This is a genomic window from Methanimicrococcus hongohii, from assembly GCF_032594095.1.
GTDB lineage: Archaea > Halobacteriota > Methanosarcinia > Methanosarcinales > Methanosarcinaceae > Methanimicrococcus > Methanimicrococcus hongohii.
Genome location: NZ_CP131059.1, coordinates 749,150 through 864,492 on the forward strand (window position 1 = coordinate 749,150; position 115,343 = coordinate 864,492).

Annotated in this window: 109 protein-coding genes, 2 tRNA genes, 1 other RNA gene and 2 pseudogenes (2 of these 114 running past the window's edge); 47 read left to right on the forward strand and 67 right to left on the reverse strand. The window is 41.0% G+C overall.

Annotation, left to right across the window (positions count from 1 at the left end; genetic code table 11):
- Both cyaB and MmiHf6_RS03420 read left to right on the forward strand, forming a co-directional pair.
- A protein-coding gene (gene cyaB / locus MmiHf6_RS03415) for a class IV adenylate cyclase (protein ID WP_316558305.1) crosses the window boundary here: on the forward strand, positions 1-65 show its 3' end. Its footprint begins 478 nt before the window's first position; the window shows 65 of its 543 coding nt (coding positions 479-543); the start codon falls outside the window, past its left edge; the stop codon is at positions 63-65.
- Between the two features lie 42 nt (positions 66-107).
- On the forward strand, positions 108-530 hold the full coding sequence (locus tag MmiHf6_RS03420) for a hypothetical protein (protein WP_316558306.1): 423 nt from the start codon (positions 108-110) through the stop codon (positions 528-530).
- A 1,010-nt stretch (positions 531-1,540) separates the two neighbouring features.
- Here MmiHf6_RS03420 and MmiHf6_RS03425 read toward each other — a convergent pair.
- Positions 1,541-1,714 carry a hypothetical protein gene (locus MmiHf6_RS03425; protein ID WP_316558307.1) on the reverse strand — a complete coding sequence of 58 codons (174 nt, stop codon included), beginning with the start codon at positions 1,712-1,714 and terminating at the stop codon, positions 1,541-1,543.
- A 101-nt stretch (positions 1,715-1,815) separates the two neighbouring features.
- Complete coding sequence (locus MmiHf6_RS03430; protein WP_316558308.1) at positions 1,816-2,199, reverse strand: hypothetical protein; 384 nt, start codon at positions 2,197-2,199, stop codon at positions 1,816-1,818.
- 253 nt (positions 2,200-2,452) lie between these two features.
- Here MmiHf6_RS03430 and MmiHf6_RS03435 point away from each other — a divergent pair, with 253 nt between their 5' ends.
- The 3 genes from MmiHf6_RS03435 to MmiHf6_RS03445 all read left to right on the forward strand — a co-directional run bounded on the left by MmiHf6_RS03435 (position 2,453) and on the right by MmiHf6_RS03445 (position 5,070).
- A complete protein-coding gene (locus MmiHf6_RS03435; RefSeq protein ID WP_316558309.1) occupies positions 2,453-3,319 on the forward strand; it encodes a CBS domain-containing protein in 867 nt (288 codons plus the stop codon).
- 161 nt (positions 3,320-3,480) lie between these two features.
- Complete coding sequence (locus tag MmiHf6_RS03440; RefSeq protein ID WP_316558310.1) at positions 3,481-4,191, forward strand: 2,5-diamino-6-(ribosylamino)-4(3H)-pyrimidinone 5'-phosphate reductase; 711 nt, start codon at positions 3,481-3,483, stop codon at positions 4,189-4,191.
- Positions 4,192-4,464: 273 nt separating this feature from the next.
- Complete coding sequence (locus tag MmiHf6_RS03445) at positions 4,465-5,070, forward strand: hypothetical protein (protein WP_316558311.1); 606 nt, start codon at positions 4,465-4,467, stop codon at positions 5,068-5,070.
- A 97-nt stretch (positions 5,071-5,167) separates the two neighbouring features.
- Here the strand turns inward: MmiHf6_RS03445 and MmiHf6_RS03450 are convergent, their stop codons facing one another.
- Positions 5,168-5,914 (reverse strand): precorrin-8X methylmutase, encoded by a 747-nt coding sequence (locus MmiHf6_RS03450; RefSeq protein ID WP_316558312.1) that lies wholly within the window; start codon positions 5,912-5,914, stop codon positions 5,168-5,170.
- A gap of 246 nt (positions 5,915-6,160) precedes the next feature.
- Here MmiHf6_RS03450 and MmiHf6_RS03455 point away from each other — a divergent pair, with 246 nt between their 5' ends.
- Positions 6,161-6,337 carry a hypothetical protein gene (locus tag MmiHf6_RS03455; protein WP_316558313.1) on the forward strand — a complete coding sequence of 59 codons (177 nt, stop codon included), beginning with the start codon at positions 6,161-6,163 and terminating at the stop codon, positions 6,335-6,337.
- 587 nt (positions 6,338-6,924) lie between these two features.
- Here the strand turns inward: MmiHf6_RS03455 and MmiHf6_RS03460 are convergent.
- Positions 6,925-7,380, reverse strand: a complete 456-nt coding sequence (locus MmiHf6_RS03460) for a universal stress protein (RefSeq protein WP_316558314.1) — start codon at positions 7,378-7,380, stop codon at positions 6,925-6,927.
- A 325-nt stretch (positions 7,381-7,705) separates the two neighbouring features.
- Entirely contained in the window at positions 7,706-8,989 is a 1,284-nt protein-coding gene (locus tag MmiHf6_RS03465) for an amidohydrolase family protein (RefSeq protein ID WP_316558315.1), read from the reverse strand.
- Between the two features lie 784 nt (positions 8,990-9,773).
- Between MmiHf6_RS03465 and MmiHf6_RS03470 the strand changes: the two genes are divergently transcribed.
- On the forward strand, positions 9,774-10,496 hold the full coding sequence (locus MmiHf6_RS03470) for a fimbrial biogenesis chaperone (protein WP_316558316.1): 723 nt from the start codon (positions 9,774-9,776) through the stop codon (positions 10,494-10,496).
- Positions 10,497-11,262: 766 nt separating this feature from the next.
- On the opposite strand, the gene MmiHf6_RS03475 is transcribed toward MmiHf6_RS03470, so the two are convergent.
- The 6 genes and pseudogenes from MmiHf6_RS03475 to MmiHf6_RS03500 form a co-directional block, all read right to left on the reverse strand.
- Positions 11,263-13,962, reverse strand: coding sequence for a hypothetical protein (locus tag MmiHf6_RS03475; protein ID WP_316558317.1), 2,700 nt, complete (start codon positions 13,960-13,962; stop codon positions 11,263-11,265).
- Positions 13,963-14,985: a hypothetical protein gene (locus MmiHf6_RS03480; protein ID WP_316558318.1), complete on the reverse strand. Its 1,023-nt coding sequence runs from the start codon at positions 14,983-14,985 to the stop codon at positions 13,963-13,965.
- A complete protein-coding gene (locus MmiHf6_RS03485; RefSeq protein ID WP_316558319.1) occupies positions 14,986-16,893 on the reverse strand; it encodes a VWA domain-containing protein in 1,908 nt (635 codons plus the stop codon).
- 2 nt (positions 16,894-16,895) lie between these two features.
- A complete protein-coding gene (locus MmiHf6_RS03490; RefSeq protein WP_316558320.1) occupies positions 16,896-17,774 on the reverse strand; it encodes a DUF58 domain-containing protein in 879 nt (292 codons plus the stop codon).
- A 279-nt stretch (positions 17,775-18,053) separates the two neighbouring features.
- A pseudogene (locus tag MmiHf6_RS03495) lies at positions 18,054-18,950 on the reverse strand (AAA family ATPase); the annotation flags it as partial.
- Positions 18,951-19,371: 421 nt separating this feature from the next.
- Positions 19,372-20,268 (reverse strand): DUF7502 family protein, encoded by an 897-nt coding sequence (locus MmiHf6_RS03500; protein ID WP_316558321.1) that lies wholly within the window; start codon positions 20,266-20,268, stop codon positions 19,372-19,374.
- A 377-nt stretch (positions 20,269-20,645) separates the two neighbouring features.
- Here MmiHf6_RS03500 and MmiHf6_RS03505 point away from each other — a divergent pair, with 377 nt between their 5' ends.
- A complete protein-coding gene (locus tag MmiHf6_RS03505; RefSeq protein ID WP_316558322.1) occupies positions 20,646-21,251 on the forward strand; it encodes a tRNA (cytidine(56)-2'-O)-methyltransferase in 606 nt (201 codons plus the stop codon).
- Between the two features lie 172 nt (positions 21,252-21,423).
- Positions 21,424-21,788: RNase P RNA component (gene rnpB / locus MmiHf6_RS03510), an RNA gene on the forward strand.
- A 681-nt stretch (positions 21,789-22,469) separates the two neighbouring features.
- On the opposite strand, the gene MmiHf6_RS03515 is transcribed toward rnpB, so the two are convergent.
- Genes MmiHf6_RS03515 through MmiHf6_RS03525 form a run of 3 tightly spaced genes read right to left on the reverse strand, consistent with a single transcriptional unit; the run spans position 22,470 to position 24,599 of the window.
- Positions 22,470-23,108, reverse strand: coding sequence for a ribonuclease HepT family protein (locus tag MmiHf6_RS03515; RefSeq protein WP_316558323.1), 639 nt, complete (start codon positions 23,106-23,108; stop codon positions 22,470-22,472).
- Complete coding sequence (locus MmiHf6_RS03520; protein WP_316558324.1) at positions 23,080-24,039, reverse strand: DUF116 domain-containing protein; 960 nt, start codon at positions 24,037-24,039, stop codon at positions 23,080-23,082. Before MmiHf6_RS03520 ends, MmiHf6_RS03515 begins: the two co-directional genes overlap by 29 nt.
- A 2-nt stretch (positions 24,040-24,041) precedes the next feature.
- Positions 24,042-24,599 (reverse strand): DUF116 domain-containing protein, encoded by a 558-nt coding sequence (locus tag MmiHf6_RS03525; protein WP_316558646.1) that lies wholly within the window; start codon positions 24,597-24,599, stop codon positions 24,042-24,044.
- Between the two features lie 498 nt (positions 24,600-25,097).
- On the opposite strand from MmiHf6_RS03525, the gene MmiHf6_RS03530 reads away from it, so the two are divergent.
- Complete coding sequence (locus tag MmiHf6_RS03530) at positions 25,098-25,949, forward strand: ATP-binding protein (RefSeq protein WP_316558325.1); 852 nt, start codon at positions 25,098-25,100, stop codon at positions 25,947-25,949.
- Between the two features lie 170 nt (positions 25,950-26,119).
- Here MmiHf6_RS03530 and MmiHf6_RS03535 read toward each other — a convergent pair whose 3' ends face one another.
- Positions 26,120-27,619: a hypothetical protein gene (locus MmiHf6_RS03535; protein ID WP_316558326.1), complete on the reverse strand. Its 1,500-nt coding sequence runs from the start codon at positions 27,617-27,619 to the stop codon at positions 26,120-26,122.
- 310 nt (positions 27,620-27,929) lie between these two features.
- Here MmiHf6_RS03535 and MmiHf6_RS03540 point away from each other — a divergent pair, with 310 nt between their 5' ends.
- Positions 27,930-28,391 (forward strand): hypothetical protein, encoded by a 462-nt coding sequence (locus MmiHf6_RS03540; protein ID WP_316558327.1) that lies wholly within the window; start codon positions 27,930-27,932, stop codon positions 28,389-28,391.
- Between the two features lie 149 nt (positions 28,392-28,540).
- Here MmiHf6_RS03540 and MmiHf6_RS03545 read toward each other — a convergent pair whose 3' ends face one another.
- From MmiHf6_RS03545 to hisI, 6 genes are all read right to left on the reverse strand, one after another.
- Entirely contained in the window at positions 28,541-28,708 is a 168-nt protein-coding gene (locus MmiHf6_RS03545) for a hypothetical protein (RefSeq protein WP_316558328.1), read from the reverse strand.
- Positions 28,709-28,782: 74 nt separating this feature from the next.
- On the reverse strand, positions 28,783-29,136 hold the full coding sequence (locus MmiHf6_RS03550; protein WP_316558329.1) for a hypothetical protein: 354 nt from the start codon (positions 29,134-29,136) through the stop codon (positions 28,783-28,785).
- 18 nt (positions 29,137-29,154) lie between these two features.
- A complete protein-coding gene (locus MmiHf6_RS03555) occupies positions 29,155-30,171 on the reverse strand; it encodes an endonuclease/exonuclease/phosphatase family protein (RefSeq protein ID WP_316558330.1) in 1,017 nt (338 codons plus the stop codon).
- A gap of 246 nt (positions 30,172-30,417) precedes the next feature.
- On the reverse strand, positions 30,418-32,592 hold the full coding sequence (locus MmiHf6_RS03560) for a PINc/VapC family ATPase (protein WP_316558331.1): 2,175 nt from the start codon (positions 32,590-32,592) through the stop codon (positions 30,418-30,420).
- Between the two features lie 194 nt (positions 32,593-32,786).
- Positions 32,787-34,295 (reverse strand): hypothetical protein, encoded by a 1,509-nt coding sequence (locus MmiHf6_RS03565; RefSeq protein ID WP_316558332.1) that lies wholly within the window; start codon positions 34,293-34,295, stop codon positions 32,787-32,789.
- Positions 34,296-34,587: 292 nt separating this feature from the next.
- Entirely contained in the window at positions 34,588-35,016 is a 429-nt protein-coding gene (gene hisI / locus MmiHf6_RS03570) for a phosphoribosyl-AMP cyclohydrolase (RefSeq protein WP_420891319.1), read from the reverse strand.
- 361 nt (positions 35,017-35,377) lie between these two features.
- On the opposite strand from hisI, the gene MmiHf6_RS03575 reads away from it, so the two are divergent.
- The 6 genes from MmiHf6_RS03575 (at position 35,378) to MmiHf6_RS03600 (ending at position 39,826) form a co-directional block, all read left to right on the forward strand.
- A complete protein-coding gene (locus tag MmiHf6_RS03575; protein ID WP_316558333.1) occupies positions 35,378-35,587 on the forward strand; it encodes a hypothetical protein in 210 nt (69 codons plus the stop codon).
- Entirely contained in the window at positions 35,517-36,005 is a 489-nt protein-coding gene (locus MmiHf6_RS03580) for a hypothetical protein (RefSeq protein ID WP_316558334.1), read from the forward strand. Before MmiHf6_RS03575 ends, MmiHf6_RS03580 begins: the two co-directional genes overlap by 71 nt.
- Before the next feature lie 55 nt (positions 36,006-36,060).
- The gene (locus MmiHf6_RS03585; RefSeq protein WP_316558335.1) at positions 36,061-37,224 is read left to right on the forward strand and encodes a methanogenesis marker 9 domain-containing protein; all 1,164 of its coding nucleotides are present in this window, start codon (positions 36,061-36,063) and stop codon (positions 37,222-37,224) included.
- Positions 37,225-37,458: 234 nt separating this feature from the next.
- Positions 37,459-38,478, forward strand: a complete 1,020-nt coding sequence (locus MmiHf6_RS03590; protein ID WP_316558336.1) for a triphosphoribosyl-dephospho-CoA synthase — start codon at positions 37,459-37,461, stop codon at positions 38,476-38,478.
- 54 nt (positions 38,479-38,532) lie between these two features.
- On the forward strand, positions 38,533-39,279 hold the full coding sequence (locus tag MmiHf6_RS03595; protein ID WP_316558337.1) for a DUF447 domain-containing protein: 747 nt from the start codon (positions 38,533-38,535) through the stop codon (positions 39,277-39,279).
- Between the two features lie 313 nt (positions 39,280-39,592).
- The gene (locus tag MmiHf6_RS03600; protein ID WP_316558338.1) at positions 39,593-39,826 is read left to right on the forward strand and encodes a hypothetical protein; all 234 of its coding nucleotides are present in this window, start codon (positions 39,593-39,595) and stop codon (positions 39,824-39,826) included.
- A gap of 248 nt (positions 39,827-40,074) precedes the next feature.
- Here MmiHf6_RS03600 and MmiHf6_RS03605 read toward each other — a convergent pair whose 3' ends face one another.
- Positions 40,075-40,824, reverse strand: a complete 750-nt coding sequence (locus tag MmiHf6_RS03605) for an HAD family hydrolase (protein WP_316558339.1) — start codon at positions 40,822-40,824, stop codon at positions 40,075-40,077.
- A 227-nt stretch (positions 40,825-41,051) separates the two neighbouring features.
- On the reverse strand, positions 41,052-42,029 hold the full coding sequence (locus MmiHf6_RS03610) for an MBL fold metallo-hydrolase (RefSeq protein WP_316558340.1): 978 nt from the start codon (positions 42,027-42,029) through the stop codon (positions 41,052-41,054).
- Positions 42,030-42,404: 375 nt separating this feature from the next.
- Between MmiHf6_RS03610 and MmiHf6_RS03615 the strand changes: the two genes are divergently transcribed.
- The 6 genes from MmiHf6_RS03615 (at position 42,405) to MmiHf6_RS03640 (ending at position 47,675) form a co-directional block, all read left to right on the forward strand.
- A complete protein-coding gene (locus MmiHf6_RS03615) occupies positions 42,405-42,956 on the forward strand; it encodes a flavodoxin family protein (RefSeq protein ID WP_316558341.1) in 552 nt (183 codons plus the stop codon).
- Positions 42,957-43,144: 188 nt separating this feature from the next.
- A complete protein-coding gene (gene nifB / locus MmiHf6_RS03620) occupies positions 43,145-44,065 on the forward strand; it encodes a nitrogenase cofactor biosynthesis protein NifB (protein WP_316558342.1) in 921 nt (306 codons plus the stop codon).
- Positions 44,066-44,238: 173 nt separating this feature from the next.
- Positions 44,239-45,264: a methanogenesis marker 2 protein gene (locus MmiHf6_RS03625; RefSeq protein ID WP_316558343.1), complete on the forward strand. Its 1,026-nt coding sequence runs from the start codon at positions 44,239-44,241 to the stop codon at positions 45,262-45,264.
- A gap of 461 nt (positions 45,265-45,725) precedes the next feature.
- Positions 45,726-46,445, forward strand: a complete 720-nt coding sequence (locus tag MmiHf6_RS03630; RefSeq protein ID WP_316558344.1) for a DUF2162 family putative transporter — start codon at positions 45,726-45,728, stop codon at positions 46,443-46,445.
- 166 nt (positions 46,446-46,611) lie between these two features.
- A complete protein-coding gene (locus MmiHf6_RS03635; RefSeq protein WP_316558345.1) occupies positions 46,612-47,280 on the forward strand; it encodes a MotA/TolQ/ExbB proton channel family protein in 669 nt (222 codons plus the stop codon).
- Entirely contained in the window at positions 47,277-47,675 is a 399-nt protein-coding gene (locus MmiHf6_RS03640; RefSeq protein WP_316558346.1) for a DUF2149 domain-containing protein, read from the forward strand. Before MmiHf6_RS03635 ends, MmiHf6_RS03640 begins: the two co-directional genes overlap by 4 nt.
- A gap of 191 nt (positions 47,676-47,866) precedes the next feature.
- Here MmiHf6_RS03640 and MmiHf6_RS03645 read toward each other — a convergent pair whose 3' ends face one another.
- Positions 47,867-48,253, reverse strand: a complete 387-nt coding sequence (locus MmiHf6_RS03645; RefSeq protein WP_316558347.1) for a hypothetical protein — start codon at positions 48,251-48,253, stop codon at positions 47,867-47,869.
- A 48-nt stretch (positions 48,254-48,301) separates the two neighbouring features.
- Complete coding sequence (locus MmiHf6_RS03650; RefSeq protein WP_316558348.1) at positions 48,302-48,604, reverse strand: hypothetical protein; 303 nt, start codon at positions 48,602-48,604, stop codon at positions 48,302-48,304.
- A gap of 341 nt (positions 48,605-48,945) precedes the next feature.
- On the opposite strand from MmiHf6_RS03650, the gene MmiHf6_RS03655 reads away from it, so the two are divergent.
- Positions 48,946-49,260 (forward strand): DUF5611 family protein, encoded by a 315-nt coding sequence (locus tag MmiHf6_RS03655; RefSeq protein ID WP_316558349.1) that lies wholly within the window; start codon positions 48,946-48,948, stop codon positions 49,258-49,260.
- A gap of 190 nt (positions 49,261-49,450) precedes the next feature.
- A tRNA-Thr gene (locus MmiHf6_RS03660) sits at positions 49,451-49,522 on the forward strand.
- A 252-nt stretch (positions 49,523-49,774) separates the two neighbouring features.
- Here the strand turns inward: MmiHf6_RS03660 and MmiHf6_RS03665 are convergent.
- Positions 49,775-50,299 carry an HdeD family acid-resistance protein gene (locus MmiHf6_RS03665; protein ID WP_316558350.1) on the reverse strand — a complete coding sequence of 175 codons (525 nt, stop codon included), beginning with the start codon at positions 50,297-50,299 and terminating at the stop codon, positions 49,775-49,777.
- 138 nt (positions 50,300-50,437) lie between these two features.
- Complete coding sequence (locus MmiHf6_RS03670) at positions 50,438-50,641, reverse strand: hypothetical protein (protein ID WP_316558351.1); 204 nt, start codon at positions 50,639-50,641, stop codon at positions 50,438-50,440.
- Between the two features lie 347 nt (positions 50,642-50,988).
- On the opposite strand from MmiHf6_RS03670, the gene MmiHf6_RS03675 reads away from it, so the two are divergent.
- Positions 50,989-51,216: a hypothetical protein gene (locus MmiHf6_RS03675; protein WP_316558352.1), complete on the forward strand. Its 228-nt coding sequence runs from the start codon at positions 50,989-50,991 to the stop codon at positions 51,214-51,216.
- A gap of 184 nt (positions 51,217-51,400) precedes the next feature.
- Here the strand turns inward: MmiHf6_RS03675 and MmiHf6_RS03680 are convergent.
- The 4 genes from MmiHf6_RS03680 to MmiHf6_RS03695 form a co-directional block, all read right to left on the reverse strand.
- A tRNA-His gene (locus tag MmiHf6_RS03680) sits at positions 51,401-51,472 on the reverse strand.
- Positions 51,473-51,837: 365 nt separating this feature from the next.
- A complete protein-coding gene (locus MmiHf6_RS03685; RefSeq protein WP_316558353.1) occupies positions 51,838-52,065 on the reverse strand; it encodes a hypothetical protein in 228 nt (75 codons plus the stop codon).
- A gap of 192 nt (positions 52,066-52,257) precedes the next feature.
- Complete coding sequence (locus MmiHf6_RS03690) at positions 52,258-52,536, reverse strand: ferredoxin-thioredoxin reductase catalytic domain-containing protein (RefSeq protein WP_316558354.1); 279 nt, start codon at positions 52,534-52,536, stop codon at positions 52,258-52,260.
- A gap of 166 nt (positions 52,537-52,702) precedes the next feature.
- Positions 52,703-53,641 carry a PKD domain-containing protein gene (locus tag MmiHf6_RS03695; protein WP_316558355.1) on the reverse strand — a complete coding sequence of 313 codons (939 nt, stop codon included), beginning with the start codon at positions 53,639-53,641 and terminating at the stop codon, positions 52,703-52,705.
- Positions 53,642-54,135: 494 nt separating this feature from the next.
- Here MmiHf6_RS03695 and MmiHf6_RS03700 point away from each other — a divergent pair, with 494 nt between their 5' ends.
- The 3 genes from MmiHf6_RS03700 to MmiHf6_RS03710 all read left to right on the forward strand — a co-directional run bounded on the left by MmiHf6_RS03700 (position 54,136) and on the right by MmiHf6_RS03710 (position 55,631).
- Positions 54,136-54,930 carry a DUF1638 domain-containing protein gene (locus MmiHf6_RS03700; RefSeq protein WP_316558356.1) on the forward strand — a complete coding sequence of 265 codons (795 nt, stop codon included), beginning with the start codon at positions 54,136-54,138 and terminating at the stop codon, positions 54,928-54,930.
- A 360-nt stretch (positions 54,931-55,290) separates the two neighbouring features.
- A complete protein-coding gene (locus MmiHf6_RS03705; protein ID WP_316558357.1) occupies positions 55,291-55,428 on the forward strand; it encodes a hypothetical protein in 138 nt (45 codons plus the stop codon).
- Positions 55,380-55,631, forward strand: a complete 252-nt coding sequence (locus tag MmiHf6_RS03710) for a hypothetical protein (protein ID WP_316558358.1) — start codon at positions 55,380-55,382, stop codon at positions 55,629-55,631. The genes MmiHf6_RS03705 and MmiHf6_RS03710 overlap by 49 nt, the downstream gene beginning before the upstream one ends.
- 156 nt (positions 55,632-55,787) lie before the next feature.
- Here MmiHf6_RS03710 and MmiHf6_RS03715 read toward each other — a convergent pair whose 3' ends face one another.
- The 3 genes from MmiHf6_RS03715 to MmiHf6_RS03725 all read right to left on the reverse strand — a co-directional run bounded on the left by MmiHf6_RS03715 (position 55,788) and on the right by MmiHf6_RS03725 (position 61,757).
- Entirely contained in the window at positions 55,788-57,617 is a 1,830-nt protein-coding gene (locus MmiHf6_RS03715; protein ID WP_316558359.1) for a PKD domain-containing protein, read from the reverse strand.
- Between the two features lie 1,135 nt (positions 57,618-58,752).
- Complete coding sequence (locus MmiHf6_RS03720; protein WP_316558360.1) at positions 58,753-60,633, reverse strand: PKD domain-containing protein; 1,881 nt, start codon at positions 60,631-60,633, stop codon at positions 58,753-58,755.
- Between the two features lie 704 nt (positions 60,634-61,337).
- Positions 61,338-61,757 (reverse strand): hypothetical protein, encoded by a 420-nt coding sequence (locus MmiHf6_RS03725; RefSeq protein WP_316558361.1) that lies wholly within the window; start codon positions 61,755-61,757, stop codon positions 61,338-61,340.
- Positions 61,758-62,298: 541 nt separating this feature from the next.
- Here MmiHf6_RS03725 and gatE point away from each other — a divergent pair.
- Positions 62,299-64,215, forward strand: coding sequence for a Glu-tRNA(Gln) amidotransferase subunit GatE (gene gatE / locus MmiHf6_RS03730; RefSeq protein ID WP_316558362.1), 1,917 nt, complete (start codon positions 62,299-62,301; stop codon positions 64,213-64,215).
- A 311-nt stretch (positions 64,216-64,526) separates the two neighbouring features.
- On the opposite strand, the gene MmiHf6_RS03735 is transcribed toward gatE, so the two are convergent.
- Positions 64,527-64,973, reverse strand: a complete 447-nt coding sequence (locus tag MmiHf6_RS03735; protein WP_316558363.1) for a hypothetical protein — start codon at positions 64,971-64,973, stop codon at positions 64,527-64,529.
- A gap of 1,315 nt (positions 64,974-66,288) precedes the next feature.
- Between MmiHf6_RS03735 and MmiHf6_RS03740 the strand changes: the two genes are divergently transcribed.
- The 3 genes from MmiHf6_RS03740 to MmiHf6_RS03750 all read left to right on the forward strand — a co-directional run bounded on the left by MmiHf6_RS03740 (position 66,289) and on the right by MmiHf6_RS03750 (position 70,323).
- The gene (locus tag MmiHf6_RS03740) at positions 66,289-66,753 is read left to right on the forward strand and encodes a hypothetical protein (protein ID WP_316558364.1); all 465 of its coding nucleotides are present in this window, start codon (positions 66,289-66,291) and stop codon (positions 66,751-66,753) included.
- Position 66,754: 1 nt separating this feature from the next.
- Positions 66,755-69,970 (forward strand): carbamoyl-phosphate synthase large subunit, encoded by a 3,216-nt coding sequence (carB, locus tag MmiHf6_RS03745; protein ID WP_316558365.1) that lies wholly within the window; start codon positions 66,755-66,757, stop codon positions 69,968-69,970.
- 185 nt (positions 69,971-70,155) lie between these two features.
- Positions 70,156-70,323, forward strand: coding sequence for a hypothetical protein (locus MmiHf6_RS03750; RefSeq protein ID WP_316558366.1), 168 nt, complete (start codon positions 70,156-70,158; stop codon positions 70,321-70,323).
- Between the two features lie 23 nt (positions 70,324-70,346).
- Here MmiHf6_RS03750 and MmiHf6_RS03755 read toward each other — a convergent pair whose 3' ends face one another.
- From MmiHf6_RS03755 to MmiHf6_RS03765, 3 genes are all read right to left on the reverse strand, one after another.
- Positions 70,347-70,499: a hypothetical protein gene (locus tag MmiHf6_RS03755; protein WP_316558367.1), complete on the reverse strand. Its 153-nt coding sequence runs from the start codon at positions 70,497-70,499 to the stop codon at positions 70,347-70,349.
- 222 nt (positions 70,500-70,721) lie between these two features.
- Positions 70,722-72,014, reverse strand: coding sequence for a (Fe-S)-binding protein (locus tag MmiHf6_RS03760; protein WP_316558368.1), 1,293 nt, complete (start codon positions 72,012-72,014; stop codon positions 70,722-70,724).
- On the reverse strand, positions 72,014-72,859 hold the full coding sequence (locus tag MmiHf6_RS03765) for a respiratory nitrate reductase subunit gamma (RefSeq protein WP_316558369.1): 846 nt from the start codon (positions 72,857-72,859) through the stop codon (positions 72,014-72,016). Before MmiHf6_RS03765 ends, MmiHf6_RS03760 begins: the two co-directional genes overlap by 1 nt.
- A gap of 753 nt (positions 72,860-73,612) precedes the next feature.
- Here MmiHf6_RS03765 and MmiHf6_RS03770 point away from each other — a divergent pair.
- Positions 73,613-74,542: an RNA methyltransferase gene (locus MmiHf6_RS03770; protein WP_316558370.1), complete on the forward strand. Its 930-nt coding sequence runs from the start codon at positions 73,613-73,615 to the stop codon at positions 74,540-74,542.
- Between the two features lie 245 nt (positions 74,543-74,787).
- On the opposite strand, the gene MmiHf6_RS03775 is transcribed toward MmiHf6_RS03770, so the two are convergent.
- The 10 genes from MmiHf6_RS03775 to MmiHf6_RS03820 form a co-directional block, all read right to left on the reverse strand.
- Positions 74,788-74,913 (reverse strand): hypothetical protein, encoded by a 126-nt coding sequence (locus MmiHf6_RS03775; RefSeq protein WP_316558371.1) that lies wholly within the window; start codon positions 74,911-74,913, stop codon positions 74,788-74,790.
- 574 nt (positions 74,914-75,487) lie between these two features.
- Positions 75,488-76,453 carry a polyprenyl synthetase family protein gene (locus tag MmiHf6_RS03780; RefSeq protein WP_316558372.1) on the reverse strand — a complete coding sequence of 322 codons (966 nt, stop codon included), beginning with the start codon at positions 76,451-76,453 and terminating at the stop codon, positions 75,488-75,490.
- A gap of 209 nt (positions 76,454-76,662) precedes the next feature.
- Positions 76,663-78,006: an RNase J family beta-CASP ribonuclease gene (locus MmiHf6_RS03785; RefSeq protein ID WP_316558373.1), complete on the reverse strand. Its 1,344-nt coding sequence runs from the start codon at positions 78,004-78,006 to the stop codon at positions 76,663-76,665.
- 382 nt (positions 78,007-78,388) lie between these two features.
- A complete protein-coding gene (gene fni, locus MmiHf6_RS03790) occupies positions 78,389-79,483 on the reverse strand; it encodes a type 2 isopentenyl-diphosphate Delta-isomerase (protein ID WP_316558374.1) in 1,095 nt (364 codons plus the stop codon).
- A gap of 356 nt (positions 79,484-79,839) precedes the next feature.
- Positions 79,840-80,616: an isopentenyl phosphate kinase gene (locus tag MmiHf6_RS03795; protein ID WP_316558375.1), complete on the reverse strand. Its 777-nt coding sequence runs from the start codon at positions 80,614-80,616 to the stop codon at positions 79,840-79,842.
- A 140-nt stretch (positions 80,617-80,756) separates the two neighbouring features.
- Positions 80,757-81,668: a mevalonate kinase gene (locus MmiHf6_RS03800; protein WP_316558376.1), complete on the reverse strand. Its 912-nt coding sequence runs from the start codon at positions 81,666-81,668 to the stop codon at positions 80,757-80,759.
- Positions 81,669-81,860: 192 nt separating this feature from the next.
- Positions 81,861-82,181: a hypothetical protein gene (locus MmiHf6_RS03805; RefSeq protein WP_316558377.1), complete on the reverse strand. Its 321-nt coding sequence runs from the start codon at positions 82,179-82,181 to the stop codon at positions 81,861-81,863.
- Between the two features lie 299 nt (positions 82,182-82,480).
- On the reverse strand, positions 82,481-83,713 hold the full coding sequence (gene mutY, locus MmiHf6_RS03810; RefSeq protein ID WP_316558378.1) for an A/G-specific adenine glycosylase: 1,233 nt from the start codon (positions 83,711-83,713) through the stop codon (positions 82,481-82,483).
- Entirely contained in the window at positions 83,661-84,224 is a 564-nt protein-coding gene (locus MmiHf6_RS03815) for a DUF4240 domain-containing protein (protein ID WP_316558379.1), read from the reverse strand. Before MmiHf6_RS03815 ends, mutY begins: the two co-directional genes overlap by 53 nt.
- Before the next feature lie 69 nt (positions 84,225-84,293).
- The gene (locus MmiHf6_RS03820) at positions 84,294-85,286 is read right to left on the reverse strand and encodes a tetratricopeptide repeat protein (protein WP_316558380.1); all 993 of its coding nucleotides are present in this window, start codon (positions 85,284-85,286) and stop codon (positions 84,294-84,296) included.
- A gap of 563 nt (positions 85,287-85,849) precedes the next feature.
- Here MmiHf6_RS03820 and MmiHf6_RS03825 point away from each other — a divergent pair.
- The 3 genes from MmiHf6_RS03825 (at position 85,850) to pyrH (ending at position 87,711) form a co-directional block, all read left to right on the forward strand.
- Positions 85,850-86,419, forward strand: coding sequence for an ADP-ribosyltransferase (locus tag MmiHf6_RS03825; RefSeq protein ID WP_316558381.1), 570 nt, complete (start codon positions 85,850-85,852; stop codon positions 86,417-86,419).
- Positions 86,416-86,637: a hypothetical protein gene (locus MmiHf6_RS03830; RefSeq protein ID WP_316558382.1), complete on the forward strand. Its 222-nt coding sequence runs from the start codon at positions 86,416-86,418 to the stop codon at positions 86,635-86,637. The genes MmiHf6_RS03825 and MmiHf6_RS03830 overlap by 4 nt, the downstream gene beginning before the upstream one ends.
- 378 nt (positions 86,638-87,015) lie before the next feature.
- Positions 87,016-87,711: a UMP kinase gene (gene pyrH / locus MmiHf6_RS03835; protein ID WP_316558383.1), complete on the forward strand. Its 696-nt coding sequence runs from the start codon at positions 87,016-87,018 to the stop codon at positions 87,709-87,711.
- 311 nt (positions 87,712-88,022) lie between these two features.
- Here the strand turns inward: pyrH and MmiHf6_RS03840 are convergent, their stop codons facing one another.
- From MmiHf6_RS03840 to thiM, 3 genes are all read right to left on the reverse strand, one after another.
- Entirely contained in the window at positions 88,023-88,727 is a 705-nt protein-coding gene (locus tag MmiHf6_RS03840; protein ID WP_316558384.1) for a thiamine phosphate synthase, read from the reverse strand.
- Positions 88,728-88,751: 24 nt separating this feature from the next.
- A complete protein-coding gene (locus MmiHf6_RS03845) occupies positions 88,752-89,084 on the reverse strand; it encodes a thiamine-binding protein (protein WP_316558385.1) in 333 nt (110 codons plus the stop codon).
- 61 nt (positions 89,085-89,145) lie between these two features.
- Positions 89,146-90,003 (reverse strand): hydroxyethylthiazole kinase, encoded by an 858-nt coding sequence (gene thiM, locus MmiHf6_RS03850; RefSeq protein WP_316558386.1) that lies wholly within the window; start codon positions 90,001-90,003, stop codon positions 89,146-89,148.
- Positions 90,004-90,284: 281 nt separating this feature from the next.
- On the opposite strand from thiM, the gene MmiHf6_RS03855 reads away from it, so the two are divergent.
- Together MmiHf6_RS03855 and amrB are read left to right on the forward strand one after the other, a co-directional pair.
- A complete protein-coding gene (locus tag MmiHf6_RS03855) occupies positions 90,285-91,370 on the forward strand; it encodes a D-aminoacyl-tRNA deacylase (protein ID WP_316558387.1) in 1,086 nt (361 codons plus the stop codon).
- 339 nt (positions 91,371-91,709) lie between these two features.
- Positions 91,710-92,546, forward strand: a complete 837-nt coding sequence (gene amrB, locus MmiHf6_RS03860) for an AmmeMemoRadiSam system protein B (RefSeq protein ID WP_316558388.1) — start codon at positions 91,710-91,712, stop codon at positions 92,544-92,546.
- A gap of 122 nt (positions 92,547-92,668) precedes the next feature.
- On the opposite strand, the gene MmiHf6_RS03865 is transcribed toward amrB, so the two are convergent.
- Both MmiHf6_RS03865 and MmiHf6_RS03870 read right to left on the reverse strand, forming a co-directional pair.
- Positions 92,669-92,878 carry a hypothetical protein gene (locus tag MmiHf6_RS03865; protein WP_316558389.1) on the reverse strand — a complete coding sequence of 70 codons (210 nt, stop codon included), beginning with the start codon at positions 92,876-92,878 and terminating at the stop codon, positions 92,669-92,671.
- Between the two features lie 328 nt (positions 92,879-93,206).
- Positions 93,207-93,740, reverse strand: a complete 534-nt coding sequence (locus MmiHf6_RS03870) for a shikimate kinase (RefSeq protein ID WP_316558390.1) — start codon at positions 93,738-93,740, stop codon at positions 93,207-93,209.
- A gap of 378 nt (positions 93,741-94,118) precedes the next feature.
- Here MmiHf6_RS03870 and MmiHf6_RS03875 point away from each other — a divergent pair, with 378 nt between their 5' ends.
- From MmiHf6_RS03875 to MmiHf6_RS03890, 4 genes are all read left to right on the forward strand, one after another.
- On the forward strand, positions 94,119-95,159 hold the full coding sequence (locus MmiHf6_RS03875) for an inorganic phosphate transporter (protein ID WP_316558391.1): 1,041 nt from the start codon (positions 94,119-94,121) through the stop codon (positions 95,157-95,159).
- 168 nt (positions 95,160-95,327) lie between these two features.
- Positions 95,328-96,368 carry an inorganic phosphate transporter gene (locus tag MmiHf6_RS03880; protein ID WP_316558392.1) on the forward strand — a complete coding sequence of 347 codons (1,041 nt, stop codon included), beginning with the start codon at positions 95,328-95,330 and terminating at the stop codon, positions 96,366-96,368.
- A gap of 256 nt (positions 96,369-96,624) precedes the next feature.
- Positions 96,625-97,320, forward strand: a complete 696-nt coding sequence (locus MmiHf6_RS03885; RefSeq protein ID WP_316558393.1) for a TIGR00153 family protein — start codon at positions 96,625-96,627, stop codon at positions 97,318-97,320.
- Positions 97,321-97,709: 389 nt separating this feature from the next.
- On the forward strand, positions 97,710-98,039 hold the full coding sequence (locus MmiHf6_RS03890; RefSeq protein ID WP_316558394.1) for a hypothetical protein: 330 nt from the start codon (positions 97,710-97,712) through the stop codon (positions 98,037-98,039).
- 39 nt (positions 98,040-98,078) lie between these two features.
- Here the strand turns inward: MmiHf6_RS03890 and MmiHf6_RS03895 are convergent, their stop codons facing one another.
- The 8 genes from MmiHf6_RS03895 to MmiHf6_RS03930 form a co-directional block, all read right to left on the reverse strand.
- Positions 98,079-98,495 (reverse strand): hypothetical protein, encoded by a 417-nt coding sequence (locus MmiHf6_RS03895; RefSeq protein ID WP_316558395.1) that lies wholly within the window; start codon positions 98,493-98,495, stop codon positions 98,079-98,081.
- A 561-nt stretch (positions 98,496-99,056) separates the two neighbouring features.
- On the reverse strand, positions 99,057-99,365 hold the full coding sequence (gene rpsJ / locus MmiHf6_RS03900) for a 30S ribosomal protein S10 (RefSeq protein WP_133516761.1): 309 nt from the start codon (positions 99,363-99,365) through the stop codon (positions 99,057-99,059).
- Between the two features lie 40 nt (positions 99,366-99,405).
- Positions 99,406-100,680: a translation elongation factor EF-1 subunit alpha gene (gene tuf / locus MmiHf6_RS03905; protein WP_316558396.1), complete on the reverse strand. Its 1,275-nt coding sequence runs from the start codon at positions 100,678-100,680 to the stop codon at positions 99,406-99,408.
- Positions 100,681-101,036: 356 nt separating this feature from the next.
- Positions 101,037-103,229 carry an elongation factor EF-2 gene (locus MmiHf6_RS03910; protein ID WP_316558397.1) on the reverse strand — a complete coding sequence of 731 codons (2,193 nt, stop codon included), beginning with the start codon at positions 103,227-103,229 and terminating at the stop codon, positions 101,037-101,039.
- Positions 103,230-103,320: 91 nt separating this feature from the next.
- Positions 103,321-103,884: a 30S ribosomal protein S7 gene (locus tag MmiHf6_RS03915; RefSeq protein ID WP_316558398.1), complete on the reverse strand. Its 564-nt coding sequence runs from the start codon at positions 103,882-103,884 to the stop codon at positions 103,321-103,323.
- 5 nt (positions 103,885-103,889) lie between these two features.
- Positions 103,890-104,318, reverse strand: a complete 429-nt coding sequence (locus MmiHf6_RS03920; RefSeq protein ID WP_316558399.1) for a 30S ribosomal protein S12 — start codon at positions 104,316-104,318, stop codon at positions 103,890-103,892.
- Between the two features lie 58 nt (positions 104,319-104,376).
- Complete coding sequence (locus tag MmiHf6_RS03925; protein WP_316558400.1) at positions 104,377-104,805, reverse strand: NusA-like transcription termination signal-binding factor; 429 nt, start codon at positions 104,803-104,805, stop codon at positions 104,377-104,379.
- A gap of 26 nt (positions 104,806-104,831) precedes the next feature.
- Positions 104,832-105,125: a 50S ribosomal protein L30e gene (locus MmiHf6_RS03930; protein ID WP_133516767.1), complete on the reverse strand. Its 294-nt coding sequence runs from the start codon at positions 105,123-105,125 to the stop codon at positions 104,832-104,834.
- Positions 105,126-105,750: 625 nt separating this feature from the next.
- On the opposite strand from MmiHf6_RS03930, the gene MmiHf6_RS03935 reads away from it, so the two are divergent.
- Positions 105,751-106,434: a hypothetical protein gene (locus MmiHf6_RS03935; RefSeq protein ID WP_316558401.1), complete on the forward strand. Its 684-nt coding sequence runs from the start codon at positions 105,751-105,753 to the stop codon at positions 106,432-106,434.
- Positions 106,435-106,541: 107 nt separating this feature from the next.
- Positions 106,542-106,979, forward strand: a complete 438-nt coding sequence (locus tag MmiHf6_RS03940) for a hypothetical protein (protein WP_316558402.1) — start codon at positions 106,542-106,544, stop codon at positions 106,977-106,979.
- A gap of 117 nt (positions 106,980-107,096) precedes the next feature.
- Here the strand turns inward: MmiHf6_RS03940 and MmiHf6_RS03945 are convergent, their stop codons facing one another.
- Both MmiHf6_RS03945 and MmiHf6_RS03950 read right to left on the reverse strand, forming a co-directional pair.
- Complete coding sequence (locus tag MmiHf6_RS03945) at positions 107,097-107,246, reverse strand: 30S ribosomal protein S27ae (protein WP_316558403.1); 150 nt, start codon at positions 107,244-107,246, stop codon at positions 107,097-107,099.
- Between the two features lie 92 nt (positions 107,247-107,338).
- Positions 107,339-107,638, reverse strand: a pseudogene (locus tag MmiHf6_RS03950) (30S ribosomal protein S24e); the annotation flags it as partial.
- A gap of 161 nt (positions 107,639-107,799) precedes the next feature.
- Between MmiHf6_RS03950 and MmiHf6_RS03955 the strand changes: the two are divergent.
- Complete coding sequence (locus MmiHf6_RS03955) at positions 107,800-108,063, forward strand: hypothetical protein (RefSeq protein WP_316558404.1); 264 nt, start codon at positions 107,800-107,802, stop codon at positions 108,061-108,063.
- On the forward strand, positions 107,961-108,242 hold the full coding sequence (locus MmiHf6_RS03960) for a hypothetical protein (protein WP_316558405.1): 282 nt from the start codon (positions 107,961-107,963) through the stop codon (positions 108,240-108,242). Before MmiHf6_RS03955 ends, MmiHf6_RS03960 begins: the two co-directional genes overlap by 103 nt.
- Positions 108,243-108,285: 43 nt before the next feature.
- Here the strand turns inward: MmiHf6_RS03960 and MmiHf6_RS03965 are convergent, their stop codons facing one another.
- The 4 genes from MmiHf6_RS03965 to cfbD form a co-directional block, all read right to left on the reverse strand.
- Complete coding sequence (locus MmiHf6_RS03965; protein ID WP_316558406.1) at positions 108,286-111,351, reverse strand: InlB B-repeat-containing protein; 3,066 nt, start codon at positions 111,349-111,351, stop codon at positions 108,286-108,288.
- Between the two features lie 475 nt (positions 111,352-111,826).
- Positions 111,827-113,293, reverse strand: a complete 1,467-nt coding sequence (gene cfbB / locus MmiHf6_RS03970) for a Ni-sirohydrochlorin a,c-diamide synthase (protein ID WP_316558407.1) — start codon at positions 113,291-113,293, stop codon at positions 111,827-111,829.
- Positions 113,294-113,513: 220 nt separating this feature from the next.
- The gene (gene cfbC / locus MmiHf6_RS03975; protein WP_316558408.1) at positions 113,514-114,314 is read right to left on the reverse strand and encodes a Ni-sirohydrochlorin a,c-diamide reductive cyclase ATP-dependent reductase subunit; all 801 of its coding nucleotides are present in this window, start codon (positions 114,312-114,314) and stop codon (positions 113,514-113,516) included.
- Positions 114,311-115,343, reverse strand: the 3' portion of a protein-coding gene (cfbD, locus tag MmiHf6_RS03980; RefSeq protein ID WP_316558409.1) for a Ni-sirohydrochlorin a,c-diamide reductive cyclase catalytic subunit. It continues 200 nt past the right edge of the window; 1,033 of the gene's 1,233 nt are visible here — the last part of the coding sequence; its start codon lies beyond the right edge, outside the window; it ends in the stop codon at positions 114,311-114,313. The genes cfbC and cfbD overlap by 4 nt, the downstream gene beginning before the upstream one ends.

Sequence of the window (115,343 nt, forward strand, 5' to 3'; positions counted from 1 at the left end):
TGTCCGAAAAGGATTCGATCACAACGTCTTATTTGGAAATGGTTTTGGAAAAACAGAAGAAATAAAAAATAATTGAAGTTCAGGCAGAAAAGGAACAGGTGACAGGAATGGTGAAAAAATCATTAAAACTTTTGTCCGTTATGTTTTTGTGTTTGATTTTAACGGCAGCCGCGTTCGGCTGTTTGGGTTCAAAAGAATATACAATCGAAGGAAAAATCATGACGGAAGACGGATCTCAGCCGTTTGAGAATTCACGAATTTATATTGAACTCGTCAACATAACGGATTCTGAAAATCATGTCATCATGGAACGCCTGATATTGGAAAACGGCTCTCAAGTGAATTACAGATATACGCTGACGCATGACAACGTTTTGGACCCGAAAGGCATCTACACGATAACGGCGCTCGTTGACATGGACAGCAGCGGAAACCTTACCACAGGTGATTACGCGTCCAAGCCGATTTTCAGATTGGAGCCGAACATGGTAGAGCAGCCGTTTGACATTTATGTTTATTTGAACGAATAAAATTAGATGGGGGGGAAGAGGCAGTCTGCCTCGGACAAGTGCTGCTCCGAGACGGTCTTTTGCTGCCGCTTCCTGCCAGCCCCTGCTAAGCGGAACAGTCTGCAACTGTCTTTTGCTGCCTTTCGCTTGCAGTTCGGTGCGGTGCCGCGCGAATCGCACCATTTTTCGTTTTATTTTTTAAATTATTTCCCCATTTTTATTTTATATTCAGCGAAATTATCGTCCCGTTTATTTTGATTTAATATTTGATTCTGTTCAATCAACTTTTAATTCGTATGGAAAGAATCCGTCAAGTTCCGATTTTAATTTTGAGAGATAAAAACTGAAATTGAATTTTTGATTCAGCGCGGGAAGAATCCGCCAAGTTTCGATTTTAATTTTGAGAGATAAAAAACTGAAATTGAATTTTTGATTCGGCGCGGGAAGAATCCGCCAAGTCTCAATTCCCTTCGCTACGCTGCGGGAATTTCGACTTGCGGGGACGTTACTCGGACTTTTCATTTAATTTTAATCAAAAATCAAACATCAATTTTATAAAATATAAAACAAAAAACGAACGCCGTTTTTCTTTGAAAAGATAAATCTATTTTAAGTTTTTAAAGGGCGTTCGGGTTTATCGAAAATTAAAGAAAATGGATGTTTGAATTTGTTCGAAAATTGAAATGAAAAAGTAAAATACCGCCCCTCAATCGACGAGTTTTTGAGCGAAGCGAAAAAAGGAGGAGATTGAGATTCTAACCATACGTCGACAAATTTTCGTATTCCGAATTTAATTTTGAGAGATAAAAACTGAAATTGAATTTTTGATTCGGCGCGGAAAGAATCCGCCAAGTCTCGTTTCCTCGCTCTGCTCGGAAACTCAACTTGCGGGGGCGGTATTCAAGATTTTCATTTGTTTTAATCAAAAATCAAACATCACTTTTATAAAATATAAAACAAAAAACGAACGCCGTTTTTCATAAAAAATAATTTTATTTAAGGTTTTAAAGGGCGTTCGGGTTTATCGAAAATTAAAGAAAATGGATGTTTGGATTTGTTCGAAAATTGAAATGAAAAAGTAAAATACCGCCCCTCCAACGACGCGTTTCCGAAGCGCAGCGGAGGAAAGAAGGAGTTGGAGATTCTTTCCCATCCGAAACAAAACCAAAAACAACTGATTTTAATTGCTTTTCTGCTTCTGCCACAAACTTTTGCCGACCGCCGCATCGCGCGAGCCGCACAACTTTTCAAGAATGAGCAAATGAAAAAAAATCGCGGTTTAAATTAAAAACAAAAAAGAAAAGATTTAATTTTCGTTTTTATTGACATCCGTCTTTGATTCGTCTTTTGTTTCGATATTTATATCGGAATCCGTTTTTGTTTCAGCTTTTGTTTCAACTTTAGTCTCAGTTTTTGTCTCAGCTTTTGATTTTTCATTTAAAAGTGAATTTTGAAGAATATTAACGCTCGGAATAATAGCAATAATAAAACCGACCATAGATCCGATTTTGGAAACGGCGTAGATTCTTTCCTGCTTGGCAAGTTCGTCGGCCGGCAGGTCTCCTGCTTCCAAATGCCGGTCTGCCGAATAAGCAAAAATCGTTCCGGCGATAAGAATAAGGATGCCGACTGCGACAATCACATAAGATCTTGAGGCTGAAAAATCTGAAACGGATGAATTTTCTGACATTGAAACGTAATATTGAATGAATGATTATAAACATTTGCAAGACTTCAATTGAAGTTGTTTATTGAATGAAACTTTAAATTATCATTAAATAATTTGGGAATCAGGCGAGTATTTATTAGAGGGCAGCTATTACAGACAACAATTATTTATCCCATAATCCTGTTTAGGAAGTTGATTAATATTTACCGCATGATATTAAATTATATAAAATAAAAACTAAATTTTTTAAAAACCTTAACGGCGCGTGTAAAAAATGGCTTCAAATATTCCGAATGTTGAAGATATCATGGTCAAAAATGTGGCCAGTGCAACGCTTCCCGGCTCCCGAGATGAAGTTTTGAGTATTCTCAAAGACAAGAAAGTCTCAGGCGTTCCGGTATTGAAAGATAACAAAGTTGTCGGTATCGTTTCAAGAACAAACATTCTCAAAAACCCCGAAGAAGAACAGCTGGCTTTATTGATGACCAGAAACCCGATTACGATTCAAGTCGGCGCATCATTGAAGGAAGCAGCCCGCCTCCTTTACGAAAAGAATATCCGCCGTCTTCCGGTCGTTGATGAAAACGGTCGCCTGGAAGGTTTGATCACAACCGCCGACGTAATCGGCGCAATCGCGGATTTTGACATTGAAACGCCGATCGGCGACTTCTTGTCATCTCACGTTTATGTCCTTTGGGACCAAACCCCGCTTCCGGTCGTTTCTATCTCAATGGACCTCGCCGATGTGAAAGCGTGCCCTGTCATTGATTCAAATTTGAATCTCGTCGGCATCATTTCCGACAGAGATGTCGTCGGCTCAAGCATCATTGAAGACCGCGTCGAAAAGTCCGACATGTCCGCCGGTGACGACGATGACAGCTGGACTTGGGAATCCATGCGCGACACGATGAGTATTTATTACAGCGTTTCCAGCGTGAAGCTCCCCAACGACAAATTCGCAAAAGACATCATGGTTTCGGATTTGATTTCCGCGACCAAAATTTCAACCGTCAGCTCCTGCGCCCGCAAAATGAAACGCGCCAGAATCGACCAGATTCCGGTCGTCGACTCGGACGGCAAATTGGAAGGTATGCTGCTTGACCGCGATCTTTTGATCCCGCTGATTCACATGGAAGAATGAAGCGTTTGCTTCATTTCTTTTTAACTTTATTTTTGTTTATTTTTTAATTTTTCTTAAATTTAGATTCGATTAATTCAATCAATAATTCGTTAGGTCAATTCATTCATCAATTCATTCAACTCATTTTACGGATTCGATTCTGTTTTTAAAGGAGATTCAATATGATTCCGCCGACAAAACGCCCTTATATTTTCATTAATTCCGCCATGTCTGCCGACGGCAAGCTTTCGACTTTTGAGCGCAAGCAAGTGAAGATTTCGGGCAAAATGGATTTTGACCGCGTTGACGAGCTGCGCGCGGAAACGGACGCGATCATGGTCGGCATCGGCACCGTATTGGCGGACGACCCGAGCCTGACTGTCAAATCGGAAGAGAGGCGTGAGAAGCGCGTTGCTGCAGGAAAAGAAGAAAATCCGATTCGAATTATTGTGGACAGCAAAGCGCGCACGCCGCTTGACGCCGACATTTTTAAGAAAGGAAAAGGCAGAAAAATCATTGTCGTTTCCAAATCTGCCGCTGCCGAAAATAAAGAAAAAGTTGACGCGTTTTCAAAGATGCCGGAAACAAAAGTTATTGTCGCCGGAATTGACCGCGTAAATCTTGAAGAAATGGCTGTACAGCTCAAAAACGAAGGAATTGACCGACTGATGGTCGAAGGCGGCGCAGCGCTCAATTACGGGCTGATTTCGACCGGAATCGTTGATGAGTTAAAAATATTTGTCGGCAATTTGATCATCGGCGGGAAAACGGCACCGACATTCGCCGACGGCGACGGTTTTTCGGAAGAAAAAATTAAGAGATTGACTTTGGAGTCGGCAGAAAAAATTGAAGACGGGATTTTGCTGACTTGGAAAGTGAAAAACGAAGATTAAAAACGAATTAAAATAGAAAAAATAAATAGAAAATGACGGAACAAATAAAACATAACAGATTCATAAATCTAAAACATGTCAAAAATATTCACTTTTCTTTTTTTAACAATCATAATCAGCGCAGCATTATTTTCTTCGGGATGTTTATCGGATAAACAAGAAGACTCTGAAGAAGAAATAATTGTTCTTCGAGAATATCGCTTGGCTCAATTTACCGGCGATTTATATTTGCTCTTTAGTTTTACCGAAGACACTGAGACTGAAAGTTGGCTGTTGGAGGCAAATCCCGAAGGAATTGTGTTTTGTGATGATATGGGTCATATTATACCCGAATCTTTCTCAATTGAAAAAGAATCCATAAGATATCCGTCAGGCCCGCATTTATGGAATTTTTCCGGTCAAAAAAATGGAACGGTTGAATTAGACTTTAAATTGACAGATTTATCGGATAAATTCGTTAAAGAAGAATTTATTTACCAAATCGAAGTCGCTGAAAATAATCGAGTAATGAAGCTTCTTTCAGTTCTGCAAGTCAAAACAATCAATAATCCTTTGGAAACAGGATTGAAAATTGAAGAAAACAAAACTGTTAACATAACACTTGAAGAACAGCTTGACTCTGCCGGAGAATGGATTTTAGAAACAGTTGAATACGGAAAGCTGAAAATGATAAGCGAAGAAACATTCATTTCAGAATCCGGTGAAACAAATATTCACAACTGGAAATTTGAAGGAGAAACGCAAGGCAGTGTACGGTTGACTTATCGGTCAAATTGGTCTGAAACGGTAAAATGTGAAATTCATTATGATGTTTATATCAATGAAGACATGACGATTGAGCTTATAAATGCTGAATATAACAAATACACATATGAGTAAAAACAAAAAGGGAAGAATAAAAAACAAGGTAAAAATGATTAAAAATTAAGCAAATGTAAATAATTAAAAAATAAAAATGGAATCAAAAGGATTGAATTTACAATCCTTCTTCATAAATTTTCATCAATTCAACAAAACAGGCCGCTGCGGTTTCAACGCCGCCTTTGGTTTGCGACATTGTAATCCGCGGCAATTCTGTAACATCTGCTAAATATTCTTTAGATGTCATTTGTGTGCCGATTCCTGCGGGGAAGCCGAGAACCAAATAAGGCAGACCGCCGCGTTCGGCCATTCTGCAAACGCTTAAGAGAGCGGGATCGTCTTTGCCGATGATGACGATTGATTTTTTAATTTCGTCTTTTAAAATCATGAAACCGGCCATTGATTTTGAGATATTGTGGTTCTTTGCCATTTCTTCCGCTTTCGGATGTTCGGCAACGCAAATGATTTCGGGGATTTTAAGGATGACTTTTTTCGCGGATTTATCGGAATCAAAGCCGCCGCGCGGTTTTTCAATCATTGCCTTTTCGTTTTCTTCCTGAATTTTGGAAAGAATCGCGGCGCGCATCAGCGGCGTGTCGACGTAAACGACGGAATCGTTTTTGAAAGCTTTTAAAGCCGCGGCGACCGGATGCATTTTGAAAACAAGAAAACGTTTGTAATCAATGTCGCCCGAAACTTCCGTACAACTCTTCCGGATTCTGTTTTCGTTTACATCATCGTGAAGTTCGTTAAACTCTTCCGGCTTTTTTTCCTTTTTCGGCGTCGGCATCGGAACGTGCTGAAGCCGATCATATATTTCACTGATGCTGATTTCAATATCTTTTTGATCTTCACCGGACATTTTTGACACCTTTAAGATGTAATTAAGTGTGAGTTTTGAATTTTAAGCGTATTCGTAAAAACGATTTATCTTAATGCAAGTAATGTGCAATATGCTTGATAAATAATCGCCCAATTATTAAAAACTATTCTGAGACAGTTCAATTCGGAAAAGAACGGACAAATTGAGAATTTAAAGAGAAACGAGGGGAGAAGAATCGAAAAGGATTTAAAAAACTGTGCGGTTCGCGCGCGGCGGGCGATTCGCGTGAACGTGAACATCGGCGACGGCAGAAAACAGATTGACAGCAGCAACAGCAAAAAAACGGGCAGCAGCAACAGCAAACAAACAGGCAGCAGCAACAGCAAACAAACAGGCAGCAGCAACAGCAAACAAACAGGCAGCGGCAACAGCGAACAAACAGGCAGCGGCAACAGCAAATAGACGGGCAGCGGCAATAAAAAAATGTTTTTAATTTTCATTTCGTACGGGAAAGAATCTCCAACTCATCATTTCACTCGCTTCGCTCATGAAATGCCTCGTTGGAGGATCGGTATTTCGTCTTTTCTTCAATTTTTGGATAAAACCAAACATCGGTTTTCTTTAATTTTTGATAAACCCGAACGCCCATTAAAACCTTAAAATAAAATTATCCTTTCAAAGAAAAACGGCGTTCGGTTTTTGTTTTAGATTTGATAAAACCGATGTTTGATTTTTGAAAATAAATTATGAAATTCAAATGCCGCCCCCGCAAGTTGAAATTCCCGCAGCGTAGCGAAGGGAATTGAGACTTGGCGGATTCTTCCCATACGAATAAAAAATTGACTCACCGAAACAAAATTTAAAACAATAAACATGAATCAGTAAATTGACGATTCTGAAATAAAAACGGAGAAATGAATTTGAAAAGAATATGAAAAATGATGCAACTCGCGCGGGCGCAGCGGCACGCAATGGAACAGCAGTAAAAAGAAAAGAAAGAAAAATAAAAGAATAAAAGGAAAGAATAAAACAAAAAAGAAAAAACGAGATTAAGCGTCTGATTCTGTTCCGTCGCTTCTGACAATCAATACCTGCTGTTTGGCGCTTCTGACGACTTTTTCGGAAACGCTTCCGAGAATCAGTCTTTCAATTGCTTTTTTACCGGTTGCGCCGACGACAATCAAATCGGCGTTGACCTGATTGGCGTATTGAACGATTTCCTGTGCGGCGGCGCCCGACAAATTGACGGTGTCAAAATCAACGCCTTCTGCACCTGCTCTGTCGCGAACGAATTCAAATGCCGCTTCCGCTTCGATTTTAAGATTTTCTGCGACCATTTCCCATTCGACGCTGGTCGGCGTGATATTGGAAACATCGGAAACATAAACCGCATAAAGTTTTGCGCCGGTCAGTTTTGCCAATCCGACAGCCGCGTTAATGGCTTTTTTTGCATATTCCGTTCCGTCCGTTCCGACAACAATTGTGTTATAGAGATTTCCTGTCATAACCCGAGCATCCTGTATGAATTGTTTTTCCGAATTTTTAATTGCTGAAAGTTTAATTGCGAATTTTAAATCCGGACAAAAAAATAAATAATTAATAATAAAGAGTGAGACATCGAATATAAAATTGATTCTTTTAAAATGAACTCTAATTCTTCAAATAATTTTTAATGCTTCAAATTAATCCTTCAAATTAATTCTTCAAATTAATCCTTCAAATTAATCCTTCAAATTAATCCTTCAAATTAATCCTTCAAATTAATCCTTCAAATTAATTCTTCAAATGATAAATAAATGATAATAAATGATAATTCTTTAATTTGGATTATTAAACAATTCCTAAAATATCATCGGCTCGCGCGCGCCTGACAAATCCGGCCAGCGGGTCTTTGACATGCTTCAAATTCAAAGATTTTGAATTTAAAACCATCATATCCGCCTTTTTGCCGACTTCAATCGACCCCGTGAACCGGCAGCCGAGCGCTTCGGCGCCGTTGGAAGCAGCCATTTTAAAAAGCGTCGCATCAGTGATGCCGTAAATTTTTGACAGGAAATGAAGTTCTTCAAACATATCGGGCGAATTGAGCATGACATTGTCCGTTCCGATACATACCGGAATTCCTTCATCAAGCATGCTTAAAATCGGCGGCAAACCGACGCCCGTTACCAAATTGGAGCGAACGCAGACCGCAATCGGAATTTCAGAGTCGGCAGCAGCTTTCAAATCCGAATCTTGTGCGTGCGTCATATGAATAAGCAAATCGGGATCCAAAGCAAGCGCCGATTCGATGTCGCTTCGATCTTTTTCTCCGGCATGAATTGCCAGCCGTTTTCTTTTGGACTGCGTTTTTGCGGCAATTTTTGCCAAAACATATTCATCGACATCATTTGTGCCGCTGACACCGATACCGTCCGTGATTTCAAGCAAATCTCTGAGTTCGTCCAAAAATGAATTCGATGTCGTGAAATCGGAATCATTGTTTGAATTATTTGAATATCCTGATAAAGTCGGGCGCCCGAAAATAACGGGATGAATATCGCGCCCGGCGTTTTTAGAAGCTTCAATTAAAGCGGCGGCGCCTTTTATTCCGCCTTCTCGGAAATCGGCGAAAACGGAAATGCCGTTTTGATACATATCCCAAATGGCGGATTCCATTGAACTGATCGCGTCTTCCGTATTCAGGCCGGCTAAAAATTTGTGTTTCAAACCGTTCGGCGGCTTGACGAGTGAATCTAAATCTCTTTTGTACGCGTACGGCTTGACTTCGGGGCCGAGCGGCGGATCTTTCAAAAGCGTGTCTCCGATATGCGTGTGCGCGTTGATAAAGCGCGGAACGATCCAGTTTCGGGATTTCAGGTGCGAGCCGCTCGTTTCTTCAATTTCTTGGATGATTCCGTTTTCGATGTAAACGTTTCCGTAAATCAAATCGGGCTCCGTTCCCGCAAAAATCAAACCTGAAACGACGCGGTCATAATCGCCGCCGTAATCGCCGTAACCGTCTTGAGCGGTAAATTTGGGAAAGTTGTCAGCCGTTTCACTTCGTCTTTCTTTTTCGGTCCGATCAATAATCTCAAGAAGCCGAACAAAATCGGAGTCATCAAAGCCTGACATATATAAAATTCCTCAAAATTCAAAGTATCAAAGAATCAAAAAATTCAAAAATCCAATCAAATCAAAATAATCATTAAACAAATTGTTAAAACACTAAAGACTGAATATTAAAACACCAAAGACTGAAACAATTAAAAATTAAAATCAAAAACGTCAAACAAATTATTTATCCTTTGCCCGTCTTTTGGAAATGTCGCATTGTATAGGTCCCGGCATGAGAATCTGGATAACGCTGTCTGTGATTGTTCGGACAACCCCAATGCGGTACAATAATCCGTGCGGAAATGCCCTTTGCGAGGGAAACCTGAGACGATTTTGAGGATTACCGGAAGAGATGAGTCATCGGGTGTTAGTAAAGGGCGACAGCACATCATTATGGATTTAAAATTAATTTTTCATATTTGTTTTCCATATTTGTTTTCCATATTTGTTTTCCATATTTGTTTTCCATTTTCACATTCATTTTATTTTTCACTTTCATTTTTCATTTTTATTCTTCATTTTTATTCATCACGTCCACTCTCCATTTTTCATTCAACTCCGATTCAATTTAATGAAAAATATATTTTCAGCCTTCTGATTTCGTTTATAAACTTTTGCATTTTGAAAAAATCGAACGGTTTATTGTCTTTGAAGAAAATCTCACCAAACCTGAGGTGAGAACTTGATAAAAACAAAATCAAACAAAATGTCAAAACAACCAAATCAAATGAAGAAAGCAAATCTAACAAATCAATCAAATCAAATAAAAAAGACAAAGAATACCCGATTTTTAATAATTCTATTGATACTTGCTGCTCTTTTAACGGGAACAGCAACCATTGCTTTCGCCGAAACGGAACAATCCAATATTGTCATCAGTGACGCGGTCGCGCCGATGAAATTGGAAGTTGATTCGAATTCAAACAGCGCTTCCGAAACAAAAACAGTGACTCTAATAAACACAGGCGAAACAGCAACGGAATATGTGGCTTACGTTGAACAAACGAGCGGCAAAACAAACCCGAACTCCAATTTTGAATTATCAAAATCAAAAATAACGGTTCAGCCGGGCGAATCTTATCAATTGGAAATTTCAATTCCGATTCAATCCGTTAATCCGAATTCGGAAGAATACAAATTAAAAATAATTCGAAACCCGGATACTCAAACACCCGTCGGTTATATTATTCCGATTATTTTTGCAGGAGAAAACGGCGGAACAGGAAACGTTTCAAAAGGCGGCAGTTCATCGGGATCGGCGGCATCCGTTCAAAACCAAAACCAAAATCAAAACGGAAGCGGAAACGGAAGCAATAATAGCGAAAACAAATCCGGAATGAACTCGGAATCAAACGAAAATGAAAATAAAGAAGCATTTTCGAATGAAAAAGAAACAAAAGAAAACAGTCTGATTAAATTAGTCGGAGTTGTAATTCTTCTATTGATTGTGTTATTGGTTATCGTCGGAATAATTGTTCGAAAAGAAATGAAATCGGAACCAAAATCGAAATTCAATAAAAAATAAAAAACAGATTGCAGCTGAAGAAAATTTCAGACAAACCCAAACATCCATTTTCTTTAATTTTCGATAAACCCGAACGCCCTTTAAAACCCAAAATCTAAATCAAATTTTGGAAGAAAAACGGCGTTCAGGTTTTTTTTTGGATTGAATGAAAAACGATGTTTGTTTTTGAAGAAGATTAAATGAAAAGTTCAAACGCCGCCCCCGCAAGTTGAGTTTCTGAGCGAAGCGAAGAAACGAGACTTGGCGGATTCTTTCCACGACGAATAAAACATCACATTACAACTGCTGCTTTTTTAATTAAAACCAACCAATCGGAGACTGCAAATTCGTCGACGTATGGTTAGAATCTCCAACTCCTTCTTTCCTTCGCTGCGCTCCGGAAACGCGTCGTTGGAGGAGCGGTATTTTGGCTTTTAATTTTAATTTAGAAAATTAATTGAAACATCATTTTTCATCAAAATTATTCAAAACGGAACGCCTTCTTTTATCGAAGTCTAAAACATTTTGATTAAGGTTTTATCGGGCGTTCAAGTTCACCGATTTTGAAAATTGGATGTTTAGGTTTTATCTCGAAACAAAATAAAAATGCAGGACAAGTTTGAAAATATTAGAAAAATGGAGCAGCTCGCGCGCGGCGGGCAGCACAAAAAAGAGAAAATGAAAAAAAATAAAAGGAAAGAAGAAAAATTGAAAAAAGAAAAAATTGAAAAAAAGAAAAAATTGAAAAGAAAAAGAAAATAAAAGAGAAAGGAAAGGAAAAACCCTTTCACTTATCCTTTTTTGATTTATCTTTAACTTTATCTTTTGTTTTGTCTTTGGTTTCTTTCATTTTCGCCAAAAACTTCTTCGCATCCGTTTTCACATCCGCTGCCATATCATTTTGGCGCCGGAACTGCGACATATCCGGTCGCGGCGGAGGCGCACCGGGCGACTCTTTCTCACGCTTGTCATATTCTTCATGCAAACGCTTCAACTCTTTGATTTCGACCACGCGGCGGTAAATCACTTCGGCGAGGAAAATAATCAGCGCCAAAAGCAGCAGGAAAACATTGAAACTGACAGCTTCACGAGTCTGATAAGTCGTCGTGTCACCGTTGTTTTGAATGTAAAGCGCTTTTGCCTGAGCAACCGTGTAAACATTTCCGCCTGTCGATTCAACCAATTTACGGAAATCGCCGTACACGCCGATGTCGCGGAATTCCAGCGGATAATTAACCGTCACAGGATAGCCTGAAATATTAAACGTCCCCGTTCTGTTGAAAGTCAATTCCGCCGTATAAACGCCTTCCGACTCCATCGTCAGCAAAATTCTTTGATCATCCAGCGTCAAAACGGGAACGCCCTCATCATACATCTGAACGCGCAGCGTCACCGGTATGCCGACAAACGCATCCGGACAATCGATCACAAGACCGCTTTCCTTATTCGGATCGCCCATGACCCAATTCGTCGTCGCCGATATGATTTTTGTCCCCGGCGCCGTATAAAGCTCCGAAGCCCAATAATTACCGTTGCCGACGCCGTTATCAGTTGTCAAAGCAGCAACGCGTCCCAGACCGTAACGCCAAACCGTCAGAATCGGAGAACCGTCGCTTGCAATCAGCAGCTTGTCCGACCCCGCTTTCGGCGTGACACCGTTGTAGCCGCTGACATTCGTTCCGCTGATATTAACGCCCTGAACAATGAAATGCCTCGGATTGGAAATGTAAAGACCGGATTCCGTCACATTTTCATTCGGATTTTCAACTTCGCCGAACATCTGAGAGAAGTTGGGATAAATCGGAAGACCCTGATTGGATTCAACATAAACGCCGTCGCCTTTGTAATTACGCATCAAAGATTTCGCGTAAATGTTGCCGCGGGAATCATTGAATTGATCCGGACGCTTAGAACCGCTCGTATAAAGATTCATGAAAAGCATCGTTGCGCCGTATTTATCAGCCTGATTCGTTGCGCGGAGCAATTCATTATAAGTTCTCTGATTCAGCAGATTGCCGTCAGAAATAATAATGACGAGCGGCTGCCCCGACCTGTTTTCCATAATCGGAAGCGCATTATCAAACGTGTGGACCAAATCAGTCTGGCCGTCACCCGTTTTCAAATCTTCGATCTCTTTTTTAAGAGCCTGAGCTTCCGACGGATTTCCGACAAAATAGAACTCGCCCGAATCATTACGAGACTGGTCGCCGATTGTGAAATAAGTAATATTCGCTTCCTTGAAATAATCGCTTTCAATGATATTGATCGCCGATTTTTTGATATTTGACAAAATCGACTCGTTGTTAGCTGCAAACGAACTGGCGCTGTCAGAAACGTCAATGAAAAGATAAACATCCTGAATGCCTTCCCAGTCCGACGGAACGGAAACGACCGGAAGCAGCTTTTCAAACGATGTATCCAAATAGGAATGACCGACCGGATAATCAAAAGAAGTCTTGCCGCCGACAACCATCAAACCGCCGCCGTCTGAGACATACTCTTTCAAATAAGCGACATCGGATTCAGTCAAATTGCCGATATACACATCATCTAAAACAACCGTTTTCGTGCCGGCAAGCGCCTCACCCAAATTGTCGCCGAAAACCGTTAAATTTTCAACAACAGTCACATTGTAAAGAGAACCGACCACTTGCGTTAAAGAAGCGCCGGATTCGGACGTGACAACAATCACGTTCGGCTTCTCAATCGCATAAATCGATTTTGTGAAAACATTATTAACTGTATCGGTATCCGCCGAAGATGTCAAAGTCGCTTCAAGCGTGTGCGCGCCGAGATACATAAAGCGTGTCTGGAAATAAGTCGTCTTTTCCTGTTCGCCCTCTTCCATCGTCATCGTTTCATTCAGAATCGTATTGTTGTTCTGTTTGATGACATAAGTGTAAGTGACGGAATCGGTCCCGGCCTGGCGGACCGTAATGCCGAACTCCTGCGTGTTGCTGTAAATAACAGATTTGTCGCCCGTGAGTTCGATGCTCAAATCATTTTGAATCAGTGTCGGAACAACGGCTGACACAGTCGTATTCGTCTGAACCGCAACGTCAATGCCTTCTTCCAGCGTTTGCCCGAGATTGCTGTTGCCGTCAGACACCAATATGATTTGATTCCTGCCGTCCGCGTACTGAGCGACTTTTTCGCCGAGCGCCGTCGTCGTTCCCGAAATCGTATCATATTTGACTTGGAATTTATCCGAGAAATAATCGTAAAGTTCCTGACCGCCGCCGGTTTCGAAATATCCCATACTTGACGTATTGTCAACGACGAGAACCAAATCGGGATTCACATCCGTTCGCGTCACCGTCATAAACGAAATCGGGTTCGCCAAAGCGATAATCAGGATCACGGCAATAACGGCGCGTGAACTGACAAGAAGCTGCTGCTTTCTTCCGACCGCTTTTTTAAAGAAATAAAGCGCAATTAAAACGGCGGGAATGAGGAAAATCAATACCCAAGAATGATCAAAATACATTTAATTCTCCCTCCGTTTTCTGAGTAAATACAATTCTCTTAAAATGAACAGCATAATTACAACCATTGCCGCCATGAAAATATAAAGCAAATAATTATTGGATTCATTTGAAAATGATGTTTTATTTTCCGGTTCTGAATTTTCAGGTACAGAATTATCAAATCCGTCGGTTTGAGAAGTTGCGTCAAGAACTGGTGCTGTAACAGTTTCATTTAAAGTTTCATTTAAAACTTCATTATATTCTGAAGAATGGAAAATGAAATCGATGGGCAAACCGTAACTTGACTCCACGTAAATGCCTTCCCCCTTATAATTTCTCATCAATTTTTGTGCATAAATGTTGCCGCCCGAATCATTAAACCAATTTGGTCGTTTAGAACCATTTGTGTACAAATTCATAAAAAGAATTGTCGCGTCATATTCAGCAACCTGATTTGTCGCACTCAATAATTCGTTATATGTTATATGACTCACCAAATTGCCGTCTGAAAGAATAATGATGAGTGGTTTGTTTGATCTATTTTCCATGACGGGAATCGCATTGTTAAAAGTATTGATTATATCAGTCTGCCCATCCCCGGTTTTTAAATTTATAATTTCTGTTTTGAGTGCAGTCGCTTCACGGGATTTTCCAACATAATAAAATGTACCTTTATCGGAACGACCTGTATCACCAATTGTGAAATAAGTAATATTTGTATTGTTGAAATAATCATTATCAATGATGTTTACAGCTGATGTTTTAAAATTTGAAATAATAGGCTTAGCGTTTACACTCCATGCACTGGCACTGTCAGAGACATCTATGAAGATATAAACATCTTGAAATGTCTTGTCTGAAAAATTGTATACATCAACAAATTGAACAAGATCTGCATTAATATACGGATCTTTTGTAGCATCCTGGATAACAACAGAATGATAATACACATAAGGAGTTGCTGCAAACGCAATCGGATTCATCATAGAAACTGCCAATATCAATAAAATAAAAGCGCAAGAGAGATTTTTTAAATATTTCATTTAAATATCCCCCCGTTTTCTGAGCAAATAAAGCTCCAATATCATAAACAGCGCCGCGAGTATTGCGAAAATGTAGAACAAATTGGTCTTGATTTCATACTGCGTCGGCAATTCGCTGCCGTCATTCGCATTTTCAATACCGGACAAACGTTCCGTCAGCGTATTGGATTCTTTATCATTATACATATTCACGGCAACCTGCTTTTGACCGATCGTGTAAATGCCGACATGATCAAACAAAATGCGGTTTGTCGTGACATTGCCTTCCGGCGTCGTAATGACAGTTTCATTGGAAAGCGTCGTAATCGTTCCCGCTTTCACGTTGTAATCGGAAATGTCGCCGATGCCTGCGAAATAATCGGCAATGCGGATCCAAAAGACCGGAAATGCCGGGAAACTTGCAAAGTTATTCCACGCGTCGTCTCCGGGATGGTCATCCAAACCGAAATAGAAAACCGTGCCGTTCGTGTACGGACCGTAAGCCATGATCGGAACGCCTTCCATCGTCATAACAGGATAAGTCGTTGCCGTCAGGTCGCGCGTTTCTGCGTACAAATATGTTTTCATGTAAACGCTGTTCAAATCCAAATCACTCGTGAAATCACTGCCGATCGCGTAAATTTGAGTGCCGTCGATACTTGTAACGGTCGAATTGATACGAACCGGAAGCATTCTGGACATATTGACAGTTTGATTGACCGATTCCAAATAATTGCCCGCAACAAAAACCAAGTCGCCGCCGTTTGAAATATAAGTATGAAGTGAATCCACTTCCGTTCCCGTTAAAACACGATCACCCATGTTCACGACAACGAAACTGTAATTTTGAGACAATTCTTCCGGAACTTCATCCGTATTCGTCACCGTCAATTCGGGAATCAGCTCAAGCGCGATCTGAGACGGCAATCCGGTCGTATCCGAAATGTAAAGAACTTCAGCCGACTGCGTTCCCGGAATGGAGACATAAGCGTAATTGTCCGACTCAATCGCGTCACTCGTTGCGAGACGGATTTCCGTCGTTCCGCGGCTGACATTTTTGAAAACGAAAGTGTCGGCGCTGTCACCCGGGACGGAAACGGTCAACGGCGAGTAAACCAATTTAGACCCGTTTGGCAGCGTCGTTGTCACATTTGCGTAAACAGTCTTGACGCCGGTATCATAATTGCGGACCATGAAATGATAATTGTAAGTGCCGTTGGATTTTTCCAAGTAGCCGTTAATGATTCCCAAATTATTGCTTGTCGTTGAGCCGTACGGAACGAAAGTCACGTTTAAGCCGCTGCCGAGAAGGTTTTTCGCTTCAATCGGATTGAGACCGTCCCAAGCGGTAAAGTCGGACAGCACGTAAACGGAGCCGCCTTTTGCGGACAGCATGTTGGCAGCTGATGCCATGGCCGAGCCGATGTCTGCCGTCACCGCGCGCGTAGTAAGACTTTGAATCGCCCGCTCGGCATCTGATGCGCTGACGTTTTCGGCAACGATCACCGGCGTGGAAGACGCCAAAATGACAGTATTGACCTGACTGAGATAGCGCGGAGCATCTCGCTGCGCCTCGCCGAAGCGGTCGCCGGCCTGCATACTGGCAGAGCCGTCAATGATAATGACCGTCGTTTCGTCGCTGAGCGTGTCATAAGACAAAATGTAAGGGCCTGCCGCCGCAATCGCCAGTAGGATCAAAACGAGAAGCTGCACGATGAAAAGCGGATCTTTAACGATTTTTGTAATCGAAGAATAAATTTTTTCGCGCGATTCTTCCACTTTCATCAAAAACATGACGGAAGGCATGCTCACTTTAAAAGGTTTTGGAAGGAGCATGTAAAGAATGATCAGCGGAATAATTGACAAGAGACCGATTAAAGCCCACGGGAAAATGAAAGGAAGAGATGCCAATGAATCTGTAATTGCCATTTTCATGCACCTCGGTCAATAATCTGTAAGAATGAATCAAAAACAGGCGCTTCCGTTGTAAAAGAATAAAATTTAGCGCCGTTCTTTTTGCAGATGTGGTCAATGGCTGCGATGTGATTGTCTAACTCTTTTAAGTAATTATTTCTGAAAGAATCACTCAAATAAGTTTTCATTTCGTCGCCGGTTTCCATATCGTAGAACCTTGAATCGCCTTTGATCGGAAGATTTTTTTCAAACGGATCTAAAATCTGGATCAGAATCAAATCGTTGCCGGATAAACGGTGAACGGAGGATTCGATGTGTTTGAGATCTTCCATGAAATCGGAAATAATGACAACAAGAGAGCGTGATTTGATGAGCTTTTCATATTTGTGCGTGCAAATATCCAAATCGGTCGTTCCTTCAAGTTCATGAGAAGCCAATCGGTCTGTCAGTTCAAGCAAATATCTCATGCCGCGTTTCGGCGCGTTGATGTCGATCGTTTCGTTAAAAGTAGAAATCGCGAATTTGTCGTTTTTGCGGGAAACGGTGTAAGCGACACCGAGTGCCATCATTGCGGCGTATTCGTATTTTTTAGTCGTGTTGTCCGGAAAATCCATACTTTTGCTGGCGTCAAGCAAAATGTGCGCCGTCAATGTTTTTTCTTCTTCGAACTGGCGGATGTAGAGCTTTTCGGTTCTGGAATAAGCTTTCCAGTCGATGTCCTTCATATCATCGCCCTGATAATATTCACGATAGCCGACCGTATCAATGCCTTTTCCGATACGCGTGGACGGACGGTTTCCGGCGTAAACGGTTGACACGCGTTTTCGAATCGCCATGTTGTAGCGGTCCAGCTGCCTGAGAAACTCGATATCGAAATTATGTTTTGTTTCAGCCATGTTTTTTCAGCGTTAAAGGGTTCGTTGCCAATCGATACATACTTTTGTTTCGATTTTGTTCGATTTGTATTCACTTTAATTCGATTCTGCTTTTGATGCATTTATTATTCTGCATATTATGATGCATTTATTATTTTGCATATTATAATGCATTTGCTATTGCATTCGACTGCTTTCGAATTTCCGCTGAAATTATTTCTTGGAACCAAACGGTAATTTTGCGCGAAGTCCTGAAGATTCATTCTCCTGCGGTTTGGCTTTTAAGAAACCGCCTTCGATGAGAAGGTCTTCGATTGCGTCATCGGGTGTAACGCCCGAGCGCTCGGCTTCGAAACTGAGAATGATTCTGTGTCTTAAAACGGGGTAAGACATGGCGATGACGTCTTCTTCTGCGACGTAATTGCGTCCGTGGATCAAGGCGCGGGCTTTGGACGCTAAGATAATTGCAATGGAGGCACGCGGAGAGGCGCCGTATTCGATTGCGCCGCCGTCACGGCTTCTCATGACTAACCGAATGGTTCTTTGTTTCAGTTCTTCTGAAATCGGGACGTCGCGTGTCAATTTTTGAAGGCTCATCAAAGTGTCTTTTGAAATGCCGCGCGATGTTGTCGGAGATGTCTGAGCGGTGTAGCGGTTAACGATTTCCAGTTCTTCATCAAAATCGGGATAGGGAACGAGGATTTTTAAAAGGAAACGATCGAGCTGGGCTTCCGGAAGCGGATATGTCCCTTCCTGTTCGATCGGGTTCTGCGTTGCGAGAACGAAGAACGGTTTGTCAAGCGGATAGGTGTGGCCGGCAACGGTGACCTGCTTTTCCTGCATGGCTTCCAAGAGCGCGGACTGCGTCTTCGGCGATGCACGGTTGATTTCGTCAGCCAAAACGATGTTGGCGAAAACCGGACCCTGTTCGAAACGGAATGATTTGTTGCCGCCGTGTTCTTCCACGATTGTGGTACCGGTAATGTCGGCCGGCATCAGGTCAGGCGTACACTGGATACGGTTGAAAGAAAGGTCGACGACTTTTGAAATCGTTGAGATCGTCAATGTTTTACCGAGACCGGGATTACTTTCTAAAAGAGCGTGACCGTTACATAAAAGAGCGATCATGACTTCTTCGACGACTTCTTTTTGTCCGACGATGACTTGTCCGATTTCGTTAAATAATGTTTCAAAGATTTTGTGCGCGTTTTCATAGGTTTTAACGAGCGCGGGATCGGCAACGGATTTTGGAGGAACGCTGTAAACATGTTCCTGCGCGAGCGCCGCATCGGCAGGTTCGCCGGCAGACTCGGCAGCAAATTTATCGGCAGCCGCAGGCGCTTCATCAAACGAATCGGAGTCATCGGGCGCATAAGAAGGCGCGTATGATTCGGATTCGTCTGTGAAGCCGGGGGTGTAATCTTGATCGAATTCTTCGTCATTTAAATTTTCTTTTGAATAGCGGTAGGATGTTTCAGTGTTTTCCGGTTCCATAATATTCCTCTGTTCTTGAAATTAAAAAATGTTATTTTAAAATTGATGAGATTAATTTATGAGATTAATTTATGAGATTAATTTATGAGATTGATAATGATTTTTGAATAAATAAAAAATGAAATCAGCTGTTTTCAGCCAATTTCTTAAAATATTCTTTGATGACATCTTCGTAGCCTGCCGGCAGCGTATCATAGAAGTGCTGCGAGCTTAAACTCTCGGGCGCGTAGGGCTGTGACGGCGTGAAATTGCTTTCGCTGCCTTCAAGCATGTCTCCCGGTCCCATGCCCGCGCCGGGCGGCAGCGTGACATCTATATCAACGCCGGGCGAACTTGAAATCGGCGGCGCTTCTGTCGGGATGCTGGAAGAGTTGTTGGAAGAGGTATTTTCATCAACTGGCGGCTGTGTTATTGAGCCGTTCGGGAATCTGTCCCAAACGTCGCCGGGAGAGAAAGAAGATGTGTATCCCGTAAAGAAAATGGCCGTCAAAAAGAGGCCGGCAACTATGATTGCGCCCAAACTGTAAGCGACTCTTTTTTTGTCGATAAGGTCCGTTGAAGCAACGCCTTCGATGTCTTGCGCGACGGAAGTGCGGAGTTCTGCCGCGATGAAATTATCAGAATCGCGGTTGTCGTATGCTGTTTTCAAGCGGTCTTTGAGTTCGGGGTATGTTTCTTCAACGAGGTCCTGCGATTTTTGGCGTTTCGGGGGAGTTCGTTTAAGAAGTTTGTAGATTCTGCCTCTGCTCCTGTCAATAACTTCCAAAATCAAAAGCGAGAACAGACAAACGATGAAGAACAGGAAAATCGTTTCGTAATTGATTGTGAAGAGCGGAATATCGGGCGACAAGCCGACATACGGTTCCGTCCACGGAATGAGTTTAAAAACTTCATCTAAGTTGAAATAGACGGCAATCAAAAGAATGATTAAAGCGATTGCCAAGAATTCGAGAAGATCATAAATCGTTCGATAGCGACGTATGACAGAATCCATTTTGCGTGTAAAGATTTCAAGATCCAATATGATCACATCTGTTGTATTCGTTTTTTCCGTTTTATGTAAAATTTATAATTAACATTTAAAAAATACTTATTAATAATTGTTTTCATTAATAATATTTATTCGTTTTAGGTGTTGCGTGTTTTTTAGTTATACTATTCAAATAATAATTTAGAATGAATAAACAGACACATTGATATTTAAAATTTTACATAGACTCAAACGAATTTGAAGTTTAATTGGTTTTAGACTTTTCGATTTTTCGATTTATTTTTGTTTTTAACTTTAGAGTTTTTTTAATTAAATCAATAACAAATAATAGATAAAACAAGAATCATTTAAATGTTATGTGGTGTATTTGTGTTGATATCTGTTGATTCTAAGCAAAAGGGACGAAAATGACTGAAGATAATGAAATGAAAAAAGAGATTGTTGTTTTAAGACTCGGTCACCGTCCCGAGAGAGATAAGCGCATTACGACGCACGTCGGCCTCACCGCGCGCGCGCTGGGCGCAAACGGTATGCTTCTCGCGTCTGACGATCAAAAGATTGCGAGCAATATTGAAGAGATGGCGAGCCGTTTCGGAGGCGATTTCTTTGTCAAGAATAATGTCAGCATGACAAAAGAAATCAGAAAATGGAAGGAAGCGGGCGGAAAAGTCTGTCATTTGTCGATGTACGGCATTAATCTTCCGGACGCCGTTCCCGAATTGAAGAGGCAGAACAAATTAATGTTAATTGTCGGCGCGGAAAAGGTCCCGGGCGAAGTTTACGAGCTTGCCGATTGGAATGTCGCTGTCGGCAACCAGCCGCACTCGGAAGTTGCGGCGCTTGCGATTGCGATGGACAGAATCGCAGAAAAGGATTCGTTAACAACTGTTTTTGACAACGCTGAATTGACGGTCGTTCCGACTGCGAAAGGGAAAAACGTGATTCATGATAATGAATTGAAAGAAAAGAAAGAGAAAAAGCAAAAAAAGAAATCGGAAGAGAAAAAAGACTGATTTTTCGGCCGCTGCCGCCGCGCGCGAGCCGCACCAATTTTTTATAGATTTTCAAACCTATCGTCCGTTTTTCATTAATTTTCCATTTTTAATATTCCAATTTTCATTTTTCAATTTTTAAAAATTCAAAGCGAATCATTAAATATTTCACGTTCCTTTTTTCTGACTACGCGGGAGCGGCAGGGCGGCTGCGGAAACGAATGTTTCTGAGGAAAGTCTCCCCACCCTCTTTCAGATTTGCGGATGTTTGTGAAGAACTTTTGGCGAGAGTCAAGGCTATGGCACAGAAACGATACCGGGCCGTGTCAGCGATGATGTGAAAAACTGAGGCGCACGGCGCACGGATGCAACGGTAAAACCCCGCAGGTGCAAGTTGTTTCGGGAGATACGCGTTTGATTTGAAAGCGCGCCCGAGTTAAAAGACGCAAAGCCGAATGCCGTCGTACATTTCAATATTGAGAAATCGTGTTGATGAATCAAAGATAAGAATGTTCTTTGAAAGTACAGAAAACAGAAGGGAGCTTACTCGCCGGACCCGCGTACATAAATTTTCTGCTACTTTTTTATTTATTTGTACTTTTTTATTATTTTTAGATAAACCTAAACATCCAATATAAAAAACCGGTGAACCTGAACGCCCGATAAAACACTAATTTTAAATGAGTTAGATTTTGGATAAAAGACGGCGTTCGATTTTTTTAGAATAAAATGAAGCCGATGTTTCGATTGAATTGGGATTTATGAAAAGTCCAAATACCGCCCCCGCAAGTCGAGATTCCCGTAGCGAAGCGAAGGGAATTGAGACTTGTCGGATTCTTCCCATACGAATAAAAAGATAAAATACCGACAAATCGCGCTAAATAGAATATTATATTGTACAAAAATAAAGAGCAGAGTCTGCTATTTCGTCGACTCGTAGTCAGAATCTCCATCTCCTCCTTCCCTCCGCTTACGCTTCGGGAACTCGTCGTTGGAGGAGCGGTACATTGACTATTCATACATTTCTTTCAAAAATCAAACATCGTCTTTTATCAATTTAAAAAAATTGGAACGCTTTTTTTCACTAAAATCTAAAAATTAAGATTAGGATTTTTAGCGGCGTTCGGGTTTAAAGAAATTATCAAAACCGATGTTTAGGTTTATCCAAAAATAAAAAAGAAATAAAAAGAGAAATGAAAGAAAAATAAAAAAGAATGAAAAGAAAAACAGAATTTTGAATTATTGCTCGTGACTGCAGCCGTTGATGATAATCCCGAGCATTTTATTTTGGAACGGAATTTCAAGACGAACAATATCCCAAAGCGTCTCGGGGTTCATACCGAACTCGGGATGAGTGATTTGAATATTCAAAGTTTGGAGAAACTCCCAATCCGCTTTCGGTTTTCTCTTTTTGTAATCATCGGGAAGAGAAAGCGCTTCTTCTTCCACTTTATTCAATAAATCAATCAAACGAAGCTGAAGATTTTCGTTTGTAATAAAATCGCTGTAAACAGGGCCGGAAGAGAGAGCGATGACTTCATCCAATTGAAAAACCATTCTTTCAACGATTTTTTTAGCGCTTTCGTCTTCGGGATGACAGGAACAAGCGCAGGAGGAGTCATCGTCCGCGCCGTCAATGAGCGGCCGGTCATAGCCGCGCGCGTGTGCATCATGATTATGAGATTCATGAAACCGATCGTGAGAGTCATGTAAATGTTCATGAGAATGATCATGACCGCATTCTTGAGAATGTTCATGAGAATAATCATGACCGCATTCTTGAGAATGTTCTTGAGAATGGTCATGGTCACAATCGTGAGAATGGTCGTGATTACATTCATGACCGCGATTATGATTGTTGTGATTGTGATTTTCCATTTAATCCCCCGAAATAAATCAATTCTCTTTCAAATTCTTCTAAATCAATATCCGTATTGTAACAGCCGGCTGATAAAAGCGGAATGCCGTAAGTCATTATTTTTGTCCGTTTCAGCTCGCGCATGCCTTTGTTAATTTCATAATTGCAGCCGATTGCCAAAACGCCGTCCGTTCCTTTTGCATCCGGATGTTTTAAAATATGTTTGACAAAAGATGAGCCTGTAATGATATAAAGTTTATAGCCGTGCTTTTCCGAGAGCCTTTTCATTTCGGCAAAAGAACATTTGCCGCAGGAAGTACATTGAATTCCCGTGCGCGTCGTGCGCGCTTTGCATTCCGCATGACGCATACAATGCGGCGCAAGTATGATTCTGTTTTTCGTCTGAGAAAATTTCTTGCGCTGAGCCGTGTTTTTGAGCTCCGACATCATCTTATGAAGTTTGTCGGGACTTTTGTAAACAAACATATAAACGGCAAGAAGCGGCTTGTAAAAGAAATCCATTACTCGAGAAGCATAAGACGCGAAAGCCGCGTTTTTCTGAAGGCGCGAGTGTCCGATATAAAATGCGATAAAAAGCAAAATTATGGAAAGGACGAGACCGATAACCAGAAGGCGTCCGATTTGATCATATGAAAACAAAGAAAAAATGAAAGTTGTGATTGAATTCACTATCGAAGATAAAGCGGAAAGAATGTCAGAAAAAAATGTCGAAATCGAGGTCGAAACCGCCGTTGAAACAGTTGAAGCCGTGTCTGAAATTGCCGCTGCAGCATCTGTTGAAGATAAAGCGGAAATATGTGAGGACAAAGACGAAATGTCTGTCAAAGACGAAGACGAAACTGCAATCGATGAAACTGATGAAGACAGATCTGAATTTGAAAAAGACAAATCTGAATTTGAAAACGAGATCGCAGGAATAAGTGACGGCATAATCAAACATCTCCCTTTTTTTCAAGATCGGATAATGTTATTGTTTTCAAAACGGATTCATTCGGAATCGGCGAGACCAATTCCATTTTAGAAATCACGTCAGCGACATTTACTTTTGTTTCAAAACAGCCGTCATTGATAAGATAAACGCCTTGTGACGGAATAACGGAAGTTTTCTGCATAGACTCGCTGAGTTCTACAGGGCAGGCGACGCCGATACATGAAGTCGGACGATATTCTTTAAAGATTTTTTTGACGAAACTGCTTCCGGGAACAACGAAAACTTTAAAATCGCGCTTTTCGGCTTCTTTCATAATTTCACCGACATCGCAGCGACCGCATTTGGTGCAAATAAAACCGTAAAGCGGATCACAGCGGGCACGACATTCGCTGCTTCGAAGACACTGCGGAAGCAGAATGACTTTTCGTTCCGTTTGTTTTTTGAATTTATTCAGATAAACGGTGTTTTGGATTTCAACAAGAATTTCATCTACGAGCAAATCGTTCATTGAAAACGCATGAAAAACCCATTTGACGGGCGCGTAAAACAAATAGAGCATAAATAAAACGAAGGTCGGAAAAATGACTTTCTTTTTTCGGATGCTGTAAATGCCGATGGCTAACGCGAGCAAATTGAAAAGAATAATGAATAATAAAAGCCAGACGGCGATTTTCCCGATTAAAATGTAATTGATAGCGATAAAAGTCCCTCACATGCGTTTTTTTAAAAGATGTTTTTGTTTTTGCAATTTTTTAAACTGTTTTTGTTTTGCAATTTTTTAAACTGTTTTTTGCAATCGTTTTTAATTTTGTTTTTAATTTCGTTTTACTTTATTTTTAATTTCGTTTTTTGATTCTGTTTTTTAAGGATAACTATTTGAAAGGACTTAACCGTGTCATTCAATAAAACAATTTCTCACGATTAATTTGAATAAATTATAATATATAATATTCTTCAAATGTATATAATACCTTTCATGAATATATAGACAGTATCTTATATATACTAAACGATCGTTGTTGAATATGAATAAAAACGAGAGAGGTGGATTTGAGAAATGATAAACATACATTCTCAAAATACGGGTCAGCCCGTTAGAAACATTATAAAGATTGATGAAGAAAAATGCGTCGGCTGCGGTTTATGCACAAAAGCCTGTCATTTGGGAATTATCGGAATCACAGACGGCAAAGCCAAACTTTTGCAGCCCGATGTCTGCGACGGATTAGGCAGATGTTTGCCGAAGTGTCCGACGGGCGCAATTTCATTCCAAAATGCCGGGGCGGCAATCGAAAGCAAACCGGAGGAGAATAAATGCAACAGCAGCAGCGCTGCGCTTCCGACCGCGGGAAGTTGTCCCGGAACAAACGCAAAAGTCATTGAACGCCCCGCCGAAGCAGCCCCGCTTGCCTACGGCTGTCCCGGAACGAACATGAAGACGATCAAACGCCCGACAGCGCCGACGGCCGTCGCATCTGCCGCACCGGCTGCGCCCGCAGCGCAGACAACTGCTTCAAATACTGCAGCTGCCTCGGAAAGACAATCTCAGCTTGCGCAATGGCCGATTCAAATCAAGCTTGTGCCTGCAAACGCGCCTTATCTTGACGGCGCTCATCTGCTGATTGCCGCCGACTGCGCGGCATACGCGTACGGTAATTTTCATAATGAATTTATGAAAAACAAAATCACGCTTATCGGCTGCCCTAAGTTAGACGAAGGCGATTATTCCGAAAAACTTACGGCAATTATTAAAAACAACAATATCAAATCCGTAACGATTGCACGTATGGAAGTTCCCTGCTGCACCGGTCTTGAAAATGCCGTTAAAACAGCGCTTCAAAACAGCGGCAAAATGATTCCGTGGCGCATTGTTGTGATTTCAACGGACGGCAGGATATTGGAAGATTAAATTTTGATGAATCGTGATATAGATAAAGAATTATCATGATTCCTTTTTAATTTTATGAAAAACGACGAGTGATTTTAGAATTGTTTTAAAAAAATGACGTAGATTGCGCGCGGCGGATGATTGAAAATCAATAAAAAAGAAAAAATAAGAAAGGCAAATGAATGCCGTTCTTAAGCTTCAACAACTTCAAGAGTATATGTAATACCTGTAACTGGACCCAAAATTACTGTACTTTCTGAGGGTTCAGGAGTGCCGCTGACACCTTCAGTCAATATAATTTTTGCATCTGCACCATTGATTTTCGCAGTAAACGTATAAGAGCTGCCAACATCCTCAACATACCTTGTTGTTTTGCCTGCGGAAATTGAATCAACTTTCACATCATTTTCATAGATTTCCGCACCGACCGGTAATATAAAGTTCAAAACTGCTGAGTTCAAAATATAGACGTTAAATGTACCGTCATCAGTTGTAACAGTCAAACTGACCTCAGTGGGATTTACACCGCCATTTTCGAAATCGTTGGAATCAATGCCTGGTTTCATATTGACAGTAACAATTTTGCCGGCAGTTTCAATTGTATCAATTATATTCGCATTTTCGGTTGTATTTGCTGAAACACTCTTCGCAAATTCAAATGCCAATGACTTTCCTGCAATTTCATCACCGGGTATGTAAATGAATACATTTTTCTCTGCAATCAAATTCTGGTCTATGTACCAATTAGCATTTCCGTCAACGGTTGCTGTTGTTTTCATTTCGAAAGAAACTGCTACATTATAGATTTTAGATTCGGGAGTGAATTTATAATCATAACCGATAGGTGTCGTTGAAACATCATCACCATCAATGTCCGTCAATGCAAAATCGGAACGGACGTAACCGGATTTAGGCGTAAAGGAGAATATAGCCTTTCCAACCCACGGAATGATCTTCTTTCCTGACACAACTTCTGCATACTCTTCATCATCTATAAGAGTCATTGAACCGTTTGAACCGACGTCTGTCAAGAAATAGGCAAAATCCACAAATCCGACATAATAATCAGTTGTACCGACTGTAACTGTTATAAGAAGATCATCATTTTCTAAATCAGGTTCATCTTGAAAATCGAAAGATACAGTCTTGCCGCTCGTTTTAAAACTGTCAGGATCAATATCCGCTCCTTCATCCATAAGGATTTCTACATTGGATACAGTGCCGGTCATAGTAATTTCAACTGTATTTCCGGAAACTTCTTTTGCAGGAATTCCAACGACCAATATGTTGTATGTTTCATCATCTTCTTCAACTATTTCATTGTAAACAAATAAATCAACTTTCAAATCATAGTCAGAAAGATTCAGTATTGAAGAGAAAGAAGGAGAAGTTTTACGGCTTCCGCCGCCTCCGCCGCTGCCTTGATTGGCGTACACAACATCAGGCAAACCGGACGTGCTTGTTGTATTTGTCGTATTAGAAGTGTTGGATGTCGTATTCGTTGTGTTGGAAGTGTTTGTCTTGTTGTTTGTCGCATTGCTTGTGTTATTGGATGCGTTGCTTGTACCGTTGCCAGTTCCGTTTGTCGCATTGTCATCATCGCCAAAGCCGAGACAGCCTGCGCCGGCAAGACCAATGACTGCAAGAAGCACAACCAAAATCAAAAGATATTGCTTTTTATTAATTATCATAATGTAAACCCTCATTGCCCAGAGATAAATTTCTCTCAATGATATTTCAATTTAAAACGGACATAATTCCGATAAAACCGGCGAAATATGTAGCGGATAAAAATTTATGAACGGACTAAAAAGTTCACAAGATAATGAATAATAATCCCCGAACACAAAAATTCAATCAGAACCAAATCGCCAGATAAATACAATTGTAGTTATTATATTTAATAGTTGTTGAAAAATAGACACTGATGCACCAATAAAATAAAAATCAGACACAACTGTATCAAGAATCATAATATTCTCTCAACTCATGAAAAGGATTATGAGTCAATCAAATCGCAACAAGTTATCCATTTCTTTAGCGGTGAGTCCTCATATAAAAAACAAAATGGAAGCACTTGTTTCAACGAAACAGTTCGGATCTGTCTCAGATGTCGTAAACACTGCCATTTTAATGTTTTTAGGAAAACTGACATTTTGTGAAAACGAAACGGATTTTAATGATTTCATTTCAGCAATCACAGACACAGAAGCTGAAAAAATAAAAAAGGAACAAATATCCGTCTCTTATAATAAATTTGTAGACGATGAATTAAAAGAGCTTTCAAACCTTCTTAAAAAAAGTAAATCTTTTATTGTTCGAATGGCAATCAACGATTTTTTTGCATATTATAACGGCAAAGCAAACAGTTTAGCTGACCGCAAAACAGAGAGATATCCGGCATCGGAAGATGAACTCAGAGAATTCGTATTAAAAATAATAAACGAAACGAATCTTGAATAAAATCATAATAAAACGGAATCCTGTTAAGACGATTTATGAAAAACGAATCACGATTTTAAAATGTTTTGAAAAATTGAGCGATTCGCGCGCGGGCAGCAAAAAATAAAGATGAATTCAGCCAATTACAGCTGAATTAAAAATATTTATTTTTAGATTTCACCTTTACCACATCCGTAAATAAATTCTCCATTTACGATAACGTCACCATAGACTTCTTTGTACTTGAATGTGAGATTCCTAAACAAATCACAAAGATCATCCGTAATTTCCTCATTTTCTTCACAATCCGTTTCAATATTGATTATATATTTTGCCATTTTAAATCTCCTGTAAATTACTATAATAAAGCTAATAATTTTGCGATTTCATGATTGATTTTTGTAACTCCTCATTACTTATCGTTTCCCACAAAACTTTTCACTCCGACTACAGTTCCATTCGTTCCCCTTACAATATCTTCGGATGCAGTTGCAGGACTTATGAAGTCTTTCCTCCCGGGAAATGCTTCCCTTGCTATTCCACTAACAATATAAAAAACATCATCAATTTCATCAGGAAGCTTTGCTTTATCATGTCTGGATCCTAATTTGTACACAGGAATTTCCATTCCATTCCATAACATTCGTCTCGTAAGAACCCGTTCAGTAGGAACTCTGAATACCCCTTTGCTCTCAAAGATGTGTTTCACACCATCAACATCAATGTAGACTACATCATGTGGTGTAAGGTTTACCAATTCGATCATCTAAATGTCTCCTCCGTATCACTCTTCAAATCTTTCAATTCCCCACTCCTTGTCATCTTTACGGAGGGTGGCGGGTGTTTTTGCCTGATACTTTCTAGAATATCCTTTGATATAATAGTAAGCGACTCCGTTCTGTTCAATCAATTCAAGACCGCGTTTAACGGCATCACTATCAGAAGAACGTGTTTTTATTTGTTTGGAACTTACGGTTTTTGTTTTAAATCCAATTGATTCGTTTTTGACATCACTATTAGTAACTATATTGTCTGTGTTTACAATAGGCTTGTCTGATGTATTTTTGACATTAGATGTTTCCAATGAAACAAGGAGCGGAACATGATCACTGTAACTTATCCAGTCTTTTGTTTGCCCCAATTCTGCATATTTAATTTTTTCATTAGCTGCAAAAACATAATCAATATGTGTGGATGGCCCATTCTTGTGAAGGGTTTTTTCCGTTTCTTTGCCGAATGATTCACCAGTTTGTTTGTGATAGGCACTGATCAATCCTTTCTCGTCTAATAATTTGTAAATTGCATTTACATCTGCAATACGTCCATTCTCAGGCTTCATGTCAAGGTTCAGGTCTCCTGCAATAACACAGTTGTTGTCAATCCTTTGTTCATTTTTCTCAAGGTATTCTCTCAAATACGGGGAATAATACCCTTTTTCTGTTGTGTGTGCCCAAATTCCAAGAATATTAAGATCATCCACCTTGCAAAAGAGATAATATCTGAGATTACCATCATCGATATCATGTTCCAATTCTGAAAAATTTCTATCATTTTTGACAAAAATCCCCAGTCCCGATGTCCCGTCCCTACTTTTATGCCCAACCCACAATGGTTTTTGAATGCCGAATTTTTTTAATAAATTTGATATTTCTTCGGAATTCGGATTCGGACATTCCTGTATTATATACACATCGGCTTCCGCCAATTTTACAATTTGTTCAAACTTTTCAGGAAATCTACCATAGGAACAATTCCAACTAACTATTTTCAAAATTTCACATCCTGTTACTTTAGCCTTCACAATTCGATCCGGAATTGTGTTTTAAATACCTATTATTTTGATGCATCGTGCTTGTAAAATATTTGACATCAATAGTAACAAAATGTTGCAACTACTCAAAATTTGAACAAAATTTTAGAATTAGAAAAAAAATGTAAAATACAACTAAAGAAAATATCAAAATTAAATAATTAACTACAAACCATAAATCATAACTAAAGTATATAAAAGTTTCTAAAAAAGAAGACGAAATGAAAATCATTCCGATCAATTGCCCGACAAGCGGACTTCAATCAACTCTCCGTTTCTAAATCCGTCTTTAATTTTGTCAACCAATTCCGAATCCGTTCGAAGCTTTATGTCCCCGCCGCGGCCGACCGTTGCACTGAAAAACGGTTTACCTGAAATGAAAACGTCAACGTCTTTGCCCGAAAATTCGGGAACGCGGAGAATAAAATGCTTTTTTGTTTTCTCAAAAATCGGAATGACATATTCCGGATTGTTGCCGTATTCATCAGAAACATCATCGTAGCCGCCGAATTCCGATGCATCAAATTCATCGGTTTTTGAAACAGAACGCTTTTTGCGGCGTTGTGAAGCATATTCATCATAATCACCGGCATCATAACCGTCAAAACGACCATCGCTGTCGCTGTCACCGGCGTGATTTTTTTCATTCTTTTTCTTGGCGTAAAAATAATGAGCCGGCATTTCACGGACATCAATTCGAAGACCCGTGTGCGATTCAATGCGGTTGATCGTATCGCCGCCGCGCCCGATGATTTTCTTTTTATCCGCCGTCTTCACTTTAACAACCGCGCTTGTGTCTGAAATCAATTCGACCTCAAACGGTCCCGACGCGTAGCGTTCGATTTCTTCGGAAAGCATCTCCTCCGTTTCCGCCCAAAACGGTTTTCGCTCCGTCGGCGACGCGGCGCCTCCCGGACCGACCGGCATGACAACCACCTGTTCGCCGTAAGTGTAAATTTCAAATTCGGTTTTGCCCGAAGTCATTTCACTGACAATAATTACGGGTCTTGCCAAATCCGCTTCCATCATGCCATGCGGCACTTTGACGGTAAATTCCAGCGTATAAACTTTTGAAATCTGACCTTTGTCAATGAAAATAACAGTATCGACGACCTGCGGAATGACGCCGAGTTCGATTCTGCCGATCAGGCGCTGAACCGCGTCAATTGCTCTTGTCGCGTGAACGACGCCGATCATGCCGACGCCTGCCAAACGCATATCGGCAAACAACATGAAATCCTGCGTTTTTCTGACCTCGTCATAAATTGTATAATCGGGACGAACGAGAAGCAAGAGGTCTGCCGTGTTTTCCATTTTGCCTTCAAGCGGCGCATACTGCGTAATTTCCGTCGGCACCTGAAGGTCACGCGGCGATTCCATTGTTTTAACAACATTGCCGTTTTCCAAAAGGAATTTGGCAACAGACGCTGAAAAAGTCGATTTCCCCGCGCCGGGAGATCCCGCAATCAAAATGCCGCGCTGCTGCAAAATTCTTTCTTTCAGAATGTCATTCGCCTGATATTTTTCGAAATCGACATGCGCGATCGGACGAACGATCGTGATTTCAAAATCATCCGAAAACGGCGCTTCCGTAATCGCAATTCTCATGTCGCGGACTTGAAGGATCAAAGCGCCGTTGTATTCCATTTCAATAAAAGATTCGGAATCGATTTTCGTAAAATGGACCAATTCGGATTTGATACGCTCCAATTCCTGCGCCGTACAAAGCGTGTCCCGAATCGGAAGGTATTTCATTTCCCCGACAGACCCGCGCTTGGCCATCGGCATCACATTCGTTTTCAAGTGAACGGACATGGTTTGATCGTCAAAGAAAGAGAGAACGGACAAATCGGAAACGTCGGCTTCTTTTTCGCGGATGACGGGCGGCACGTAATCAACATTTAAGCCGCGCGCTTTTCCGACGATCGCTTGTACTTTATCGGACGTGACAAACAGACCGCCGACATTCATTGCCGTTTGGCGGATGAGCGCGTCCACTTCACCGAGTTTCGCATCACGGATTTGGTGAACGGTCGGCCGATTGCCTTCAAATTTAAGCTGAATTTGTCCCTCCTCATCCATTTGTCTGAGAATCAAAAGCTCGTCGATGCCGTAAACACCTGTTTCTCTTTTGCTGTCGGCTTGGTTTTCAAGTTCCGCCAAAACAGCTTCGGGAATGATAACTTCTAAAACATCGTTTTCAACGGGTTTGTATCTGCCGCCGGTAATTGATGTTGAAAGAACGCCGTCGATAACGGCGCTTGTGTCCGCGACAATAATGTCTGTCGGAAAAACGGCGTCCGAATCGTAATCAAATTGAAAGCCGTCGGCTTCCGTTTCAACGGAGCGGAACGTTTTTGTTTGTGATTTTGAAGATTGTGATTTTGAAGAAGAAGTTTTTCGGGTAGTCATAAAGAAAAACAGGCTTTGTTTGTATTAATAAATGTTTGAAATAAATATTTGAAAAAAAAAGAAAAAAATGTTTGAAAAAATATTTGAAAAAGAAAAAAAGAAGAATGGTAAAATTATACCATTCTGCGGCTCTTAAAATATTTTTTATGATTTTATGATTTTAAGAGGTTTTCATTTTTAAGAGGTTTTCATTTTTAAGAGATTGTCAATTCATAGGTGCTGCTTTCGGCAAATGTATAAGCTGTCCCGAGTGTGAAAGTCGCATCTTCCGTTCCGCTCTTTTTGAGAACAGCGGTGCCGGTGCTTGTAAAAGTATCGGCGAAATTGACATCGACAACATAATTATATTCGCCTTCTTCCAAGCTCAAACCGCTTTCTGTAGTAAGCGTACAGCCTGATCCGACCGTAATTTTCAGCACAGCGGATTGCAGAATTGAAACATTATAAGTGCCGGTGCTTGTTTCAACTTCAAAAGAAGCGTCAGGAAGTCCGACACCGCCGTTTTGCATACCGGACAAATCAGATACCAAAACAATATCAAGACCGGAACTGCCGTTTGCATTGATTGCCGAAATAATGGATGTGTCAAAAGTTGTCGGAACAGCTGTCACAGTACCGCTCAGCTGAATCGTCAATGTTTTTTCTGACAATTCGTTTGCCGGAACATACAAATAAATTGTTTTTCCTTGCGCCTGAGAGTTCAAATTCTGCTCAATGCGAATTTCCGAACCGTCAGCGTAGGTTCCGGTCACTTCTTTTTCAAATGCTGCCTGAACCGCATATGTTTGGGGTGAAACGGCGGCTGTTGTTTCATAAGTGTTTAATCCGGTTTGAGACAAAGGAACCGATTGGTTCTGACTGTCCGTCAATACCAAAATGCCGACATTACCTTCATCGGGCGTTAAAGTGAATAAAATTCTCATCAATTCGGATGAAACTGTTTTTGAAGAATTGGCTTCAACAGTGCTTTCAAAATAAGCGCGGTTGTCATCTTCTTTCGGGATTTCAACCATTTCAAAAGAACCGCCGGCTGAGGCCGAGGCTTTGAAAACAGCGCTTGAATAGAATGAAACTTTATAAACAGTATCGCCGCACGTCACGTTCAAGTCAAAAGAACCCCAATTTTTCACGGCCGACTGATCGGCGGCATTTTCGGTGAAATTAAAGCTGATTGTTTTTGCTTTTGTCGTGACAGAATTGTTGTCAATCAATTCTGGAGAACGGACTTCAAATCCGGTGATGCTTGCGGGAATTTGCAAACTGAAAGCCTGACCGGAAATTTCAGAAGACGGCACATAAATATGCACTTCTTTGATGTTCGGATCGTTTGTGTCATTGAATTCTGAAACCATCGGAGAATCGCCCAGCATTGCAGGAGACGTGTTTTCAGAAGTATTGCTCTTGCGGCTGCTACCGCCGCCGCTGCCGCCGTCGTGGTTTGCAACGACGACATCAGGTAAAGAAGAAGAGGTTTGCGTATTTGCCGAAGAATTAGACGACGGCGTTGAACTGCCGGGCGTCGTTTGTGTCGAACCGGAACTGTTATGTGTATTGCTGCTGCCTGACGATGTTGATCCTGCGGGTGCGGAACCGTTTTTGTCAGTGTTGTTTTCATTTTTGTTAAGACATCCTGCACCAATCATTCCGACAACTGCCAGAAGAACGATGAGAACGATCAATATTTGCTTTTGTTTTTGAATCATAGCTTTGCGCCACCTGAATTCGTAGAGATAGAGTGCACATTGCTAAAGCCCGTTTTGCCAATACAAGATATAGAATTTACTCAAATATATATATTTCGAATGATAAATAAATAAACAGGAACACGGAATAAAATGAACATAAAATGAACATAAAATGGACATGGGAGGGCGGATAAGATGAACAAAATGAGAAATAGAAATAAAAAAGAAAAAGAAATAAAAAAGAAATAGAAATAAAAAAGAAAATAGAAAATCAATAAAAATGAGTTAAACCGACATTGATTGTTAAATTTTATTTTGAATAAACATCATTTTCATCAAAGACTTTTTCGCCGACGATTTTTCCGTCAACCGTGCGGTAAAAACATGAACGATATCCGTTGTGACAGGCACCTCCGATTTGATCGACTTCCAATAAAAGGCAATCGGCATCGCAGTCGTACCGGATTTGTTTGACATTTTGGACATGACCGGAAGTTTCGCCTTTTTTCCATAAGGATTGGCGGCTGCGGCTCCAATAGTGAGCGATTTTTGTATTTAGAGTCAGTTTCAAAGCCTCTTCATTCATGTAAGCGAACATGAGAACTTCTTTTGAATCGATATCCTGAACAATTGCGGGAATCAAGCCGTTCTCAAATTTAAATTCGGAAAAATTGACGGCGTCTGATGAAAATGAGTTGTTTGAATTTTCGGTGCCGCATTTATTGACTTGTTCATTGATTTGTTCATTGGAACAGTCATTGCCGCATTTGCATTTTGAGTTGTCCATATCTGAAAAGCCTCTTGTTGAATATATAAAAGTTTCGATTTTGACAAAAAGACAAGCGGTTTATAAGGGAATGTGTATGGTTGTTTTGTGGAATAACAATGGCTTCAAATTTCACAACAGGAATCCCCGAATTTGACCGATTGACGGAAAATAAGATTGAAAACGGTACGTTTCTCTTATTGACCGGAAACGATGATGAGGGAATGGCTTATTTTTCAGCGGAAATTGAGAAATCAATAGGGAGGTCCGCTGAAAAAGAAGCTCCTGAAAAAAACAACTGCGCATTTTTGAAAATAACGCCGGAAAATCGGTGTTGTTGGAAAGAAATGTGTTTTGGGAAGAAAAACCCAATACAAACAGCAAACGTAAAACCAATACAAAAACCAATACAAAAACCAATACAAAAACCAATACAAACAGTAAAAGTAAAAGCAGCGCAAACAGAAAAAGCAATGCAAACAAAAAATGCAGCGCAAACGGCAAATCCGGCCGTCTGCCGAACGGAACAGGAAGCCTTTGTTGAGGGTGATTTGGAAATGATCATTTTCATTGAAAGCCTCAGCGAACTGTTTCAGAACGAAAGCAGCACTGAAAAATACCCCGCTCAGCATAAAAACGAAGAACGCCAAACAGTCTCCTTTGTTAAGGAATTAAAAACGGCTTTAAACATGCAAAAAAATACGAAACACCAAAACTGTGAGGACATCCGGCAGATTGCAGTCGGATGTCTTCACGGTAAAATTTTCTCAAAGGAAAACGAAGAAAGATTGATTCACTTGGCGGACGCCGTTATTCGATTTCAGATGAAGGAAAACGGGGGAAAACTTGAGCGCCTGTTATTCATCTGCAAATACAAAGGTGCCGACGCAAGCGGAAACATACTTAAATACACGATTGAGAACGGTAAAATTCAAATTGAAAATAAAAAAAGAATTTATTAAGGAGATTCTCGTTCTTCTCTCTCACAGAAATATTCACATTGAGAGGGGAAATGAAATGGAAAATATATTTAATTTAAAAGCGGGCGACATTGAAATTAAAAACCCGATCGTTTTATCGGCAATGGCGGGTGTCACTGACGGCAAATTTGCCGCGGCGAACGCAAAAAACGCGGGCGTTGTTATTCTCGGCGCTTATAATTTGGATGAAGCGACTGAAAAAGCGGGAGCCGAAGCTGCCGCGCGCGGGCGAACGGAATTTACCGCAGGCGAAGATGTCGGCAGCGATGTTTTCATTCAGATCGAAAATGAAATTGATTATGTCAAGGCGGAAATGCCTGAAACGGTTCCGGCTGTCAGTGTCAGAAGCGCAGCGCTTGAACCGCTTTTAAAAGCGGCGGAATTGATCGAAAGCAAAAACGCAATTATGGAATTGGATATTCATTGCAGACAGCCTGAATTTACGGAATGCGGTCTCGGACAATCGCTGTTAAAAGACACGCGGAAGCTTGCCGAAATGATTCAAAAAATAAAAGAAACGGGCGTTGTTTTGTCGGTCAAATTCCGAACGAATGTTGTCAATCCCGGAATGGCTGCCGAATTTTTTGATGCGGTCGGCGTTAATATGATTCATGCGGATGCGATGATTGAAGGAAAAGGCGCTGACATTGACGCGATTGCTCAAATTCGAAATGCGACGCGAAAGCTTGTTATTGCGAACAATTCAGTCGATGACTTTGATGCCGCGCTTGAGTTTTTTTCAAGCGGCGCGGACATGGTTTCTGTTGCGCGCGCGGCAGTCGACGATCCTGAATTTATTCCGCATCTTGTCAAAAAGATTACTGAATATCAGCAGGAAACGGGCTGGTACAATGCGCCAAAGCATGTCTGCAAGCGCGGCGACAATCGCGGTCTTGCGTTCTGCTGCCCGCCGGTCAAATATTGCGGTCTGCTCAAAAGAATTGAAGAGGTCGGCTTTACGTCTGAAGAATTCGTTAAATTAAAGCAGGATGCCGTCAAAGGAACGCCGCTTGAAGGCGGCAAAGACACGTGTTTCGGAAGTTTGGCGTGGTGCTGCAAGGGAACAAAACCGTGTTTTTATCGTGACGGATCGCTTTCACAACTCGGGATTTCACCGGAAGATTATATGAAAATGAAAAGAAAACTTTCCGAAGAAATCTTGGATGCAATTGATGAAAAGAAATCAACCGCTTCTGAATGAGTTAAATAAGCATTGAAATAAATAAGACATTTGAAATAACACATGATTTGAAATATATTTGAAATATATATGTACAAAAAGTATGTAATAAAAACAGTAAATAAAAACAGTAAATAAAAACAGTAAATAAAAACATAAAATGATTAATAAAATTTCATAATAATTTAAATAATTCATAAAAAACGGATTAAAAATTAAACACAGAGATTAAACAAAACAAGAGGCGGAGAAAAAATGATTCAAGTTCCGTTAAATGAAGAAATTGCAGTGTCTGCTGCTCTTTCCATGATTTTGGAAGCGTCGTCTTATCCGAAGCCCGGAAATGTTCACCGGCTTCAGGATTTTGAAGACACGACATACGAGCATTTTTTGGCGTCGGCGTTGTCCGTTCAGCCTGTTTTTTTGAAAAGTATCGATTCAGCGTCTGATGCGGATCTTCCCGCGTTCGGCCCGCTTTTTTATGAAGCGGTTTTAAAAAGTCAAACGATGCAGAGCGGCGGAAATACGCATTTCGGAACTTTGATTCTGCTTTTGCCGCTTTCGGTTGCGGCCGGACATGTTTTGAGTGATTTGAATGGCGGAAATTTGAACGGCGAAACGTCTGCGGCTTCGGAAAAGAAGTCGGGTAAAAAAATCGGAAATGCGGTCACTCAAAAGGCGTCTGAAATTTGCAGAACAACGACATCAAAAGACGCGATTTGTTTTTACAAGGCGTACGGAACGCTTTTGGTTCCGGTTCAAAAAACGGAAGAAGGAAAAGAAGATTACGAACTGGATTTGGCAAGCGCTGCCGCGATTGAAAAGATTCGGCTTGAAAACATTCCTCTCTTTGACATCATGGCAATGGGATCTGACAGAGATATGATTGCCGCCGAATGGGTAAACGGATTTGAAAAGTCCAAGAAATTTGCCCGAAAGCTTCAAAAGAACAAAGTTTGGTTTGAAGAAAATCCCGAAAAACGTATCGAAAGTGCCGTAAACAGCGCAATTTTGTACACGTTTTTGGAATTTTTGGCGCTTTATCCGGATACGTTTATCGCCGCGAAATACGGGGATAAAAAGGCGGAAGATGCTCGAAAAAGAGCTGAAAAGTTAATGAAAAAGCTGAAAAAATCGAAGAATCTGAAAAAGATGACGCCTGAAATTTTGAAGTTGGATCAAAAATTCCAAAACGAAAAACTCAATCCGGGATCGCTTGCGGACATTACCGCCGCAGGAATTTTTATTGCGATTTTGGAAGGTTTGAAGATTTAAAATTCAAAAATATTTCATAAATATTTCATAAAAGCGATTCAAAGAGCGGTTTTCATGGAAGAGACGGCAGAAAACTTAAAAAGAATGGCAAAATTCGGAATCTCTGAGGGGATTTCCGAAATCATTCTGACAACAAAAAATGTTTCAGAAAGTTTTGAAACCGGAATCGCTGAAACGGATTCAACAGATTCAATCAGAACAGCAAATGCCGCTCCTTTCGGAATTACCTGGAAAAATAACAAAATGTTTCTTCATTTGTACAAAGGATCGACGACGTACGAAAATCTGATGCATGAAGATTATTTTGCGGCAAACATGACGGATGACGCGGTTTTGTTTGCCGAATCGACTTTTTATGATTTGGAAAATGAAGCGTTTGATACCGTTATTTATGTTGAAGAAAGTGCCGACAAAGATGGAAAAAATCAAACTTCATCATCGACTTCAACTTTATCTTCGATTTCAATCCCTGTTTTAAAAAATGCCGACCGTTTTGTTTTATTTAAATGCGTCAAAAGATTGGAAGCGTCGGATTCTGTTGTGATTGATATTACTCCTGTTGATTTTTTTGTTTTAAATTCTGAAAAAGAAGGATTTGTTTTCAATCGCGGTTTTCATTCAGTCATTGAAGCCTGTATCCATTTGACGCGCTATGAATTAACAAAAGATCCTGTTTATATCGATTATATTCGTCATCATCAAAGAATCATTCAAAGATGCGGTCGCAAACAGGATAAAAAAGGATTTGCGATTGTCAAAAAAAGATTGATGGAACTTGAAATCGCCGATTGTTTTGATTGAGAAATAAAAACGGGAGCGTTTTTTGAAATAATTAAGGAAAAGCGAGAGCGTTTTTTTGAAATAATTAAAGAAAAGTGAGAGCGTTTTTTTGAAATAATTAAAGAAAAGCGAGAGCGTTTTTTTTGAATTAAAGAAAAGTGAGAGCATTTTTTTGAAATAATTAAGGAAAAGCGGAGCGGTTCGCGCGTGGGCGGCGGCGGACAGCTGCTGCGGTGCCGGCAGCGGCAGCTGCGATGCAAACCTGACTGCAAGCGGAAACAGAAACCTGAAGGTAGCCGCGGCACGTTCGCGAATGCGAACGGATTACTATAAAATGAGCAGAGACAGTGGAAACGGAAACCTGACACCACGCGGAAACGCAAACCGATTGCAGGCAGCAACATTAAAAGACAGTTGCAGACTTGCAGGCTTAGCAGAAGCTGAAAAGCAATTAAAAGTCAGCGGTTTTGTATTTTTCGTTTCGCATGGGAAAGAATCTCCAACTCCTTCTTTCCTCCGCTTCGCTCCGGAAACGCGTCGTTGGAGGGGGCGGCTTTTGGACTTTTGATTCAAAATAATTCTAATTGAAACATCATTTTTCATCAATCTAACCAAAAACGGAACGCCTTCTTTTATCGAAAATTCAAAAATTTAAGATGAGGATTTTATCGGGCGTTCATGTTCACCGATTTTTTAAGTTGGATGTTTAGGTTTCGATGCCGAAAATAAATAAAAAACGGGGAATGAATTTAAAAATCAAAATAAAAACGGAGCAACTCGCGCGCGGCGACCGCTGCACAAAACAAGATGAAAGAATCAATTTTCGGAAGCGGCGGCTTTTTCGCTGTCCTTCTTGGAAGAAACGGGCGTTTTGGGATTGTTTTGAATGATATCAATAATTTCGCCGAGATGATTCAATTTATAATCGGGCTCGAAATAGAAATCGCGGTCATGATCGTTGCGGTCACCGTAAGCCGCGTACGCCGTCACCATTCCCATTTTCTTCGCGGGCGCAATGTCGCGGCGGAGACTGTCACCGATATACATAGATTCGGCGGCGCTTGCGCCTGTCCTTTTCAGCGCGAAATCAAAGGCGCCGAGATCCGGTTTTTTCTTGCCGGACATATCATAAGCAATCACATCGTCAACAAGACCGTCTAACTTAACGCGCTTCATTCGGCGGTAAGCATTTTCGGTGTCGGCGTCGGTGACAATGACAAAAGCGCGTCCCATATCTTTGACGGCTTCAATCGTTTCGCGAACACCGTCGTAAAGCTCGACGTTTTCGACTTTAACATCTTCATAAATACAGCAGCATTCTTCAAAAAGAGAATCGGAGAAAACATATTTTTCTCTCAGATAATCTTCGATATTTTCTAAATTTTCAAAACCGTAAATGCCGCGCAGGAAATATGACATCATCTCCAAAGGCTCACCTGTTCCAATCCGGTTAACAACGGCGGTGCAAGCCTCGACTTTGGCGTGGACAAAATCAAAAAGCGTGTTGTCCATGTCCGAAAAGATGTATTGAATTTCTTGAATATTTTGTTTTTCAGATTCTGTCATAAAATCCCTTATGATTTTAAAATATGTATTCAAAAGGAGTGTGATAAGGTTATAAATAAATTTGCTCGGGCTTCGCCGGCGCAAAAGCAGGTTCGGCCGCTTCCAAGAACTGTCAGTCACAAAGCGGAGAGATGCCGCCGCGCGCGAACGCACCGTTTTTGATATTTTCAAAAGCAAGGATCTTAAAAAAATCAAAAAGGTGAGAGTCGATTTTCAAAAAGATAAAATCAAATCAGCAATTCTTCGCCGACATCCAAACAATTCAAGCAGCCGCAGATTTCACCGTCTTCATCCAATCTGCAGATTTTACGGTACGGCTCGCCGAGCGGCTCCTGCCCGAGCGGATAGGTGCCGTAATGCATCGGAATCAAATGCTTCGCGCCGAGAACGTTGGCCGCTTTGACGGCTTCTTCGGGCGAAATGTGCGCGAATTCGGCAACAGAGCGCGGCGTATAAGCGCCGATCGGAAGAATCGCGTAATCAATGTCCGGAAACAGCTTGCCGATCTCTTCAAAATGAGAACCCCAAGCGGTGTCGCCGCCGAAATAAATTGTTTTGCCGTTGCAGCGGATGATAAAGCTGCCCCAAAGAATTCGATTGCTGTCAAAAATATGCATTCTTGACCAGTGAAAGCTCGGAAGGAAATAAATTTCGACGCCCGATTTCGTTTTATACTGCTGATACCAGCCGGCTTCCTGATAATTTTTGGTAAAAAAACGAACATAATTTCTCCCGTTAAGAGGAAGCAATGCTTCCGTTTTTTTATTGCCTTTGAAAATTTTCCGAAGCGAGCGCGTATCCGCATGATCGTGATGCATGTGAGAAATCAAAACATAATCAACGTATTTGAAATCCTCAACGTCGCAGGGAATCGGAACCATACGGTTGCGTGTCGGGAAGCTGTAATAAGAAGGATCGGTCAGGAAAGTGACGCCGCCGAGTCTTATGAAAAAAGAAGCGTGACCCAGCCAAACAATCATGTCTTCCTTTGAATTGACAAAATCGGTGTTCGGACAAAAGCCTGCGCGGTATGTATCGTTTTTCCGTTCTTCACGCTGCGGGTTATGAACGCGGGATTTGACAAAATCCATCATGTTGACCTGAGCGGATTTTTCATTCAGAAAAGAATGACCTTTCATAGGGTTTCCGACCCAACCATCTTTAATAATCGGCAGCGACGGATTGGAAACATATTTAATTGACAAAATAACACCTTGAATTCGTTTTTCGTTTGTTTTTATTTTTTGTTTTAACTTTTAAATGTACTGTTTTTAAAAATTGTTTCTATGTATTTGTTTTTATGTGTTTGTGTTTTTATGTGTTTGTGTTTTTATGTGTTTGTGTTTTTATGTGTTTGTGTTTTTATGTGTTTGTGTTTTTATGTGTTTGTGTTTTTATGTGTTTGTGTTTTTATGTGTTTGTTTTTAACTTGTTTTAAATTTTACTCTGAAATAGATCGAGATATAGTTTTTTAGAAGAATAATCAATATATAGTATAAAATTAGAATATAAACCTTAGGATTCGAAATTTTTTATAAAATTCAGATCAATAATATTAAACAAAAACGAGAGAGGGTAAAATGAGAGTTATCGGAATACTCGGCAGCGCGCGCGAAGACGGCAGCACGCATTATTTGATGGAAGAAATGATGAAAGAGCCGCAATCCAAAGGCGCCGAGACAAAAATATACAATTTAGCGAAAATGAATATCGGATGCTGTTTCGGCTGTCAAGTCTGCCGAAAAACAGGAAGCTGTGTCCGCAAAGATGATATGTTCACGCTTTATGACGCGTTGAAAGCGGCAGATGCAATCATCATCGGAACGCCGATTTACATGGGCGAAATGACGGGACAGCTGAAAACATTCATCGACCGCTGTTTTGCTTTAAAAGACGCCGAGAGCAAGCCGCTGATTCCGGCCGGCAAGAAATTGGCAATTGTTATCACGCAAGGCGCGCCGATGCCGGAACATTATGCCAAAACGTCCGAGCGAATCGAATATATTTTCAAAAATTACGGCTGCGTTCCCGTCGGAAAAATCACAGCCGTCAGCGTTCACAACACAGACGAACTTTTAAAAGATCATGATGTTTTGGAAAAAGCAAGAGAACTCGGCAAACAATTAATATAAACACAGAGACAATAGAAAAAGTAAGAAAAGACGCAATAAATGAAAAAAAGAAGGAAGAAAAATTCAAAGACTTGTCAAATTTATTGTCAATTAAAATTATCAAATTAAAATTATCAAATTATCAAATTATCAAATTATTATCAATTTATTACATAAAAACAAAAACGCGTAAAAACAGGTGGATTATTATGAAAGAGTGTATGAGCGATGAGATGAAGCGGAAAATTTCCGAACATCCCTGTTATTCTCCGGAAGCGCAGCACAAATTCGGAAGACTGCATTTGGCGGTTGCGCCGTCATGCAATATTCAATGCAATTACTGCGATCGAAAATTTGACTGCGTCAACGAAAGCCGCCCGGGCGTCACAAGTGAAGTGCTGTCCCCGACCGATGCGCTTGCAAAGACCGCCCAGATTTTGAGAGAGCATCCGTACATCCGAGTCGTCGGCATCGCCGGTCCCGGAGACCCGCTTGACAACGACGCAACATTTGAAACATTTCGCCTGATCCGCGAAAACTTCCCCGACATCACGCTTTGCATCAGCACAAACGGTCTGCTCCTCCCGGACAGATTTGACGAATTGGCAGAATCAAAAGTGGAAACGCTGACGGTGACGCTGAATGCAATCGATCCCGACATTCAAAAAGAAATCATCAGCATGATTTATTACAACGGCAAAAAATACAGCGGAAGAGAAGCCGCCGAGATTTTGATTCAAAATCAATTGGAAGGAATCAAAAAGGCTGTTGCCGCCGGAATGACCGTTAAAATCAACACGGTCCTGATTCCGGGAATCAATGACAAGCACATCATTGAAATCGCAAAAAAGATGAACGAAACGGGCGTTTACATCATGAATGTCATGCCGCTCATCAACCAAGCCGCTTTTGCCGACATCGTGCCGCCGACAGACGCGGAAAGAAAGGCCGTTCAGGATGCCTGCGCGCCTTATGTGAAGCAGATGAAACACTGCCGCCAATGTCGATCGGACGCTTACGGTTTGATTGGGAAAGATTTGTCGATTGAAAAGAAAAGTTGCGGCAAAACAAGCGTGTCGGAATTGAATGAGCTGAAAACGGTTTCCGTGAAAAAAGGCGGAAAAAACTAAGCCGTTCGCAAGCCGGCTGTCAATAAGCCTTTTATTTTGATTCAATATATTTTGAATCAATATTTTTTCAATATTTTACAACATTTTACAATATTTTCAATATCAATCAATAATTTCAATATCATTCAATATTTTCAATACCATTTAAGATTTTATTCAAGGAGATTAACAATTTGACGGATGCAGCCTGCCGAAATACTGACCGATCTGAGAGCGGGAGCGATTTACAAAAACTCGCCGACTCCGTCAAAACATTTGACGGCACCTCCCGAAAAAGTCCGATTGCATCTGTTTCAGAAATATTTAAAGAGGTTGCCGATGCTTACGGCGGCTGCGTTGCCGACTTTGGTGATGACGCCGCGGCGATTGACATCGGAAACGGCGACGTCATTTTGTTTGCCGCCGACGGCATTTGGGGCAGACTGATTGAAAAAAGCCCGTGGTGGGCGGGTTTTACTTCTGTTATTGTCAATATTAATGATATTGTCGCAATGGGCGGCCGTCCTCTTGCGATGGTTGATGTTGTTTCGTCAACCGATTCCGAAACGTTTAAAGAGATTTTTAAAGGGATGGCGGAAGGCGTTAAAAAGTTCGGCGTTCCCGTTGTCGGCGGGCACACGCATCCCGAAGGCGAAAAATCGTTGTCTGTCGCTGTTATCGGAATTGCCAAAAAAGAACATTTGATTCGAAGCGATTCCGCAAAACCGGGAGACCTTGTCATTTACGCAATCGATGTTGACGGGCGGACAGGCCCGAATTCGCCTTACAGTTTTGAATCCGTTTTTTCAAAAACGCCTGAAACGATTCGAAAAATGTATGAAGCGCCGCAAATCATCGGACAGAAAAAATTGGCGACAGCCGGAAAAGACATCAGCAACCCCGGAGTGATTGGGACGCTCGGCATGCTGTGCGAAACAAGCGGTGTCGGCGCCCGCATTCGGCTCGCTGACATCGTGATTCCGAATGATCCTGAGATTACGATTGAAAAATGGTGTCTGATGCATCCCGGGACCGGATTTGTTTTTACGGCGGCGGCCGGCAAAGCGGAAGAATGTATGAGTGTTTTGCGCGCGGGCGGCATGACGGCAGCAATTTGCGGTGAAATCACGGCAAATAAAAAAGTAATTATTGAGAATGGTTTGAATTCGGCGATTGTTTTTGATTTTGAAAAAGATAAAATTACGGGAATTCGGAAATAAATTCAAAAAAGATTTGAAAAAAAAGATTTGAAAAAAAAGATTTGAAATATTTGAAAAAAAGATTTGAAATTCAGTTCATCTCTCCTTAATTTTTCCATTTTTTATTGTATTTATTTTTCATTTTTGTTTGTTTATTTTCTTGTATTTTTTCGTTTATTTTCTTGTATTTTTTTGTTTATTTCCGTGTTTATCTTCAATACTTCATTTTTTTCTGTTGTTTTCATTCTTAATTATTTCATTTATATATTCATCCCATCTCCCGCAATTTGTTTCAGATTTGTTCGAACCGCAACCTTAATAACAACGGAGTCAGTTTTCGAAGTGATGAAATTTTTTTGACACATTAAAACAAATTTATATAATTAAAAAGGGAAACAATTAAAACCAAAAATAGTTAATTTTGTAATCACAAAGAGAACCTTAATATATCTGTGTCCCGTAATTAATGGTTCATGGAACCGATGGCAGCTCTTATTGTAATAGGGATTTTGTCAAGTGTTTTTATATTCGGGTTAAAGACGGGGATCGGCTGCGGTTTTTCAAAAACCGGCTGGAAAGTTGTGTTTGTCTTGTGTCTTTTATACTTCGTTATCGCGCTTGTTGCAGGTTATTTCATGGATGCGATTGATGTCACATCCTTTATGAGTTCACCGTTAGCGTCCGCGATTCATATCACGCTTGCGTTATTCTTATTGGCAGGCGGTATTGTCACGATGAAAAAGTGGCATTCCGGCTGTGATGTATCGAATAAAACTTTTTTAATCATGGTGTTTCCGTGCCCTGTTTGTATGGCAGCACTTCTTGTCTCCTGCGTTGCACTTTCAACCGTCGTCGAACTTGACGGCATCTTGATTGGCGCGCTTGTCGGAGTCGTTTTTGTCATATCGATTTTAATCACAACATTTGTGATGAAGAATTTAAGCAAAATCACAAAGAAACTGAATATCAACTTTGAAGGAACGCCTGACACACTCGGCGCAATCATGGTGTTTATCGGCCTGTTCTATCTGGTTGCCGCCATTATGATCCCGGCGTATATCGGTGCCGGCGCTGCGGCGTCAACCATGCCGACTTCATACGGAACGGCTGAGCTGACAATTCTTGCGGGTGTTGTTCTTCTGATTCTCTTCGGCGCCGTTTTGACGGCAGCTGCTGACAGAAGCAGAGAGAAAAGCGCGTGAAAGAACAATAAAATAAACGAATTAAAACAAATCAAATTTAAGATGATTTAAAAAAATAGTTAAAAATAAAATAATTAAAAAAAATAATTAAAAAATAATTAAAATAAAACCCAAAAACGATTACATGTGGAATAATTAAAGATTTAAATAAGGACCAGGGGAAATAATGGCAGAAATTGCATTTTTATCTGATTTCGGATCGACCGTCTCATACATCACGTATATTTTTTCAAATTCTCTTTTGTATCCGGTCATGATTCTTTTGATATTGTTCGTAATTGTATCATTGATCTTAACCGGAGAATTTGTGACGGAATATACACGCCGCCGCAGAGATCAAAAAGAGTTGGAAAAGGAAACGCACCGCATTTGCGAGATTATGGAATCATCGGCGCCGCAGGATGTTAAATATAAAGAAACGGCGGCAATTCTCAGAGGTTTTGAGGGAAAACAAACTCAAATGGTCGGCGCTTTTGCAAAAGACGCGGCCGACTCTGTTGACGGCTGTGATTTGAAACATATTGAAAAGATTGCGGACGACTATGAAGTTCGTATGATGAAGAGAACGGAAAAGACCAGAATTATCACAACGGTCGGCCCGATGCTTGGTTTGATGGGAACATTGATTCCGCTCGGCCCTGCTTTGATCGGTTTGACGGACGGCAACATTGATGAATTGGCGACAAACCTTGTGATTGCGTTTGCAACAACCGTTATCGGTTTGTTTGTCGCGGGCATCAGTTTCTGTTTAACGACGATTCGCAACCGCTGGTACTGGCAGGATATGATTGACATTGACTACATTATTGATGCTTTGGAGGAGGGAAACAAATGAGCCGGCGCTCCAGAAAAGGTTCTCACGGTTCGATATTTGCCCAAAACAATGTTGAAAACCCGATGAACAGTGTCGGAAACGTTTTCGACGTTGCGATGGTGTTTGCGGTCGCTTTGCTCGTAGCTGTCGTCATGTCCGCCGGATTGACCGAACTCATGACGGATGAAGACTTGACGATTGTCAAAAATCCGGGACAAGAGAATATGCAGATCATTACAAAAACCGATGAAGGCATTGAAATCATGGAAATCAACGCTGAAGAGCAAATCGGCGGCGGTATCGGCGAGGTGTTGGGACAAGCGTATCGGCTGGACGACGGGCGTGTGATTTACGTTCCGGAAGGAAATAATACGATTGAAAGCTCGAACACGACCAATTCCGATACGGATTCATAACGTAAAATAATATTAACAGGGGATTTTCAAATGAAAATCCTTCTTTTATTTTTCGATCTTCAATCAAAAATGAAGACTTGATTTCGTAAAAAATATCAACCCTTTTTTGATTATTTTTCTGATTTGTAATCCTCTTTTTGACTATTTTTCAAAAATCAATCCTCTTTTTGATTATTTTTCAAATATATGATTCACTTTTTGATTATTTTTTCAAATATATGATTCACTTTTTGACTAATTTTAAAATTTGTGCGGTTCGCGCGGCGGCGGCAGCTGCTGCGGCTGCCGGCGGAAACCTGCCGGCAAAGACGATGCAAACCCGATTGGCAAGCGGAAACAGAAACAGCAACCAAAGCGGAAACAGAAACAGCAACCAAAGCGGAAACAGAAACAGCAACCAAAGCGGAAACAGAAACAGCAACCAAAGCGGAAACAGAAACAGCAACCAAAGCGGCAACACAAACAGAAACCAACGTGGAAACACAAACAGAAACCAAAGCGGCAGCACAAACCGAAACCAACGCGGAAACACAAACAGCAGCCAAAGCGGAAACAAAAACAGAAACAAGTAACAGCAAACTAAAAATAAAATTAAAAAAGCTAAAAATAAAACAAAAAATTAGAAATTATCCTTCAAGCCAGGCTTTCATTTCTTTTTTCATGAATTTTTCCGCTTCCAAAACATTTTCAAGCGGACCGCGCAAAGCAATAACGGGCGTTTGGGCAATTTCGGGTTCGGTAATTGAAATCATACGGTCAACGGCTTCTAAGTCGAACATTTCGACCATGTCCATAATGATTGACATCGGAACACCCAACGGAATCACCAAATCGTAAAGGTCTTCCAATTCGGCATTTTCACCGGACATTTCTGCCAATTCGAAGCGTTTCCTGCTGATTAAATCATGAAGCGATAATACTCTTGTCATAAAAATCCCTTTTCTGTTTTTATTTTCCTTTTAATTTTCCGATATGAAGGGTTCAAATCTCGCTTGAGGCTTTGAACAATAAAACAAATTCAAAATCTAAAGCCATATAATCGCTTCACCTATTAAAAATATGACGATTCTCAAAAACGGAAGAATTTAAAAAACGAAAGAAAAGAAATAAAAACAAGAACGCTTTAAACAAAAAGAAAGATTCAAGAAGTATGAAACAATAAGTATGAAACCGTTAAGAAATTGAAACCGTTAAGAAATCAAAAAGTAAAATAAGAATTAGCAAAATAAGAGTTTTAAAATAAAAATTATAAAAAGGAAAGGTGAAGGAAATGCAGGCATACAAATTAAAACGCGGATATACGCCCGACATTGAGAGAATCAGAGATTTATTGACGGAATGTTTCGGTACGGAAATTAAAGAAGATGACGGCAAATTAAAGACATCTTACGGCGTTTTAAAAGAAATCATCGTTTGGATCGACAACAAAAAATTATGCGTTGACACTGTTTCCGACGACTCCGGCATTCCTGATGATGTCATTTTGGACACCAACAAGCGTTTCAGAACATTTTTGGACAAAGGCACCGGCTACACTTCAAAAGACCGTATCAAGAACGCGAAGAAAGAAGTCAGCGGCGAATAATTTAATTCGTCTGAATTGATTAAATTCGATTCAAATTGAATTTAAAAATTAATTATTCAAAAATAAAAAGAAAGGGCTCCGTTTAAGAATACCAAAAGATTAATATTAGAGGTATTCCTTCTTGGAGTCTGCTTAATTTCGTTTTTTACGAAACAGGCAAACCGTTTTGTTTTAAAAAAGAAAAACAAGCGCCTCAATGGCTTAGAGGTATAGCACTTCCTTGGTAAGGAAGAGGTCGCGGGTTCAAATCCCGCTTGAGGCTTTTAGAATAAGGGGGTTTAATTCCCCCATCCTGTTTTTTTATTAAAAATATTAGATGAGAGCTTAATTGCTGTTTGATTTTCATATTTTTCATATAATTAATCTGTTTAAAGCTGTTTATTTGTTTATTAACACGGTTCATTTTTAAGCATTCTGCCACTGTTTTTAAAAAACTCTTTAAATAGACTTTGTTTCTTTAAATTAACTTTGTTTATATTATTAGTCAAAAAAAATTAGAAATGATTTAACATTTTTAAAACGCTTTGACAATATACACAACGCCATAAATCAGGAAGTAAAGGCCGACTAAAAAAGAAAGCATGAATGCGGAAATGACGGGATTGAAAAGAAGTGCAATACCGATGACGATTCCCAATACACTGATTATGATTTTAAACCAATAATACACTTTGCCGATCATTTTTGCTAAATCGAGCGTTAAAAGACCTAAAATTGAAGAAATTATAAACCAGATTGAAAAAACATACGGGAGAGCAATGATACTGACATTCAGGTTGATGATGATGAATAATCCGATCAAAATGTCGAGTATGCCTAAAACAAAAAATAATGCGCTGCCGATTCCGACTTTTCGTAATTGATACCAAGAGATGAATTCAATAATACCGGCAAGGATAGCAAGCAGCCCGATATATAATGCAACGGCAGCTAAACTCCCCCTGATATGCGAAAAAACAAATAAAGAAATGAGAATAAAAAGAATGCCGATTAAAAAAGAAAACCAGTCGAATTTTTTTGTTTTAACAGCGTAATCCATTCTGTACCGCCTCAAACTGATGGAAAATCAAAACGAACAAAACACAAATGTTTGAATAACAAACATATGCATTTCATTCGTTATGAATCATTTTTCTGTTTTTTTCATGAATAGTATATAATATTCCGGAAAAATGAGTTACATCTTTGATCTTGCGTACCAGACGCCGACACCGCCGATAATTAAGACGACGAGACCGGCAACCATTGTCATGACTTCTCTGCCGACAACATATGAAAGTGACCAAATGCCGAAGTAAGAGAGAGCACCGAGAAGCAATAAAATGACACCGACAACGGCGACAATTGCTGCAACAATAGTTACAATTTGTTTTGTTTCCATAATAATTACCTCCGCAGGATTACACCTGCATTATAATAAATAATTTATAAATATATAAACTTAATTGAAAAATATACATTTTTAGCCAGAACTATAAATAAATCGAAACGGAATATACATAATTTGAGCTCTTTTTGATGAATAACTTTGATGAATGAATGAAAAACGGTTATTGAAATACCGGAAATTGAGTGAAATAATGAAAATTGAGTAAAATAATGAAAATGGAGTGAAATAACGAAACAATAATAAATATCATTAAAAACCATTTAGAAAGAATAAGGTTTAAATATTCGATAAAAAAATTCAAGTTACCCAATTATTTTTCAAAAAAGAGAGGTTATGATATGGCAAAAATTAATAATGGTCTTGTAATGCTTTTTGAATTCATTGCCGCAATCGGCGCGATTATTTTCCTCCTCGGATTATGTGTCGGCATTTTCGGATGGGATATGTTTATTACACCCGAACTCGGAGTCATTCTCGGCGGCATTCTTGTTTTGATCGGCGGATTCGGCTTGGCTTTATACATTTCAAAAGGCGATAAAGAAGACCAAGAAAAACAAAACGCTTAAAATTAAAACAATTGCTTAATTTGAAAAAATAAATCAGGGAAAATGACCCCTGATAACTTTTTTTTAATTTATTTAAAATTTTTTTGATTTAAAATTTCTTTTTGAAATGATTCGTTTCTTTTTGAAATGATTAGTTTCTTTTTGAAAGGATTAGGTATTTTTTTGAAAAATTAGGTTTTGAGAGGGCCGGGACCGAGAATCGAACTCGGGTCAAAGCCTCCACAGGGCTTCAGGATAACCTTTACCCCACCCCGGCCACATTGTATTTTTAATATCGGGAAGAAGAAAAGTAAGCGCTTTTTAGGAAAGCACTCCATAAAACCTTTTTTTTAATATAAATCTTTCGAACAACGAAAAAACGCATTTATGAAATTTTAGAATGTCTGAAGACGAAATGCCGATAAAATATAGAAAATGAAATTTTTATAGAATTTTTACTATGCAAAATGGAAAAAAGGATTGAAAATGAAAAAATGAAAAAGAATTGAAATAAAAAAATGAAAAAGAATTGAAATAAAAAAATGAAAAAGAATTGAAATAAAAAAATGAAAAAGAATTGAAATAAAAAAATGAAAAAGAATTGAAATAGAAAAGTGGAAAAGAAATCGAAAGGGGTTATTCTTACGATTGCTTTGTTTTTTCCGCCCATTCTTCATCGGTCATGGACAAATCTTTGTCGCCGTACATTCTCATTCTTTCAAATGTTAAAATTTTGCGGACAACTAATTTTCTTTTGCCGCACCAGCCCGCTTCGGGATAATTCTCGCTGACGAAAGCAATAAGTTCTTCATCCGGCATCTTTTCCATTTTATCCTGAAGTTCAAGCAAATGTTTTGAGTTCTCATCCATCATTAAATCCCTCTTATAAAACGTAAAGTTGAAAATATGAAAAAAATAATTTAAAAATTGTCAATTAAAGTACGGTTAATAGGCTGAAAAATATTTAAAGCCTTGCAAATCAAAAAAGAAATTAAATGAATAAAATAAAATGAATTAAAAATAAATTAAAAATAAATTAAAAAGTTAAAAGAATTTATCGAATTATTCTGCTTTAAAAAACAAAGCGCAATGGCACATGCCGTCCTGTTCGATCTCTTCTTCATGATAAACGCAGGGACAGATAATTTTGCGGTCTTCCTGCTTGTCACCGAGGACGATGCGGCAGGGGCAGTATTGTGCGCCGTATTGTTCGCGGCGCTTTGCAAGCCCTTCGTACACTAAATCCAATTCCTCAGCATTGGGATTCAAACGGTATCCTTTTCGTTCGGCATATCGTTCGGCGTATTTTCGAATTTTATCTTTTGTTTCTTCAAATGTCATTAAACCACCCGATTCATTTTTTGAGATATATTATTTTCCGCAGCTCATTTTTCGTTATTTTGATTGTTTCATAAACTTGAATTGTTTCATAAACTTGAATTGATTTCGTTATTGTCTTTTAATTTTAACTTCATATTAAATCTAATTGATTCATTACCCCGTTTAATCATTTCCTCCGATACAGCAAAGCTGCAATGCCGGCAACCGCTAAAACCGCGGCAACGACTGAAAATCCGGGAACGGCTGTCTCGGGAAGCGGCTCTTCCGGAGAGTGCGAATCCGAGCTGCCTGCGCTTGTTCCGTTTGCGGCGCCGTCAATAACAGTCGTTCCGTTTGTCGCGTCCGTTATGATGGTACCGTTTGAAACGCTTGCGTTTGCGTTTGAACCGCTGCCGTCCGCGCCTGCGCTGCCGGATGCGTTTCCGTCTGCGTTTGCTGCGTCAGCGTCGGTTCCGGAAGCGGAGCCGGCTTTTCCCGTTGAGAGATAAATCAATTTCCCGTCACTCGTTCTCAGGAGAGTGGAGGATCCGAACTCATTTTTAACCGTCAGAGTCACATTGTAAGAGCCCGAGCGCTTGTAAACGTATTCGGGGCTTTGGACAACGGAAGTGTTTCCGTCGCCGAATTCCCAATACCAGGATTCGGGGTCGCCCGTTGATTGATCAGTGAAGCGGACTTTTAAAGGCGCGATTCCCTGAACTTCGTCGGCATCGAAAAGCGCGACCGGAATCGTTCCTGCTTTGATGTAATCGGATTTTTCGGTTGTGAATGTTCCGCTGCTGTTTGTAACGGTCAATTTGACGGTAAAAGTTCCCGTTCGCGAATAGGTGTGCGTCGGGCTGCGTTCGGTTGAAGTGCTGCCGTCACCGAAATCCCAGGAATAAGTTGTCCCGGAAGTGTGATTGGGCATCCAAGTGTTGAATGAAACTTCAAGCGGCGCCACGCCTTTTAAAACGCTGCCGTCAAATTGCGGGCTTGTGTTTACATCAACATTAATGAAACCGTCGCCGGCTGCGTTTGCGGCAGAAACCGTTGAAATCAAAAACAAGAGCAAAAGCGCTCCGAGAACTGTCAGGGAAGAAATGTTTGCGGCTGTTCTTTTCATAAACCTGTAACTCCGATCTGCGGCTGAGTAATTTGAATTTTCGAATAGTGAATCAATTAAATAAGACAAATAAGATAAAAATCGAAAATATTGATTGAACTGTTATGTCAATCAAATGACAGAAGCTGATAAGTAAATTTCATTAAAGATAATTAAGCATTCCGTCAGAATTTTTATGAAGAGGCAAAAATTGAAACGAAAAAGAAATTTTTCAAACATTTCCTTAATTATAATTCAATAAATCCATATACAAACAAAACTCTAATTCTATTAATACAACCGTTTTTCAGCATTCAAGAAAATCGGAAAATAAAACAAAAAGGTAAAAAAACGAAAACATACACAAAAAATAAAAAACACAATCAAAAAACGAAAAACATACACAAAAAATAAAAAACACAAACAAAAAATAAAAAACGAACGAATGGGTTTTAAACAAATTATAATAAAAACGAATAATAAAAACGTATAATAAAAACGAAGAGAGGGAAAATATGACAACAGTTGCGATTGTTTCCTGCCGGATTTTTGAAGATGAATTAACGCATTTGATGAAAAAAGAGCAGGAAAAAAAGACACGTTTGTTTTTGGTTGACACTGATTTTATTGAATCGATTGAGAAGAAATTCAATTTTGAAAATATCAATTATGAAAAGATTCAAAGCGGCCAATTGGAAGAAAAAGTCGCCGAGCCGACAGATGCTCAAAACACAATTATTCTTCAATTGATCGAATTTTCAATGGAAGCGCATCCTGCCGAAATTAAAGACGCTGTTTACGAAAGAATCAAGCAGCTTCAAAACATTGCCGACGGCGTGATGGTTTTTTACGGTCTTTGCGGCAACGTTCTCGGCAGCATCGAAGGCGATCTCAGTCTCCCGAATTGTCCGGTCCGCATTCTGCGCGACGAAGACGGCAACATCGGAGACGACTGCATTTGCATATCACTCGGAAGCCGTAAGAAATATCTTCAAATTCTCAAAACAGACGGCTGTGAAGGAACATATTTCCTGACGCCGATGCAAGCCGCATACTGGCGGGAAATCGCGTATGCAAGCGCGCTTACGCCCGATCCGAATGACGATGAAATGCTGAGAATGGTTTTTGAATATTCGGGCTACAAAAATGTCGGAAAAGTAAAAACCGGACTTCAATACGAAGAAGGATTCGATGAAATCGTTGACGATTTCTCCAAAAGATTCAACCTGAATATTATTGAATATGAAGGAACGCCTTCAATGGTTGAAATGTCGTTTGAAAAGTTTTTAGAAGAATTGGAAGCAATTTGATTCTTCTTTTTCTTTTACGATTTCTTTTACGATTATTTTTTTGTATTTTTTCTCATTTTCCAATTTATTTCATTTTTCAATTCCATTTTTTCAAAATATCAATCAAACTTAAACATCCATTTTTGAAAAAAATGAAACCCGAACGCCCGATAAAATCCTAAAAAATGTATTAGATTTTATTGAAAAATTGGCGTTCCGTTTTTGATTAGATTAATGAAGACGATGTTTCAATTGAATTAAAAAGGAAAAGACAAAATACCGCCCCCTCCAACGACGCGTTTCTGTAGCGAAGCGGAGGAAAGAAGGAGTTGGAGATTCTTTCCAAACGAAACAAAAAACTAAAAACAGCTGATTTTTAATTTGCTTTGTCGGCACAGGCAAGGTACCGTCCCGGCAACTGTCTTTTGCTGCTGCGACTCCTGTAAAGCCTGCAAGTCTGCAACTGTCTTTTGCTGCTTTCGCTCCTGCAAAGCCTGCAAGTCTGCAACTGTCTTTTAGTTTGCCGCCTGCAATCAGGTTTCTGTTTCCATATGGAGTCAGGTTTCTGTTTGCGGGGGGAGGGTGGTGTTTGTTTGCCGTTGCTGCCTACAGGTTTCTGTTTCTGCTTGCCGATCAGGTTTCCGCTCGGCAGCAGCACATCGCCGCCACGCGCGAACCGCACAAATTTTAAAAAAGATTTGAAAATGAACTGCATGATTTAGAAAAAAATGAAAAATGAGCCACACGATTTAGAAAAAAACGAAAAATGAGCTATATGATTTAGAAAAAGGCAAAAATGAAAGTACATTTTAAAAAAATCAAAACAATTAAAAAAACAGAAAAATGAAGGGAAAGTCCCTTCATTTAAAATTCATTTTTTACTGACTGCCGTATTTTTTGTAAGCATAGAAACCGACTGCCGCAAGACAAATGATTGCGATGACTGCGATTGCAATGAAAAGCCAGGTTCTGGATTTAGAACCGCTGTCGGAACCGTCGTCAGTTACATTTGAATCATTTGTGTCGTTCGTCGTGTTGTCGGGCACGGTTTCAGTCTCATTTTCTGCCGGTGTTTCAGCTTCCGCTTTCGTATCTTCAGCATAAACTTCCTGACCGTCGCCGAGTCTCAAGAGAGTAGACTCGCCGTATGCGTTCTTAACCGTCAATGTGACGTTGTAGTAACCGGATTTCTGGTAAGTGTGTTTCGGGTTCTCCGCTGTTGAAGTCGAACCGTCGCCGAAGTCCCAGTACCAGGAAGTCGGGTTGCCCGTTGAAAGATCAGTGAACTGAACCGGATGCGGCGCAACGCCTGAGAGAACGTCAGCCTGGAAGTTGGCGCGCGGCGCATTTCCGACTGTAATGTATTTGTCCTTCGTTGCCGTGTTTTCGCCGTAAGTATTCTTAACGGTCAATTTAACGGTGTAAGTACCTTCCGCAGAATAGGTGTGCTTCGGATCCTTTGAAGTAGAAGTTGTACCGTCGCCGAAGTCCCAAGAGTAAGTCAAGCTGCTGCCCTGAGATTTGTCGGTGAACTGAACACTTAACGGACCGACACCGCTGGTCGGCGTTCCGGAGAAGTCCGCAACCGGCACATTGCCGACGCTGACGTAACTGGTCTTAACAACCGAATCCGTTGCACCGCAGGGATTTGTAACCGTCAAAGCAACCGTGTATGTTCCCGTTCTGTTGTAGGTGTGGGAGGGATTCTTGTCCGTTGAGGTTGTGCCGTCGCCGAAGTTCCAAAGATAAGTGGAAGTGCTGCCGGAGCCGACTGTTTCATCCGTAAAGTTGACTTTGAGAGGAGAACTTCCCTGATTGTTACTTGCCGTGAAGTCTGCCTTAAGCGTATTTGTAATCGTCACATTCCTGAGCGTGTAGTTGAATGTGCCGTAGCTGTTGGATGCCGTCAATGTCACATTATAAGTGCCCGTTGAACTGTAGGTGTGCGTCGGGTTCTTTTCAGAAGAAGTCTTGCCGTCGCCGAAGTCCCACTTGAAAGCCGTGGAATCGGAAACGCTTCCGTGTGACGTGAAAACAACTTGTTTAGAGTTGATTGTTCCGTTCGCCGTGAAGAAAACGTAAGGAGCCGTACCGACATTGATAAGTGACTTTGAAGTCTTTGTGTCGTTGCTGAATTCGTTTGAAACAGTCAAAGAAACGGTGTATGTTCCGGTGCTGTTGTAAACGTGCGTCGGGCTCTTTTCAGAAGAAGTTGTTCCGTCGCCGAAATCCCAAGAGTATTTGGTCGGATTTCCGCTGGAATTGTCTGTAAATTTAACAGAAAGCGGTGATGCGCCTGCTGTGTTATTTGCAGTGAAATCAGCAACGACGCCGCTGCCGACATAAATGTAATTTGTTTTTGTTTCTGTTTGATTTCCGTAAGAGTTGGAAATGGTCAAAGAAACGGTGTAATTGCCTTCTTTGGTGTAGGTGTGGGAAACATTGCCGATTTGATTGGAAGTTGCGCCGTCACCGAATGACCAAGTGTATTTGTAATCGTCACCTGCGCCTCTGTAGGACAAATCTGTGAATTTAACTTCCAACGGCGCGACGCCGCGGACGGGCTGACCGGAGAAATCCGGGGAAGGAAGTGCGCCCACAGCGATATAACCGCCGTCAGCTGCAAATGCTGCCGGCACTAAGGAAAAGAGAAGACAGAACACAAGCACGACTGCCGTCATTTTTCCGAAATTGTCTTTAAATTTCATACGAAAACTCCATTCATTTATAAACCATTCAATAAATTCGGAAATTGAAGATACAATCAGATATAATCAGATACAATCAATATCTGCTGAAAATACAATCAATACCGCATACTGAAACAGGATCAATATATTGATAACAGAATCAACATACTGAAATACTCAAATTATCAGAGATTGGAAGTTGTCCAATGAAACTTCATGGAAATTCATGGTATTCATATAATTCATATAAATTCATGAAAACTCATGATTTTCATCTAAATTTAACATAAAAAACAGACCGCGTAAAACTATAAACAAGCCGAAACCGAAAAGAACGCACCGAAGATATATCAGAACGTCCGGAACGTCTCGCTGATGCTTGTTTAGCATGTTTTTAACATATTATATGTTCACATAATTATGGCGTATTATGAAAAACCATGACAATAGTGTATGCCCCTGCTTAATTTAATGCTAAATTTTCAACAAACCAAGAATTCAAATTCGGATTATTAACTAAACAGATTTACCAAATAGTCTTAATTCCGAATAAGAGAGTCGGAAATAAATTATAATCGACACTATAAATAAATTGTCATGAAACAAAAATATAATAAATAATTCATTTACCGCGATAATAGAATGATATAATAAAAATAATAAAAGACAGATATATCCATACAAGACAAACAACTTTTTTGAGATTTCAATTGCAAGAACTGTCTCGAATCAAATAGGAAGAGTAAAAATATTAAAAAAAGTGAAAATTGTTAGGCATTAAAATAAAAAAATAAAAATTTCAATATTGAAATAAAATTAAAATGCCAAAGTTGAAAAACGAATGAAAGAGATTATATTGAAACGGAATGAAAATAATCAGATTGAAATTAAAAAATGAGAGAATTAATATTGAAAAAACATTGAAAAAAACGAGATAAATAAAAAAATAAGATAAATAAAAAAATAAGATAAATAAAAAAATAAGATAAATAAAAAAACGAGATAAATAAAAAAATAAGATAAATAAAAAGAATGATAAAAATAAAAAGAATAAACGGAAGAGAAAGTCTCTTCACAATTTATTCATTATTTTTTACTTTCTTTTACTTTTTACTTTCTTTAAATCTTTTACTTTTTTTAAATTTTTATTTTATTATTTCGACTTTCTTTGAGCGTACACGCCGATTCCGACAATACCGATAACGGCTGCAATTGCAATCAAGATACCGAATCCGGGGATAGAGGTTTTGGTTTTATCGGTTGAATTGTTGCCGGTTGTGTTTGCTGCCGTCTTGGAAGTGTTTGCTGCCGACGTATTGGATGAGGGTGTTGTTTTGTCGGATGTGTTGTCGGCAGAGCCTGATGCGCTGCTCGTTCCTTTCACATCTTCGGAATACACTTCCTTGCCGTCATCGAGTCTCAGAAGAGTCGATTCACCGTACGCGTTCTTAACCGTCAGCGTGACATTGTAGTAACCGGATTTCTGGTAAGTGTGTCTCGGGTTCTGGTCTGTTGAAGTTGACCCGTCACCAAAGTCCCAGTACCAGGATGTCGGTTTGCCTGTTGAAAGATCAGTGAACTGAACAGGATGCGGGGCAACGCCTGAGAGAACATCGGCCTGGAAATTGGCGCGCGGGGCGGCTCCGACGGTGATGTATTTGTCTTTGGTTGCCGTGTTGCTGCCGTAAGTGTTCTTAACCGTCAGTTTAACAGTGTAAGTGCCTTCCTTGGAATAGGTGTGTTTCGGATTTGCATCCGTCGAAGTTGTGCCGTCGCCGAAGTCCCAGGAGTAAGTCAAATTGCTTCCCTGAGATTTGTCGGTAAACTGAACCGCGAGCGATGCAACGCCGGTTCTCGGTGTGCCTGTAAAGTCTGCGACAGGAACTTTGCCGACGCTGACATAACTGGATTTAATGACAGAATCTGTTGCACCGCAGGGATTCGTAACGGTCAAAGCCACCGAATACGTTCCTGTTCTGTTGTAGGTGTGTGAAGGATTTTTATCTGCAGAAGTTGTACCGTCACCGAAATTCCAGAGGTAAGTTGAACCGCTGCCGGCGCCTTGTGTCTGGTCAGTGAATTTGACGTTCAAAGGAGAACTTCCCATATTGTTTTCAGCGGAAAAATCAGCTTTCAGCGTATTCGTGATAGAAACATTTCGAAGCGTGTAAGTTGATGTGCCGTAGCTGTTTGTCACATTCAAAGTCACATTATAAACACCGGTTGATTTGTAGGTGTGTGTCGGATTCTTTTCGGAGGAAGTGCTGCCGTCACCGAAATCCCATTTGTAAGTTCCGGAATCAGTCGTGTCGCCGTGTGTTGTGAAAGCGACCTGATTGGAATTGATCGTGCCGTTTGCCGTAAAGAAAACATTCGGTGCGACACCGACATTTACCAATGATTTTTCAGTTTTTGTATCGCTTCCGAACTCATTTGACACGGTTAAAGAAACAGTATAGGTACCGGTTTGGTTGTAAGTATGTGTCGGGTTCTTATCTGTTGATTTTGAGCCGTCGCCGAAATCCCATGAATATTTCGTCGGGTTGCCGCCGGATTTATCAGTGAACTGAACTGCCAGCGGTGTTTTTCCGGCTGTGTTATTGGCTGTAAAATCAGCAATCGGTCCGGAGCCGACATAAATATAATTGGTTTTGGTTTCGGTTTTGTTTCCGAAAGCATTAGAAATCGTCAAAGAAACGGTGTAGTTTCCTTCTTTGGTGTACGTATGCGTCACATTTCCGATCTGGTTGGAGGTTGTTCCGTCACCGAAACTCCAAGTATATTTCAGGTTGTCTCGGATTCCCTGATAGGAAAGGTCTGTAAATTTAACTTCGAGAGGTGCTTTTCCGCGTAAGGGCTGTCCGGAGAAATCCGGGACAGGGAGTGAGCCGACTTCAATGTAACCGCCGTCCGCCGCTACTGCTGTCGGAACTAACGAAAGAAGAAGGCACAAGACAAGTGCACCTGTCAGAATTCGTGCGTTTTTATTTTTGTTTTTAACGTTTTTCTGAACGTTTTTTTTATCAATTGTCATATTCAAGACTCCGTTGTAGGGGCATAGAGATATTATCGGAAGCAATCGAACTAAATCAAATCGATTGAATCAAATCGATTGAATCAAACTGACCGGAGTCAAATTGAGTCGAATAAATTGAGTCAAATTTCTTCCGAAAGATTCAGTTGAATTTAACAACAGTCAAATCAAATGGTCAACATTCCGAATACAGGTGAATCGAAAGCAAACCAAAGATTTACCGGTATTCAAATCCACTTAAGGCATCTGTTAAATCATTGAATTCGGGAATTCAAATTTAAACAGGATATATATCCGGTTTTAAATTGAGTTCTAAAAATTAATATTGCCAGCGAAGTATAAATAGATTATTGCAAAATATAGAAAACGAAGATACAATATATAGATTCGGACACAAAAACGCAATTAATAGAACGAAATAATATAAAAGACATAAGATAATTTACTCCGATTCGATTTTGATAAGACATTAAAATTAAAAACAAAATAATTAAAAACAAGATGGGTTATTTTTTAAGTATCGGTTTTTTTTCAATAACTTTTTTAATGTGACTTCTTTTTCGATTGCTTTTTAAAGACAGAAATTTCTTTTCGATTGCTTTTTTAAGACAGGAATTTCTTTTCGATTGCTTTTTAAAGACAGGAATTTCTTTTTCGATTACTTTTTTAAGACAGGAGTTTCTTTTCGATTACTTTTTAAAGATTTATGCGGCTCGCGCGACGGGCGCTGCCGGCAGCGGGGCGGCGACAGAGCGGCAATGCAAACCTGAGTGGCAAGCGGAAACAAAAACCTGACCCCACGCGGAAACAGAAACCTGATGCCAAGTGGAAATACAAACCTGAAGGTAGCAGCAGAAATACAAACCTGAAGGTAGCAGCAGAAACACAAACCTGAAGGTAGCAGCGGAAACAAACACCACCCCCCTGCAAACAAACACCATCCTCTCCCTGCAACCCGAAATTTTGTGAGCGAAGCGAACAAAATTTAATGCCAACGGATTACGATTAAAATGAGCAAATACAGACGGAAATGCAAACCTGATTGCAGGCAGCAAACTAAAAGACAGTCGCAGACGATCAGGCTCGCAGGAAGCTGACAACAAAAGACAGTTGCAAGACGACACTTTGCAGAAGCCAAACGCAACTGAAAAAGCAGAATGTTTTAAATTTTTTGTTTCATATGGGAAGAATTCGCCAAGTCTCGTTCCCTCGCTGCGCTCGGAAACTTAACTTGCGGGGGCGGTTTTTAAGATATTATTCAATCTAAAATCAATTGAAACATCGTTTTTATCAAAATTATTCAAAAACGGAACGCCTTCTTTTTTCCAAAATCTAAAACATTTATTTAGGGTTTTATCGGGCGTTCAGGTTCAACGTTTTCAAAAATTGGATGTTTGTTTCAATGATGAGAAAACAAAATAAAACAAAATAAAATAAAAGAATAGAAAAACAGAAGTGGATGAAACAAATTCAAACACAAATATTATAAAAACGAAAAATCGAAATAGGAATTATATCTTTTTCGGCATAATTGACAGCAAAATTTATTAACACATTAGATTCATCAATTCATGAGTAATGTTTTTTAATCTTGATTTTATCTTGTATTTCATATTTGTAAATTGTAATTATTATTGAAATTATCGAAATAAAAAGGAATTTAAAATGAGTCATGAAGCTAAAACTATCCCTGACTACGATTATGAAGCGCTCGGCTTGATGGTCGGCCTTGAAATTCACCAGCAGGTGGATTCCCCGACGAAACTTCACTGCCGCTGTCCGAATATTTACAGGGAGCCGGAAGAATCGACGCATGAAATCAAAAGATACTTGCGCCCCAAAGCCAACAATTTAGGCATGATGGACCGCGCCGTTGTCGAACAGACGCAGGCCAACCGCCAGAGCAGATACATGGTTTTTGACACAACTTGTTTGGGAGACATTGACGAAGCGGGACCGGCGCCCGTAAATCCGGAAGCATTGAAAACAACGCTTGAAGTGTCCAAACTTCTTCATATGATTCCCGTCGACCGCGCGCACACGATGAGAAAGATCATTGTTGACGGATCCGGACCGGGCGGCTTTCAGAGAACGACATTTATCGCGGGAAACGGCTGGATCGAAACAGTTTCCGGAAAATGCCGCATCAACAGTTTGTGTTTGGAAGAAGAATCCGCGCCGAAAATGGAAGAAACGGATGAATATACGGTTTTTTCGCTTGACAGACTCGGAATTCCGCTGATCGAAATTGCGACCGAACCGGACATTCGAACGCCGGAACAGACTTTTGAAGTCGCTTCTTATCTCGGCATGGCGCTTCGATCGACGCTCGGCGTTAAAAGAGGCATCGGAACGATTCGCCAGGATGTGAATGTTTCAATTAAAAACGGAACGCGCGTTGAAATGAAAGGCGTTCAGGCTTTGTCGATGATCGGCGAAATCGTCAAGCGCGAAATTTTCAGACAGCTTGCGCTCATTGAAATCAAAGAAGAATTGAATGCAAAAGGCGCGTCTGTTGACACAACGCTTTATGATGTGACGGATGTTTTTGCCGAAACAAAATCTAAAGTGATTATCAACAGCGCCAAAAACAGACAGATTATCGCAATCCGTTTGAAAGGATTTGACGGCTACATCGGAAGAGAAGTTCAGCCCGGCAGAAGACTCGGAACAGAACTTTCGGAAAAGGCAAAAGCAGTCGGCGTTTCAGGATTGTTCCACACAGATGAATTGCCGAATTACGGCATTACCGCTGAAGAAGTGGAAGCGCTCAGAAAAGCTGTCGGCGCCGAAGCGGATGACGCCGTCATTATGATTTCCGGCCGCGCCGAAGTCGTTAAGCGCGCAATGGAATCTGTCGTTTCACGCGCCGAGCAGGTTTTGATTGAAATTCCGCAGGAGACACGCTACGCGCAGCCCGACGGCAACACATCTTACATGCGCCCGCTTCCGGGAGCTGCCCGAATGTACCCGGAAACAGATTTGCCGACTTTTGTAATCAGCCGTCAGGAATACCGCGATTTAGCGGCGCCCGAGCTTTTAACAGACAAGTCAAAACGCTACATGAAAGAATACGGCATCAACGAAGAATTCGCGGACAAGATTGCGTTTTCCAAATACATGAAACTCTTTGAAAAGCTGGCCGAGAAATATAAAGGAAATGAAACAGCAACGCCGATTTTGCTTGCCAGAACATTTACCGGCGTTTTACCCGAACTAAAAAGAGAAGGTTTGGATGTCGATTCAATTACCGATATAAAATTCGAAGAAATGTTTGATTTGATTGCAGACGGCACGCTCCCGAAAGATGCGTCCCGCAATATTTTGGTGATCGTTTGTAATGATTCGTGCTGCTGCATCGCAGAAACCGTTGAGAAGCTCGGCATCGGATCAGTTGACAGAAAAGAAATTGAAGAATATATTGACAGCGTTGTTGCCGATAAGAAAGATTTTATTGCCGAAAAAGGACCCGCAGCTGTTGGTCCTTTGATGGGAATCGTCATGGAAAAATACCGCGGCAAAATCGGAGGCAAAGAAGTCAGCGCTCTGCTGAAAGAAAAAATTGATAAGATGACGAAATGATGAAAATCATTTTGAAATCTTTTCTTACATTTTTATTTACTTATTTATATATAATTTTATATACTATTTTATTTGCTTTTTTCAATTAATTCAAGGTTCGAATTTCATAAAACTGTCATTAAAACGAATAACTGTTTTTATTTCGGCTTTTTATTTAATTTGATCTTGATAAAATGAAATTACAAGTTATGGAATACAAATTTTGAAATTGCTAGCAATTAAAAGCGATAGCAGAAACGAAAAATCAAAAAGAAATAAAGACAAATAATAGCAAAAGAAAATGAAAGAAAAAACATTAAAAAGATGAGAATTTACCAAAACTGGTACCATTTCTTCTTTTTAGCATCTTCAAGCTCAAGTGTTTTCTTTTCAACCTGATTAATAAGTGTTTGAACTTGAGCGATATGCATTTTTGTCGTGTTGTCGCGTTCCGTGATCTGCTCGTCTTTGGTTTCGAGCTGACGGTTCAAAGCCAAAATCTGATTGTCTTTGATTTCAAGTTGTTTTAAAAGAGCAGAAACATATTCCTGTGAAACGACGTCGCTGTCGTCTTCAGACAAATATTTTTCAAGCGCCTTTGTAACAACAGTGCCTTTTTGTTCCGGATGATTGTCTAATTTTGCATAGAGTTCTGCAGATATCCGAACATTCAATTGTCTTTTATCATCTGATTTGCTATCATCTGATTTGGCATTTTTGCCGGCGGCACTTAAATCTTCACGTTTGCCGCTTTCGTTTGAATCGGAAATATCAGTCATAATTACAAGTCCGTTGTTATAGAAGTCTATCAAAATACTACATCTTGATATAAATTGTTATTTGTCTCAATATCGCTAAAATACTAATTTTGCCGAAAAAACATCCGAATCTTCGGGAATATATCAAAATGTTGCAAAATGCTGCAAAATTGAAAGCATTTGATAGTCGAGAAATCGAGAGATAGAATCCCGATATAACGAATAATAGATTTTCCTATAAAAATTTTGCAGCCGAAAGAAAGAATCAGCCTTTGTAAATAGAAGAGATAGAAAATTGAGAATACAAACGAGAAAAGGATAGAAAATTGAAGAGAGAGAAAAATAGCAAGAGATAGCAAAAACAAAAAGACCTGAAAACGCAATCGACAAAGTCAAATCAAAACGACGTCGAATCGAAAAATAAATTATAAAATAGCAAAAAGATAGAGATTCAGAGAGATTTGCTATATTTTCGGCTAAAATTAAAGCTAGACTCAAAAAACGGCATCAGTCAATTAGAAAATGAAGCATTTTCCAAGAAAAATATAATTTCAGATAGGATTTTGATGCAAAATGATATGATTAAATAGATTTGAAAAAAGAGGTTTCAAAAGAATAGCAAAATCGAATTTTTCTGCTATTTTTGGCTAGATAATTGCGATAAGTATATATCTGATTGAAGCATTCTATGAATTGTCAGCGTTGGGTTATAACACTCATTTAACTCAACCGGACTCGAAAAATCTTTGAATTGGAAGAAATGTGTGAAAAGAGAAAAGGATGATTTGTGGCGAATTATCCTTTTCCGACTTCTTTCGATTAACTTTTTTAAAAAAACAAATTAAAAATAATCGGCAGATGAATGATCTGCTTTGAAAAATTGTTAAAATCAATTACAGCGATATTGTATATACCTTTTGCGGTCGATTACGTCTTCGAATAATTATATAGAAGAAAGATTAAAAAATAAACTGTCGACTCGAAAAAGAAACAAGAGGATGAAAATTCGACAAAGAGTTTCAAATAAATATGTGGCACAATTGTCAATAAAAATTATCAATGATATCACTGCCTTAATTATCATAGATATTTCAGAGATTATTGCAGATTAATAATAATCCGGACAAATATAAATTACAAATTCGTCCTATCTTTTCCTGATTTATTAAAAATTTTCATTCAGAAGAAACTCAATCGTTAAAACTTGATCAATTTCACAGACAATCATGACATTTTCAATCACAGAAGTTATATATTGGAACGCTAATCAATCAAGTTTTAGAGACTTATGACCCGCAATTTTTGCTGCAAGTCTTAAAAATCAAAAGAAACGAGATTGACAAAAGCTATGACTTATAAAATGAAAATACTGAAAAAAGACAAGCTTTTTTTAATACATAAAAAAGCGTTGGAAACACCCGTTTTTCGGACAGCGTTTCTGACTTTATCGACTTTTATTACATTTATTAATTCGATTTTTGCTTTTTGTATTTCTGTTGATATTTCTTTTACTTCTGTTTATTCTGCTTTTGCTTCTTCCTTTGTTTTCTCTTTTTCTTCTATCTCTTCTTTTGTTTCTCACTTCAACAAGTTTTTCTATGATTTATTTTCACAGAACCGTTTCTCAAAAAATACTTACAACATTTTCAATACTATTTTCAGAAAATTTTCTGACATTACTGACATATTAGAGATGAAATCATTCAATCCGGAAACGACTGCCGCGGAAATGATAGAAAAACATAGCAGCAAAAAAATCGCACAGTATCGTATACTATCACAAATAACAGGTGGATATTAAAATGCCGAAACGAAATGACATAAAAAGAGTATTATTAATTGGATCCGGCCCGATTGTAATCGGCCAGGCAGCAGAATTCGATTTCTCGGGAACGCAGGCATGCCGCGCTCTGAAAGAAGAAGGATTGGAAGTCGTTTTGGTAAATTCAAATCCGGCGACAATCATGACCGACCCGGAAACAGCCGATGTCGTCTACGTTGAGCCGATCAACTCCGAAATATTGGAGAAAATCATCGCCAAAGAAAAACCCGACAGCATTATCGCAGGCATCGGCGGGCAAACCGGCTTGAACATGACAACCGAACTCGCCGAAAAAGGAATTCTTGATAAATACGGCGTCAAACTTCTCGGAACGCAAGTCGAATCCATTAAAAATACGGAAGATCGTGAACTCTTCAAAGAGCTCATGATGAGTATCGGAGAGCGTGTTCCGCGCAGCAAAGCCGTCACGACAATGGAAGAAGTCGAAGAAACAATCAAAGAATTCGGACTTCCCCTGATCATTCGTCCTGCATTCACACTCGGCGGCGCCGGCGGCGGCATTGCGTACACCCGCGAAGAACTTTACGAAATTGCCGAAAAAGGATTCAAAAAGAGCCGCATCCACCAGCTTCTGATTGAAGAAAGCGTTCTCGGCTGGGAGGAAATCGAATTTGAAGTCATGCGCGACAAAAATGACACTTGCATTGTTATTTGTACGATGGAAAACATCGACCCGATGGGCATTCATACCGGCGAATCAATGGTTGTCGCACCGATTTTAACACTTCCCGAAAAAGACATAAAAATGCTTCGCGAAGCTTCCATGCGCATTTTAAGGGCGCTTAATATTGAAGGCGGCTGCAATGTTCAGCTGGCATATAATCCTGAAAACAGCGATTACAGAGTTATTGAAGTCAATCCGCGTGTTTCTCGATCTTCCGCTTTGGCATCCAAAGCAACCGGATTTCCGATTGCCCGCGCAACCGCAAAAATTGCAATCGGCATGACATTGGATGAAATCGTCAAAGGCGTTGAAGTCAAATCCGACAACTGGGAACCGACTGTTGATTATGTCGTCGTAAAAGTCGCACGCTGGCCGTTTGATAAATTCACGGCCGCCGACCGCAAATTAACAACAGCGATGAAAAGTACCGGCGAAGTCATGGCAATCGGCGGAACAGTCGAAGACGCAATTCAAAAAGCAATCCGCGGACTCGACATCGGAAAACATATTGATGAATATTCATGGACGGATGAAGAAATCGAAGACCTTTTGAGAAACGCAACGGATGAACGTATTTTTGTCATCATTTACGCGCTGAAAAAAGGCTATTCTGTTAAAACGATTTCCGAGTGGACAAAAATCAACCCGTTCTTTATCGAAAAGATCAGCAATTTTGTCTTGTTTGAAAACATCTTAAAAGAAGAAAAATTGACAAAAGAAGTCTTAATCGAAGCTAAAAAAATCGGCTTCACCGATGAAAGAATCAGCGAATTAACCGGCAAGAGCCGTGAAGAAATCACAGATATGCGCGCAAAAGAAAATATGGAAGCCTCTTACAGAATGGTTGACTCCTGCGCCGAAGCCTTGGAATCATTCACGCCTTATTATTACACCGAATACGGCGTTGAAAATTTGTCTGTCACCGATGACAGAGAAAAAATTCTGATTCTCGGTGCCGGACCGATTCGTATCGGACAGGGAATTGAGTTTGACTATTGTACCGTCCATGCCGTCAAAGCGCTTCGCGAAGAAGGAATTGAAACACTGATTATCAACAATAATCCCGAAACGGTTTCAACCGATTACGATACGTCCGACAAGCTTTTCTTCGAACCTGTCACGCTTGAAGATGTCATGAACGTGATTGAAAAAGAAAAACCGGCAGGCGTTTTGATTCAGTTCGGCGGTCAGACTTCCGTGAATTTGGCAATGCCGCTTGAAAAGGAATTAAAGAGACGCGGAATGAATACCAAAATTTTGGGAACATCTCCTGAAAATATGGATATGGCAGAAGACCGTGAAAGATTCAATACTTTGATGAGCAGTCTCGGCATTTTGCAGCCGGAAGCCGGATATGCAACGTCTGAGAAACAGGCTTTTGAAATCGCCGAAAAAATCGGATATCCGGTTTTGGTCCGCCCGTCATATGTTCTCGGCGGCCGCGCGATGGAAATCGTTTACGATCGCGATGAACTTGAAAAATACATCAAAGAAGCGGTTCGCGTGACCCATGACCACCCGATTTTAATTGACGACTTCTTAGAAGGCGCCCGCGAAATTGATGTTGACGCCGTTTCGGACGGAGAAAACGTCTATATCGGCGCAATTATGGAGCACATTGAAGAAGCCGGCATCCACTCGGGCGACTCGGCTTGTGTGATTCCGCCGCAGACGCTTCCCGAAGACATTTTAGAAATCGTCAGAGACTACACTCGAAAGATTGCGCTTGCGTTAAACGTGAAAGGAATGGTCAACATCCAGATGGCTGAGCAGAACGGTAAGGTTTTCGTTTTGGAAGCCAATCCGCGCTCCAGCCGAACAGTTCCGTTTGTCTCCAAGGCAATCGGCATCCCGCTTGCAAAGATTGCGGCAAAAGTAATGATCGGCAAATCTTTGAAAGAGCAGGGTTATACGGCAGAAAAAGAGCCGCAAATCAAGCATGTTGCGGTGAAAGAAGTGATTTTGCCCTTTGACAAGCTGCCGGGCGCAGACCCGCTCTTAAGCCCGGAGATGAAGAGTACGGGCGAAGTCATGGGAATCGACTACAGCTATGATTTGGCGTTTTACAAGGCCGAGATGGCTGCAGACAACACGCTGCCGCTGGAAGGAACAGTGTTTATGTCGATTCGTGACAAAGACAAAGAGGAAATGCTTGAAGTCGCCAAAGAAATGACTTCTGTCGGCTTAAAGATGATCGGAACGAAAGGAACGGCCGAATTCATGGAAAAGAACGGTATTTCAATGGATATCGTTTTAAAAGTTCATGAAGGAACGCCCAATGTGATTGATCGCGTCAGAAAGAATGAAGTCAATTTGATCATCAACACACCGACAGAGAAGACGAAAGCACGCCGTGACGGGTCCAAGATCCGCCGCTCAGCCGTTGATTACGGTGTTCCGTACATCACAACACTTCAGAGCGCAAAAATCTCGGGAAAAGCGATTATCGCGGCAAAAGAAAAAGAAATGACGATTAAATCGATTCAGGAATACAACAAAGACAATGCATAATGCATTGCCTTTTTTCTTCTTTTACATTTCTTTTTTCTTTTACCTTTCTTTTTTCTTTTTATTTATATTTAGAAATATCAGCAATTATCCATTCTCATAATTTTTCATCTATTTTTTCAATGAACGGTTTTTCAAACGTCGGAAGACTGATATAACTTCAGGACTTTTGTTCATCGGTGATTTAAATGGGCTTATTTGATAAAATTGAAAAGAAAATCGACCAAAAAATCGACAGAGAAGTCAGCAGCGCAAAATACCAAGCTGAAAGAAAGGTTGACAACGCTGTTGATAAAAAAATTAATGACACAAAAAAAGATGTCAAAAATTCAATTAAAGAAGAATTGAAAAAATAATTTATTCTTCTTTTCTTTTTCGATTATATTTCACTTTCATGATTCTGTTTTTTGTATAATTCTTCAATCACATCGGGCGTTTTTAATAATTTTTTGAAGAGCTTGGCGACTCGCGCGGCGGGCGGCTGTCGGGCAGCAGCCGGGCGCAAACTGACGACATCGGCACACAGCAGCACAATCGGCGGCGCGGCAGAATAGAAATGCTGAGAATTAAAATAACACAAAAAACGGCACGAATTTAGATCAAATTTGGCAAAATTCAAAACCAAAATTCAAAAAAAATTCAAAACCAAATGTCTGTGTTTTAAACAGCATTCACTCAACAAAAAATATTTCAAAAAAAGAAAACGGTAAAACGGTTTTTCAACCGTTTCACGATTTTTAAGAATTCAATTGAGTTAATCTTTAACGTTGCTCAAACCGAGTGCGCGGGCACTGATTTCAACAATGTCTTCAATAACGATGTCTGCACGCGGATTTTCTTCGGCCAAAAGCGCGTCGCGTCCGTCAGAGAGGTTTCTCTTACAGAACGGGCAAGCCTGAGCAAAGATGTTGGTCTTTGTCTTTTCTTCGCCTTCGGGGTAAAGAATTTCCATTGCGTCGCCGACTCTTGCCTTTGCGATTGAAAGCGCAAGTTCGGGCATACCTGCTTTGACACCGCCGCCGGCACCGCAGCATCTCTGATATGCTCTGCTGCGATCCATCTCGACGTATTCCATGCCGGGCATGCTCTGAAGAACTTTTCTGGGCTCTTCATAAACACCGACGTGGCGGCCGAGGTGGCACGGGTCGTGGTAGGTGACGATTTTGTCTTCGCCGTAAGGTTTCTGGACCCATTCGACTTCGCCGGCTTCAATCTTTTCGGCGAGGAACTGGGAGACGTGCATCACTTTGAAAGGCGTTTCTTCACCGAGAAGTCTGGGCCAGTCAACAAGAGATGCTCTGAAACATCCGGAGCAAGCGTAAAGAACGGTTTTTGCGCCCTTTGCTTTGATCTTTTCAACGTTGGACTGTGCAAGTCTCTTGGGAAGATTTTCTTCTTTGAAATACTGACCGGTTCTGATCAAAACGGAACCGCAGCAGGCTTCTTCTTCGCCGAGTGTACAGAATTCAACGCCGAGCTTGTTCAAAACACGGGCGGTTGAAACGGCGAGGTTTGTCTGCTTCATACCGGCTGTACAGCCCATGAAGTAAAGAATGTCTGCTTTGTCTGCAATTTTAACGTCATCGGGAATCCAGTTCAAGCGGTTTTCTTTCGGCTCGTTGTAAGAGTTGAAAGTGTCGCTGATGATCTTGGGCATTCCGCCCTGCTTGCCGTACGGACCTGTGCCTCTCTTCACAAGGTCGGCGCGCATGGCTTCCCAAAGTTCGACGGTGTTGATACCGGCTTCACAAACTGTTGCGCAAATGCCGCATGTTGTACAGCCGTGGACATCGTCTTTGAATTCGACGAATTCTTCTTCCGGAATTTCCTTGGGACCGAAGAAGAAAGCGCGCATGCCGTAAGACTTGTCAACGAAGCGTTTCCAGCGGTAAATTTTGTCGCGCGGGGAAAGGCCGGGTCTGTATCCGGAGCCTTCGTAGGTCGGACACCATTCGGCGCACTCGCCGCAGCGCATACAAGCGTCAAGCTCCATGAGCTGAACAGCTGTCAAGCATTTAATTTTAAGAGACGGTTCTCTTCTTGCCATTAATGTTCGCCTCCTTTGTTAACGATCATTGTCAGCGGCGCCGTAATCATGTGGATGTACTTGGAGTACGGGATGAATGCGAAACCGACGAAGAGCGCAAGAACACTGTGTGTCAATGCGATTTCTTTAACATATGTCAAGAACGGAGACATGCCGCCAAGCGTCCATAAGAGATAGTCATAGAAGATGAAATCATATCCTGTAAAATCGGTGATGCCGATTGCGATATATCTGCCTGCGTGTGCAATAAAACCGGTGACGACGACGACAATCAATGTGATGAGCAAAATCGAGTCGTAAGAGTTTGTGTTGTCTCTGACTTTCGGGATGAAAAGTCTGCGGGCAACTGCAATAATAACACCGAGGAAAAGCAAGTATCCGAGAAGCTGATTCGGAAGCTGCAGGAATTCTCTGAACCATTCGGGATCGATAAAGTGAATGCCGACCATGTGAATCAATTCAATCGCGAACATAAGTCCAGATAATGAGAAAAGGCCCATCCAGCCGATGAAAATACACATGTGCATAAACCAGCGGAACGGATCTGCGCGTGCGGTTCTTCTCAAAAGAAGAACATCAAAAACTAAAGTTACCAAGATATTCTGGCCGTGATGAACAGAATGTGCCCGAAGCTGTTTCCAAAACGATTTGCAGAAAACAATGACACTTCCGATAAGTCCTTGTTTGCCTTCTTCTGGTTCAATGCCCCATGCAAGTGAGCCCTGACCCCATTTACGGACGTTGAAGTAAAGTCCGAGCATAAGAAGGGAAATAGCAAGAACGGACGTTGTCATCATAACGACGAATGTAATGGACACGCCGGCAATGCCTGAAAAATAATCCATAATTTTAATTCTCCATATTTTTTGAAAGCAAATGACTGAGGCAGCTTTTTTGACGTATTATCAATGACAAATCATTACAATCAAAATGAATATTAATGCAATCAAGATGAATAATAATGACAAATTGTGATGAAATACATTTGCTGTCAACCAAACAATAATAATTATGATAGCGAACGATAGCGTTCAGTTCATTCAAACTTGCCGAACCCAACTAAAATGTTGAAAACAGAGTCGAACGAACTAATGTTTACGTTCTATCAAGTCACCCGTCCCCCATAAAAAGAAGAGATTGACCCGAATCGACTAATCGATGATAGAAGTTAGTAGGCACTTTGTACCGATTATATTTAAATATTATCATCCGGCAGACTCTGATATTATTTGAGCGGCATTTCCAAAAATGAAACCCGCCGGCGTGTTTTTATGATGAACAATAATGAAGAATTTTCGCAAAATGAACGAATATTTCACACTCCGAACAAAATTTGACAATAATTTGACAAGAAAACGATAATAAAAAGACCAATTACAGATCAAAAAATTCTAAAAAGGAGAATGAACCCAAGTAAAAACTAAGTAAAAAACTAAGTAAAAACTAAGTAAAAGCCCAAATAAAAACAAATAAAAAATCAAGTAAAAAAATAAGTAAAAAACCAAAAAAACTAAGTAAAAAAATTAAATAAAAATTCAAATAAAAAAATCAAGAAAGCAGACAAAATAATAAAATACCATCATCGTTTTTTTGGCTGTATGTCTGACAGATTTTCTGGAGAGAATGAACAAGCAAATAATGCGGATAACGCAGGTAATGCAGATGATGCGAAAAATGCAGAAACAGAAGATGCAATCAAATTCATGCCGAATCTGCGAATCGTCTTAGTTGAACCGCTTTATCAAGGAAATATCGGATCGGTTTGCCGTGTTATGAAAAATTTCGGCTTCACGGAACTTTATCTTGTCAATCCTTGTTCTTTGGAAGGAGAAGCTCGGGCGATGTCTTCCCATGCGATTGATGTTCTTCAAAATGCGAAAATTTGTCAAACGATTGAAGAAGCTGTTTCGGGCTGCGATGTTGTTATCGGAACAACGGGAATGCGCGCTTTAAAAGGCTGCGATCATATTCGAACGCCTGCGTTGACACCCGGCGTTTTGAGAGAAAAAATGGAAGAATTTCACCCGGATACGAAGTTTGCACTTCTTTTCGGGCGTGAAGATATCGGTTTTACAAATGAAGAACTTTCTTTTTGTTCAATGATTGCGACAATTCCGTCGTCTCACATTTATCCTGTGATGAATTTGTCTCATGCCGTCGGAATTATGGTTTACGAACTTTCCGGCGCGCGATTAACGGGAAAATACAAAACCGCTGACTTTATTGAATTTGATTCAATGTGCGCTCATTTCGGTGAAGTTTTGGAAGACATGGATTTTGATCCGCTGAAAAAAGAAAAAATGGCGCTGATGATGAAAAGAATATTTGCCCGCGCCGAACTGACACCGTGCGAAGCAAAAACGCTGCGCGGCATTTTCAGAAATATTCAATATCATGCGAAGAAATCCAAAGGGGAAGATGTCAGCAAATACAGAAGAGAGATTGAGAATCAGTTTGAGAATATTGATTTTGAAGAAGAATTTGATTTGGATTTTGACGTTGATTTTGTTGACAAGATGGAGAAATGATTCCGGTCAAAATTATTTTTTCGATTTGTCTCGTTTATTCCGCTTTTTAAATTATATTATTTCTTAATTATATTATTTTTTAATTTTAACCTTTTTCAATTTTCGGATAAAACCAAACATCCATTTTTATTTTCACGATAAACCTGAACGCCCGATAAAATCATAAACTTAAAATTTTTAGATTTATTGAAAAAACGGCGTTCAATTTTTCAAAATTTTGAGAAAAGACGATGTTTCAATTGATTTTAGATTGAATAAAATTTCAAACACCGCCCCTCCAACGACGCGTTTCCGAAGCGCAGCGGCAGGATTGAAGGAGTTGGAGATTCTAACAATGAGTCGACGAATTCATTGATTCCGATTTTTAACATAATCTGCCTCAACTGCGTTTGAACTTTTTATTCGGCGTGGAAAGAATCCGCCAAGTTTTAATTTAGAAAGATGAAAACTGAAATTGAACATTTAATTCGTCGTGTAAGAATCCGCCAAGTTTTAATTTAGAAAGGTGAAAACTGAAATTGAACATTTAATTCGTCGTGTAAGAATCCGCCAAGTCTCGTTTCCTCCGCTACGCTTCGGAAACTCAACTTGCGGGAACGTTACTTGAACTTTTCACATATTTTCTTCAAAAATCAAACATCGTTTTTATTAAACTAAAACAAAAACGAACGCCGTTTTTCTTTAAAATATTCTTTGATTTGGATTTTAAAGAGCGTTCGTGTTTATTGAGAAAAATAAAATGGATGTTTAGGTTTGTCCGAAAATTGAAAAGGATGTGAAAGAGGTTGCTGCTGCCTGCCGCTCGCGCGAGCCGCACAAATTTTTCAATAACGAAAAAAGAATCGCAAAATAATAAAACAATAAAAAGGGAACGAACGACGGATTTAAAAAAAGAAAGAAAAAGGAGGATTTGTTAATCCTCCCCGATTGAAATTAAATTGAAAATCAGAAATCGCGATACAGCATATAATCTGCCATATCTTTCAAAAGCTGCTTGGACGGGCTGTCGGGCAAAATGTCAAGCTTGGCTTTTCCTTCTTCGACATAACCGACTGCAAGATCCTTGACGTAAGCAAGAGAGCCGGAATCCGTTAAGACTTGAATCGCTTCTTCGATATCTTCTTTTGTGCCGGAGCCTTTGCCGAACGCGCGCGGGATGGCGCCTTTTTCGGTGGCGTGAATCATCAAAAGCGTTCTTTTGCCTTCAAAAATATCACTGCCCTGGCGCTTGCCGATGATTTCTTCAGGCATCGTCAAGTCCAAAACATCATCATAAATCTGGAAGCCGAGGCCGACGAGGCGGCCGTAATCGTAGAGTGCCTGATCGACTTTTGCGTCCGCGCCGCCGATGATTGCGCCGATCTGTGCGGCAGCGCCAAACATTATCGCGGTTTTCTTTTCAATCATTTCCAAATATTCATCCGCGGAAACGGTGTCGCGCTTTTCAAAGTCAATATCAAGCCACTGACCTTCACAAACTTCAACACACGTTTTGGAAAGAATGTTGGCAGATTTTAAAAGGCGGGCGGGATCATTGTCGGCTGTCGTAATAATTTCAATCGCTTTTGAATAAAGCGTGTCGCCGGCCAAAATCGCGCCTGCTTCGCCCCAAATTGTATGAACGGCCGGAAGACCGCGGCGGACAGGGTCGTTGTCCATAATATCGTCATGAACAAGCGTAAAAGTGTGCATCAATTCAATGGCAACAGCTGCGGGAACGGCGGTTTGGATATCGCCGCCGACTGCCTCGGCGCTTGCCAGCAAAACGGCAGGCCTGAGTCTTTTGCCGCCGGCTTTAACAATGTGGCGGGAAGCTTCGTAAAGACCTTCGGGCTTTTGAACGGGAAGCAAACCGTCAATCGCTTCATCGACCGGAACAGACAGTTTTTTAATTTCATCAACAACAGTCATAATAAAACTCCAAATCAGTATAGAATTTAATAAATCAATAAAATAATTCAATAAATTAATAAAACAAATGAATAAAAATAACAAATTCCAATCGGAAACAATCATTCCGACCGGAATTAAATTGAGATAATTAACTGAAATTTAATTAAAGTTTAATAAGATTTAATTAAAGATTTAACTCAACTGAATCTAATTAAATTGAAATCAAATCAGGGTTCAAGGAAAAGAATCTCACCGTTTCTGAGCAGGTGAACCGTTTCTCCGAGAACATAGCCGGCATCTTCAGCCATTTCAATGTAAGCGCTGTGCATTGCCAAGTCGCCGTGTGCGGGAATGACGTGCGTCGGCTGAACGATTCTGAGCATTTCCCAGTGGTCTTCGCGGTAAGCGTGGCCGGAAACGTGAACGTCGTCATAAATTCTTGCGCCGCGCATCTTCAATTTTGTTTCAAGCGCGTAGCGGTTGGCGCGCGTCATCGGACTTGGGATAATATTTGCCGAGAAAATAATGCGATCGCCGGATTCTACTTTAAACGGCGTTTCACCATTTGCGATTCTGATCAAAATAGATCCGGGCTCGCCCTGGTGACCGGTGACGACAGGCAAATATTTCTCCTTGCCGCCTTCCATGATCTTTTTCAAAGCGCGGTCGACATCCTTTCTGTGACCGTAAACTTCAACGTCTTCGGGAAGCGTAATGTACCCGAGTTCGTGAGCGGCGTAAAGATATTTTTCCATAGAGCGTCCCATAAACACAGGAATGCGTCCCATTTCTTCGGCGATTTCAATAATCGCATTCAAACGAGCGATGTGAGAGGCGAAAGTCGTCACGATCATACCGACGTGAGATTCTTCCGTTCCCAAAAGAACATCGCGGAGCATTTCTTTTGCAATCGTTTCAGATGGTGTTTTACCGGACCTGGCGCTGTTTGTCGTCTCGGTGATCATTGCCAAAACGCCGTCCTGTCCGATTCTGCGAAGCGTGTCAAAGTCGGGCGAGTCGCCGATTGTCGGCGCGCGGTCCAATTTGAAGTCGCAGGCGTACATAACGGAGCCGTAAGGCGTATGCAGAACCGCGATCACGCTGTCAACAATGCTGTGCGGAATGCTGACAAATTCAACGCTGATGTCTTCCGTAATTTCATATGTGCCGCCGGCTTTGAGCGCAATCAGCGGATTGTTGACCTTGAATTTCTTCTCTTCATCGATCTGCTGGCGGATGAGCGCGGTCGTGTACGGCGTTGAAATGATCGGCGCGTTGTAGCGGTGCGCCAGCTTCGGAATCGCACCGATATGGTCCAAGTGGCCGTGCGTACAAACGATTGCGCGAACCGTTCCGTTCACGTCTCTCATAATCGTATCATCGGGAATGGCCCCCATGTCAATCAATTCAAGCGAGTGCATGCGATCGATTTCCGCATCCTCGTGGATCTGAACACGGTCCAAGCGGATGCCCATATCCAAAATAACAATATCTTCGCCGACGACAACAGCCGTCATGTTACGGCCCATTTCATTATAACCGCCAACGGCGACAATTCCAATATCTTCCATTTTTATAAAGTCCTTATTTTTAATTTAATTTTGATAGTTTTTAATTTAACTTGAAAGCTTTTTTGAGAGCTTTTTTATTTTTAATATTTTTATTTTTAATACCTTGATTTAAATTCGAAATTTTCGATTTAAATTTTTAAACATTCTATTTTAAAAAATATTATTTTGAAATTTTTTTTCAAAATTTTTATTTTTTTGACTTTTTATATTTTTTTTGATTTTTTTAATGTTTAATTTTTTTATTTTATTGATTAAAATTCAATTTTGAACTTTAATTTTTGATTTCCTTTAAAACATGAATTCCATAGAATTCGAATAAGGGATGACTGTAAATGCCGAAATTTCGGCTGAATTTTACGATTTAAATTGAAATTTAATGCGTTTAAAGAAGTTCTTTGTTGGCGTAATCCGTGACATTGAATCCGCGGCTTGTCAAATAGTCGTACGTTTTTCCCGTGACGACCGCATGTGTTTGAGAAAGCACTTTTATGTTTGCGCAGCCCGTTAAAAACATGGAGGCTTTGAGTTCCTGCTCCATTAAGCGAAGCGCATCTGTGACCGCGTCCGCGCCTTTAAATGCCGGCTCGACAAACGGAAGTGCTGCGCCTGCTGCTGCCGCGCCGAGCGCAATCGACTTGGCGACGTCAACGCCTGTTCGCACGCCACCGGTTGCAACCACGGGAACCGCAACTTTACATTCAATCAAACCGGAAACGGTCGGAATGCCGAAGTCCCAGAACAATTCACCGAGATGCTCGCCCAATTTGTCTTTGTCCATTCGGGCGCGGTAAACTTCAACGCCGGACCAGCTCGTTCCGCCGGCACCGCCGACATCAATTGCGGCAACGCCTGCTTTTTTCAGCAAAAGCGCGTCTTCGCGGGAAATACCCGCGCCGGTTTCTTTCGCCATCACCGGAACATCTGCCGCGGCGCATATTTGTTCAATCATTTCCAAACAGCCGCTTGCGTCAATATCGCCTTCGGGCTGAATGGCTTCCTGCAAGAAATTCAAATGAATCGCAATCGCGTCCGCGTCAATCATAGAAACCAAAGAATTGACACCTTCTGTGCCGTATTCTTTGATCTGAGCCGCGCCGATGTTTCCGTAAACAAAGGCGTTCGGCGCTTTTTCGCGAACGATTTTAAAAGAATCAGTTTGTTTCGGGTCGTCAATGGCTGCTCTTTGGCTTCCAACTCCGATTCCGACGCCGACCGTTTCGGCAGCTTCTGCAAGCGCCGCGTTGATTTTTGTCGTTTCGGGATGTCCGCCCGTAATGGATGCAATCATAAAAGGAAAAGCTAATTTTTTGCCGAGGAAATCCGCGGACATATCAATATCATGCATTGAAATCTCGGGCAGAGCGCGGTGAACCAATGTCACGTCTTCAAAACCGGCGCTCACCTTGCGGGATTCAACATGGCATCGGGCGCAAAGCTCCAAATGCTCAATTTTTCTGCGTGATGTTTCATGCTCCATTTTTTATGCTCCGGATATCACCCGTAAATCGGGATTAAAATTTTCCAAATTGAAATTTCCATTCATTAAGACTGATTTCTTGAATAACCTACTCGGTAATAGTATATAAATAATTCACAAACAAGACAGAGAAACAGCAGAAAATTACCGAATCCGACCCGTAAACTGTCAAAAAATAATTTCCGAACGAAAATAATTTTAAAACATTTCTAAATTAAAACATTTCTAAAATGATTAAAAAAATCAAAAACGTTTCAAAAGCATCTTAACATTTCAAAAAACATTTCAAAACCATCTTAAACATTTCAAAAAAGTCTCAGACATCTTAAACATTTCAAAAATGAAAAGAATCGAAATTATTCATCTTTACAAATCAATGTGCCGACGGTATCTCCTTTTAAATAAGCGGCAACATTTCCCGGCGTATTTGCGTTAAAAATACAGGACTCAATCCCCGTTTTTTCCGCAAGGTCCAAAATTTCCGACACTTTTCCGAGCATGCCGCCGGTCACGTCCGTTCCCGCCGAGCCGCCGATGTGCTGCTTAACGGAATCAAAACTCTTCGGCGTAATTTTCGGAATTGTTTTTCCGTTTGAATCCAAAACGCCGTCCGTTGCCGATCCGAGGCCGACGCGCTTTGCGTTCAGCGCCGCCGCCACGTAAGGCAGAGACTGATCGCCGGACAGGATGCAGGCGCCGCGCGTCGTATCCATACAAACGTCACCGTGCAGAACGGGAACCAAATCGTGTTTCAGCATTTCTGCGATTTGATCGGTGTAAAGGAAAGTCAGTCTTCCGTCACCGCAAATCGAAAATGAAAGCGGATTTAACGGAACCGCCGGAATGCCTTCCGCTCTTAAAGTTTTGACGATCATTTCATTCAATTCGCGAACGGAGTCATGTGTTTTTAAAAAACCTTCTTCGTGAAATCCTTTGTCCAAACCGTACTGTTTGGCGTAAACGTGACCGTATGAGCCGGCGCCGTGAACGATAACCAATTTTCCGGAAAAGCCCGCGATTTCCCGCGCGATTCGCTCCATTTCATCCGCCTTGGCGGAACCGGCAGCCGCATTTTTGTCTGTGACGGCGCTGCCGCCGACTTTTAAAACCGTAATGTCGGAATTTGAATTCATAAATTTCCCTGTTTTGAATTGACTGTTTTTGTTTAATTGTGAATGATTTATACAATAATTATACAATAATTATACAATATTTAATGTGAATTAAATGCAAATTAACGTGAATGACTGTAATATGCGATTGAATTTTGTGATTATTTCGACTCGATTCGAACGCCTACGTGTGAAGTCCGGCAAATGAAAGAGTCGCCGCCCGCGCGCTTGATCGCATGCGCGACGCGTGACAGATTTTTGTGTTCGCAAAGCGCAATCATACAGCCGCCGCCGCCCGCGCCCGTAATTTTGGATCCGAGAGCGCCTGCTTTTCTGGAAGCGTAAACCAATTCCGAAAGTTCTTTGGAGCCGACGCCGATTGAATCAAGCAGTCCCTGATTGATGTTCATCAATTCGCCGACGGTATGAAAATCGCCTTCCTGAATGAACTCAATGCCTGTTTCCGAAATGGCACTGATGGTGTCCATGATTTGACCAATCACGATCGGATGTCTTTCTTTAAGCGCGGCGACGTTTGAAACGATTTTTCGCGTGGATGAAAATTTACCGGTGTTTCCGATAACGATAAGCATGTCATAAAATCCGAGTTTTTTACGATCGGGAATTTGAACCATTCCGCCGAAAGTCGAAACAAATGTGTCTGTCGGGCTGGCGCGCCCTTGGACTTCCGATTCCACTTGGTGCCCCATATGAGCGATGTCTTCAAGCGTCAGATTCGTGCCGTAATAAGCGTCAAGCGCTTTGATCGTTGCGATCGTGACGGCCGCAGACGATCCGAGTCCCGAGCCGACAGGAATATCGGAATGAATGTCAATGTTGACGCCCGTCACGTCCGTGAATCCTTTGAATTTTTCGACAACGGAATAAATGTAAGGATGTTTTCGCGGGTTTAAATCAACGCTGCCGCCCGGGCCTTTCATTTGAACCGTCGGCGCTTCTTCAACGGTGACATGCGCGCGCAAATCAATCGCGCAGGCAATCGCTGTTTTGCCGTAAACGACTGCGTGTTCGCCGAATAAGAAAATTTTGCCGGGCGCAGAACTTGTAATCATTTGTATGACACCAAAATTAAAAAATTAATTAAAGTAAAAGATATAAAACCTGAAAAGTAAATGCCGCTTAATTTATAAATTCATTCCCCGAACTTCAAAATTAACATGAATTTTACCCCGCATTCTTCGATAAAAAATGCAATCTTCCCTTTGATTGTTTTAAAAATGCGATTCCCTCTTTTGATTATTTTTCTAAAAAATGCAATATTCGTTTTGATTTTTTTCTAAAAATGCAGTCTTCGTTTTTATTTTTTTAAAAAAAAATGTGCGGCTCGCGCGGGCGGCGGCAGCTGCTGCGGCTGCCGGCAGCAGCACACGGAAACCTGATTGGAAGCAAACAGTAAAATACAGTTGCACATCGGCAGTCTCGGCAGGAGCCGGCAACATTAAAAGACAGTCGCAGACGAGCAGGCTCAGCCGGAAGCTGACAGCAAAAAGACAGTTGCAAAACAGCACTTTGCCGGCACCGGAAAGTAATTTACAGTCAACGGTTTTGAGTTTTTTATTTCGCATTGGAAGAATCCGCCAAGTCTCGTCTCCTCGCTGCGCTCGGAAACTCAACTTGCGGGGGCGGTTTTTGGAATTTCATTTACTTTGTTTTTCGATTGAAACATCATTTTTATCAAATTTCTTAAAAACGGAACGCCATCTTTTATCCAAATTTAAAAATTAAAGATTAGGGTTTTATCGGGCGTTCGGGTTCACCGATTTTATTAAAATTGGATGTTTGGATTTCATGGTGAAAAATAATACAAATACAATTAATAAAAAAAGAAAAAGAAAAAAATGAAATGAAATAAAATGAGATGAAATTACTCAAATTGAGACAAAGTTTTTGAAACAATTTTTTTAGATTTTTTGCCGTTCTTTGAAACTTTTTGATCATCCGAATCGGCTTCTCGAATAACTTTTTTCATCAGCGTTGAAAACGGATAATTCTCAAAATCTTTTTTTGAAACAAATTGCCCGCCGCTTTTCTTCAAATTCATCAAATCCGATTCGTTTTTCATAGAATTGATTTTGGTTTGATAAATTTCAAGAGTCAAATTGATATGCGTAAAAACGTGGCGGACGCTTTTTCCGGTTTCAATCCAATCCGTATTTTCAATCGGAAACGGAATTTCACGAAGCTTGCTGCGGTCGCCTTCAACTGCTTCCCACGGGAATTCCGTCAATCCGTGGAGCAATCCTTTTTCCGAGCGTTTTCGAATCAAAACCTCTTTGGATTCATTTTCAATCCAAAATAATTTTCCGATTTTATTGATTTTTTGAAGTTTTTCGATTTTCGGAATTTCTTCAATCAAATGAAGAGACAGAGCCGCGCAATCGGTTTCAAACGGACACGAATTGCAAACGGGGTTTTTCGGCGTACAAACCGTTGCGCCGAGATCCATGATCGCTGAAGTATAATCGGCGGCGCGGGTATCGGACATTAAATTCTGCGCTTTTTTTGTAACATCGGGAAGACTGATTGCCGTGCTTTCCTGAATTCCGTAAAGACGGGAAATGACGCGGATGACATTGCCGTCGACAACAGCTTCCCGTTTGTCAAAAGCAAGCGATGAAATACTGGCTGCCGTGTAAGGTCCGATTCCGGGAAGTTTCAAAAGTTCTGAATAAGTTTCGGGAAATTTGCCGCCATGGTTTTTAACTAAATATTGAGCACACTCGTGAAGTTTTCGAGCGCGTGTGTAATAGCCGAGTCCCTGCCACATCAGAAGAACATCTTCGATATCGGCATTTGCAAGCGTTTCGATGTCCGGAAATTTCTCCAAAAAACGGTAAAAATAAGGAATGACGGTTTTGACCGTCGTCTGCTGAAGCATGATTTCAGAAATCCAAACCGTATACGGACTCGGGTGAGCGCCGCGGACGCGCCAGGGCAGATCGCGCCCGAATTGGTCATACCAGCTCAGCAGCGCGGAAGACAACGCCGCTCTTTTTTCGTTTTCTTCATTGTCTTTTTCATCGTTTTTGACAACAGAATTTTCATCAGAAAGGATCGTCATAATATCTTTCAAATAATTTCGGGCAGACGGCTTCAAGCGTTTTCGGATCGTCTTCGTCCCAAGTTAATTCGATTTCAAAGATTTGGAAATTGTCTTCAAACGTATCCAAAACGTCATAGAAATCGTCTTTTCCCGTCGCTTCTTCGTAAGCGTCAAGCGTTGCGTAAAGAATTTCTTCGTTTTCGGGAAAATCTCTTTCATCCATATTTTCAAAAATTTCAAGCAAGGAATCGGGATTTTCAAGCGCGTTTTCGTAAACGCCGCGCCCTTTTGAAATCAGCCAGGCGCGGAAATAATCAAACGCGTCGTCAGAACAGCCGCCGCAAACAATGTAAGCAGCCGCCCATAAATCGGAATGATATGATTTCTCCAAATGTTTATCCAATTGATAATCAAAACCGAAAATATCGTCAGCCGTCATGGAAGACAACTGCTCGACTAAATTATCCAATTGATCCTGAGGATCATCCGCTTTTGAAAGTTCGATGATTTCCCAGAATTTATCTTCACTCATTAAATTTTCACGAGAGCCGCGCATCTGATTCATGATGTTTCCTCGAAATGATTTTTGAAATGATTTTTGAATTGATGATATATGTTTATCAATTTTTATCAATTATTCATCGATTGATGAAACGGCGGTTTTGATTTCCGCGTCGCTGGATTCCAGTAATTTTTGGAAATCCGGATCATTCCACAAAGATTCGTAGTCCAAATCTTCTTTTGCCCATTCGCGCGCTTCAGCATTTGTGTTGATCGCTTTTCGAAGGTATTTCAAACTTTCCGCTTTTTTGCCGACGACTGCTAAAATGCCGCCGATTCTGAACCAGGAATCGGGCAGATCGGGAATCAATTTCAGAGTGTTGCTGAATGCTTCCTGCGCGTCTTCGGGGCGGCCGATTTTCAAAAGCAGATGCGCTTTGTCATACCAGGCTTCTTTGCTGTTCGGATCGATCTGAATAACAGAATCGAACGCGGCAATTGCTTCATCAAGTCTGTCCAGCTGCACCAATGCAAGCGCTTTGTTGTAAGCGGCGCTGAAATTGTTTTTGTCTTTTTCAAGAATTAAATCGTAAACTTTGACGGCTTCGTCATAGTCTTTTAATTGAAGAAGCGCGGTTGCCTTGTTGTAAACGGCGTCGACATTTTCGGGGTCGGCAGTGATGGCTTTATCATAGCTTTCGACGGCTTCGCTGAACAAACCGAGTTCGGATTGAATGACGCCTTTGTTGTAATAAGCGTCGCTGTCATTGGGATTGAATTTAACGGCTGTATCGTAAGCGTCCATTGCTTCATAAAAGCGGCTGAGACCGTGAAGCGTGAGCGCTTTGTTGTACCAAGCGTCGCCGTTTTCGGGAGATTCGGCAATAATATTTTCGTAATATTCAAGCGCTTTTTCGCGCTCAGCCAATTGATGAAGCAAAATGCCGCGGTCGGATTCGGGACCGGCCTCTTCGCCTGAATCGGCGTTGGCGTTGGCATTTACATCCCCAACGGCGCTGCCGCAGCCGCTGCAACCGGCGCATCCTGCGCTTGTGTTTTCTGCGTTTTCGTTTTCAAGTTCTTCTTCAGATTGAAATTCCTGATTTTTTTGATTTTCGTTATCCATTTAAGTCCCTCTGTTCAACTCTGTTCGTTTATTTTTGAATATGATTCAAAGAACAAATGCAACCTTTTAATTCTTTCCCCGCTTTTTCAATTCTTTAATTGTTTTCAATTATTTCCAATCATTTTCAATCCTTTTTATCAATATTCATCGTTTTTTGTTTCGGTTGTCAGCATCTTTCCAGTTTCGCACGCGAAAGCGCTCCAATTTTAATTTGGTTATTAAATAAGTAGAAAAGAGATTGAAGAAATGAATCAAATAAATAATAAAATAAAAAATGAAAAATAAAAAATAAAACAATCTAAAATAATCCAATTAAAAAAAACGGAATCGTAAAGAACAGCGAATATAAAGTTATTGTTTTTGACAAAATCGAACAATTAAAATTAGAATTCAAAGTTTCGATCGATATGAGTAATTATTCCGACGATTCTAAATATTACAGATATTACAAAGCAGATGAAACAAAAGACAAAAAACTTGATATTAACTCGACAAATACAATTGCCGAAAAACTTGACTCGTTTAAAAAAGAGTTTCTGACGGCATATTATGAGCGAATAGATTTGACAACATTTGAAAAAGTTTGTATCGGAAATTATCAGGACAAACATTCTTGGAACGAGCAGAAAATTGATTGGTCATTTGATTTGCCGGAAACTTGGAAAAGTAAGCCTTGGTGTTATGCAATGAATAATTGCTGCCGATTTTTGAAATTCAAGAAAAATTTGATGAAAGAAGAAAGAGAATTAATTGAATTCAATATCAAAAATATTGATAATGCGATTCGGAAAAGCAGAGCGGATAAAGAATATACAGTATACCGGGGTGTAAAAGATATAGACTGGATAAAAAATCCGAGTGTGGACGGCACATTTACAGAAGATGCTTTTGGAAGTTTTACATTAGATATCTACAGAGCGTTTGAATATACAAATTCTGAAAATCCCATAATATTTCAATTAAAATTGAAAAAAGGAATGAATGCATTGTATTTTGACAGCAGTGAAAATGAAATAGTACTCCCAAGAAAATCAACATACATAATTACAAAAATCGAAAATATCTTCGTAGAAGATTTTAAAAAGATTGTAAACATACATCATATTGAAAAAATAGAAGAAGTGAAAAAATGAGACATGAATCATTTAGTGAGATATTCAGATATATCGGACAATCTCCGAAACCGACTCCGGAAGAAGCAGAAAAAAGAGAGAAAGCAATAAAAGAGGGACAAGAAGATTTTAAACGTCAAATTCAAAGACTCAAAAAAGGAATTCAATTGGATGGAACACGTTATCCCGAAGAAGATTTGATTAAAATCAGAGCAATGTTCGGAGAACTTGAAGAATGAATTGCAAACATAGATACAATTCATTTGCCGAACCTTTTTACATCATATTTTTCATACAACTCATTTTATTTCATTTTATTTTCCTTCTTAATTTTATCTTTTAAAAATTTTTTATATTTTAAGCAGGCGCCGTTTGCATGCGATTCGCTCCGGATTTGTTTTTTTGATTTTGAGAAATAAATCCTTTAAAATTATTGAAATAGCAAAACAAACAAAAAACAAAAAACAAAAACAAAAACAAAAACAAAAATCAAAAATCAAAAATCAAAAAATCCTGACGATAGATTTAAAAATTTAGTCCTGCTTTGTAATTTGATTCAGCATTTAAATATTAATAAAAATAGAAAAAAAACTCATCATTTTTCAGGAAGAAAATTCATGTTTATTGTTATGTCTCTCGGCGGTTCGATTTTAGCAGGCGATTTGGATTCCGAACGTTTTAAAACGTACGCGGATGCAATTTTAAAAATATCCGAGAAGCATCAGCTTCTTCTTGTTGTCGGCGGCGGCGTTTACGCGCGCAAATATATTGAAGTCGCTCGCGGAATCGGTGCCGACGAAGTCACTTGCGATTTCATCGGAATTGATGTGACGCGCATCAACGCCAAACTTCTCATTTCCGCGCTCGGAAAAGCCGCATATCCGGAAGTTCCGACAAATTACAATGAAGCTGCCCTCGCTTTTGAATCCGGAAAAATTGTCGTCATGGGAGGCGTTCTTCCCGGACAAACCACCGACGCTGTTTCTGCGGCGCTTTCGGAATATCTCGGCGCAGACCTTTTCCTGATTCCGACATCTGTTGACGGGATTTACTCCGCCGACCCGAATGTTGATAAAAATGCCGTCAAATACAAAACATTGACAGGCGCCGAACTTGTCAGAATGTCGGGCGAAACGTCTCTGAAAGCAGGATCAAAGTCGCCGATTGACCCGATTGCCTGCAAATTGATTGACAGAAGCGGCATCAGAACGATTGTTTTGGACGGGCGCGACCCGAAAAATCTGCCGGAAATTATTGAAGGCGAAGAGAAAGGACCGCAAAAAGAATGCAGCGGAACGATTATAACGCCGTGAATTTTAATTAAAAGATTTCTTTCAACTTCTTTTTTCGAATTTGGCGGCTTTGTGTAAAGTCAATTTTTCATTCCGAATTCACAGAGCATCTGTTTTTGATATTTTAAAAACGAGAGGCAGGCTTTGGAAATTGACCGAAAACGGAACTGTTCGCGCGCGGCGGCGGTCGCTGACGCCGAGCTGCAAATGCGCAAACCGAATTGAAAACGGCAATATTTGAAATAATATTTAAAATAATAAATGATATATTTCTGCTGAAATCAGACACTTTTGAACTTTTTGCACAAAGCCGAATTCTTTATTTTGCCGATTTATTTTTTACAATTTGCTTTCCATGATTCGATCAGTTCGGCTGCCGCGATTTTCGGGTTATCGGCTTCGGAAACGGCTGAAATCACGAAAAATCCGCTGATACCTGTTTTCGCAAGCTCGGGAATGTCTGCGCGTTTGACACCGCCGCCGACAACAACCGGAATCGGGCTTAAGTCTGCCAATCGGCTGATTTCTTCAAAACTTCGAGTAATGACTTTTCCGTCAAGATCGGTGCCGCAATCAGTTTTCGTCTGCGTTTCGTGAAGAGGCCCCGCGCCGAAATAATCAATTTGACTGACATCCGTTGTTTGAATGTAATCAAATAATTCATTGGTTTGAGCCGACAGCCCGACAATTGATTCTTCTCCTAAATATTCGCGGCAGACGCTGACCGGAATATCGGATTGCCCGACATGGATCCCGTCCACTTTGATGCCGTCTTTTCGGGCGGCCAATATCACATCTAACCGATCATTGACGACAAGTGCCGTTTTGTCGGATTGCCCCGCTTTTTCAATAATATCAGCCGCCAGGCATGTCAATTCGATCAATTCTCGCGCCGATGCTGTTTTTGAGCGAATTTGAATACAAGTATATCCGGCTTCAACGACCGCTTCAAGTATCGGTGCAATCGGTCGCCCTTTTGTGTTTTCAGGACCGATGACAAGGTAAGCTGAAATATCTAAATTGTCACGAATGCTCATATTAATCCTCAATTTTCATTCCGATTATTTTGACTCCATTTCGGAATCATTTTTTGAAGTGCCGTCAATCGCCCGGTCCAATCGGTCGAGTTTCCCGTTTAACATATTCGTGTAACCGGGGCGAATATCGGCTTTTAAAACAACTTCCGTCCGAATTCCTTTTTCCGCCAAAACAAAAGTTGCGTCCTTGACAACCTTCATCACTTCATCCCATTCTCCTTCAATTTCAGTAAACATCGAATTTGTTTTATTGGGAAGTCCGGACTCGCGAATGATTCGGATAACTTCAGCAACCTCTTTTGAAATCTCATCGCCGACGCCGAAAGGCGCAATCGCAACCGCAATTAATGTGTTCATGAATTAAATCTCCTCTTTTTGAATCGTCTTTAAATTTTATTTCAACTTCACCGTTTCAATTTCACACCGTTTCAATTTCAAACGGATTAGTTGCAATGTCTTCAGCCGTTGCATTATATAATTCATCCAAGAAATGGACTTGGAACCTGCCGGGCCCGTCCGCTTTTTGCTCGGCGCGCTTTCCGGCCAGATTGTAGACAGCCGTTGCCGTAAGCGCCGCCGTGAACGAATCGCTTTCTGCCGCATAAACAGCAGCAACTCCGCCTAAAGAACAGCCTGACCCTGTAATTTTTTCCATGAAATGAGATCCGCCGTGAGAAAACGCGATTATTGACCCGTTTGTTACTAAATCCGTTTCACCGGAGACGGCAACTGCCCCGCCCGTCCATTTCGCAAGACTGACGGCCGCTTCTTTTGCAGCAATAACCGCATCTGTAGAATCCACGCCTCTGACATTTGATTTGTTTTCGCCGCCGAGTCCCCAGAGACCCGCAAGCGCAATTATTTCAGAAGCGTTGCCGCGAATAATAGAGGGTTTGTATTCTTTAAATTGTAAAAGCGCCTTTGTTCGAACGGATCCGATCCCGATTGCAACAGGATCAAGCACCCACGGTTTGCCGGCATCATGAAGTGTCTTTGCCGTCTGCGGAAGCGTTTCTTCATGAATCGGGAGAAGACCGCCGACATTTATGTAAAAAGCATTTCCGGCATTCGCTAAAAATGCGCCTTCTTCGGGAAGAAAAACCATGGCGGCGGATCCGCCGACTGCCAACTGGGCGTTTGCAACAAAATGAATCGTAATGACATTTGTGATAGAACCTGCAAGCGGATTTGAATTCCTGACGGCATTGACAGCCGCAATAATTTGATTTTGAATCATCGTCTTATTCATTTCATCCATTTTATTCATTTTATTCATTTTCGACACCTCATAAATTATTGGAAATATATTGAACACAAAAGAATTCAATTTTATTTTTTGAATGATATCTGAATTTGATTACCGAATGTGGTTATTTAAACCTGATTATTTGAATGATTTATTTATCAATTAATTGTAATGAACAGATTAACATTTTCAGCAATCATATTCAGCAATCATATTCAGCAATCATACCATCTGCTTCTTAATCCTCCCGTAATCATCAACCTTTCACAATCATTTTATAATCATTCCGTTCATTTTTAATGGTGAATTTCATGACAAAAACAAAAATCATTACGCTAATGTGCTGCCTTCCTGATTTGGCGAGCGTCAACATCAAAGACCGTCTTTTAGAATTGGAATCCTGGACAAAATCCGAGCTGCCGCCGGTTGAAAAAATGAAAGAAGGGCTTTTGAAATATCCCGTGACGTCTTCCGTATTGTATACAGAAGATAAAGGAAAAGAATTGTCCAATCTGTTCACTGAAGTTTATGAATTGAAAAAAGGAGACATTCTTCTTCGAATGATTTCAATTGACGGGCGAATCATTTTTCAGGATTATTTAGACAAACGCTTAGAAGAGTTAGGATTTGGCAGTGATTTGATTGTATTTTTATCCAAACACAAAAGTCAAAGCGAAACAAAAGCGCTGACAGCTCACGTCTCGGGCAATTATACCGATGCCGATTACGGCGGGCTCCCGTACGCGCTTCCGGTGCCTGCGCCGCTTGCAATGAAAAAACTGATTTTAGTCATGGATCGCCTGAACAATGAAACAGGACTCGGCTATGATGTGACATTTGAAGTCACACATCACGGGCCGACCGAGCTTGAAACACCGTCTCTGTTTGTTGAAATCGGAAGCACCGAAAAAGAATGGGTTGATCAAAAACCCGGCGTTATCGTCGCCAAATCTGTTTTGTCGCTTGCAGATCCCGATAATGTAAATACATTTGACACCGATGCAAATACAGATACGAATGAAAGTAATGAAAGACTCGCGCAGGAATCAAAGCTTTTGGAAAACAATACAATTGCTGTTGCTTTCGGCGGCGGCCATTACGGCGACCGGCAAACTGTCAGCCTGTTTCGAACAAGATTGGCTTTCGGACATATGTTTCCGAAATATCAGCTTGAAACAATCACGGAAGAATTGATATTAAAAGCGTTTGAAAAAACAGGCGCATCAATCGCATTTTTTGACAAGAAATCCATGCGCGGCCCGGACAGAAGGCGCATTACGGAAATATTGGAAAAAAACAATATTCCGATTTTAAATGACAAAGAATCGGTTGCCGAATACGGTGTCGGATTTAATTTGAGAGAAAAAGAAAACGGAAATGATGAAGAGTCCGATTGATTCGGCATTATACTTCAGTTTCTTTTTTTCAGTTTCTTTTTACTTTTCATATTTTTTCATTTTTTGTTTTTCATTTTTTGTTTTTCATTTGAGTTTCCGTCGTATTTTTACTATGTCTGATATAATTCGTTATATTTCAGTGCCGGGAAATATAATACGAAACATATATAATATTTAAAATATTATTTTCAAGTGCATTTAATTCATTCAAAAATCAAAAAATAAAATGAATTAAAACGAAACAAAAATAAAAATAATTTTAAAAATCAGATTTAAAATAATAATTCATATTTAAAAATTAAAAAACATTTTCAAGCTTGACATTTGGAGGAAAACGAAATGAGAGAACCGGTTGTCTCAGGATTATTCTACAGTCCCGATAAAGAAGGACTTAAAAAAGAAGCGGACAAATTATTTGAGGAAGCAAAAGGAAAATCGGAATATTCCGATAAAACTTTCGGCGTCATCAGCCCGCACGCCGGATATATTTTTTCGGGAAAAACTTCAGCCGCGGCAATTGCTTCAATTGCGGAAGCGGACACATACATTATTATCGGATCCAATCACACCGGACTCGGTGAATCACTCGCCTTTTCTCAAGATACCTGGAAAACGCCGTTAGGCGAAGTTGAAACCGACAAATTGATCGGGCGCAATTTTGACGGCACATGGATCGTTCACGATGAAGAAGCGCACGAAAGAGAACATTCAATTGAAGTGATTGTTCCGTTTTTGCAGCGCAAAATGGAAGGCAAGTCGTTTAAGATTTTCCCGATCGTCATGGGAGATCAAAACAGACCGGCAGCTGACGCGATCGCTCAAATTTTGATTCCGATGATGAAAGAAGGTGTCAAAAAAGAAAACGGCGAATACTTAAAACTCGCAATTATCGCGTCAAGCGATTTCTCCCACTATGTTCCCGAAGAATTCGCAAAAGAGCATGACGAGTCAATCATCAACAGAATTTTAGCGTTAGATGTTGACGAATTCTATGATTTCATCGACAAATATGATTCAACCATTTGCGGCTACGGTCCTGTCGCTGTTTTGATGATGGTTGCAAAAGCGGTCGGCTCAACAGCCAAGCTTTTGGAATACAGGACAAGCAACGAAGAAAGAGAATCGCGCGAAACGGCTGTCGTCGGTTACGCGGCACTGACTTTTACAAAACAATAAAGCAAACGCGATTACACATTTGTTTGAAAAAATAATTCAAAAGGCGATGTCGGCTTTTTTGATTTATTTTATTCTTTTTTTGATTTATTTTTTTATTTTCAATAACCGAGAGATCTTTTTTATTATTTTTTTGAAAAATGAAGCAGCGCGCGCGGCGGCAGCTGCCGGGCGGAAACAGCAAGGCAGCAGCAGCGGCAAACACAAACCTGGCCGACAGCGGAAACCAAATTAACAGCAACACAAATTAAAAGACAGTTGCATATTGGCAAGCTTAGCAGGGAGCCAACATCAGTAAAAACAGTCGCAAGAAAGCATTTGCCGGAACCGAGCACAGCTGAAAAATCGGACTGTTTTTAATTTTTCGTTTCGTATGGAAAGAATCCGCCAAGTCTCGTTTCCTCGCTCCGCTCGGAAACTTGAAACTTCGTTTCAAGTCCGGTTCGCCGCTTCGCGCCGCCCGGAACTCAAATTGTGGGGACGGTTTTTGAAAATTATCAAATCAAAAACAGAATGAAACATCGTTTTTATCAAAATTTTCAAAAACGGAACGCCTTCTTTTATCGAAATCTAAAAATTTAATTTTGGGGTTTTATCGGGCGTTCGGGTTCATTGATTTTATTAAAAGTTGGATGTTTGGATTTAGATGTTGATCGAATCGAATTAGAAAATATTATTTTGAATTTTCTCGGCGGTTTCCGTCACCAACTCTTCAATCGTTTTGTTATCGCCCGACACCGTAATATCGGCATATCTTTCATAAAGCGGGCGCCGTTCTTCATAGAGATTTTCCAAACTCTGACCGCTTTTGAGCGCGATGCCGCGCGTTGAAATATTTTGAATCCGGCGCATGATTTCAGGAAAAGAAACATCCAAATAAACGATTGTACCGATTTCTTTGAGCCGGTTCATCGATTTTTCGCCGTAAACAACGCTGCCGCCGGTTGAAATCACACTGTTTGAAGCTTGCAGATTTGAAATAATATTTTCTTCAATTTGAATAAAATCGGAAAAGCCGGCGGAATCAACAATATCTTGAAGCAGCATTCCTTCCTGCTGCTGAATCAAAAGATCAGTGTCTAAAAAAGAAAGCCCGAGAGACTTGGCAAGTAAAACGCCCGACGTGCTTTTGCCCGAGCCGGGCATGCCGATGAGAATGACATTTCCCGAATTTTTTATTTTGTTCATGCTTTTCATTTTTATTCACGTTTTCATTGTTTAACTTTTCATTTAATTCAGTTTTTGATTTGTTCAACTTTTCATTTAATTCACGTTTTCATTTTATCAGTTTTTCCGAATTTTCGGACTTTCAAAGCGTCATAATTTATCAATAACAAGAGAAATGATTTTCCGAGTGAAAAAATTTTCAAAATGCGAAGACATATTGAGAATATATATTCTACAAAAATAAGATTTATAACACATCCGATGTTTTTCACTTCATTTGATACAAATAATTTTACAAATAAAATGACGATAATAAATTTATAAATTTATCTGACATTGTTCATTTTGTTTGTTATTTTAATTTTATTCCATATTTACATAATTTGAACCGGACACACGGAGAATACAATGGATTTAATACTCGGCATTGCGCTTGTTTTAGCGGGCTTTTATATGGCTTGGAATATCGGCGCTAATGACCTCGCAAACGCAATGGGAACAACGGTTGGCTCTAAATCATTAACAATCAAACAAGTGATTGTGCTTGCAGCCGTTTTTGAACTTGCCGGCGCTCTGTTATTTGGAGGAAATGTGACAGGAACAATTGCAAAAGGCATTGTTCCGCTGGATTTGATTTCCGGAATCAGCGAACAAATCGTCGCAGTCGGCATGCTGGCCGCAATCTTGGCCGCCGCATTTTGGATCACACTTGCTACTTTTTACAATCTGCCGGTTTCAACAACGCACTCGATCGTCGGATCCGTCCTCGGTTTCGGCTTGGTTTGCGTCTTTTACGGCTACATCACCCTTACAGACATTCACTGGTCTGTTCTGCTCAGTATTGTTGCCAGCTGGTTTTTATCACCGGTCATCGGCGCAGTTCTCGCCTACCTCATTTTTTATATTGTCCGGAAAAAATTCCTCGCGAAATCCGAAAATGTTCCGGGCACCGAGAAAAAATTCATTTGGCTCCAAGTCGCAACCGCCTGTTTCATTGCGTTCGCGCACGGATCAAACGACGTTGCCAATGCCATCGGTCCGCTTTACGCCGTCTTTGATATGTACGGCTACAACGGATTCGGTCCGTTAACATTAGCCCAAGTTCTGCTTCTGCTGGGCGCAATCGGAATCGTCATCGGTTTATCCACGTGGGGATACAAAGTGATTGATACAGTCGGCAGCAAAATCACAGAATTAACGCCGACACGCGGTTTTTCTGCCCAATTCGCAACGGCTTCGGTTGTTTTGGCACACAGTTTTGTCGGACTTCCGATTTCAACAACGCATACCTTGGTCGGAGCGGTTATCGGTGTCGGCCTTGCCGGCGGTCTGTCAAGCGTGAACTTCAAAGTCATCAAAAACATCGTCAGTTCATGGTTTATTACCGTGCCTGTCGCTGCTATAACATGTATTATTATATTTTTCCCGTTGGGGTGGTTCTTCCTTTAATGATTTCATGAGAAAAATCAAAATTTATAATATTTATTTTGAAAATTTTATGATTTATTTTTGAAATTTTATGATTATTTCCAAATAATGAAAAACAAATATCATGAACCATGATTTTAATTTTTGATATTTTTCGTTCGTTGTTTATTTTTATACGGAGAAAATAAGATGGATATTATATTATTAATAGCGCTTGCATTGGCCGGTTTTTATATGGCCTGGAATATCGGCGCAAATGATTTGTCAAACGCAATGGGCACTTCTGTCGGATCCAAAGCGCTGACACTCAAACAAGTTATTGTGCTGGCAGCGATTTTTGAGCTGGCCGGCGCTCTTCTCTTCGGCGGCAATGTCACGGGAACGATTGCAAAAGGAATTGTTCCGCTGGACACGATTGCTGCCATTAATCCGACAATCGTTGCCGTCGGAATGCTGGCCGCAATTTTGGCAGCCGCGTTTTGGATCACATGCGCAACATTTTACAAACTGCCGGTTTCGACAACGCATTCGTTGGTCGGCGCCGTTGCCGGTTTCGGCATCATCAGTATCTTTTACGGTTATATCGGAACATCGGATATTCAATGGTTTGAATTGGTAAAGATTGCAGGAAGCTGGATTGTTTCACCGGTTCTCGGTGCAAGCGTTGCTTATCTTGCTTTCTTTGTTGTTCGAAAACTTTTCCTCAAGAAAGCGGAAGAAGTTGCAGGCGTTGAAAAGAAATTCGTTTGGCTTCAGATCGCTACGGCTTGTTTGATGGCGTTTGCGCACGGATCAAATGATGTTTCAAATGCGATCGGCCCGCTTTACGCTGTTTACAGCATTTACGGCTACGACGGATTCGGTCCGTTCGGTTTAACGACTGCTCTGCTGCTTCTCGGCGGTGTCGGCATTGTTATCGGTCTTGCCACATGGGGCTACAAAGTTATTGATACAGTCGGCACAAAGATTACGGAATTGACGCCGACGCGCGGTTTTTCAGCCGAATTCGCGACGGCTTCTGTCGTTTTGGCGAACAGTTTCATCGGGCTTCCGGTTTCGACAACGCATACTTTGATCGGATCAGTTATCGGCGTCGGTCTTGCCGGCGGCATTTCAAGCGTTAATTTGAGCGTGATTAAAAATATCGTTAAAACGTGGTTTATCACGGTTCCGATTGCCGCTTTGACATCTATGATCATTTTCGTTCCGCTGGCTTGGTTTTTTATGTAAAGTCGATAAAAATTGATAAGAAATCAATCAAAATAAAAAGGTCAACATAAAAGCCATAAAAAAGCCAATGACAAATCAATTAAATTTAAACGGCAAAGTCATCAAAAAAGAAATCGGTTGATTAAACCGTTTGAATGACAATTTGAGCGGCAAAGACTCAAAAAAGAGAAAGATATTATAGATGAATGATAGAATGAATGATAATACAAAAAAATAATATAAAAATAATATAGATATGTAATAAAAGGTGAGGAAAATGCCGAACAGATATATGAGATCAATTTTGAACATTTTTGTGGATTCGCCGATGGATGCATTGGAAGACCACTCCAAAAAAGTGATCGAAACTGTGGACCGGCTTTCTGAAATGCTTGACGTTTATCTGGACAACGACTGCACCAAAACCGAAGAATACTGCAAAATGATTGACGAATTGGAGCATGATGCGGATAAAATGAAACAGCAGTTTCAAATCGTCATGCCGAATTCCGTTGTTCTTCAATTGGATTCCAATGATCTTTTTGATTTTTTGAAAGCTCAGGACGGCATTGCAAACATCGCTCAAAATACAGCGCACTGGATGACGCTTCGCCCGTCCGAAGATATTCCGCAGGAAATCAAAGACGAGCTTCGCGAATTGATGAAAATGTCCATGAAATGTATTCGCGGCTACCAGGGCGTTATGTGCTGTCTTGAAAAAGTGGAAGCGACATCTTACAGCAAAATCGAAATCCACAAACTCATTGAGCAGATTCCCGAAATCGAAACAAACGAGTATGAAGTGGATATGTTTGAAATCAAGGTTCAAAAGACCCTTTTCGCATATGAAAAAGAAATCGGCGGCGCCGGCGTCTACCACATTTCACGCCTCATTGACAATATCGGCGATGTTGCAGATCAAACAGCGCATACCGTTGACAGAATGAGAAAACTTTTGATTAAAAAGACGTAATCGTCTTTTTCTTTACTTTTTTTAATTTTTTCTACTTTATTCTTCTTTTTTTCTACTTTTTTTCTATTTTTCTTTTCATTCATTCTTTTTTCGTATTTAGAATTTCATCCATTTTTTCAAGTTCAACCAAACCCTAAACATCCAATTTTAAGAAATTTGTTAAACCCGAACGCCCGATAAAACCCTAAACTTAAATTTTTAGATTTTATTTAAAAGAAGGCGTTCCTTTTTGATTATTTTGATAAAAATGATGTTTCAGTTTATCTGAAAATTGAATGAAATTTCAAAAACCGCCCCTCCAACGACGATTTTTCGAGCGAAGCGAGAAAAGGAGGAGATGGAGATTCTTTCCCATACGAAATAAAACACACAAACCGTCTGATTTTAAGTTGCATTCAGCTCTTGCAAAATGCCGTCTTGCGACTGTCTTTTGCTGTCAGTTCCGGGCTGAGCCTGCTCGTCTGCAACTGTCTTTTTACTGTCAACTTCGAGCTGGGCCTGCCAATCTGCAACTGTCTTTTAATGTTGCCGTGTCGGCCAGGTTTGCGTTTGCCGCCGCTACCTTGCCGTTACAATTGCCTGCCTTGTTTGCGTTGCTGCTTTCCCGACAGTCCGCCGCCGCGCGAGCCGCTCCGCTTTTCAATAATAATCAGAAAAAACGCCATCATTTTCAAAATAAAAACAAAACCGGAAAGGCTTCAATTATTACAAAAAAATAAAAAATAAAGATGAAAAATAAAAAATAAAAATAAGCGGCATTATGCCGCTGCCAAAAGCGGCGTACCTGCTTTTTGTTTCTTCGGATTAAGCTGATTTTTATCAATGCTGATGTAAAGCGCGTGATTCAGCACGAAAAGCATGGACAGAATAAGCGGAAGCTGTGAAGAAAGCAGACATCCTGCAGTCAGACAGACAGTTGCAAGCAAAAATAATGCAAACGTAAATCCTGTTGAAGACGCAAATCGGAGATTCAGCAAACTGCCGCTCATGATAACAGACTTTTTTAAATCGGATGACATCTTCACGTGATACGCGAGCAAAACGATTCCCATCAGCGGCGTCAAATAGACGAATATCAAAGGAATGGACCCCAAATACCACAAAAGGGCATAGGCCAAAATAATATAAAATCCGAGAAAAACATTGATGCCTTCCAAAACTTTGAATTTGGACATCACGGTTTCCCGAAAGAGTTTTTTCATTACCATCTCAATCACTCATAAATGTAATAACAATAAGAATAACAATTAAGCTTGCAGAAATTGCAAGAAGCAATAACAACAAAAATACAATTAAAATTACAATAAAATCAAGTACGATTCCCGCAAAATGAGAACAATTCAAGATTAACAGAAAAATAAAGACAAAACTACTATAAAAACTATATTTTATAGAGTTGTTTATATAATATATAGAATGAAAAATGATGAAAAACAGAACGGTCATTTTTAACAACAGTCAAACTAAAAACATAAAAATAAAAGAAATCTGAACCTGTTAAAGATAAAAAATCAAAACAGTAAAAGATGAAAAATCTAAACAGTAAAAAGATGAAAAATCAAAACAGTAAAAGATGAAAAATCAAAACAGTAAAAGATGAAAAATCTAAACAGTAAAAGATGAAAAAACTGACAGTTAATAGATAAAAAACTGAACAGTTAAAAGATAAGATAAAACGAATAAGAAATAAAAACAGAAATGAAAAGAATATAAAAAGAATGAGAAAAGTAAAAGAATTAATTTTCGAGAACAATCTCGATATTAATGTCTTTGGGTACTTGAATTCTCATCAATTGGCGAAGTGCACGTTCATCGGCTGCAAGGTCGATGAGTCTTTTGTGGACGCGCATTTCCCAGTGATCCCAGGTTGCAGTTCCGTCACCGCTCGGGCTTTTTCTTGTCGGAACGACCAATTTCTTGGTCGGGAGCGGAACAGGACCGGAAATGCTGACGCCGGTTCTTTCGGCGATCGCTTTGACCTGGTTGCAGACACTGTCAAGGTCTGTCGGGCTGATTCCCGATAATCTGATTCTTGCTTTTTGCATGGTTTGACTCTCCTAAAAAAAAGGAAATTAGGAAGAAAGATTACTCTTTCTTCTTAACGCTGAGACAAACACCTGCTGCAATGGTCATACCCATGTCACGGACAGCGAATCTGCCGAGCTGCGGGATTTCTTTTGCGGGTTCGATAACCAACGGCTTCATGGGTTTGAAAGTAACGATTGCTGCGTCACCTGCTTTAATGAAGGCGGGGTTTTCTTCTTTGGGCTGGCCGGTCTTCGGGTCGAGTTTTTTGTCGATAGACATAAACATACATGCGACCTGAGCGGTGTGGCTGTGGAAGACAGGGGTGTAGCCGACTGTGATTGCGGACGGGTGCTGAAGAACGACGATCTGACCTGTAAATTCGTCAGCAACGGAGGGTTCTTTGTCGCCTTTCGGACCGCAAACGTCTCCTCTTCTCACGTCATTTTTACCGATACCGCGAACGGACCATCCGATGTTGTCACCGGGGACAGCCTGCGGAATTTCTTCGTGGTGCATTTCAATGGACTTAACTTCGCCTGCTGCGCCGGAGGGCATGAAAACGACCTGGTCGCCTTTCTTCATGACACCTGTTTCAACACGGCCGACCGGAACTGTACCGATACCGGAGATGGTGTATGCATCTTCGACAGGGATTCTTAACGGAAGTGCTGTGGGCTTCTCGGGTTCTTTCAAGTTGTTGAGTGCCTGAATAACGGTCGGGCCTTTGTACCAGGGCGTGTTCGGACTTGCTTCTTTGAAGTTGTCGCCTTCGAATGCGGAGGTCGGAATGAACGGAATCTCGTCCGGCTTGAATCCGATCATCTTCAAGATGCCGGAAACCTGCTCGATAACATCTTTGTATTTGGCTTCGTCATATTTGACGGCATCCATTTTGTTAACGGCGACGATCAGCTGGTTGATGCCGAGTGTCTTGGAAAGGAAGATGTGTTCCTTTGTCTGTGCCATAACACCGTCTGTTGCGGAAACAACGAGAACGGCTGCGTCAGCCTGGGATGCGCCTGTGATCATGTTCTTAACGAAGTCTCTGTGACCCGGGCAGTCCACGACTGTGAAGTAATATTTGTCGGTGTCGAATCTCTTGTGAGCAATGTCGATTGTGATACCTCTCTCTCTTTCTTCTTTGAGTGAGTCCATAACCCATGCGAATGCGAAGGATTCTTTACCTTTCAATTTTGCTTCTTCTTTGAATTTTTCGATGACGTGGGGCGGAACTGCTCCGGTCTCGAACATTAATCTGCCGACGAATGTGGACTTGCCGTGGTCAATGTGACCGATGACGGCTAAGTTCATGTGGGGTTTCTCTGCTGCCATGTTAAATTTCTCCTTTAATTGTATGTAAATACGGGATTTTTAATTTTATTATTTATTAAATCATCTCGGATGATCATGAAAATCGGTGCCACCGAATTGTGATAATTGTAACGGCTCATGAAAAACGTAAAGATTTTCCGATTACTGAATAACATTTCAATATTAAACCGTTTCGCCAAATCCTCTGCTTCAGCGGGCATTGCGAAGTAGTCTCTAATAAACGCTCTTATATATAAAAAGATATGGTCGCCGACTGATTTCGGCAACTTTCCTTTATATACCAAGGCGTTTATTTTCGACAAATTTCCTGCATTTTTTCCGATTTTCTTATATTTTTTGAGTATAAATGATTCAAATTACATATCCAAGAAGTCGGATGCTTTCGGAAGTTCTTTCTTCAAGCCCTTTCTTTCTCTGATCTTTGCAACGACTTCGGGAGCGAGGTTGTTCGGAACGGTTTCAAAGCCGCCGAATTCGGTGCTCCACATTGCGCGGCCTTCTGTTGCCGAGCGGATGTCGCCTGCAAATCCGAAAAGTTCGGACACAGGTGCGCGGGACTCAATGATCGTCAAGTCGCCTTCACTCTGCATGTCAATGATGCTGCCGCGTCTGCCCTGAATTTCTTTTGTCGCGCCGCCCAAATTGTTCTGGGGGACCTGAATGAAGACTTTCTGATACGGTTCAAGCAACGAGTCTTCTGCCATGAGCATAGCCGCTTGGATTGCCTGGCGTGATGCCGGAATAACCTGCGCGGGACCTCTGTGAATTGCGTCTTCGTGGAGCTTTGCGTCACGGAGAACGACCTTGACGTGAGAAACAGGTTCTCTTGCGAGCGGTCCTGCTTTCATGACTTCTTCAAAACCGTCCAAAACCAATTCCATGGTTTCATTGAGGTACTGAATACCTTTTGTCATGTCAAGATAGATGTTATTGCCGTAGATTGCAGCGATGCTCTTTGCTTCGTCTTTGTCCATTCCGGCTGCCATCAATTTTTCACGTCTTTCGAGTTCTTCCATTCTCATGGAGATTTCGCCTTCGCGAATCAAATTGACGATGTTTTCATCCAAAGGCATGACATCAATGTAGAAGCGGTTGTGTCTGTTGGGTGATTTACCTTCAACATTTTCAACTTTCTTTTTGATGGTTTCACGGTAAACGACAATCGGCGGGTTGGTAATGATTTCAACACCTTTGTCACGCTCGATTCTGTGAGCGATAACTTCGAGGTGAAGCTCACCCATGCCGGCCATCAAGTGTTCACCGGTTTCTTCATCCAAAGTGATCTGAAGCGTCGGGTCTTCTTTTGCGACCTGTCTGAGAACTTCAACCAACTTCGGAAGGTCTTTGGTGTGCTTGGCTTCAACGGAAACGGTGATAACCGGTTCACTGACGTGTCTGATGCTTTCAAACGGCGTCATGCCTTCAAGCGTTGTGATGGTAGAACCGACGATCGCTTCTTTCAAACCTGTAACGGCTGCGATGTTTCCTGCCGGAATGTTTTCCACTTCAAGTCTTTCCGGACCCATGAAAATACTGACCTGCTGGATTCTGCTCTTCTTAGCGGAACCGGAAGTGTAAACTTCCAAACCGCGGGTGAGCGTACCGCTGAAAAGTCTGCCTGTTGCGACTTCACCGGCGTGCGGATCCATTGAAATATCAGTAACCATGAATGCGAGGTCGCCTTTCGGGTCTGCTTCGTTCATTGACTTTCCGATCGGAGAATCCTTGTCGCCGTGCCAGATCGCTTTTACTCTTTCTTTTTGAGCGTTGACCGGGTTGGGCAAGTGACTGATAACCATATCGTTCAATGTTTCGTGAAGCGGGCATTTCTGCGCTAATGTTTTCATGTCACCGTTTGTACAGTAATTATAAACATCGCCGAAAGAGATGCCTGTTTTCTGCATCATCGGAACGCTGATTGCCCAGTTGTAGAGAGCGGAGCCGAATGCGACACTGCCGTTTGCAGCGTCAACACGCCAGCCCTGCTTGTACCTTTCGGGGTTCATGTTTTTGATGAGCTTGTTCACGTGGTCAATGAGTTTGCCGAGGCGGACCTGCATTTCCTGCGGGTCGACCTGAAGTTCATTGATCAAACGGTCGACTTTGTTGATGAACAAAACCGGACGGACATATTCTCTGAGAGCCTGTCTGAGAACGGTTTCTGTCTGGGGCATCGTTCCTTCGACAGCATCAACGACGACAACGGCACCGTCAACGGCGCGCATTGCGCGTGTCACGTCACCGCCGAAGTCAACGTGACCCGGCGTGTCGATAAGGTTGATGAGGTATTCTTTTCCGTCGTAGGAGTGGACCATTGAAACGTTTGAAGCGTCAATCGTGATACCGCGAGCCTGTTCTTCTTCGTCGGAGTCCATGAACATCTGTTTTCCGGCGAGTTCGGAAGAAATCATTCCTGCGCCGCCGAGCAAGTTGTCGGAGAGCGTTGTTTTACCGTGGTCGATGTGAGCGACGATACCGATGTTGCGAATCATTTCGGGATTGCCCATAAGAGCCGTCACGCGCTCAACCATTTGTTTTCTTTTTCCCATAATCCTGACCTTTGTCTATTATTAGTTATTAGATGAAAATTCGGCTTTTTCTTGGGTTCCTGAAAAAGCCTGAAAAAGGAAGACTTTACGATTAACGGGCTGCTTTTGCAACACGCTCTTTGGCATCTTTTCTGCTGATAGAGAATGCTTTGGAGTCTGCGTTGGAAGCTGCGATGAGTTCCGTTGCGAGGCAGTCTGCGACAGAGCGCTTGGATTTGAAAGCGGCCTGGCGTGTGCCGACGCAGATGTAGCGAAGTGCAGTGTCAACGCGTCTCTGGGGAGCGGTGTCGACTGCTTTCGGAACAGAGATGCCGCCGTATTTCAAACGAACGACTTCTTCTCTCGGACCTGCGTTTGCAATGGCGTCGACCAACACTTGAATCGGGTTTTTGCCGGTCTTCTTGCTGATGACATCAAAAGCTTCATCAACGGTTCTCATTGCGACCTGCTTTTTGCCGGTGTTGGATTCGGATCTCATCAAATTGTTGACGAGTCTTTCAACGATTGAGATATCGGATTTGTGGAACTGCTGTCTTGCGTGCTTTCCGCTTGAGTGGGGCACTGTGACTGCTTTTAAACAAACGTATTTTTTAATTCCGGGGTCGGTCACTTCAACTTCTGAGAGATCCCACTTGCCGAACATTTTTGCATCCATTGATCTCATCTCCTCGGTTTTTCCATTCTTCCGATAACCATCTGCTGGAGCGGAACGTTGTTGACTGCGATCACTTTGTAACGGACGCCGGGAATATCACCCATTGCACCGCCCATGCGGCCGCCGATTCTTTCAACCGTCACTTCGTCGTGTTCGTCGATGAAGTTGATGGCGCCGTCTCCGGGGCAGAATGCCGATACTTGTCTTCCGTTCTTGATTAACTGAATACGGACACATTTACGGATCGCAGAGTTGGGCTGCTTAGCTTCAACACCGATCTTTTCAAGAACGATGCCGCGGCCCTGAGGAGATCCTCCGAGCGGGTCGGCTTTTGCGTTCAAACCGAGCATGCGTCTGTTGTATTCGTGGTCTTTCCATCTGGCCTTCAATCTTTGTTTCTTTAAGATTTGGCCTGCATAGTTTCCATTTGTCATAGTTTAGTCTCCGATTAATTTTGAGTGATAAACCTTGGATTTACGAGGATTATTTGTATTATTTGAGAATCACGTCGTCAATATTGTGGTGTCTTTCCGCCAGCAATTTGACTTTTGCGATATTTTTGCCGTTCTTTCCGATTGCAAGTCCCTTATCTTTTGCGGCGACTTCAACTTCGGCCACTTTTTTGTCATTGACTTCTTTGAAAGTGACTGCTTTGATTGTAATCACGGAGCCGAAAATATTTTTGATAAAGGTTGCCGGATCGTCGGAATACTCCACGAGCTCGATGGGCTTATCAATTGCTTTTTTGGCGCGGTTGATATTTTCTCCGCCTTTTCCGATTGCAAGACCCATTTCGCCTTGTTGGATGACATTGATAATTCGGTCACTTTCCACAATACAGTCGAGAACTTTGGCGCTTGTGATGTCTTCAAAGCGTGCGATGTATTGCATTTCTTCAAAAGTGATTTTGATGCCGCTCATGGATAATCCTCTTAATAATCATAAATTCAGGCGTCGGCCAGTGACAAGATGTCAGATTCGCCGGCATCCAAGATTGCCATTGCGGCGATGATGAAGGGTTTACCGCAGACCGGTCCGAGTTCTCTGCTTGTTCCGTCATAAACGTAGACCGGAACGTTGGACGATTCAATTTGCTTTTTAGTGTCTTCCGGACAGTTCTTTGCCAAGATGATGATCTTCGCGTCGCCGGAAGCGGAAAGCTCAATCGCTTTTTTGGAGCCGATGACGACTTTACCGGTCTTCACGGCTTTGATCAATGCTTTATCGATATTGATATCCATTTTCTGTACCTCAAATCCTTGAGTGGCTTTACAAAATTGCGAATAAACGGCAGCGGAATCCGTAAAAATTAAGAGATTCGCCCTGTGAAATCTGTGAAATAACAGACTGCCGTCTTTATAAAAAAGTCACTGACAGGGTCATAGACTTTACAAACCCGAAAAGGTCTGTTTCTCCCCGATTTTGCCAATCACGCCCGATGCTTAAATTTACGAAAAAATTATCCTGCACCGCGCGCTTCTCGAAATATGATTCAAGAAACGGCGCAAAACCGGTTCACAATCTATAAAGAATACCGCAAAGATACTGTTTTTGTATATAAAGGTTTTTAAAAAGAAACGGATTTCCAAATTTGATTCAAATATTTATTCGTGTCGTTTTAATTTATTTCAATTCATTTCAATTCAATTCATTTCATTTCAATTCATTTCAATTCGATTTATTTCAAATTTATATTATACAATAGTTATACAATGGAAAAATTTAAAAACTGTTATATTGTATGGAATAATTCGCAAATATGTGTGCCAAAAACCCTGCACATCCTTTTTCGAGAATTTAAACTGAATTGAACGCTTTTGAAAAATATTCAAAACGCGTATTTCAACATACAGGAAGTGTAAAATTATGAAAAAAATCGCATGCATATTAGCGGCGGCATTGATTTTAAGCTGCATGGTTTTTCCGGCAGCAGCCGCGGATGAAATGAGAACAGTATCCCCAAAAACAATCAGCTTTGAAGAATATTCAAAGATTGCAACACCCGAAGATGTAAAAAACATGGAAAAAATGGCAGAGGTATTTGAAAAATACAACATTGAATATGTGATTTACGAACCGGCAAGTCCCGATTCAGACAAATATGAAGGGTTTATTGAAATAAATGATCCCGCCGAATTAGAGAGGTTAATTAATGAATATTCGGCATCCGCCACAAGAGCAACGGATAATTATTACAGAGAATACACATTCCGCCCGAACGGCAGCTTTCACTACAATTTAAGCCAACCCATGCCTGTTGTCGGCGGAACGATCATAAACAGAAATGCGAATGTGCCGTATTCCTATGCATATTATTCGAACGGAACACCTTATTTCTCTTCATTAAACACCAACAGCATTACCTCATGGATATCGTCTCCGTTTTTCTCATACTCACAAAAAGCTGCCCATTGGACTCCGAACAGCAACAAAACTTCAGGTGACGTCAGAATTCTCGGCGTATTGACATTGGGAGCAGTTTTAAACGGATATCCGGTCGGGTTTACATTTGATTCGGATTGGCAATACAAAATGACATTGGTTAAATAATAGCTGAAAATAAAGCTAAAAATAAAACTGACAAAACTGGAAATAAAATTGAAATTATGTTTTCCGATTCTTTTCGGAAAACGTTTATTTTTTACGGAGATCAGAAAATGAATTCATATGAAAACGCGGTCGCACTCGGGTGGATAATGATTATCATCGGTTTTTTCGGTGCGCTTGTTTCAAATTATAATTTTTATACGATATTCTTGCTGCCGATATTTCTCCTGATCATTCTTTGCGGAATGATTGTGTGGTATTACGCCGTGAAAGGAAGAAAAAACAAACCTGCTAAAATATGGTCAGCCCCCCAAACATTATCGGAGATGGGCGGTATAGTCGCTGTCGGAAACATCATACTGTGGCTTGTTATAATGGCATTAAGAATAATAATTACGGCAGACAGCACAGGATCATGGGTATTCGCATTTGCCTTCCTTGCGTTTACACTTTTCATTTACATCATATTCGGTGTTTTCTATATCGTACTCGGAATGAAAATTAAAAAAGCAAATGAAAATGCCGAGAAAGAGATGAATCTCGTATAAAAAACATATGAAAAAAATCAAAAATATAAAAGAGGAACTGAAAACGTTTTTTCAGTTCAATTTTCATTTAAAAAATAAATAAATAAATAAAAATATTAAAAATAATTTTTAAAAAAATCAGTTTTTAAATTCTGTGTATCCGCATTTGCCGCATGCGTTTCTGTTCTTGTGTTCGGACAAGAAAACGCCGGGACCGCATTTCGGACAGAATTTGTTGACGCGGATGACTTTATCGCCTTCGACTTTGTAGTAATCTTTCACTGCCATGTCACTCACTCCGCTGCCTCTTCTGCTGCGTCAGCTTCTGCCGGCTCGGCTTCTGCTTCTTCGGCTGCATCTTCTGTTGCTTCTTCTGCCGGTTCTTCTTCGACGACAGGTTCTTCGGGCATTGTGTTTCTCAAAAGAATGTGTTCGGCTTCGATTTGCTTCATGCGTTCTTCGGATTCATACACTTTTGCGTATCCTTTAACAAGCTGGTGACCGTATTCGGACTCCATTTTCTGAACCAAAATCAAATTCACATCTTTGTTCAAAAGAGCTGCGAGTTTTTTTCTGACATCTGCGCGTGACGGAGTCGGACCTTCATATTCAACTGTGAAATCCAGTTCCTTCCGATTTAATAATTTGTGATCTACGTCTTTAACGATTTTAATTTCCATAATAGTGCCTCCGAGTGTCAGTTCGATGACCGATTTTCGGATATAACGGGTCAAAAAGGTCATCATCGGTTATAACCTTTGTGTTAAAGATTTGCTCAAATTTTGTTCGTGACCGACCTTCGGTCGGCCTCTCACAAAATTTTATGGGCGGGGGGAGGGCGGTGTTTGTAAAAAATTGCTTCGCAATTTTTCAGGCTTCGCCTGTTTGCAGTGGGAGTCAGGTTTATGTTTCCGAGCGGAGTCAGGTTTATGTTTCCGCGTGGGAGTCAGGTTTATGTTTCCGTGCGGAGTCAGGTTTATGTTTCCGTGTGGAGTCAGGTTTATGTTTCCGTGTGGAGTCAGGTTTATGTTTCCGCGTGGGAGTCAGGTTTATGTTTCCGAGCGGAGTCAGGTTTATGTTTCCGCGTGGAGGGCGGTGTTTATGAAAAAATCGCGAAGCGATTTTTTCGCAAAAGGTCGCCGCCGCGCGAGCCGCTTCACTTTTCAAACAAATAAACAAAAACGACAACGACTTTATCAAACAAATGAATCAAAACCGACAAACAAGTTTATCAAAAAAATAAATAAAACAGACAACAGGATTAACAAAAAAGAACTAAAATAGAAAAAAGAAAAAAAAGAAATGAGAATCGTTTCCCATTTCTCAATCATTCATCTTCATCCTGCTTTCTGACATAAGCAAAGACGACGACTGCAATCGGGAAAATCCAAATCACAGGATTTCTCAAAACGAAATCACCCGGCAATGCGTTTTCGAAACCTTGGCCGGGCGCCACTTCTGAAGCAGCGGATCCGCCGTCATTGTCATCGTCATTCTCCGCGGCTGACGCAGAGCCGCTTCCGCCGCTACTGCCTTTATCAAGATTTTCAAAGTTGGCGTAAACCGTCAAATCTTTTTGAATCGTCACAGGCAGAGCATCCCAGCCGGTAAATCTGTATTTGAATTCACCGTATTCATCCGGAATGATGTCAACCGACGGGCGAACGGCAACAGGAATTGCCTGAACGCTGGCAGCGCCCTTCTCCACCTTGAATTCATACTGAGACGTGATCTGTCCTTTATGCAGGTCCGCATCGCGAATCACGAACGTGACCGTAAAGTATTGGACTTCTTCCCATGTCGCGTACAAAGTCGTGCCGCCGCTCGGAATCAAGAATCCGTCGCCGCAGCCGTAATCAGGCGTTGTTGCGCCGGGCGTTTCCGACCAGCCGGTCAAAGCATATCCGCTTCTTTTAAATGTCTGATTATCTCTCAAAGCGTAAGAGCGGTCCTCAATAACCGTATCCGTCAAGGTTTCTGACGAACCGTCATAATTTGCGTTGTAAACCAAACTGACCATAGAATCGGAATCGGCGTAAACCGCCTCAAAGTCGACATTTCCGTAGATTTTAATCGTCGACCCCGGATAATAAATCATACCCGTTTTATCCGCTTCCTGCCAGCCGGCCAAGATCATTGTGCCTTTCGTAAGCGCCGCATTTTGAACAGGCGCCAAAGCATTCACTTTGTAAGTTTCAGCATCTGTCGGAACATCGCCTGTTCCGCCGTTTTCATCGTAAACGACCTTGAATCCGGTTGTTTTGTACAAACCGTAAATTTCAACGTCCTTTTCAATGCCGACTGAAAAGTCGTACGGGACAACCAAGCCATTATTCAAAGTATGATACCAACCTTTGAAAACACCCAAATTCGGATAAGCCGTTCCGACTTCCAAGAAATACGGATTCGCATTTGTCGGTGCGATAACTGCATTTCCGAGCGCAACACCTTGGGAACCAAGTTCGGTTCCGCCGTTTTGATCATAAAATGTCGCCGTCACGCCTGCATGTTCCCACTTAGCGAATAATTCCAAGTTTCGATTCGGCATGGTCGAATTTTTCAAATCATAAGGTCTCTGATATTCGCGGTCTTCAAACCAGCCGACGAAGAGATAATCTTGACGAGTCGGATCGGCAGGCAAATAACTGCTCAGCGGCTCTTCAGACAAAATACCGGATTCGCTGTTGACCGAACTGCCGCCCATCGTATCAAATTCCAAACTGTACCTTTGGCGGTCATAGACCATATATTGTGTGAAATTCGTAGACGGAATCGCTTCCAATTCTTCAGTTGCAGGGTTGAATTGAAGAGCATTTGCTGTCAGAGCAGTTTTTCCTTCAATATATTTGGGCAAGAAAGCCGATCCGTTTGAAAGCGCAATTTGACTGTATTTGGTGCTGTTGATGTATAATTTACCGTTGTACTCAACATAATCAATTCCGGCGACCCCTTCTTTTCCCTCACCGGGAAGCGCTTCAAACAAATATTTCAAATCCGTATCGTTTCCGTTTGTAATCCAATAACCGTTGAGCGTGAATCCGGTTTCGGATCGGTTTCCGTATGTCGCGTCCGGCAGCATTTCCGCCGTTACGATCTGCCTTTTAGAAACCCAAACCGTATAACTGGACGTATTTGTCTCTGCATTTAATCCGAGCGGGATCAGCCATCCTTGGAAAGCAGATGTACCGCTGTGAGTAATGCTGAAATTATCATTCCCGTTGACCGGCCAAATATCTTCAATGTCCATGCCGAGTTTGATTTGAATTGAATACTGATCACCCTGATTCACGGAGTAAGTATATGTTTTTGCAAGTGAATTGCTGCGATCTTCCATTTCGGCATAGCTGTTGTTCAAGTTAAAGTATAATGTGTAAACTTTGTTTGTATAGTAAACATTCACCGAAGTCGTTCCGTCACCTTCAATAACGGCGGGAACCGAACGGTAAAACTCACGGTGTTCAGGAATATAATATGAATAATCCGAATTCATATCAGATTCATTGACTTCAAAAGTTGAACCGGCAGACGCCCAAGTCACAACAGAGTCATGATAAACGTAGTTCTTCGTATCTGTTTTGTCAAACTGGAGCGGCAGATTATCTTTTTCTTTCCAAATGATGATTTTAACTTCCGGTTTGTTGACATCGTCGGACTTCCAAATTGCGTACAGAGTGAGAGATTCAGTGACAGGTGCCGAAAAGTCATAAGCTTCCCCGGAGCTGTTCGGATCGGCATCCATCTTTTTGCTCCAAAAAGCAAAGACATATCCGTCGCGCGCCGGTGCTGTCGGCTCATCTGCATAGTCATCTTTGGCGACAAGCTGATTGTCAACAGGCGTTCCTTTCATTGAGTTGAAATAGATATAATAGGAATTGTCGTAAATCGGCCTTAAGACGATGTTGCTGTTGACAGTCAGACTGAAATCGTATATGTCATAGGTGTTGTCAATGACCCAATAAACAAAGACGTCATTGGTTCCGCTCGGGGGCGCTTCAGGAGGAACGACAAAATCATCCGCTTCCACGAGCTGAGTGTAGAAAATATCGCCGTCGGAATCTTTAAAGGAAATCAAATGTTTGTCGGAATATTGAGCGAACAAATTCAAATTTCCCGTAACGGGCGTTGAAAAATCATATAATTGATCTGCGCCGTTTATTTCTTTAGACCATCCGATAAATGAAACCATTCCTGCGGGGACGGCAGGCGCAATCGGCACTGAAGCAGTTTCCCCAACGTTAACTGTTTCCGTGTCGTATGTTTTGCTGTCCGCATAAAATGTAACGGTTGCGGTTGATCCGCCGGCCAATGCCGGAATCGGTACAACGCTTAAAATCATGACTGCTAATAAAAACAGACTGATGACTGTTTTGAAAGTTCTCGTTTTCGTTTTCATAAATTAATATTCCATTCCTGTATTACGTGAATATTCGATAGTAAAAATGAAATTTATAGATAAACTATGTTAATAGGAAGAATTATTATTGAGTTTAAACTATATAAGTATTATGTAAAATAAAAAATATACATAAAATATAATAATTGTGCGGCCGCAGCACACCCCATTGAGAAAGTGAAACAAAAGAGTTCATCTGATGATGTTTTCATTCACAGACATTTTAAGATATAATAATAATATTGAAAATGTTGGAGATTAAACTTAAAAATAAAAAAGCTGAAAAATAAAAAAGCTGAAAAATAAAAAAGTTGAAAAATAAAAAAGCTGAAAAATAAAAAAGCTGAAAAATAAAAAAGTTGAAAGCGTTAAAAGTAAAATGTCAAATAATTAAAAAAAATTAAAATGTGATTTAAAACTGTAAAAACAAAATAAGAAAGATTATTTGAAAATCAATAAAAATTTATTTCAAAATTTATTCTTTTAACATTTTCTGATATTTTCTTGCGCTTTTGACAAAATCTTTTGCGAAATCCGCATAGGACGCGCCGTGATAATGAACGTAAGTTCCGATCGTGTTCTTGACAATCATCCCGTCTTTTTTATCAATAATTCCGATGCCGCGCGTAATATCAATCGTAAATTCGATGTCATCGGAAATATCTTCCAAAATCGAATGATGAAATTCGTGAGCGATAAACTTGTTTCCGGCTTTTCCGATCGGCGTATCTTTTTCAAAAACACCGTTCGTATAAGTAACAACCCGCTTGCCGCTTCCGTAAACGGTGCTGCAGTCAAAAATACCGACCATCTTAAAAGAAACATCAGGTGAACCGGTTTTTTTAATCGTCATTTCTTTCGTCAAATAATTCATGCCGGCCGATTCCGCAAAAATCGGCATTCCTGCCGCCGACGCTTTTTGAATCGCTTCTTTCATGGATTTGTTTAAAGAAAGTTCCGACGCGTAAATTTCAGGCGTGCCGCCGCCGATGTAAAGCGCGTCAACATCGGGAAGTTTGGAATCGTAAATCGGGCTGAAAAGTTCGATTTCAGCGCCCTCGGCCTGAAGCAGATCCATATTGTCGGGATAATAAAAATTAAAAGCATCATCAAAAGCCACGCCGATTTTCGGCGGAATTTCATCAGAAACTTCCGCTTCTTCAAAACGGCTTTTTGCAGGCGTTTCAATCGGCCCGGCCGTTTTTGCAATTTGAACCAATTTATCGAAGTCGACACTGTTTTTGACAGTCGTTTCAATCAATTTGATTCGATCGGCAAATCTGTCGTACGTTTTACGCCCTTCCGGAATCGGAATCAAACCGAGTTCGCGCATCCAAAAGTCAAGGTCGGGATTTCTGTAAACAACGCCGATGACCGGAATTCCCGTCGTGCTTTCAATCGCTGCAACCGCTTTGTCCGCGTGACGCTGACTTCCGACATTGTTTAAAATGACACCGGCAATATTGACATCGGGATCAAATGAAGCAAAACCCTTAATGAGCGCGGCGCATGAGCGCGTCATGCTGCGGGCGTTGATTACCATGATCACGGGACATTTCAGCATTTTTGAGATCTGCGCCGTGCTTCCCATATCGGTATCGGCATCCAAGCCTTCATACAAACCGCGAACGCCTTCAATCACGGCAATATCTGCCGGCACACCCTCGTTTTCAAGAGAGTCGCAGCCGTGCGTAAAAACGTCAAGGACACCGTCTTCGCCCATCAGATAGCCGTCTAAATTGCGGGAGCGGCGGCCAACAATTTCCGTGTGGTATTCGGGATCGATATAATCCAAAGCGACTTTAAACGGCTGAACAACATAGCCCTGCGCTTTCAGCGCCGCCATGATGCCCATTGAAATCGTCGTTTTCCCCGAAGAAGAGCGGTCGGCAGAGATGAGAACTCTCGGAATTTGTCGGTTGTCGGATGTTATTTTTGTCACTCCCGTATTTGAATTATCTCGGCAATTAAAAACTGATAATTAAGCCTCAATTAATTGAATTCATTATTGAATTTATTATTGAATTTATTATTGAATTTATTATTGAATCCATTATTGAATTCATAATTAAACATTAATTAAATACATTAATTAAATACAGTAATTAAATACAGTAATTATAATATTGTAAATATAATATTGTAAATTTGATTCGTTTTTATTAAGCGCTGTATTTCTTTGACAGTTCCCGAAGTTCGTCGTCATCGAGCGGCGTTGCTTTCACGCGCTCATCGTTGGCTAACAAATCTTCTGCCAATTGCTTGTAAACGCCGGCAATTTCGGATTCGGGCGCTTTTTCAAGAACCGAAAAGCCATCGCGCTCGCAGCTTTGAACGAGCGGATCTTTCGGGATATAACCGATGAGTTTGCTTCCGATTTTATCGGAAAACTCTTCCGCCAATTCTCTTTCGCGGTCGGCGTTTCTGGAATTGCAGATGACGCCGCCGAGATCCATTCCGATTTTATTAAAGCCGCGGCAAATATTGTTTGCGGCGTAAAGCGGCATGTATTCGCCCGATGTCAAAACATAAACTTCATTTACAAATCCTTTTTTGATCGGCGCAACAAAACCGCCGCAGACGACATCTCCCGGGACATCGTAAATAATCAAATCGTTGTCAAGGTATTCGGGATAAATCTTTTTCAGCGTTTCAATCGCGACAATAATTCCGCGCCCGGCACAGCCGACGCCCGGCTCGGGACCGCCGACTTCCATGCATTTGACGCCGCCGAATCCTTCAAAAATCACATCATCTTTTTGGACATTTTTCTTCTCTTTTAAAGTTTCAAGAACAGTCGGAATCCTTTTGCCGCCGAGAAGCGTAATGGATGAATCACTTTTCGGATCGCAGCCGATAAGCATCACCTTTTTGCCGTTCATCGCGCAGGCCGCCGCGATGTTGGAAGCCGTACTGGACTTTCCGATACCGCCTTTTCCGTAAATCGCAATGATCTTCTTCATTTTTTGTCCCCGGTTTCCGCTGCCGTACGGTTTGCCGCCGCGCTGTCTGCAGTGTCTGCTGCCATGTCTGTTGCCGCCGCGCTGCCTGCCGCGCTGCCTGCCGCTGCAATATCCGCTGCCGCAATATCTGCCGCAACCGCTCGAAGCGTGTCGCCGAATTCTGCCGGAACGATTTTTGTCACGCCGAGCGTCTGCGGATGAAGATCGATTTCCACCATCACGTGCTTGTGCCCCATGTCTTTGAGCGGCGCCACCTGTCTCGGGCCGTTTGTAATTGAAAAGAGTTCCGCGTCAGGAAACGCGTCCATCGGCAGCGCATGCGGAACGCCTGCAATGACTGCCGCGTCAAACCCGCCGTATTTGTTTAAGATCAAGTCTTTTACGATGTTGCCCGTGACGGCATATTCATCCAAGCCGCCGATGATTTCGTGAACGGGAATGCTTTGCTCGTCAAACGCTTTCATCACGTTGGCGGCGTGCTCTTTCACGCGCGGGAGACCGAGATTGAGATCTGTGTTTGAGAAAATCGTAATATTTTTTTCCATGCCGAAAAGTCTTGCCGTTTCGTAAAGCGCGATAATTTCATCGGCAAACATGTAAGCCGTTTCTTTTTTGGCGTTTAAGATGCCGGCAATTTTTTTGCCGCTTCGAATCAGTTCAATCAAACGCTCGGCAGCTTTGTATTTGATGTCGCCGCGTGACGGTTCCAAATAACCTTTGCTTGCGGCGCCGTGTCTGATTTCAACGTTGGTCGCCTCCGTCAAAAGTCTGCGCTGGCGCTCCAATTCTTCATCCGTGATCATACCGCATTCCATCGCGGGCTCCAGTACGGAAATGACGCCGTCGGTATTGTTGGCGTAGCCGGCGTGGGTTTCAACGCAAATGAATTCGATACCGTCAGGCATATTCATGGTGGAGTCGGCAAGCTCTTCACCGATGATCATGCTGGTGCAGGTGCCGACCAAAGCAATTGTTTTCGGATCGAACAATTCGATTGCTTTTTCAATCGTTTTCTCTAATTTGTCGCGT

Bases quoted from the DNA above. Each gene is read 5' to 3' on its own strand.
- MmiHf6_RS03420 (WP_316558306.1), top strand. From the start codon at position 108: ATGGTGAAAAAATCATTAAAACTTTTGTCCGTTATGTTTTTGTGTTTG.
- MmiHf6_RS03430 (WP_316558308.1), bottom strand. From the start codon at position 2,199: ATGTCAGAAAATTCATCCGTTTCAGATTTTTCAGCCTCAAGATCTTAT.
- MmiHf6_RS03435 (WP_316558309.1), top strand. From the start codon at position 2,453: ATGGCTTCAAATATTCCGAATGTTGAAGATATCATGGTCAAAAATGTG.
- MmiHf6_RS03440 (WP_316558310.1), top strand. From the start codon at position 3,481: ATGATTCCGCCGACAAAACGCCCTTATATTTTCATTAATTCCGCCATG.
- MmiHf6_RS03450 (WP_316558312.1), bottom strand. From the start codon at position 5,914: ATGTCCGGTGAAGATCAAAAAGATATTGAAATCAGCATCAGTGAAATA.
- MmiHf6_RS03460 (WP_316558314.1), bottom strand. From the start codon at position 7,380: ATGACAGGAAATCTCTATAACACAATTGTTGTCGGAACGGACGGAACG.
- MmiHf6_RS03465 (WP_316558315.1), bottom strand. From the start codon at position 8,989: ATGTCAGGCTTTGATGACTCCGATTTTGTTCGGCTTCTTGAGATTATT.
- MmiHf6_RS03475 (WP_316558317.1), bottom strand. From the start codon at position 13,962: ATGTATTTTGATCATTCTTGGGTATTGATTTTCCTCATTCCCGCCGTT.
- MmiHf6_RS03480 (WP_316558318.1), bottom strand. From the start codon at position 14,985: ATGAAATATTTAAAAAATCTCTCTTGCGCTTTTATTTTATTGATATTG.
- MmiHf6_RS03485 (WP_316558319.1), bottom strand. From the start codon at position 16,893: ATGGCAATTACAGATTCATTGGCATCTCTTCCTTTCATTTTCCCGTGG.
- MmiHf6_RS03490 (WP_316558320.1), bottom strand. From the start codon at position 17,774: ATGGCTGAAACAAAACATAATTTCGATATCGAGTTTCTCAGGCAGCTG.
- MmiHf6_RS03505 (WP_316558322.1), top strand. From the start codon at position 20,646: ATGACTGAAGATAATGAAATGAAAAAAGAGATTGTTGTTTTAAGACTC.
- MmiHf6_RS03515 (WP_316558323.1), bottom strand. From the start codon at position 23,108: ATGGAAAATCACAATCACAACAATCATAATCGCGGTCATGAATGTAAT.
- MmiHf6_RS03520 (WP_316558324.1), bottom strand. From the start codon at position 24,039: ATGCCGTCACTTATTCCTGCGATCTCGTTTTCAAATTCAGATTTGTCT.
- MmiHf6_RS03525 (WP_316558646.1), bottom strand. From the start codon at position 24,599: ATGCTCTATTTGTTTTACGCGCCCGTCAAATGGGTTTTTCATGCGTTT.
- MmiHf6_RS03530 (WP_316558325.1), top strand. From the start codon at position 25,098: ATGATAAACATACATTCTCAAAATACGGGTCAGCCCGTTAGAAACATT.
- MmiHf6_RS03535 (WP_316558326.1), bottom strand. From the start codon at position 27,619: ATGATAATTAATAAAAAGCAATATCTTTTGATTTTGGTTGTGCTTCTT.
- MmiHf6_RS03540 (WP_316558327.1), top strand. From the start codon at position 27,930: ATGAGTCAATCAAATCGCAACAAGTTATCCATTTCTTTAGCGGTGAGT.
- MmiHf6_RS03545 (WP_316558328.1), bottom strand. From the start codon at position 28,708: ATGGCAAAATATATAATCAATATTGAAACGGATTGTGAAGAAAATGAG.
- MmiHf6_RS03550 (WP_316558329.1), bottom strand. From the start codon at position 29,136: ATGATCGAATTGGTAAACCTTACACCACATGATGTAGTCTACATTGAT.
- MmiHf6_RS03560 (WP_316558331.1), bottom strand. From the start codon at position 32,592: ATGACTACCCGAAAAACTTCTTCTTCAAAATCACAATCTTCAAAATCA.
- MmiHf6_RS03565 (WP_316558332.1), bottom strand. From the start codon at position 34,295: ATGATTCAAAAACAAAAGCAAATATTGATCGTTCTCATCGTTCTTCTG.
- MmiHf6_RS03580 (WP_316558334.1), top strand. From the start codon at position 35,517: ATGCAAACAAAAAATGCAGCGCAAACGGCAAATCCGGCCGTCTGCCGA.
- MmiHf6_RS03585 (WP_316558335.1), top strand. From the start codon at position 36,061: ATGGAAAATATATTTAATTTAAAAGCGGGCGACATTGAAATTAAAAAC.
- MmiHf6_RS03590 (WP_316558336.1), top strand. From the start codon at position 37,459: ATGATTCAAGTTCCGTTAAATGAAGAAATTGCAGTGTCTGCTGCTCTT.
- MmiHf6_RS03595 (WP_316558337.1), top strand. From the start codon at position 38,533: ATGGAAGAGACGGCAGAAAACTTAAAAAGAATGGCAAAATTCGGAATC.
- MmiHf6_RS03600 (WP_316558338.1), top strand. From the start codon at position 39,593: ATGAGCAGAGACAGTGGAAACGGAAACCTGACACCACGCGGAAACGCA.
- MmiHf6_RS03605 (WP_316558339.1), bottom strand. From the start codon at position 40,824: ATGACAGAATCTGAAAAACAAAATATTCAAGAAATTCAATACATCTTT.
- MmiHf6_RS03615 (WP_316558341.1), top strand. From the start codon at position 42,405: ATGAGAGTTATCGGAATACTCGGCAGCGCGCGCGAAGACGGCAGCACG.
- nifB (WP_316558342.1), top strand. From the start codon at position 43,145: ATGAAAGAGTGTATGAGCGATGAGATGAAGCGGAAAATTTCCGAACAT.
- MmiHf6_RS03630 (WP_316558344.1), top strand. From the start codon at position 45,726: ATGGCAGCTCTTATTGTAATAGGGATTTTGTCAAGTGTTTTTATATTC.
- MmiHf6_RS03635 (WP_316558345.1), top strand. From the start codon at position 46,612: ATGGCAGAAATTGCATTTTTATCTGATTTCGGATCGACCGTCTCATAC.
- MmiHf6_RS03640 (WP_316558346.1), top strand. From the start codon at position 47,277: ATGAGCCGGCGCTCCAGAAAAGGTTCTCACGGTTCGATATTTGCCCAA.
- MmiHf6_RS03650 (WP_316558348.1), bottom strand. From the start codon at position 48,604: ATGACAAGAGTATTATCGCTTCATGATTTAATCAGCAGGAAACGCTTC.
- MmiHf6_RS03655 (WP_316558349.1), top strand. From the start codon at position 48,946: ATGCAGGCATACAAATTAAAACGCGGATATACGCCCGACATTGAGAGA.
- MmiHf6_RS03665 (WP_316558350.1), bottom strand. From the start codon at position 50,299: ATGGATTACGCTGTTAAAACAAAAAAATTCGACTGGTTTTCTTTTTTA.
- MmiHf6_RS03670 (WP_316558351.1), bottom strand. From the start codon at position 50,641: ATGGAAACAAAACAAATTGTAACTATTGTTGCAGCAATTGTCGCCGTT.
- MmiHf6_RS03675 (WP_316558352.1), top strand. From the start codon at position 50,989: ATGGCAAAAATTAATAATGGTCTTGTAATGCTTTTTGAATTCATTGCC.
- MmiHf6_RS03685 (WP_316558353.1), bottom strand. From the start codon at position 52,065: ATGGATGAGAACTCAAAACATTTGCTTGAACTTCAGGATAAAATGGAA.
- MmiHf6_RS03690 (WP_316558354.1), bottom strand. From the start codon at position 52,536: ATGACATTTGAAGAAACAAAAGATAAAATTCGAAAATACGCCGAACGA.
- MmiHf6_RS03695 (WP_316558355.1), bottom strand. From the start codon at position 53,641: ATGAAAAGAACAGCCGCAAACATTTCTTCCCTGACAGTTCTCGGAGCG.
- MmiHf6_RS03700 (WP_316558356.1), top strand. From the start codon at position 54,136: ATGACAACAGTTGCGATTGTTTCCTGCCGGATTTTTGAAGATGAATTA.
- MmiHf6_RS03715 (WP_316558359.1), bottom strand. From the start codon at position 57,617: ATGAAATTTAAAGACAATTTCGGAAAAATGACGGCAGTCGTGCTTGTG.
- MmiHf6_RS03720 (WP_316558360.1), bottom strand. From the start codon at position 60,633: ATGACAATTGATAAAAAAAACGTTCAGAAAAACGTTAAAAACAAAAAT.
- gatE (WP_316558362.1), top strand. From the start codon at position 62,299: ATGAGTCATGAAGCTAAAACTATCCCTGACTACGATTATGAAGCGCTC.
- MmiHf6_RS03735 (WP_316558363.1), bottom strand. From the start codon at position 64,973: ATGACTGATATTTCCGATTCAAACGAAAGCGGCAAACGTGAAGATTTA.
- carB (WP_316558365.1), top strand. From the start codon at position 66,755: ATGCCGAAACGAAATGACATAAAAAGAGTATTATTAATTGGATCCGGC.
- MmiHf6_RS03750 (WP_316558366.1), top strand. From the start codon at position 70,156: ATGGGCTTATTTGATAAAATTGAAAAGAAAATCGACCAAAAAATCGAC.
- MmiHf6_RS03760 (WP_316558368.1), bottom strand. From the start codon at position 72,014: ATGGCAAGAAGAGAACCGTCTCTTAAAATTAAATGCTTGACAGCTGTT.
- MmiHf6_RS03765 (WP_316558369.1), bottom strand. From the start codon at position 72,859: ATGGATTATTTTTCAGGCATTGCCGGCGTGTCCATTACATTCGTCGTT.
- MmiHf6_RS03770 (WP_316558370.1), top strand. From the start codon at position 73,613: ATGTCTGACAGATTTTCTGGAGAGAATGAACAAGCAAATAATGCGGAT.
- MmiHf6_RS03775 (WP_316558371.1), bottom strand. From the start codon at position 74,913: ATGTTAAAAATCGGAATCAATGAATTCGTCGACTCATTGTTAGAATCT.
- MmiHf6_RS03780 (WP_316558372.1), bottom strand. From the start codon at position 76,453: ATGACTGTTGTTGATGAAATTAAAAAACTGTCTGTTCCGGTCGATGAA.
- MmiHf6_RS03785 (WP_316558373.1), bottom strand. From the start codon at position 78,006: ATGGAAGATATTGGAATTGTCGCCGTTGGCGGTTATAATGAAATGGGC.
- fni (WP_316558374.1), bottom strand. From the start codon at position 79,483: ATGGAGCATGAAACATCACGCAGAAAAATTGAGCATTTGGAGCTTTGC.
- MmiHf6_RS03795 (WP_316558375.1), bottom strand. From the start codon at position 80,616: ATGAATTCAAATTCCGACATTACGGTTTTAAAAGTCGGCGGCAGCGCC.
- MmiHf6_RS03800 (WP_316558376.1), bottom strand. From the start codon at position 81,668: ATGATTACAAGTTCTGCGCCCGGCAAAATTTTCTTATTCGGCGAACAC.
- MmiHf6_RS03805 (WP_316558377.1), bottom strand. From the start codon at position 82,181: ATGCGAAATAAAAAACTCAAAACCGTTGACTGTAAATTACTTTCCGGT.
- MmiHf6_RS03815 (WP_316558379.1), bottom strand. From the start codon at position 84,224: ATGAATCAGATGCGCGGCTCTCGTGAAAATTTAATGAGTGAAGATAAA.
- MmiHf6_RS03820 (WP_316558380.1), bottom strand. From the start codon at position 85,286: ATGGATAACGAAAATCAAAAAAATCAGGAATTTCAATCTGAAGAAGAA.
- MmiHf6_RS03830 (WP_316558382.1), top strand. From the start codon at position 86,416: ATGAGACATGAATCATTTAGTGAGATATTCAGATATATCGGACAATCT.
- pyrH (WP_316558383.1), top strand. From the start codon at position 87,016: ATGTTTATTGTTATGTCTCTCGGCGGTTCGATTTTAGCAGGCGATTTG.
- MmiHf6_RS03840 (WP_316558384.1), bottom strand. From the start codon at position 88,727: ATGAGCATTCGTGACAATTTAGATATTTCAGCTTACCTTGTCATCGGT.
- MmiHf6_RS03845 (WP_316558385.1), bottom strand. From the start codon at position 89,084: ATGAACACATTAATTGCGGTTGCGATTGCGCCTTTCGGCGTCGGCGAT.
- thiM (WP_316558386.1), bottom strand. From the start codon at position 90,003: ATGAATAAAATGAATAAAATGGATGAAATGAATAAGACGATGATTCAA.
- MmiHf6_RS03855 (WP_316558387.1), top strand. From the start codon at position 90,285: ATGACAAAAACAAAAATCATTACGCTAATGTGCTGCCTTCCTGATTTG.
- amrB (WP_316558388.1), top strand. From the start codon at position 91,710: ATGAGAGAACCGGTTGTCTCAGGATTATTCTACAGTCCCGATAAAGAA.
- MmiHf6_RS03870 (WP_316558390.1), bottom strand. From the start codon at position 93,740: ATGAAAAGCATGAACAAAATAAAAAATTCGGGAAATGTCATTCTCATC.
- MmiHf6_RS03875 (WP_316558391.1), top strand. From the start codon at position 94,119: ATGGATTTAATACTCGGCATTGCGCTTGTTTTAGCGGGCTTTTATATG.
- MmiHf6_RS03880 (WP_316558392.1), top strand. From the start codon at position 95,328: ATGGATATTATATTATTAATAGCGCTTGCATTGGCCGGTTTTTATATG.
- MmiHf6_RS03885 (WP_316558393.1), top strand. From the start codon at position 96,625: ATGCCGAACAGATATATGAGATCAATTTTGAACATTTTTGTGGATTCG.
- MmiHf6_RS03895 (WP_316558395.1), bottom strand. From the start codon at position 98,495: ATGTCCAAATTCAAAGTTTTGGAAGGCATCAATGTTTTTCTCGGATTT.
- rpsJ (WP_133516761.1), bottom strand. From the start codon at position 99,365: ATGCAAAAAGCAAGAATCAGATTATCGGGAATCAGCCCGACAGACCTT.
- tuf (WP_316558396.1), bottom strand. From the start codon at position 100,680: ATGGCAGCAGAGAAACCCCACATGAACTTAGCCGTCATCGGTCACATT.
- MmiHf6_RS03910 (WP_316558397.1), bottom strand. From the start codon at position 103,229: ATGGGAAAAAGAAAACAAATGGTTGAGCGCGTGACGGCTCTTATGGGC.
- MmiHf6_RS03915 (WP_316558398.1), bottom strand. From the start codon at position 103,884: ATGGATGCAAAAATGTTCGGCAAGTGGGATCTCTCAGAAGTTGAAGTG.
- MmiHf6_RS03920 (WP_316558399.1), bottom strand. From the start codon at position 104,318: ATGACAAATGGAAACTATGCAGGCCAAATCTTAAAGAAACAAAGATTG.
- MmiHf6_RS03925 (WP_316558400.1), bottom strand. From the start codon at position 104,805: ATGAGCGGCATCAAAATCACTTTTGAAGAAATGCAATACATCGCACGC.
- MmiHf6_RS03930 (WP_133516767.1), bottom strand. From the start codon at position 105,125: ATGGATATCAATATCGATAAAGCATTGATCAAAGCCGTGAAGACCGGT.
- MmiHf6_RS03935 (WP_316558401.1), top strand. From the start codon at position 105,751: ATGAAAAAAATCGCATGCATATTAGCGGCGGCATTGATTTTAAGCTGC.
- MmiHf6_RS03940 (WP_316558402.1), top strand. From the start codon at position 106,542: ATGAATTCATATGAAAACGCGGTCGCACTCGGGTGGATAATGATTATC.
- MmiHf6_RS03945 (WP_316558403.1), bottom strand. From the start codon at position 107,246: ATGGCAGTGAAAGATTACTACAAAGTCGAAGGCGATAAAGTCATCCGC.
- MmiHf6_RS03960 (WP_316558405.1), top strand. From the start codon at position 107,961: ATGTTTCCGTGTGGAGTCAGGTTTATGTTTCCGCGTGGGAGTCAGGTT.
- MmiHf6_RS03965 (WP_316558406.1), bottom strand. From the start codon at position 111,351: ATGAAAACGAAAACGAGAACTTTCAAAACAGTCATCAGTCTGTTTTTA.
- cfbC (WP_316558408.1), bottom strand. From the start codon at position 114,314: ATGAAGAAGATCATTGCGATTTACGGAAAAGGCGGTATCGGAAAGTCC.